General features: G+C 70.6%; 69 protein-coding genes, 6 pseudogenes and 1 riboswitch. Of the genes and pseudogenes, 37 read left to right on the forward strand and 38 right to left on the reverse strand.

The annotated features are described in order from the left end of the window. Window positions 1-188: 188 nt before the first annotated feature. Window positions 189-992: pseudogene (locus IE198_RS36960) on the forward strand (IS701 family transposase); the annotation flags it as partial. Here the strand turns inward: IE198_RS36960 and IE198_RS30010 are convergent. Then, a complete protein-coding gene (locus IE198_RS30010; RefSeq protein ID WP_229834481.1) occupies window positions 986-1,420 on the reverse strand; it encodes a phosphotransferase in 435 nt (144 codons plus the stop codon). The pseudogene IE198_RS36960 and the gene IE198_RS30010 overlap by 7 nt on opposite strands. A 49-nt stretch (window positions 1,421-1,469) precedes the next feature. Here IE198_RS30010 and IE198_RS36205 point away from each other — a divergent pair, with 49 nt between their 5' ends. After that, window positions 1,470-1,598 carry a hypothetical protein gene (locus IE198_RS36205; protein WP_268246514.1) on the forward strand — a complete coding sequence of 43 codons (129 nt, stop codon included), beginning with the start codon at window positions 1,470-1,472 and terminating at the stop codon, window positions 1,596-1,598. On the opposite strand, the pseudogene IE198_RS30015 reads toward IE198_RS36205, so the two are convergent. The 6 genes and pseudogenes from IE198_RS30015 to IE198_RS30040 all read right to left on the reverse strand — a co-directional run. Beyond that, window positions 1,559-1,978, reverse strand: a pseudogene (locus tag IE198_RS30015) (HAD family hydrolase); the annotation flags it as partial. The gene IE198_RS36205 and the pseudogene IE198_RS30015 sit on opposite strands and share 40 nt — an antisense overlap. 752 nt (window positions 1,979-2,730) lie before the next feature. Continuing rightward, window positions 2,731-4,587: a DUF262 domain-containing protein gene (locus IE198_RS30020; protein ID WP_189892283.1), complete on the reverse strand. Its 1,857-nt coding sequence runs from the start codon at window positions 4,585-4,587 to the stop codon at window positions 2,731-2,733. 904 nt (window positions 4,588-5,491) lie between these two features. Beyond that, a complete protein-coding gene (locus IE198_RS30025) occupies window positions 5,492-7,945 on the reverse strand; it encodes a hypothetical protein (protein ID WP_189892286.1) in 2,454 nt (817 codons plus the stop codon). A 173-nt stretch (window positions 7,946-8,118) separates the two neighbouring features. Next, window positions 8,119-8,844: a DUF6333 family protein gene (locus tag IE198_RS30030; RefSeq protein WP_229834482.1), complete on the reverse strand. Its 726-nt coding sequence runs from the start codon at window positions 8,842-8,844 to the stop codon at window positions 8,119-8,121. Window positions 8,845-9,599: 755 nt separating this feature from the next. Beyond that, window positions 9,600-9,896 (reverse strand): GYD domain-containing protein, encoded by a 297-nt coding sequence (locus IE198_RS30035; RefSeq protein WP_189892289.1) that lies wholly within the window; start codon window positions 9,894-9,896, stop codon window positions 9,600-9,602. A 285-nt stretch (window positions 9,897-10,181) separates the two neighbouring features. Further along, complete coding sequence (locus tag IE198_RS30040; RefSeq protein ID WP_189892291.1) at window positions 10,182-10,586, reverse strand: hypothetical protein; 405 nt, start codon at window positions 10,584-10,586, stop codon at window positions 10,182-10,184. Window positions 10,587-10,757: 171 nt separating this feature from the next. Next, window positions 10,758-10,942: riboswitch (cobalamin riboswitch) on the forward strand. Between the two features lie 234 nt (window positions 10,943-11,176). Here IE198_RS30040 and IE198_RS30045 point away from each other — a divergent pair. The 5 genes from IE198_RS30045 to IE198_RS30065 are packed head-to-tail and all read left to right on the forward strand — an operon-like array spanning window position 11,177 to window position 15,891. Continuing rightward, on the forward strand, window positions 11,177-12,439 hold the full coding sequence (locus tag IE198_RS30045; RefSeq protein WP_189892293.1) for an ABC transporter substrate-binding protein: 1,263 nt from the start codon (window positions 11,177-11,179) through the stop codon (window positions 12,437-12,439). Continuing rightward, complete coding sequence (locus IE198_RS30050) at window positions 12,436-13,530, forward strand: FecCD family ABC transporter permease (RefSeq protein WP_229834486.1); 1,095 nt, start codon at window positions 12,436-12,438, stop codon at window positions 13,528-13,530. The genes IE198_RS30045 and IE198_RS30050 overlap by 4 nt, the downstream gene beginning before the upstream one ends. Then, window positions 13,527-14,603, forward strand: coding sequence for an ABC transporter ATP-binding protein (locus IE198_RS30055; RefSeq protein ID WP_189892295.1), 1,077 nt, complete (start codon window positions 13,527-13,529; stop codon window positions 14,601-14,603). The genes IE198_RS30050 and IE198_RS30055 overlap by 4 nt, the downstream gene beginning before the upstream one ends. Beyond that, complete coding sequence (locus IE198_RS30060) at window positions 14,597-15,316, forward strand: (2Fe-2S)-binding protein (RefSeq protein WP_189892297.1); 720 nt, start codon at window positions 14,597-14,599, stop codon at window positions 15,314-15,316. The genes IE198_RS30055 and IE198_RS30060 overlap by 7 nt, the downstream gene beginning before the upstream one ends. 14 nt (window positions 15,317-15,330) lie before the next feature. Next, entirely contained in the window at window positions 15,331-15,891 is a 561-nt protein-coding gene (locus tag IE198_RS30065) for a DUF7676 family protein (protein WP_189892299.1), read from the forward strand. 265 nt (window positions 15,892-16,156) lie between these two features. Here IE198_RS30065 and IE198_RS30070 read toward each other — a convergent pair whose 3' ends face one another. Beyond that, window positions 16,157-17,119: a nuclease-related domain-containing protein gene (locus IE198_RS30070; protein WP_189892301.1), complete on the reverse strand. Its 963-nt coding sequence runs from the start codon at window positions 17,117-17,119 to the stop codon at window positions 16,157-16,159. Between the two features lie 607 nt (window positions 17,120-17,726). Beyond that, window positions 17,727-18,227, reverse strand: coding sequence for an ATP-binding protein (locus tag IE198_RS30075; RefSeq protein ID WP_189892303.1), 501 nt, complete (start codon window positions 18,225-18,227; stop codon window positions 17,727-17,729). 457 nt (window positions 18,228-18,684) lie between these two features. Here IE198_RS30075 and IE198_RS30080 point away from each other — a divergent pair, with 457 nt between their 5' ends. From IE198_RS30080 to IE198_RS30090, 3 genes are all read left to right on the forward strand, one after another. Continuing rightward, window positions 18,685-19,791 (forward strand): hypothetical protein, encoded by a 1,107-nt coding sequence (locus tag IE198_RS30080; protein WP_189892305.1) that lies wholly within the window; start codon window positions 18,685-18,687, stop codon window positions 19,789-19,791. 545 nt (window positions 19,792-20,336) lie between these two features. After that, a complete protein-coding gene (locus IE198_RS30085; RefSeq protein WP_373300021.1) occupies window positions 20,337-21,227 on the forward strand; it encodes a helix-turn-helix domain-containing protein in 891 nt (296 codons plus the stop codon). Further along, window positions 21,224-21,409, forward strand: coding sequence for a DUF397 domain-containing protein (locus IE198_RS30090; RefSeq protein WP_189892307.1), 186 nt, complete (start codon window positions 21,224-21,226; stop codon window positions 21,407-21,409). Before IE198_RS30085 ends, IE198_RS30090 begins: the two co-directional genes overlap by 4 nt. Before the next feature lie 531 nt (window positions 21,410-21,940). On the opposite strand, the gene IE198_RS30095 is transcribed toward IE198_RS30090, so the two are convergent. Together IE198_RS30095 and IE198_RS30100 are read right to left on the reverse strand one after the other, a co-directional pair. Then, the gene (locus tag IE198_RS30095) at window positions 21,941-22,672 is read right to left on the reverse strand and encodes a DUF7873 family protein (protein ID WP_189892310.1); all 732 of its coding nucleotides are present in this window, start codon (window positions 22,670-22,672) and stop codon (window positions 21,941-21,943) included. A 189-nt stretch (window positions 22,673-22,861) separates the two neighbouring features. Continuing rightward, window positions 22,862-23,455 (reverse strand): TetR/AcrR family transcriptional regulator, encoded by a 594-nt coding sequence (locus IE198_RS30100; protein ID WP_189892313.1) that lies wholly within the window; start codon window positions 23,453-23,455, stop codon window positions 22,862-22,864. A 198-nt stretch (window positions 23,456-23,653) separates the two neighbouring features. Here IE198_RS30100 and IE198_RS30105 point away from each other — a divergent pair, with 198 nt between their 5' ends. Next, a complete protein-coding gene (locus tag IE198_RS30105) occupies window positions 23,654-24,895 on the forward strand; it encodes a GAF domain-containing protein (RefSeq protein WP_189892315.1) in 1,242 nt (413 codons plus the stop codon). Window positions 24,896-25,056: 161 nt separating this feature from the next. Next, window positions 25,057-26,574, forward strand: coding sequence for an aldehyde dehydrogenase (gene adh, locus IE198_RS30110; protein WP_189892317.1), 1,518 nt, complete (start codon window positions 25,057-25,059; stop codon window positions 26,572-26,574). 92 nt (window positions 26,575-26,666) lie between these two features. On the opposite strand, the gene glpK is transcribed toward adh, so the two are convergent. After that, a complete protein-coding gene (gene glpK, locus IE198_RS30115) occupies window positions 26,667-28,181 on the reverse strand; it encodes a glycerol kinase GlpK (protein WP_189892319.1) in 1,515 nt (504 codons plus the stop codon). A 41-nt stretch (window positions 28,182-28,222) separates the two neighbouring features. Further along, window positions 28,223-28,990, reverse strand: a complete 768-nt coding sequence (locus tag IE198_RS30120) for an IclR family transcriptional regulator (protein ID WP_189892321.1) — start codon at window positions 28,988-28,990, stop codon at window positions 28,223-28,225. A gap of 141 nt (window positions 28,991-29,131) precedes the next feature. Here IE198_RS30120 and IE198_RS30125 point away from each other — a divergent pair, with 141 nt between their 5' ends. Further along, a complete protein-coding gene (locus IE198_RS30125; RefSeq protein ID WP_189892323.1) occupies window positions 29,132-29,560 on the forward strand; it encodes an ATP-binding protein in 429 nt (142 codons plus the stop codon). A 214-nt stretch (window positions 29,561-29,774) separates the two neighbouring features. Here the strand turns inward: IE198_RS30125 and IE198_RS36775 are convergent, their stop codons facing one another. The 3 genes from IE198_RS36775 to ku form a co-directional block, all read right to left on the reverse strand. Continuing rightward, window positions 29,775-29,849 carry a 50S ribosomal protein bL37 gene (locus IE198_RS36775; protein ID WP_373297613.1) on the reverse strand — a complete coding sequence of 25 codons (75 nt, stop codon included), beginning with the start codon at window positions 29,847-29,849 and terminating at the stop codon, window positions 29,775-29,777. Between the two features lie 58 nt (window positions 29,850-29,907). Further along, entirely contained in the window at window positions 29,908-30,363 is a 456-nt protein-coding gene (locus IE198_RS30130; RefSeq protein ID WP_189892325.1) for a carboxymuconolactone decarboxylase family protein, read from the reverse strand. Between the two features lie 251 nt (window positions 30,364-30,614). Beyond that, entirely contained in the window at window positions 30,615-31,676 is a 1,062-nt protein-coding gene (gene ku / locus IE198_RS30135; protein ID WP_189892328.1) for a non-homologous end joining protein Ku, read from the reverse strand. A gap of 49 nt (window positions 31,677-31,725) precedes the next feature. Between ku and ligD the strand changes: the two genes are divergently transcribed. The 3 genes from ligD (at window position 31,726) to IE198_RS30150 (ending at window position 34,025) form a co-directional block, all read left to right on the forward strand. Further along, complete coding sequence (gene ligD / locus IE198_RS30140; RefSeq protein WP_189892330.1) at window positions 31,726-32,613, forward strand: non-homologous end-joining DNA ligase; 888 nt, start codon at window positions 31,726-31,728, stop codon at window positions 32,611-32,613. Next, window positions 32,610-33,515: an ATP-dependent DNA ligase gene (locus tag IE198_RS30145; protein ID WP_229834488.1), complete on the forward strand. Its 906-nt coding sequence runs from the start codon at window positions 32,610-32,612 to the stop codon at window positions 33,513-33,515. Before ligD ends, IE198_RS30145 begins: the two co-directional genes overlap by 4 nt. 78 nt (window positions 33,516-33,593) lie before the next feature. Then, window positions 33,594-34,025 (forward strand): nuclear transport factor 2 family protein, encoded by a 432-nt coding sequence (locus IE198_RS30150; RefSeq protein WP_189892332.1) that lies wholly within the window; start codon window positions 33,594-33,596, stop codon window positions 34,023-34,025. Between the two features lie 14 nt (window positions 34,026-34,039). Here the strand turns inward: IE198_RS30150 and IE198_RS30155 are convergent, their stop codons facing one another. After that, window positions 34,040-34,843: a nuclease-related domain-containing protein gene (locus IE198_RS30155; RefSeq protein ID WP_189892410.1), complete on the reverse strand. Its 804-nt coding sequence runs from the start codon at window positions 34,841-34,843 to the stop codon at window positions 34,040-34,042. A 189-nt stretch (window positions 34,844-35,032) separates the two neighbouring features. Here IE198_RS30155 and IE198_RS30160 point away from each other — a divergent pair, with 189 nt between their 5' ends. The 5 genes from IE198_RS30160 to IE198_RS30180 all read left to right on the forward strand — a co-directional run bounded on the left by IE198_RS30160 (window position 35,033) and on the right by IE198_RS30180 (window position 41,543). After that, the gene (locus tag IE198_RS30160) at window positions 35,033-37,171 is read left to right on the forward strand and encodes a HEAT repeat domain-containing protein (protein WP_189892334.1); all 2,139 of its coding nucleotides are present in this window, start codon (window positions 35,033-35,035) and stop codon (window positions 37,169-37,171) included. A gap of 45 nt (window positions 37,172-37,216) precedes the next feature. Beyond that, on the forward strand, window positions 37,217-37,528 hold the full coding sequence (locus IE198_RS30165; protein ID WP_189892337.1) for a zinc-ribbon domain-containing protein: 312 nt from the start codon (window positions 37,217-37,219) through the stop codon (window positions 37,526-37,528). 111 nt (window positions 37,529-37,639) lie between these two features. After that, a complete protein-coding gene (locus IE198_RS30170; RefSeq protein ID WP_189892339.1) occupies window positions 37,640-39,031 on the forward strand; it encodes an FtsW/RodA/SpoVE family cell cycle protein in 1,392 nt (463 codons plus the stop codon). After that, entirely contained in the window at window positions 39,028-40,488 is a 1,461-nt protein-coding gene (locus tag IE198_RS30175; protein ID WP_189892341.1) for a penicillin-binding transpeptidase domain-containing protein, read from the forward strand. The genes IE198_RS30170 and IE198_RS30175 overlap by 4 nt, the downstream gene beginning before the upstream one ends. After that, window positions 40,485-41,543, forward strand: a complete 1,059-nt coding sequence (locus tag IE198_RS30180; protein ID WP_189892343.1) for an amidase family protein — start codon at window positions 40,485-40,487, stop codon at window positions 41,541-41,543. Before IE198_RS30175 ends, IE198_RS30180 begins: the two co-directional genes overlap by 4 nt. Before the next feature lie 57 nt (window positions 41,544-41,600). On the opposite strand, the gene IE198_RS30185 is transcribed toward IE198_RS30180, so the two are convergent. Then, window positions 41,601-42,740 (reverse strand): ferritin-like domain-containing protein, encoded by a 1,140-nt coding sequence (locus IE198_RS30185; RefSeq protein ID WP_189892346.1) that lies wholly within the window; start codon window positions 42,738-42,740, stop codon window positions 41,601-41,603. Window positions 42,741-42,907: 167 nt separating this feature from the next. Between IE198_RS30185 and IE198_RS30190 the strand changes: the two genes are divergently transcribed. Genes IE198_RS30190 through IE198_RS30200 form a run of 3 tightly spaced genes read left to right on the forward strand, consistent with a single transcriptional unit; the run spans window position 42,908 to window position 44,904 of the window. Next, window positions 42,908-43,843 carry an AurF N-oxygenase family protein gene (locus IE198_RS30190; RefSeq protein ID WP_189892348.1) on the forward strand — a complete coding sequence of 312 codons (936 nt, stop codon included), beginning with the start codon at window positions 42,908-42,910 and terminating at the stop codon, window positions 43,841-43,843. A 43-nt stretch (window positions 43,844-43,886) separates the two neighbouring features. After that, window positions 43,887-44,615: a TetR/AcrR family transcriptional regulator gene (locus tag IE198_RS30195; protein WP_189892350.1), complete on the forward strand. Its 729-nt coding sequence runs from the start codon at window positions 43,887-43,889 to the stop codon at window positions 44,613-44,615. Window positions 44,616-44,625: 10 nt separating this feature from the next. Continuing rightward, the gene (locus IE198_RS30200) at window positions 44,626-44,904 is read left to right on the forward strand and encodes a DUF8847 domain-containing protein (RefSeq protein ID WP_189892352.1); all 279 of its coding nucleotides are present in this window, start codon (window positions 44,626-44,628) and stop codon (window positions 44,902-44,904) included. A 285-nt stretch (window positions 44,905-45,189) separates the two neighbouring features. On the opposite strand, the gene IE198_RS30205 is transcribed toward IE198_RS30200, so the two are convergent. The 3 genes and pseudogenes from IE198_RS30205 to IE198_RS36780 form a co-directional block, all read right to left on the reverse strand. Further along, window positions 45,190-45,588, reverse strand: a complete 399-nt coding sequence (locus tag IE198_RS30205; RefSeq protein WP_189892354.1) for an HNH endonuclease signature motif containing protein — start codon at window positions 45,586-45,588, stop codon at window positions 45,190-45,192. A 58-nt stretch (window positions 45,589-45,646) separates the two neighbouring features. After that, window positions 45,647-45,958, reverse strand: a pseudogene (locus IE198_RS30210) (transposase); the annotation flags it as partial. A 26-nt stretch (window positions 45,959-45,984) separates the two neighbouring features. Further along, window positions 45,985-46,071, reverse strand: a pseudogene (locus tag IE198_RS36780) (hypothetical protein); the annotation flags it as partial. A gap of 206 nt (window positions 46,072-46,277) precedes the next feature. Between IE198_RS36780 and IE198_RS30215 the strand changes: the two are divergent. After that, window positions 46,278-46,745, forward strand: coding sequence for a hypothetical protein (locus IE198_RS30215; protein WP_189892356.1), 468 nt, complete (start codon window positions 46,278-46,280; stop codon window positions 46,743-46,745). A 163-nt stretch (window positions 46,746-46,908) separates the two neighbouring features. Continuing rightward, window positions 46,909-47,443, forward strand: a pseudogene (locus IE198_RS30220) (IS5 family transposase); the annotation flags it as partial. 406 nt (window positions 47,444-47,849) lie between these two features. On the opposite strand, the gene IE198_RS30225 reads toward IE198_RS30220, so the two are convergent. The 5 genes from IE198_RS30225 to IE198_RS30245 all read right to left on the reverse strand — a co-directional run bounded on the left by IE198_RS30225 (window position 47,850) and on the right by IE198_RS30245 (window position 54,201). Next, window positions 47,850-49,085, reverse strand: coding sequence for a styrene monooxygenase/indole monooxygenase family protein (locus IE198_RS30225; RefSeq protein WP_189892359.1), 1,236 nt, complete (start codon window positions 49,083-49,085; stop codon window positions 47,850-47,852). A 65-nt stretch (window positions 49,086-49,150) separates the two neighbouring features. Next, window positions 49,151-49,798, reverse strand: a complete 648-nt coding sequence (locus tag IE198_RS30230) for a GTP-binding protein (RefSeq protein WP_189892361.1) — start codon at window positions 49,796-49,798, stop codon at window positions 49,151-49,153. Next, complete coding sequence (locus tag IE198_RS30235) at window positions 49,779-50,177, reverse strand: DUF742 domain-containing protein (protein ID WP_189892363.1); 399 nt, start codon at window positions 50,175-50,177, stop codon at window positions 49,779-49,781. The genes IE198_RS30230 and IE198_RS30235 overlap by 20 nt, the downstream gene beginning before the upstream one ends. Continuing rightward, complete coding sequence (locus IE198_RS30240) at window positions 50,177-50,653, reverse strand: roadblock/LC7 domain-containing protein (RefSeq protein WP_189892365.1); 477 nt, start codon at window positions 50,651-50,653, stop codon at window positions 50,177-50,179. Before IE198_RS30240 ends, IE198_RS30235 begins: the two co-directional genes overlap by 1 nt. Next, window positions 50,650-54,201: a sensor histidine kinase gene (locus IE198_RS30245; RefSeq protein ID WP_373300022.1), complete on the reverse strand. Its 3,552-nt coding sequence runs from the start codon at window positions 54,199-54,201 to the stop codon at window positions 50,650-50,652. Before IE198_RS30245 ends, IE198_RS30240 begins: the two co-directional genes overlap by 4 nt. Window positions 54,202-54,566: 365 nt before the next feature. Between IE198_RS30245 and IE198_RS30250 the strand changes: the two genes are divergently transcribed. After that, on the forward strand, window positions 54,567-55,355 hold the full coding sequence (locus IE198_RS30250; RefSeq protein WP_189892412.1) for a hypothetical protein: 789 nt from the start codon (window positions 54,567-54,569) through the stop codon (window positions 55,353-55,355). Window positions 55,356-55,677: 322 nt separating this feature from the next. Here IE198_RS30250 and IE198_RS30255 read toward each other — a convergent pair whose 3' ends face one another. Continuing rightward, window positions 55,678-56,160, reverse strand: a complete 483-nt coding sequence (locus IE198_RS30255; protein WP_189892370.1) for a MarR family winged helix-turn-helix transcriptional regulator — start codon at window positions 56,158-56,160, stop codon at window positions 55,678-55,680. A gap of 125 nt (window positions 56,161-56,285) precedes the next feature. Here IE198_RS30255 and IE198_RS30260 point away from each other — a divergent pair. Further along, window positions 56,286-56,417: pseudogene (locus IE198_RS30260) on the forward strand (lysozyme); the annotation flags it as partial. Between the two features lie 34 nt (window positions 56,418-56,451). Here IE198_RS30260 and IE198_RS30265 read toward each other — a convergent pair. Next, window positions 56,452-57,249, reverse strand: a complete 798-nt coding sequence (locus IE198_RS30265; RefSeq protein ID WP_189892372.1) for a pentapeptide repeat-containing protein — start codon at window positions 57,247-57,249, stop codon at window positions 56,452-56,454. An 83-nt stretch (window positions 57,250-57,332) separates the two neighbouring features. Further along, a complete protein-coding gene (lon, locus tag IE198_RS30270; protein WP_189892374.1) occupies window positions 57,333-59,744 on the reverse strand; it encodes an endopeptidase La in 2,412 nt (803 codons plus the stop codon). 621 nt (window positions 59,745-60,365) lie between these two features. On the opposite strand from lon, the gene IE198_RS30275 reads away from it, so the two are divergent. The 7 genes from IE198_RS30275 to IE198_RS30305 all read left to right on the forward strand — a co-directional run bounded on the left by IE198_RS30275 (window position 60,366) and on the right by IE198_RS30305 (window position 69,122). Beyond that, window positions 60,366-61,235 carry a nucleotidyltransferase domain-containing protein gene (locus tag IE198_RS30275; protein ID WP_229834491.1) on the forward strand — a complete coding sequence of 290 codons (870 nt, stop codon included), beginning with the start codon at window positions 60,366-60,368 and terminating at the stop codon, window positions 61,233-61,235. Window positions 61,236-61,357: 122 nt separating this feature from the next. Beyond that, on the forward strand, window positions 61,358-61,999 hold the full coding sequence (locus tag IE198_RS30280; protein ID WP_189892376.1) for a GNAT family N-acetyltransferase: 642 nt from the start codon (window positions 61,358-61,360) through the stop codon (window positions 61,997-61,999). Between the two features lie 110 nt (window positions 62,000-62,109). Next, a complete protein-coding gene (locus IE198_RS30285) occupies window positions 62,110-62,805 on the forward strand; it encodes a spermidine synthase family protein (protein WP_189892416.1) in 696 nt (231 codons plus the stop codon). A gap of 103 nt (window positions 62,806-62,908) precedes the next feature. Continuing rightward, a complete protein-coding gene (locus IE198_RS30290; RefSeq protein ID WP_100111355.1) occupies window positions 62,909-63,646 on the forward strand; it encodes a response regulator transcription factor in 738 nt (245 codons plus the stop codon). Next, the gene (locus IE198_RS30295) at window positions 63,643-64,746 is read left to right on the forward strand and encodes a HAMP domain-containing sensor histidine kinase (protein WP_189892378.1); all 1,104 of its coding nucleotides are present in this window, start codon (window positions 63,643-63,645) and stop codon (window positions 64,744-64,746) included. Before IE198_RS30290 ends, IE198_RS30295 begins: the two co-directional genes overlap by 4 nt. Window positions 64,747-65,068: 322 nt before the next feature. Beyond that, the gene (locus tag IE198_RS30300) at window positions 65,069-68,863 is read left to right on the forward strand and encodes a multifunctional oxoglutarate decarboxylase/oxoglutarate dehydrogenase thiamine pyrophosphate-binding subunit/dihydrolipoyllysine-residue succinyltransferase subunit (RefSeq protein ID WP_189892381.1); all 3,795 of its coding nucleotides are present in this window, start codon (window positions 65,069-65,071) and stop codon (window positions 68,861-68,863) included. Between the two features lie 79 nt (window positions 68,864-68,942). After that, window positions 68,943-69,122 (forward strand): DUF6104 family protein, encoded by a 180-nt coding sequence (locus IE198_RS30305; RefSeq protein ID WP_030049542.1) that lies wholly within the window; start codon window positions 68,943-68,945, stop codon window positions 69,120-69,122. A 405-nt stretch (window positions 69,123-69,527) separates the two neighbouring features. On the opposite strand, the gene IE198_RS30310 is transcribed toward IE198_RS30305, so the two are convergent. Beyond that, the gene (locus IE198_RS30310; RefSeq protein WP_189892383.1) at window positions 69,528-70,295 is read right to left on the reverse strand and encodes a hypothetical protein; all 768 of its coding nucleotides are present in this window, start codon (window positions 70,293-70,295) and stop codon (window positions 69,528-69,530) included. Window positions 70,296-70,467: 172 nt separating this feature from the next. Here IE198_RS30310 and IE198_RS30315 point away from each other — a divergent pair, with 172 nt between their 5' ends. After that, window positions 70,468-71,337, forward strand: coding sequence for a DUF4097 family beta strand repeat-containing protein (locus IE198_RS30315; RefSeq protein WP_189892385.1), 870 nt, complete (start codon window positions 70,468-70,470; stop codon window positions 71,335-71,337). Between the two features lies 1 nt (window position 71,338). After that, on the forward strand, window positions 71,339-72,325 hold the full coding sequence (locus IE198_RS30320) for a PadR family transcriptional regulator (protein ID WP_189892387.1): 987 nt from the start codon (window positions 71,339-71,341) through the stop codon (window positions 72,323-72,325). A 50-nt stretch (window positions 72,326-72,375) separates the two neighbouring features. On the opposite strand, the gene IE198_RS30325 is transcribed toward IE198_RS30320, so the two are convergent. The 8 genes from IE198_RS30325 to IE198_RS30360 all read right to left on the reverse strand — a co-directional run bounded on the left by IE198_RS30325 (window position 72,376) and on the right by IE198_RS30360 (window position 82,517). Then, a complete protein-coding gene (locus tag IE198_RS30325) occupies window positions 72,376-72,951 on the reverse strand; it encodes a Clp protease N-terminal domain-containing protein (RefSeq protein ID WP_189892389.1) in 576 nt (191 codons plus the stop codon). After that, on the reverse strand, window positions 72,951-73,160 hold the full coding sequence (locus IE198_RS30330; RefSeq protein ID WP_005312042.1) for a helix-turn-helix domain-containing protein: 210 nt from the start codon (window positions 73,158-73,160) through the stop codon (window positions 72,951-72,953). Before IE198_RS30330 ends, IE198_RS30325 begins: the two co-directional genes overlap by 1 nt. Window positions 73,161-73,208: 48 nt before the next feature. Then, window positions 73,209-75,962, reverse strand: a complete 2,754-nt coding sequence (locus IE198_RS30335; RefSeq protein ID WP_189892391.1) for a type 1 periplasmic-binding domain-containing protein — start codon at window positions 75,960-75,962, stop codon at window positions 73,209-73,211. 124 nt (window positions 75,963-76,086) lie between these two features. Next, window positions 76,087-77,490 carry a cellulase family glycosylhydrolase gene (locus tag IE198_RS30340; protein ID WP_189892394.1) on the reverse strand — a complete coding sequence of 468 codons (1,404 nt, stop codon included), beginning with the start codon at window positions 77,488-77,490 and terminating at the stop codon, window positions 76,087-76,089. Between the two features lie 62 nt (window positions 77,491-77,552). Next, a complete protein-coding gene (locus IE198_RS30345) occupies window positions 77,553-78,518 on the reverse strand; it encodes a zinc-binding dehydrogenase (protein WP_189892397.1) in 966 nt (321 codons plus the stop codon). A gap of 61 nt (window positions 78,519-78,579) precedes the next feature. Continuing rightward, complete coding sequence (locus IE198_RS30350; RefSeq protein ID WP_189892398.1) at window positions 78,580-80,154, reverse strand: alkaline phosphatase D family protein; 1,575 nt, start codon at window positions 80,152-80,154, stop codon at window positions 78,580-78,582. Further along, window positions 80,151-80,729: a phosphoesterase gene (locus tag IE198_RS30355; protein ID WP_189892400.1), complete on the reverse strand. Its 579-nt coding sequence runs from the start codon at window positions 80,727-80,729 to the stop codon at window positions 80,151-80,153. Before IE198_RS30355 ends, IE198_RS30350 begins: the two co-directional genes overlap by 4 nt. A 576-nt stretch (window positions 80,730-81,305) precedes the next feature. Next, window positions 81,306-82,517 (reverse strand): NAD(P)-dependent malic enzyme, encoded by a 1,212-nt coding sequence (locus tag IE198_RS30360; protein ID WP_189892402.1) that lies wholly within the window; start codon window positions 82,515-82,517, stop codon window positions 81,306-81,308. Window positions 82,518-83,189: the final 672 nt, after the last annotated feature.

Raw genomic sequence — 83,189 nt, forward strand, 5'->3', positions numbered from 1 at the left:
GACCGCCGAAGAAATCCTCGAATCCCTCGCCCGCTTCTGCCGACGGATCTCCGGCGCAGGACACTAGTACTCCAGCGGTAGTTTGCTATTTCCGCTGGTCAGGGGCGGCTTGCTGGCGCCTATCGGCTGACACGGCGTCATGTTGCGAGAGTTCGTGACGCTGGGTGCGGCGGCCCGTTGAGCTGGTCGTGGAGGAATGGGATCAGGCCGAGGGATGGGCGGCGGAGCTGGAGGATGTGCTGGTGCGGGTCGACCACCGGTTCGGGCGGGTCGATCTGCGGCGGCGGATGCGGGCGTATGGGCGTGGGCTGCTGGGGGCCGGTGGCGCGGAAGAACGGCTGGCAGCTGGCCGAGTACGCAGGTCAACACAGCCCCGGCGGGCTGCAGCACCTGCTCAATCGTGCCCGGTGGGAAGCGGACGAGGTCCGAGACGATCTGCAGCGATATGTGGCCGAGAACCTGGGAGACGACGACGGTGTCCTGATCATCGACGACACCGGTTTCCTGAAGAAAGGCACCACCTCTGCTGGGGTGCAGCGTCAGTATTCCGGCACCGCCGGGCGGACGGAGAACTGCCAGATCGGGGTGTTCGCCGCCTATGCGTCAGCCAAGGGCAGGGCTTTGGTGGACCGCGAGCTGTATCTGCCGAAGTCGTGGACGGACGATGCGGACCGCTGTCGGGCGGCCAAGGTTCCCCACGACGGGCGTTTGCGACCAAGGGAGAGCTGGCGAAAGTCATGATCGCGCGTGCGTTGACCTCGGCTCTTCCCACTGCCTGGGTGACAGCGGACAGCCTCTACGGTCAGGAATGGCGCTGCCGCCGGATGCTGGAAGAGACAGGGGTCGGCTATGTGCTGGCCGTGCCGAAGTCCCAACAGATCAAGTCGCTGGGCGGGATCTGGCGCATCGATCAGCTGATAGCCGAAGCACCCGGCGACGCCTGGCAGCGGATCTCCTGCGGCGAGGGCGCCAAAGGCCCGCGCGTCTACGACCGCACGCTGCGGAGGACGGTATACCCGGACCATTTCCGGACGTCGAAGCCGTAGCCGTCCACAAAGTCGGCGTACTCAGCCTCCGTGTGCCATCCGAAGCTGTCGTAGTACATGGCCGTCTGCATAAGGTCCCACTCACGCGGACCGATCACGAAGCCGTCCAGGTCGATAACCTTCGGGTGTCCCGCAGCATCACGCAGGACGTTGCCGACGTTGAAGCCCCCGTGCAGGTGACCGGTTGGCAGGGCGAACGTTAGCCGGTCGTACTCACTCGTCAACTTATCTGCCAGCGAGGCGAGATAGGCACGGGTCTCCGACGGGATCCCGGCGCGCCGCAACCGCTGATTCACCTTGTCGAAGGGCCGGAGTTCGGGGAGCGAAAAAGTCGGCGGCTCCAATTCATGGAGCCGCCACAGCAATTCGCCCATCTCTCGCGTACGTGTCGCCGTCGGCCAATCCTTCCCAGAAGGTCACCGGATGACCGTCGACGACGACGGGTTGTTCGGCTTCCGTGACGAGCCGGGCAGCCGGGTATCCCTCGGCTGCGAGCCACTGCGCTACGGCTACTTTCTGACGGCCTCCGCCTTGGTGGGCCCGTACGCGTAGTACTCCACCTCGCCCGTGAAACCGCCGCCGTCAGGCCACCACCCGGTCGGCGGCCCAATCGGTTCGACGACCTCGGCGCCGGAGGTGGTGACGCTGACCACGTCCCGGCCCGCGGTGTGATGCTCCTCGATGAGCGAAGCCGCCTCGTCGTAGATGCTCGGGTGCTCGCGCATCCGCTCCATCCAGCCGTGTTCCGCACCACCCGAGAGAAACGCGAACTGGGTATAGGCAGTGCGCAGTACGGCGCGCCGGTTGATCAGCCCGCCTTGGTAGAAGGACTTGCTGAAGGTCAGAGCCGATGACTTCGCAATGACCGCCTTGTCCAGGTCGAAGAAGGCCGCTGTGCGCGGCAACGAGTGGTTTTCCACGGGCCTGAGCATAGGCGCCCACCATTCGGCGTAAGCTGAGGTGCGTGGGTTTGCCTGAGAAGGGTCTCGGGTACACCATGGAAGCCAACGGGGTCACCCGGATGGCCTAGGCCGCCTGAATGGAAATGGCGGCCCCCTGCTGTAACAGGAGGCCGCCTGGAGTGGCTTATCGCAGATCCCTGAGGAAGGGAGAGCCTTCTCCATGTCCCATTCTACGACGGATGGCCACGAAAGCCCATCCGAACCATCGCAGGTCCAGCCGCCTTGGCTGACTCGGCGCCGGAATCTGCTGGTCAGCAGTGTTTTGGCTGTGGCCGGAGTTCTATGTGTGCTCGTGTTCGCGGGGGTTCTTGGTGCAGAACAGACGTCGGCCGCAGCTGCAATTGCAGGAGTCGGAACGGCGGCGGTATTGGCGATCTGCAATTGGCAGGGTCGTGGTGGCAATGCCGGTCGGGATTAGAATCGCTGCAGCTGAATTACCGAGTGCCGCCAGTTGCGCGATGTAAGCGAGTTCCCCGGATCGACGTCTATTGATTGTCGGTCCGGGGACTCTTATTGCGTTCCCCTTGGGTGCGGTCATTATTTCCGGGTCGCGTGTGACTTCCCCATTCATTTCCGTGAGCAGCCTGTCACGGACTTGGGATTCCCGGCCCATTGTCCGGTGATGAGACAGCCCCTGGGCGGGGACCGGAAGTCGTCGACATCCCTTCGCGAAGTCCGTCCCCAGGCAGCAGATGATTGGCGTTCGACCACGGACCGGCGTGTCACGACTCCACAGGAACTGAGGCGCCGGCTTCCAGCCCGTTTTCCGCAGCCCGGACCGCTGCCTCAGGTCGCTGACCCGGGATGTGGTCGTCAACCACCGGCTTACCCATCACCGCGGCGATGTGTCCCTGAAGCACCTTCCGCCGTTCCTCGAAGAAGACGTCGAAGTCGTCGGCCCGCATCAGCCCGGGGTCCGCGAGGTGTGTCCTGATGCGCTGCTCGACGCCCTCTGGGCTGGTCTCGGCCGCCTTGGCGAGACGCTGCAGATACTCGGAGGGTGCGTGGCCGCCGATGATCCGGTTGGTGCGTGCTGTCAACGGTGTCTTGTTGACAATGGAGTTGTAGACGGAGCGCTCGTAACCGTTCTTCTGGCACCAGACCTGCGGGAAGATGTGATGGATGTCCATCGCCTCGTCGAAGTAAACGCTGACCTCCGCCTTCTCCCCTGTCCGCCAGTCCGCGGCGCCCGCCTTGAGCAGGAGCGCGTAGATGCCCTTGTACGCGGCGCTCTGCCGGGTCCGCAGGGTCAGCAGGCGGCTCGCCGCGAATTGTGCCTGTGTGACCGTACGAGGTTCGTGCGTCGACCCGTGAATCCAGTCGACGACATCTGGGAGGTCGAGGTTGAACCGGGTCTCGGTTGTACCGCCGTACAGCTCACCGAACACTCCGCACCAGTACCAGCGAGCCAGCTTCTCCTGCGCACCCGCGGTCTCCGCGTCCGTGCCGGCGAGGGCGAAGATCGCGGCCAGCGGGATCAGTTGTGTGCCGTACGGAAGGAAACGCGTATCGAAGATGAACTGCTGGCGCAGAAATTTAGCGGCTGCCTTGAAGCCGGCGACGACGTCGGGCGCGTATCGCCGGTAGTCCTCCAGGCCCAGCGCGAGCATGTCCTTGCGCTTGCAGCCGATGCGCGGCAGGCGCTCTTCGTCCGTACCGGCCTCTTCCTCTCGACGCCGCCGCTCGGCGGTGGCGAGGAGAGTGACCGCCTGGAGGAAGTCGGTGTTGGAGACATCCCGCAGGATGGCGTATTCGGGCGCCTCCCAGGCGGACCGGCACTCATGCCAGTGACGCCGCAGATCGAACTCGTCGGCAGCGTATGTCGCCGTCAGCAACTCGAAGACGGTGAGAGTGACTCCGCCCGTATTGACCTTCTCGAAGACCTGGCAAACTGCCTGACGTGGGGTGCCCTTGCCGAGTTCGATGACCGGGAAGTGGTAGAGGTCGAATGACCGGATGAAGCCGTCCCGGAAGCCGTACCAGAGCTCCATCGCATCCGGTGCGAAACCCCAGTGGCGGGCGAAGCCGTCGCCCCAGGAGTTGTCGAAGAGACATCGCAGCGGGAAGACGCGGTGCCGGTACTCCAACTCCCGTGTGGAATAATCCTCCAGCACCTCACCTCGGAAGTTGACCACCTTGCGTGCGGGTGGGACAAAACGGATCGCGTCCTCACGGTCCTCGTTCTCGTCGAGTGCTCTGACCATGTCGACGTAGAACCAGCCACCCACCCGGCGCTTGCGCTCGTCCTGAGTCTCCACCGGGCTGTCCATCGCAAGCGACTGGAACAGCGAGGTGAGCCGCTGCTGCCCGTCGAGAACCAGCGACTCCGGTTGCACCTGCTCGCTCGGGACCGCCCCCTCGATCGGCCTGTACTTGAACCGGACGTCCCCGCCGCCCTCGAGCAGCATCACGGTCCCGATCGGGTAGTTGAGGGACACCGAGGCCAGCAGACTCGCGATGTTGGGCCAGGGCCAGACCCAGCCACGCTGGAACTCGGGCAACTGGATCTTCCCCGCCTCGACCTGCCCCAGCAGATCCCGCAAGGGCCGCTTGTCGATGCTGAAAGTCTCGGTCGCCACATCTCCTCCTTGTGCAGCACAACGCGTCCGTCGGCGCTCGGTCGCGGGGCCCGAGCGGATGGGGAGCGTTCAGGTCCGCCCGACTTCTGTCCTCGCCGACCCACCGGCCTATGACTTGCATCTCCCACACTGCCTGAGCTTCTGCGCTTCAGCCTCCTCCTTGGTCATTTTGGTGATCCCCCGGGGAGGTGTCCTGCCCCCTGTGCGGGCAGGGCAGTTGACATCTGTGCGTCCACAGTCCCGGTCGTCCCCGGTGCGTACGTGCATCACTGAAGATCGGGTGGGCCGCTCCCAGCGTGGGGTCGGCGCCCATGGCGTCGAAGACGTGCTGTGCGTGGGCGGTGAAGTAGTCGCCCGGCTCGATTGCCGCCGCGAGCGTCGCGGCCTCGATGGGGCGCTGGCACCCCGAGTCCGGGTGGGAGGCGAGGTCTCCCGCAGCCGGTCGGCGATGTGGCGTTGCTGTGTCCCGGCTGCACGAGCCGGGGCTATGCCTCCCGCTCCCGGGACAGCTTTTCGCGCCCTTGCGGGTTCCGGTCCGCCCGGATCGTGGATCCGCTCGTCCTCGCGCAGGTACCGGGACGGGCCAAAAGCCGGTACCACCACATAAATCGGTGGTACCGGCTTCCGGTTCCGTTCTCCGGAGCGGCCGTTGCGCCACTTGTTGCCCGTCCGGCGATCAACGCCGACGATCCGGCAGCATCGGCGTTGCCGTGTCCCGGCTGCACGAGCCGGGAGTATGCCTCCCGCTCCGGTACAGCTTCTCGCGCCCGCGCGGGTTCCGGTCCGCCCGGGTCTCGAAGGCCGTCGCACCCCTTGAACCGGGGTGTTGCGACGGCCACTGGAACCCAGGGCTCCCGGAGGTGGGGCTCTTTCGTGTTCAGCGTGCGGATCGCCGCCGGTCAGCCTAGCCGGTGGCGTCCTGTCGCCTGCGGCGCATCCACCACACCAGGGCCGCACCGGCGGCGGCGACCGCCGCGGCGATGCCGGAGATCAGCCCGATCGGGGTGTTGGAGCCGGTGTCGGCAAGGCCCCCGTCCGGGTCCGGCCTGTTCGCCGGTGGGGTCGGCTTCCCGTCCTCGCCCGGGGTGGACGGGTCCGGGGCCGGGGTCGACGGCGGGTCGGTCGGCTTCGGGTCGTCCGTCGGGGTCGGAGTGGGGTCCGGCCCCGGGCCCTCGCCGCCGCCGGCCTCGATGTTGCCGCTGCCGCCGAGGTAGAGGGTGTCGGTGTCCCGGTAGGACACGTCATCCGACTGGAGAGACGTCTTCGTCGTGGTGTCCAGGGTGCGGTGTTCGACGTTGAACCGGGTCTGGGTGATGTTCCGCTTCGGCTGCTTGGAGAAGTCCACACCACCGACGCCCTGGTTGAAGACCTTGCCGCCGTACTCCAGCTCGAACCACTCGATGCCCTCGCGCAGCGACTTCATGTACTTCTGATACACGTCTTCGCGGGTCCACTTGTCGTGCGGGGCGCGCAGCGGCCACGCGGCGACGTCGTTGGAGTTGATGATCTTGCGGAAGTCGGTCGGCGTCTTGGCGTCCTGCTGGCGGATGTACTCGGCCGCGACACGCGAGGTGTAGACGGCGCGCAGGTCGGCGTAGCGCTTGTCGTTGTTGACCCGCTCCTCCATGAGGGGAACGATGTTGACGCGGACGCTCTCTTCCATCGACTTCTTCTGCGCGTCGGTCAGGTCCTTGCACTCAGTGCTGCCTGGCGCTTCCCACTCGATGTCGAGCCACTCGGCGGACACCTTCAGGGGTGCGTCGAGGATGTAGATTCCGCCGTCCTGCTCTCGGACCTGGGCGGTCTTGGGCTCGGCCCAGAACCGGACGCCGGGGAAGCACGGAAGGCCGTTCTGGCGGGGGGCGGTGTCCCAGTACCGCTTGCCGCCGGCGTGCTTCTTCGGGTTGAGGGCTTCGGCGAAGTCCTCCTTCATCAGGTAGTCGGCCTCAAGCAGGACCCGGCCGGCGTCGGTCCTGCCGAACTTGGCATCCATGATCTTGTCCGGCTGGTCCGGGTTGAGGTTCACCCAGAACTTCTCCGGGGTGAGCGCGAGCCAGGTGAACAGGGCGTCGGAGGAGAGCTGCATGCGCGCCTCGCCGCCGAAGCCGGGGTTCTCGTCGGGGTTGGGCATCTGGTCGGCACGCATGGAGTACTGCATGCCCTTGCCTTTGCCCAGGCCGCCGACGTACCGCAGTTCCAGGGTGGTGAAGTCGACGCCGCCCGGGCCGCCGCGCGGGAGGGTGCCCCGGGGGTCGAGTCGGCGGGCGTCGGCCTGGATCTTCTTGGCCTCTTCCAGGGTCTTCCCGGAGCCGTTGATGCGGTCGTTCAGCGGGCCGCGCGTGCCGCACGAGGACGCGGCAGCGAGCTGCATCCTGCCCTGACCGCCGTGGCAGCCGGGGGCGAACCACCGCTGGTAGTCGGAGTATCCCCGGATGGGCTTGGTCTGCGGTACGGGGTTGTAGAGCCGCTGGTTACCGCGAACCTGGTTCGTCTGACCGGGCCGTAGCCGGTTGACGTACCGGTTCAGGTTGTCGATCTTCTTGCGCTGGCCCTCGGTGAACGGCTTCCCGCCGGTGAACCGGAACTTGTGGTCCGGCATGAACCGGGCGATCTTCCGGTCCTTCGCGAGCTGCTTGTTCGTGAGTTCCGAGTTCGACTTGAACTCGTTGAACTCCTTGGTGTTCTTGTTGTAGGCGTCGTACCGGCGTGTTTCGACGACATTGCCCTGTGCGTCGATGAGCTCGACGGTGACCTCACACAGCCAATCCGGCCCGACCAGGCGGAAGTCACGGACGAGCTGACGTTCGAACGCCGACCCCTTGTGGTTGTTGGTCTGGTTGCGGATGAACCGGTGCTCGAACCAGTGGTCGAAGCTCAGGCCCTCCTTGTTGTGGAAGTACCGGGCGTAGATCTCGAACTTGCGGTCCTCCGGGTCACCGGACTTGTCCGCGATCTTCTGCCACGCCTTGTAGTTCTTCTCCGTGTCGTTCGAGACCTTGGACAGGGCCTTGGTCTTGTCGGCGGCCGTCGGCGTCTTCACCCCGTCGTACGCCTTGCCGGGCAGGCCATAGTTGAAGTTCTTCGGGTTGCCCTGCCAGGCGGAGAAGTTCGAGCCGGTGGGGTCGTTGGGGAACCCGGAGTTCGTCGGCGTGCTCTGGTATTCCTTGCCGAGGTTCTTCTTGTCGCAGCGCTTCGCGCCGGGCTTGATCCTGGCCGCGACGGCGCGCGGCGCGGCGGTGGCGGTGTCGGTCTCGATTCCGGGCAGACCGGTCACGGTGACCGCCAGGGCGATCCCGACCACGGCCAGAACACGGCCTGCCAGACACAACCGCTCGGGTATGCGCAGTGCTCTGTTCAAGTGTGATCTTCCCTCACGTGTGGGGCCTGAGGGGATACGGGGCGGCGCGTGAGGCCCCCGTGACGTGTACGCGTCGCCCGTTCCACCCTAGCCCCATCCGCCGACAGGCAAGAAGCGGATAAAGCGATGTCGGCGTGTCAACTAAATTGACGAGCAGGGAAGTTGAGGTGACGTCAGTCGCTGAAGTACAGGGCTTCCATGTGGCTGGTGGCGGACTCGCTGTGCCGCACCCGCAGCGAGGAGCCGTCCAGGTCGGCCCTCCCCCACGGGTCCGCGCCCGCGAGGCAGGCCGTGGCCAGGGCGCCCCAGTCGTTCTGGTTCGGTTCGTCGTCCAGGTCGAAGTACACGTCGAGGTCTTCGAGGACTTCCGTCGTGATCCCAAGGGCGGACATCACCGCCTGCGGGTCGCCGGTCACGACGAACGGTTCGTCACCGGGCCAGCCGCAGGCGTGGAACATGGTGCCGTCCGGCAGCCACACGAGGTCTTCGGTGTGCTCGGCGCCGCAGTGCACCTCTACCCGGCCCACGATCAGTGCGTCGGGGAAGCGCTCCCGCAGCCGAGTGGCCTCCGCCAGAAGCGGCATGTCATTGCCGTCGTCCGCGAACGCCGGCTCGGAGATCGACACGAGGTTGCCCCACGCCCCCACCTGCACGAGGTCCAGATCAGCTCTCGTGGCGACCGTGATCGTGTCGCTCTGCTTACGGGAGCCGAGGTCTTCGATCACCTCGTCGATCGTGCCCAGTGAGCGAGCGAACTCTGCCGCCCGCTCCGGGTCGTTGGGCGGAAGGTCCGCGGCGTCCACCGTGAACGGCGGGTGCAGTACGGTCAGTTCGTAGCGGGCGCCGCTGCCATGGGTTATGCGGTCGGGCGGGAAGGTCCAGAAGTCGGTGTCAGACATGCCCGTCACCGTAACGGGTTCCTGATCTCATCGTGGTGGGTGTGCTCTACCGGTCCCCCGTACGCGAGCCCTCGCCCTTGGGCAGATTCCAGGGGCCTCGGAGCGCAGCTCGCTCGGCTCTCACTCCTCCGCGCGGAGCAGATCCTCGATACGGGCGGTTCGCGACATCCTGACGTCTGTCGAGGCACTTGGCGTACCGGCTGAGTAGCACCTCGACGCTGTTGCCGGCGCGTTCGCCACTTCGGTGGCGTCCACTTGGCGTTGAGCCATGTGGAGAGCGCGGAGTGCCGGAGGTCGTACGGCCGCCGGACAAGGGGCGAGGCGACCGCGGCCGGCGGAAGCGCCGGCGTCCGGGCTTCCTGCCAGGCCCGGTAGTACGTCGAGGAGGAGACCGAATGTGCGTGGGTCCCAAGTCCTTCCGCCCTTCCCCCTATTGGGGACTGGAGCGCCGAGCAGCATCACACGAACGATGCTTCGAGTCGGCGAGTTGCGCTGAGGAGGCACGACCAGTCCTCACCACAGGGCCTCCGGAGCGCTCAACGCCGGAGTGGACGCGAGGGTCTTCTTGCGTGTGCAACCGCATGCCGCCCGGAGCGGCCGTATGTCGGGGTCCGTGGACTGTTCGTGGACAGGAATGTCGGCCATCGGTGCAGATCCACCGCGCATCACGAAGGCCCCCGGACAGATCCAGGGGCCTCGATCCGTACCGCCGGAGCGTGTCACTCGTGCCGGCAGATCCTCGACGCGGAAGTCCCTCAGCCAGAGGCTTTGGTGATGATGCGGTCCATCTCCTCCCGGCCGAAGGCTCGCAGGGTCGTGCTACGGACGTTGCCCAGCGCGCCGACCTGTAGGAGCACTGCGGTGGCGGTCTCGTCGTCGGGCGCCTCCACGACGGCGACGATGTCGTACGGACCGACGGTCCAGTAAAGGTTCAGGACCTTCACCCCGAGCTTCTGTGCCGCTGCGGCGAAGGCCTCGGCGCGTTGCGGGGTGTCCTTGTAACCGCGGACCCCCTGGTCGGTCCAGTTCAGCAGCGCGACAAACGTGGGCATGATCCTTTACCCCTGTAAGTAGACACAACACATCGTGGTCAATCCTGGGCACGACTGCGCGAAACGCGCATGAGGGGCGCATCCGAACGAGTGACAGTGGCCATCACACGCTTCCTCGAGTGGTGGGCAGCCCGTCGACACTGATGAAGGTGACCAGGGAGCGAACGTGGACGGCGACGGCAGTCAGCAGCGCCCCTGGTGGTGACGCCGGCCGCTGCGTCCGCCGCACGTCCTCGCGGTATGCCACTTGGAGCGGGCACATGTCGGGGGCGGCGCAGCCTGACGTCAGGCTGCGCTCCGTCGTCCGTCTCGTGTCGCAGAGGCGATCACGGCGGAACCGGCGGCGGTCACGGCGAGGCTCCCCACCATGACCATCCCCACGCCGATCACGAAGAGGCCGCTGGAGTCGTCCGACCAGTCGTAATAGGCGGCAACGGTCAGGCCGACCGTGGTGCCGAGCACAGCGCCTGCGATGTAACGCCGGGATGCCGCCCAGTACACAGGTGTCAGCAGAGTCAGCACCAGACCGATCACCTGCCACGCCTCGTACGGGCCGGTAGTCGTTCCATCGGGTTGCACGTCACGATGCTGGTCCCAGCCCAGCCAGGCAGCCCACACCGCCGGCGTCACCAGAGCCAGTACGAGGATCGCCGACATCTGGGGAACGAGTTTCAGTAGTCGCTGTCGCATGGCCCAAGCGTTCTGGCTCACCCCATGACCGACCAGAGCGCGAGTACTCAGCCCTACCCGAGTGCTTCAGCTCAGTACGGCCGTGCCGGCCGAGTGCCGTGCGGGTGCAGAGGTCGAGCCGCAGTCCCTCGCGTGTCCTTCGGCACAGCGGGTGGGCTGGCGCGTTCGTGCATCGCTCTGGGATGCTTCGGTTCGTCAAGCGACGGCGGAACGAGGAAGCCCGGTGAGATTCCGGCACGGTACCGCCACTGTGTAGGGGGAGCGACTCCGCCATGGCCACGGCCCGTTGAGGGCTGGAAGGCCGGGGAAGCTTCGATCCCGAGTCAGGACACTCACGCCGTCGCACCTCGATGTACCGGGGCGGATCTCCCCGAGAGAGGACGGTGGCACCCATGTGCCCGCGTACTTGCGTCAGTTCTGTGCTTCTGGCTGCCCGTGCAGGCCGGTCGCGACGGGTTGGGGTTCTCGCCATGCCGTCGAGCAGCTGAACGGCCCTTTCGCCGCTCGGAATCCGATCCGTGCCTCCGCCGACCGCAGTCCTCGGTCGGCCTTCCTCCTCGCGCACCGGGAGCACCGGTGCGCTCCGACGCATGCCAGGAGCCGTCGTGCCCGTACGACCAGCAACACCCTTGCGACGAGGATCGGCCGCCGCGGCGGCGCTGCTCGCCCTGTCCCTCACCCTCACATGGTGCGGTGCCGACGGCTCCGCTCCCTCGGCGCCCTCCCGGGGCCCCGGGGCGGCCGCGGGCGGCGACTGCGTCTCCGACTTCGACCCGGGCAAGGACTACTTCCCCGTCAAGTCCACGGTGGAGCACGCCAGGAACTTCACCCTCGAGTACGAGAAGAGCTACCAGGTCCTCACCGTCAAGGAGCCCTACCCCCAGGGCAAGCCCGAGTCGTACGTCCTGGTCAAGTGCGGGGCCCCCAGGCCGAAGCTGACCGGTGACCTGGCCGGGGCACAGCAGATCACCGTCCCGGTCAGGAGCCTGTACTCGGCCTCGACGACCCATCTGCCGCTGCTGACCGAGACCGGGACGCTCGACGTCCTCACCGGCGTGGGCAACGGTGCCTTCGTCAGCTCGGCCGAGGTCCGTGAGCGTGTCGCATCGGGCAGGGTCGCCGAGTTCGCCAAGGACAACACGCTCAACGCGGAGCAGGTCATCGGGGCCGGGCCGGATGTGCTGATGACGGGGGGCACCGACGACCCGCAGTACCCGAAGCTGCGGGAGGCGGGCATCGGCGTCGTCGCCAACGCGGAGTGGCTGGAGCCGAGTCCGCTGGGCCGCGCGGAGTGGGTCAAGGCGATGGCTGCGCTGACCGGCGCCGAGAAGCGTGCCGATGAGGTGTTCGACGCGGTCGAGAAGGACTACCGGGCGGTCAACGCCAAGGCCGCCGAGGCAGCGCGGACGGGTGAGCCCGTCAAGGTCCTGCCGGGCACCATGTACCAGGGCACGTGGAGCATGGCCTCGGGCGGCAGCTACTTCGGGCAGCTGATCAGGGACGCGGGCGGCGCCTACCCCTGGGCGGGCGACAAGAGCACAGGGAACCTCCAGCTCAGTTTCGAAGCCGTCTACGCCAAGGGAGGCGACGCGAAGACCTGGCTGGTGGGTGAGCGGTGGAAGTCCACCGCCGACGCCGCCGAGGCGGACCGGCGCTACGGCACGCTGGCCGCCGTGAAGACCGGCGAGGTCTGGTCCAACACCAAGGCCCTCGGCCCGGAGGGCGGCAACGACTTCTACGAGCGCGGGGTGCTGCGGCCCGACCTCGTCCTCGCCGACCTGTTCGCCCTCCTCCACCCCGGCGAGGCACCGGACCACGCCTTCACCTTCTACGCGAAGATTCCCCGGCCGTGACGGCGCAGACAGCCGTCAGGCCCGCCCCGGTGCCGGGCACGCCGGTGATGGGGCGGCGGCGCCTGTGGGTTCTCGCCGCGCTGGCCGCGGGCACGGCCGCGCTCTTCGTCCTCACGGTCGCCCTGGGGTCGTACCCGGTTCCGCTCGGCGAAGTGGTACGGGTCCTGTTCGGCGGCGCCGGTGCCGATCCGCGGTGGGCCGTCCTCGTCGAGGAGGTACGGCTGCCGCGTGCGCTGACGGCCGTCTCGGTGGGCGCGGCCCTGGCCGTGGCCGGCGTCCAGATGCAGACCCTGTTCCGGAACGCGCTGGCCGACCCGTTCTCGCTGGGCGTGAGTTCGGGGGCGAGCATGGGTGTCGCGGCGGTGGTCGTCGGTACGGGGGGCGTGGCCGGTGGCTTCACGGGCGACCTGGCGGGGCTGGGCCGCGTCGGGGTGGTCCTGGCGGCCGCGTTCGGCGCGGGATGTGTGCTGGCGCTGGTACTGCTGCTGTCGCGCTGGGTGCGCTCGGCCGTCACCCTGCTGGTCATCGGTGTGGTGATCGGCTCGGCGGCCACGGCGGGAGTCAGTGTGATGCTGGTGTACGCCCGGCCCGAACTCGCCCAGCAGTTCGTAATGTGGGGCCTGGGCAGCTTCAGTGCCACCACCTGGCCCGATCTCGCGGTGATGCTCCCGGTGATCGGGACGGGCCTGGCGGCGGCCCTGCTGACCACCAAGCGCCTCAACGCGCTGCTGCTCGGCGAGGACTACGCCCGCACCATGGGCCTCAACGTCCGGCGCAGCCGGGAGCTCGCACTGCTCGGCACGTCTGTGCTGGCCGGGGCGGCGACCGCGTTCTGCGGGCCGGTCGCCTTCCTCGGCCTGGCCGTACCCCATCTGACGCGGGTGGCCCTGGGCACCTCGGACCACCGGGTACTGGTGCCGGGAGCGATGTTGGCCGGAGCGTTCCTCGCCCTGGTCTGCGCATTGCTGAGCCAGCCGCCGGGCACGGACGCGGTGCTGCCCCTGAACGCCATCACCTCGCTGTTCGGCGCGCCGGTCGTCATCGCGTTCCTGGTACGCAGCCGCCGCGGCCTCCAGGGGGTGACCTCATGACGGACCTGACGACGGCGCCCGGCCGCAGTGGCACCACCACGGCCGCGCACACCCCGCCCGAGCCCGGCGGCCTCACCACGGACTGCCTCACCGTCGGCTACCGGGCCCGTGCCGTGTGGGGACGAGGCAGGCCGCGCGCGGTCCTGGAAGACCTGGATCTGCATGCGGCGGCAGGGGAGTTGACCGTCCTGCTCGGCCCCAACGGGGCGGGCAAGTCCACCCTGTTGCGCACCCTGTGCGGGCTGCTGCCGCCGCTCTTCGGAGGCGTACGCGTCGGAGGCCGGCACATCACCGAGGAACCGCCCGCGGCGCTGGCGCGGCGGCTGGCCGTCGTCCTCACCGACCGCGTGGACGCGGGCCTGCTGTCGGCACGGGAGCTGGTGGCTCTGGGCCGCCACCCGCACACCGGGTTCACCGGGCGTCTGACACCCAGCGACCACGAGACCGTTCGCTGGGCACTGGCCGCCGTGGGGGCCGGTCATCTCGCAGAGCGGCCGGCAGCGGAACTGTCCGACGGCGAGCGCCAGCGGGTGCTCACCGCCCGGGCGCTCGCCCAGGAACCCGACGTCGTCCTGCTCGACGAACCGACCGCATTCCTGGACGTCCCCTCCCGGGTCTCGCTCACCGTGCTGCTGCGCGACCTGGCCCGCGACAAGGGCCTCACCGTCGTGGTCAGCACACACGACCTGGAACTCGCCCTGCGCGTCGCCGACGCCGTGTGGCTGGTCGACCGCTCCTCCCATGTGCACACCGGGGCACCCGAGGACCTGATCGCGAGCGGGGCGGTCGCGGCCGCCTTCGACGCCGACCACCTGGCGTTCGACGCCGTCTCGGGCAGCTTCGGGCTGCGCCGGCCGGCTCGCACGACGGTGGCCGTGGACGCCCCGGCCGATCGGCTGCCCCTGCTGGAGCGGGCCCTGGCCCGTGAGGGTCTGGCCGTCCGGCGCGCCGGTCTTGGTGACGACCCTCAGGTGGCGGCCGACGCGGACGGCAACCTGACCCTGCACGGCGCCGACGGCGTCGTGCGCACGCGCTCGTTCCACGAACTGACCCGGGCGGTGCGCACATGGTGAGCACGGCGGCGGCTCGTCTGACGGAGGTCGCCGCTGTCGGGCCCTACTTCGCCGTGGCGTGCGGCAAGCGGCCCGATACCGAGGGGTTTTCGCCACTGACCGAGCTGTACGGCGACGGGCGTGCGCTGGAGCGGTACGCGGAGACCGTGGCGCGGCGCCTCGGCACCGGAGAACTCCGAGTGGCCGCGTCCACCGTTCACCTCCAGGCCGCGTCACGGCTCTGGTCGATCGCGCTCGCCTCCGCCGCGCTCACCGGGCACGTCCCCGATCTCGACCCCGCTCAGCTGTGGTGGCGGCAGGCCCGCTCCGGTCCGGTCGAGCTGTGGCTGCCCGCGGCGCGCGAGTTGCCGAGGAATACGGACACGGTGACCGCCCTCCACGACACCGTCGCCGTACGCAATCTCCGCCCGCTGACCGACGCCGTCCACGGCCTGTTCGGTGTGTCCCGCCAGGTGCTGCGCGGCAACGCCGCCTCGGCGCTCGTCGGAGCGCTGCGGGTACTCCTCACCTGCGCCCCGCACTCCCCGCACTCCCCCGTGCCCCTGGTACACGCCCTGCTCGACCGTGAACCGCTCACCGGTGCCGGCACCTTCACCGCCGCTCCAGACGGAAGCATCGCCTTCCGCCGCCGCAGCTGCTGTCTGTACTACCGCGTCCCGGGCGCGGGCACCTGCGGCGACTGCGTCCTGCGCGACCGCCGCCCACACCCCTGACGGAGAGGACCGCCATGACCACCACGGAACCGGAAATCGTCGAGACCCCGGCCGGAGGCATCCAGCACGTCTGGGTGCTGCCGACCGACGAGACCACGCTCCTCGACCTCATCACCACTGTCTTCACCGACCACTGGCAGCAGATCGACTTCGGCCCCATCATCGAAGGCGCCGCCTGGGAGGTCCGCGCTCCGTGCGCACCGACCGCCATCAGCCTGAACGACGGTTACGCCACCGTCGACTTCGGCGCCTGGCACTTCCACCTCTGCATCGGTGAGCACACGGCGTCCGGTCCGGAACTCGGCCGTATCCGCCGCTGCTCCCGTGCCGAGTTCTACCGCGGCATCGGGTCGGACGGTGCCCCCGTCAGCTGGGGGCTGCGTCTGTTCAACGGCCGCGACGAGCAGATGATGACCGTCCTGCTGCCCAACCCCTTCCTCACCGACCGTCAGGGCATGCGGGACGTCCCGGACTTCACCCGCCTCGCCGCCTGGGACGCGCTGCGCTCCCGCTTCCTCGGCCTGCCCACCGACCCGCTCGACCGCACGGGCAGGGGATTCGCCCACACCGGCTGACCGGCAGGCCTCTCCAGGCTCTCCTGGCGGGCCACCCGCCGGAGTGGCCCGCCCGACCGTGGCTGCCATCAAGATTTGACCCGTACGCCCGGAACGAGGCCGCGCCGGCGGACGCGAACTGGACGAGTGAGGCGGCGGGAACCGCGGCGGGTGCGTGGTGGGGTGGGGCCCCTCCAGCGCGTCCGCGAACACGGGCTCGGCACCACCTCCGCGCTCGTGCTGCGCTCCACGACGACCGACCGGCCCGCACGCGGCCGGGGGCGGTTCAGACGTCGCCCCAAACCCCTTGCCGCCGGGCGATGTCGTACAGCCGGTCCGCCTGATGGGCGGTGAGCTGGCCCGACAGGGGGGCGAGGGCGGAGAGTTGGCGTTCGCCGTAGACGCGGACGTCGGTGAGGGTGGGGGCCACGTCGAGGGACGCGGCGTCGACGCAGACGAGGACCGGCTGGACGAGGACCGGGAAGTCGGCGTGGCGCTCCAGGGTCTGCCGGACGAGCGTGGCCTCGGTGCGGCATTCGGTGATGTACGGGCAGGGGGCGCCGTCGTCGACGGTGACCGTGTCGTCGGCGGCTCGTACGGACTGCTGCGGGTGGTACTCGGTACGGATGGTGAAGACGCCGCCCGGGCCGATCAGCAGGTGGTCGATGTCCCCGCCGTCCGGGAGCGGGATCGAGTGCAGGACGCGCCAGCCGTGGCGGGTGAGGCGGGCCAGTTCGGCGCCGGTTCTGCGTTCGCCCAGGAGTTCCTTCCGGCGTACGGGGTCCATCGGTTGGCGGCGCTGGACCTTGGAGCTGAGCCGTTCGAGCAGGCCCGAGTCACTGGTTCCGGCGACGGGGGCCGTGGCGCGGAGGGTCGCGCCGGGACGGCGGGAGGCGAGGTCGGTCTCCGGGGTCAGCTCGGGCAGTCGGGCGGGCCACGTCGGCGGGGTCGGCGGGACCGGCGACGCAACCGGGGCCGGCTCGGCGGTGAGGTGCGGCTCGGTGCCCGGGGCCGGGGCCGCGAGCGGGGTGCCGGGGTGGACGCGGATCTCGGGCGGTGCAGCGGTCAGGAGTTCGGGGGCGCGGCGGGCCAGCACGTCGGTCACGTCGTCGCGATAGCGGGCGTGGACGACGGTGATGCCGCCGGTCCTGCGGTCCGCCCAGCCGATGGGTGTTCCGTCGGGGAGGTTCACGTAGAGGCGGTCGTGCCCGAAGTACTGCCATGCGGTGACCGTCAGTTCCTCGAGCATGTCCCTGCCTCCTTCGCGGTGTTGTCCGGTGCCGCCGTCCGGCGGCACCGGCCCCCGTACGTCTCAGGCTCACCCCCGCATGAGCCCCGCAGAAGGGCGCAGAGCGGGCGCACTGGTCGACACGCATGCTGACACCGGGCAGGACCTGGAACTATGCCGTGGGTACGTGCGCCGACGCGGCGGCCCGGGCGCGGCGGGGCGCACGGGCGAGGCGACGGCACTACGGGCGACCGAGGTGCCCTCGCCCGCCGGGCGGAGGCCGATGGTCCTGGCGGGCGATGCTCCCGGCCGGCACAGGAACGGCGCTCGCTGCATGGACATCCATGTGAGGACGGGGGCCCTGGCCGTGGGCGCGGCGTCCGGCGCAGCCGCCGCGGTCTGCTGCTCCCTGGTGCAGGGACTGTACGGCGTGGTCTGCGCGGTGACGCGTACCTCGCTGTTCTCCCGTAGCGCGGACCAGGGCCCGGTCTGGCCGAACTGGTACGCCGTCGTGGTCGCCGTGCCGGCCGTGGTAGCGGTCGCGGCCGGCTCACGCGACTTCAGCTGTCCTCCAGGCCCGCCATGCTCCCCGTTGCCTCCTGCCGCCGCCCGATGCCGTGCGGCAAGCCTATAGACGGCAAGTGGCCTGGCAGCGCGACGTCCGGGCCCGTCGGCGCGGCAGGTCCAGCTCGGCGGCGACCGTCTTGCCGACGGGAATGCGGTCGAGCACCTCCCACCGGTCGGCGAGTGCCTCCACGAGGAGCAGGCCCCGGCCGGTCTCGGCGAGTGGCCGGGGCGCGGGGCCGGCCGCGCCGGGGGTCAGGGGCTGGAGCTCGCCCCGGGTGTCGGAGACCTCGATGCGCAGGGTCCGGCCGACGAGTTTGACGGTGATCTCGAAGTCCCTCCCGGGGACGCGGCCGTGCGTGACGGCGTTGGCGGCGAGCTCGGCGACGAGCAGGGCGGCGGTGTCGGACGCCTCGCTGCCCTGGGGCACACCCCAGGAGTCGAGCTGGTGCTGAGCGAGCCGTCGGGCGAGGCGGGCGCCGCGCGGAGTGGAGCTGAAGCGTTGAGTGAACACACGTACGGTGACAGGTACTTGACGGGAAGCAGGCGTGGGCGGTGGTGTCATACGCCCAAATCTGACGGCCGGGCCGGGCCGTTCACCAGGGGAAACGCGCGTACGTCAAGTCAGCGTACGTGCATGGACGGTGGACGGTACACGTCACCCCGCGTGACGAGCGAGAACGCACACGCACCGTGGACGGTACTCAGGGGAACGGGTGCCCTCGGGAGTACGCGGGCCAAAACCCGCCTGTCACAGTCGACTTGGGGCACCCAGGCGCGATCACACCGCATCGGACAACCCCAGACGCATTCCCGAAGGCAACGCATTCCTGAGAAATGGACACGGACACGGATAGCACTCACGATCGATGACTACCGGTTCGCTTCGCGGTCCTGCGCACGGGGTAGGCACCACCTCAGCTTGAGGTCAGAATTCGCGCACCCTGGCTTCCGACCAGTTCGCAACCGGACTGCGTTCAGCAGAAAATCGCACGGGGCCAATTCTCCAGAAAGGCCGAACCATGGCAGCGCAGCAGCTTTTCGTCGACTGGACATTCCGCAACGAAGAGAAAACCCAAGCCATCGGAACCCTGGGCGGCCACAAGGTGACCCTCACCGGAACGGCTGCCGGAGCGACGCCAGAAGTGAAACCCCTGGGCGCCGCTTACCTCGACGAGAGCTGGGAGCAATTCGGGTTGAACCTCTTCACCCCGCAGATGCCCGACTCGGACATGATCGAAATCGTTGGCCTGGCCGGCCATACGTTCACCATCGGGTTCGAGACCGACGTGCAGGACCTGGTCCTGCACCTGGGATCGCTCGCCTCGACCCTGGTGTTCACAGAGCCGGCGGACGTGACGGTCACCAAACTCAGCGGCGACGACGATTTCAAGGCCGAAGGAAACAAGGTCGAAGGCCAGTACCATCAGCCCTCCGACGGCGGACCCAGTGACTCCAACGGCAGCGTTCGCCTCCACGGGCGCCGGCCTTTCAACTCCCTCACGTTCACCCTGGTGCCGAATCCACCCGTCGCCGGACACGACGGCGTGCACTTCCAGTTCGGCGGGAAGGTGGAACCGCTTCAGTTCGTCGACTGGACCAGTCGTAACGAGGAGAGGACCGAAGCCATCGGAAAGCTGGACGGCCACAGGGTGACCCTCACCGGAACGGCTGCCGGAGCGACGCCAGAAGTGAAACCCCTGGGCGCCGCTTACCTCGACGAGAGCTGGGAGCAATTCGGGTTGAACCTCTTCACCCCGCAGATGCCCGACTCGGACATGATCGAAGTCGTTGGCCTGGCCGGCCATACGTTCACCATCAAGCTCCAGAAAAAGATGGAGGATCTCGTCATTCATCTGGGATCGCTCGCCTCGACCCTGGTGTTCACAGAGCCGGCGGACGTGACGGTCACCAAACTCAGCGGCGACGACGATTTCAAGGCCGAAGGAAACAAGGTCGAGGGCCAGTACCATCAGCCCTCCGACGGCGGGCCCAGCGACTCCAACGGCAGCGTTCACCTCCACGGGCCCCAGCCTTTCAACTCCCTCACGTTCACCCTGGTGCCGAATCCACCCGTCGCCGGACACGACGGCGTGCACTTCCAGTTCGGCGGGACGCCGAAGCCGTGAACTGAGCTCTGGCGACGAACCGCGACCGCAGGGCCGGCCCCGACCGGGCAACGGCTGCCGTGAGCCGACGCGCACCACCGCCTGCTTCATCGGACTTCACCTCGCGAGCACGGCCCTCCGGTTCGCCAGGTGATCCGAACGAGCCTGTCCGGACGCCTCCCCAACCCGTCGGGCCCACACGCCTGGCGGGCCGGGGCCTGCGCACGGCTGCTGACGGTAATGCGCGGGCCCGGGAGACGTCCGACCCTCCACCCGTCACGGAAACGGGGCAAAATCGACGGCGTCATGGAGGCCTGGAACAGGGAACAGGCACAGCAACTTCCTTCCAGGCCGCCCCACGGGCAAGCCAGATCAGACGTCACCACACCGTGCAGCAGCCCCGAGGCCCACTTGGCGGGGAATCGGGGTCGTTCGCCGGCGATGGCCTGCGTACGCTGAGTCAGCGTACGCACACGATGAGTGGACAGTACGCGGCACCCGGCGTCACGATGAAGCCGAGACAGAAGCGGTACGGCGGGGCGGGTGCGCGCGAAAGGTGGCCGACGGTGGCCTACGAGAACACGGACGACGGCGGCGCTGTGGGAACGGCGGCGGGAGGCACGGGAGCGGGAGCCGGCGCCGAACCGGGGGTGTCGGACAGCCTGCGCACGTTCGGCGCGTTCGTCCAGGCCCTACGGGAGCACGCGGGCTTCAGCCGCGAGGAGTTCGGCGACCAGGTGCGCTTCTCGAAGCACACGGTCGCCTCGATCGAGCAGGGCCGGCGGATGCCGGACCGGGACTTCGTGGAACGCGCGGAGGCGGCGCTCGGGAACACGGGCGCGCTGCGGAGGGCGGCGCCGCACCTGTCGCGGCAGGCAGGGCTGGCGAGTTGGTTCCGGCAGTGGGCACGCGTGGAGACGACGGCGATCAGCCTGTACACCTACGAATGCCGGGTCGTGCCGGGCCTGTTGCAGACGCAGGCGTACGCGCGGGCGGTGTCGCTGGACGTGCCGCCGCTGCCCGACCCGGAGGAGTTGGAGGAGCGGATCGCAGAACGGATGGCGCGGCAGGAGTTGCTGGCGGTGACGCGGAAGCCGCCGACGGCGTTCAGCTTCATCGTGGAGCAGGCGGTGCTGGAGCGGTGGACGGGTGGGGAGGAGGTGACGCGCGAACAGTTCGACCGCTTGTTGGAGTTGGTCGAGCGGAACTGGAATGTGGAGTTTCAGGTGATGCCGCTGCGGCAGCCGTCGCACGCGGGGATGGATGGGCCGATCATGCTGGCCGAGACGCCCGAGAACCGGTGGTTCGCCTACTCGGAGGGGCAGCAGAACGGACGGCTGATCGCCAACGCGAAAGAGATCAGCCTGCTCCAGCAACGGTATGCGAAACTGCGATCACAGGCCCTGACCCCCGAGGACTCCTTGGGCCTGTTGAAGCGATTGCGAGGAGCGCTATGAGCACGTCCGAACTGGCCTGGTTCAAGAGCAGCTACAGCGGCTCGCAGGGTGACGCCTGCATCGAGGTGGCGAAGGGCACGCAGGCGATCCACGTCCGGGACTCGAAGGACCATCTGAGCCCCGAACTCGCCCTCTCCCCCACCGCATGGGACGACTTCGTCGCGTACGCCGCCCAGAGCTGACCCTCGCGCCCGGCGCCGGACCTGTCCGGCGCGGGGCGCTGCCGTTCACCGGGCAGGCGGTGTGTCTCGCACGTGGCGGGACCCGGGAGTCGTATCCAGCTCCCGGGTCCCTGGGGATGCCACCCAATTGCGCACGCCAGTGGCCTTTAAGAGTACGGATCAGTCATCAGGCCGTCGTGTTCTTCCTTTGAACTACCGCACCGTGTGAGAGGTGCAGGCGGGATTCGAACCCGCATCCGCCGGCGTTCGTCCGTACCCGGTCGATCTGGCGATCGGTGGCGATGCTGAAGCTGGAGCGAGAGTCTGAGTTTGATCGCGGCTGCCTCTGCCATGTTGGGCCACCCCGGCGCGTAGTGCCGGGGGAAGGACTCGAACCTTCACTGTCACCGCGTCTTCAGGCTGAACCTCAGTTTCAGCTTGCGCCCATCACACGGGCCGGTCCTCATTTCCGGCCCGCGCCTGTTGCGCACCCCCGCGCGCACGCGGGGGCGATCGTGGGGCCGACGCCGGGCGGCGTCGGCCGGGATGCCGTCAGCCGAAGAGGTAGCCGAACACCGCGTCGGCCACCCGGTGCTCGGTGACCTCCGCGCCATTGGCCTCCTCGCGGGCGAACTTCACCGCGTGCTGCAGCTTCTCGACCCGGTCCAGCAGCTCGTTCACCCGCCGTGCCGGGAGGGCTCCGGAGAACTTGACCGTGGTCCAGTAGCCGATCGGAACGTCCTCGTAATACACCTCGACCTGGGCCGGGTGCTTGTCCGTGGCCTCGGCCTTGACGTGGTTGCGCGGGACCTTCTTCGTACGGATCGTGCGTACGGGGTCCGTCTTCCACCAGTCCGTCGAAGGGTCGAGCGACCAGGACTCGGCGGCGTCCAGTACGGGCAGCTTCTTCACGAAAGTGTGCAGGTCGGTGAGTTGCTTCTCGAGGAAGAGCAGGTAGCTCACCGGAGCCTCGGCGATGATCGTGCGGCCCTCGACGACGACGTCCGCGCGGGCCGTGCAGTTGGCCCAGTCCTTGGTCGCCGTCACGTCGAACAGCCGGGTCAGCGACGCCGACATCTCCCGCAGGACGTCCTCGGCCTGGACCTGCACCCGGGTGGACTCGGGCGGCAGTTGCTCGCCCTCCTCGTCCTTCGGCTGGTACGTGCGCGAGATCCCGGCCAGCAGCGCGACCTTCTGCACCCGCTGATGGGCTGCCGTGATGTCCTGGTACGACTTGCTCTTGACGCCTTTTTCGACGGCGATGATCTGATTGAGCTTCGCCACTTCTCCCCCTTCGAACAGAAGCGAACCTATCGGAAGCAGTGGTGCCGGGTCCTGTGGTTTTTCGCGCCCTGTCCGCGTCAGGGGGTCCTGCCGAGGCTGCCGAGCAGTTCGGCCCACTGGTCGTCGCGGCCGGTGGAGGCCTGTCCTCCCGACCGGCGCGCCACCCCGAGGCAGGGCCGCCCCGACACCTCAGTCCGGTTGCAGGGAGCGCCAGATGCGGTCCGGGAGGACGCGGGCGGCCTCCCCCAGGTCCATGTCGTAGGTGCTGGCCAGCCAGCGGCGGGCGGCCTCCGCAGCGGGGCCGAGGACCAGCACCTCGACCAGGGGCGGGGAGATGGGCGCGATCTCCCCGGCCTCCATCCGCGGCTGCAGCCACTCGGCGACGGGCGCGAGCATGGCCGCCTTGGCCGCGCGCACCTCTTCGGCGTGGGCCGCGAGGTAACCGGAGTAGGCGGAGGCGTGGATGAACAGCGCGGCGTCGCGGTGCTCCTCGGTGAAACGCAGATAGGAGCGGACCAGGGCGCGGACGCCGGTGCGCGCGGTGCGGGTGCGCTGGAGGGCGGCGATCATCTCGTCGAACAGTTCGCCCATGCACCGGATGTAGAGGGCCGCGGCGAGGCCGTCGAAGCTGCCGAAGTGGTGGTAGAGGCTGCCGAGGCTCACTCCGCTGGCCGTGGTGACGGCGTTCACGGTGAAGCCCTGCCGGCCCGACTCCCCGTACAGGCGCAGCGCGGTGGTGAGCACCTGCTCGACCGTTGCTTCTCCGCGTTGTTGCTTCACCATGCCCGACAGATTAGAACACCTTCGAAGCCGGAGATCCTTCGGATCGCAGCCCGGAGCAAGCAGAACATCGTTCCAGAAAGCTCGTCGGTGACCGCTCTGCGCATCCCGCCCCCCGAAACTGTCCGCACGGGGTGGTGCGCTGCACCCCGTCCCGGCGGAGAATGGGCGGTCGTCCCCCGATCCGCGACAGGGGAGAACATGTCACAGCGCAGTGACCTCCGGCGGCGCCGGGCCGCACTGGAGGACGAGTGGTCCCGCTGGGTGCCCCGGCTGAAGGCCGCCCGACGGTCTCCGGGCGGTGGCGAGGCGCTGCGGCCCGAGGTCACCGAGTCATGGGTGCGGTCGCTGCGCAGCGTGGATCCGGATCGGGACAGCGCGCCGGTGTCCGACGGGGGAACGGTGCACGGCCGTTGGGCCCGCTCGCCGCTGCGCAGGCCGATGGAGGACCTCGGTGAAGAACTGCACAGCATCGCGGAGGACGCCGGTTTCGTGACGGCGGTGACCGACGAGTGCGGCACCATCCTGTGGACGTGCGGCGGGCGGAACATGAAGCGTCGCGCCGAGCGGGTCAACTTCGCGCCCGGCGGCCGCTGGGACGAGGAGGCGATGGGCACCAACGCCCTTTCGCTGGCACTGCGGACCGGCCGCCCCAGCACCGTCTTCTCCGCCGAGCACCTGGTGACGGCCCTGCACGGCTGGGTCTGCTACTGCGCGCCGATCCACGACCCCGCCGGGCAGGTCCTCGGCGTACTGGACCTGTCGACGACATGGGACCGTTCGCATCCGCTGGCGATGTCCACCGTGCGGACACTGGTGTCGTCGATCGAGGCCCGGCTGCGGGCCGGGACCACGGGCCCGCCCGGGGCCCCGGAGTACAGCGTGCGGCTGCGCTGCCTGGGGTCGCAGGAGGCGGTGCGGGACGGTGCACCGCTGCCGCTGCGACCGCGTCAGATGGAGATCCTGACGCTGCTCGCGCTGGAGCCGGAGGGTTTCTCGCCGGAGCGGCTGCGCGAGGCGCTGTACGGCGAAAGGCCGGTGACGGCCTCCACGTTCAAGGCGGAGGTCTCGCACCTGCGGCGTGCCCTGTCCGGGGGCGTCGCCACCCGCCGCTACGCCCTCACCGCGCCCGTCTCGTGCGACGCCGTCGATCTGATGCGCGCACTTCAGGGCGGTGACACGGCTGCCGCGCTGCGCCACTACCGTGGTCCGCTGCTGCCGCGGTCCGAGGCGCCGGGCATCGTCGAGTGGCGGGCCCGGCTGGAGGTCGCCGTACGGGAGGCGGTCCTCGCCAGCGCCCGCCCGGAGCACGCACTCCGCTACGGCGAACGGGCGCCTCACGACGCGGCGGTGCACGAACACGCGCTGCGCCTGCTGGGGGCGGGCGACGCCCGCCGCGCGCTGGCCGCGGGGCGGTTGAGCACGGCCCTGCACGACGACTGACGGCGACGACGGCGACGAGCACAGCGGCAACGGCGACGGCGGCAGCGACGGCGCCGCGCAGGACGCCAACCTCGCGCCAACCTCCCCGGCACACAGTGAGGGCCGCAACGGCGGCGCGACGCCGCCGTGCACTCACTCGCCATCCTCCGAGGAGAGCCGCCATGGTGTACGCGCAGCCAGGATCCGAGGGCAGCATCGTCGACTTCGCCCGGCGATACGACAACTTCATCGGCGGCGACTGGGTCGCCCCCGTGGAGGGCCGGTACTTCGAGAACCCGACGCCGGTGACCGGCAAGACCTTCTGCGAGGTCGCCCGGTCGTCCGCGGCCGACGTCGACCTGGCGCTGGACGCCGCCCACGCCGCAGCGGGCAAGTGGGCGCGGACGTCCGCCACGGAGCGGGCGAACATCCTGAACAGGATCGCGGACCGGATCGAGCAGAACCTCGAGAAGATCGCCGTGGCCGAGACCTGGGAGAACGGCAAGCCGGTGCGCGAGACGCTGGCGGCCGACATTCCACTGGCGATCGACCACTTCCGCTATTTTGCCGGAGTGGTCCGGGCCCAGGAGGGCAGCATCGCGGAGATCGACGCCGACACGGTCGCCTACCACTACCACGAGCCGCTGGGCGTGGTCGGCCAGATCATCCCGTGGAACTTCCCCGTCCTGATGGCCGCCTGGAAGCTGGCGCCCGCGCTGGCAGCCGGCAACTGCGTGGTCATCAAGCCCGCCGAGCAGACACCGGTCAGCCTGCTCTACGTCATCGAGCTGATCGCCGACCTGCTCCCGCCGGGCGTCCTCAACGTCGTCAACGGCTTCGGCGTCGAGGCGGGCAAGCCGCTCGCCTCCAGCCCGCGCGTCGCCAAGGTGGCCTTCACCGGCGAGACCACGACCGGCCGCCTGATCATGCAGTACGCGAGCGAGAACATCGTCCCGGTCACGCTGGAGCTGGGAGGCAAGAGCCCGAACATCTTCCTGCCCGACGTGATGGCCGCCGACGACGACTTTCTGGACAAGGCCGTCGAGGGCTTCGTGATGTTCGCGCTCAACCAGGGCGAGGTGTGCACCTGCCCGTCCCGGGCGCTGATCCACTCCTCGATCTACGACGACTTCATGGCCCGCTGTGTCGAGCGCACCAAGGCCGTCATCAGCGGCGACCCGCTGGACCCGGCGACCATGATCGGCGCGCAGGCGAGCAACGACCAGTACGAGAAGATCCTCTCCTACATCGACATCGGCAAGCAGGAGGGCGCCGAGCTCCTCACCGGTGGTGGCCGGCGCACCGTGGCGGGCATGGAGGGCGGCTACTACATCGAGCCGACGATCTTCCGCGGCACCAACGACATGCGGATCTTCCAGGAGGAGATCTTCGGCCCGGTCGTCTCGGTGACCACGTACGACTCTGTCGACGAGGCCCTGAAGATCGCCAACGACACCCTGTACGGCCTCGGCGCGGGCGTGTGGACACGTGACGGCAACACCGCCTACCGCCTCGGCCGCGAGATCAAGGCCGGCCGGGTGTGGACCAACTGCTACCACGCCTACCCGGCGCACGCGGCGTTCGGCGGCTACAAGAAGTCCGGCGTCGGCCGGGAGAACCACAAGATGATGCTCGACCACTACCAGCAGACCAAGAACCTGCTGGTGTCGTACTCGCCGAAGAGGCTCGGCTTCTTCTAGACCCAGGAAAGGGGTGCCTGACATGGGCTTCTGCCCGTCAGGCACCCTTCAGGTACACACCTGGGTCCCGAGCCGGAATCCGGCCTCACCCGTCATGACCGCCTCGGCGGCTGGATCCACCCCAGTGACCGCTCGACGGCTCGTTGCCAGCACTCGTATTCGCGCTCCCGCCGCTCGGGGTCCATGGCAGGCAGCCACTGGGCGGCCCGGTGCCAGTTGCGGCGCAGGACCTCCATGTCCGACCAGTAGCCGGCCGCGAGGCCGGCGGCGTATGCGGCGCCGAGCGAGACCGTCTCGGCCACCAGGGGTCGCACCACGGGAACGTCGAGCACGTCGGCGAGGAACTGCATGAGCAGGTTGTCGGAGGTCATGCCCCCGTCCACCTTGAGCTGCTTCAGGGCGAGCGCGGAATCGGCGTTCATGGCGTCGACGACCTCCCGCGTCTGCCAGCCGGTGGCCTCCAGGACGGCTCGGGCCAGGTGGCCCTTGGTGATGTACGAGGTGAGGCCGACGATGACGCCGCGGGCGTCGCTTCTCCAATGGGGTGCGAACAGACCGGAGAACGCGGGGACGATGTAGCAGCCGCCGTTGTCCTCGACCGTCCGCGCCAGGGTCTCGATCTCGGGTGCGCTGTTGATCAGACCCAGTCGGTCGCGGAACCACTGGACCAGCGAGCCGGTGACGGCGATCGGCCCCTCCAGGGCATAGACCGCGGGCTGCTCCGCGATCTTGTATGCCACGGTGGTGAGGAGCCCGTGCCGGGATCGGACGACGTCGGAGCCGGTGTTCATCAGCAGGAAACTGCCGGTCCCGTAGGTGCACTTCGCCTCCCCGGGCGAGAAGCAGGTCTGTCCGAACAGGGCCGCCTGCTGATCGCCGAGGGCGGCCGTGATGGGGATCCCCGGGAGCACGGAGCGGGCCTCGCCGTAGCACTCGGCCGAGGGCCGGATCTCCGGCAGCATCCGGAGCGGGACTCCGAAGAACCCCATGAGCTCGCCGTCCCAGGTCAGCGTCCGCATGTTGATGAGCATGGTGCGGCTGGCGTTGGTGGCGTCGGTGATGTGCAGGCCGCCGGCCGTTCCACCGGTGAGGTTCCAGATCAGCCAGCTCTCCATCGTGCCGAACAGCACCTCGCCGTCCCGGGCACGCTGCTCCAGCCCGTCGACGTGATCGAACAACCAGCGGATCCGGGGCGCGGAGAAGTAGGTCGAGGGAGGAAGGCAGCACCGTTCGAGGAAGAACTCGTCCCCGGGCCGGTTTCTCAGATCGTCGACGAGCGGAGCGGTGCGGGTGTCCTGCCAGACGATCGCCTTGCCCAGCGGCGCACCGGTCCGCCGGTCCCAGAGCACGGTCGTCTCCCGCTGGTTGGCGATCCCGATGGCGGCGATCTGCCCTGCGTCCACGCCGGCGTGGGACAGTGCCTCGGGCACCACGCGTTGCAGGTTGCGCCAGATCTCGACAGCGTCGTGCTCGACCCATCCGGGCTGCGGAAAGTACTGGCGATGCTCTCGTTGGGCGACCGACACCAGCCGCCCGCGCTGATCGAACAGGATGCATCGAGTGGAGGTGGTGCCCTGGTCGATGGACATCACATACCGTGCAACCATGATCGGGCCTGCCTTCCGATGTGTCGCGGAGCCGCGGGTACCTACCAGCGGGCCGCGCCCAGGTCTCTGGAGATCGCCCGTGCAGCCTCCCGGAGCAAGGTGATCAGGGCCGATTGGGGCCGTCCTCCCGTGTCGCAGATCCGCTCGACCGGGCCGGATACGCCGAGCGCGCCCACCACGAGGCCCCCGTGCCCCCGGATCGGCGTGGCGATTCCGGCGTCACCCATGCTCATTTCCTGCACCTCGGAGCCCCAGCCGAGCTCGCGGATCTCGCCGAGCGCCCGGTTGAGGTCGTCCGGGAACACCAGGGTGTGCCGGGTGTAGGCCTCCAGTTCGGCCTTCAGCAACGGCTCGACGGGCGCGGCCCCGAAGGCCAGCAGGACCTTGCCGAGCGACGAGGCGTGAAGCGGCAGCAGTGCCCCCACGTCCAGGGTCTGGAGGCTGTCGTCCGGCCGGAAGACGTGGTGGACGATGAGCACCTTGCCCTCCAGCGGTGTACCGAGGCGGACGGCCTCCCCGCTGCGGGCGGCCAGGGCGTCGGCCCAGTTGATGGAGCGCGACCGCAACTCGTTGACGTCGAGGTAGCTGGTACCGAGATGAAGCAGAGCCGCTCCGAGCTGGTACTTCCCGGTGGCCGGGTCCTGCTCCACGAAGTCCACGTGCTGCAGGGTGCGCAGAATGCCATGGGCGGTGCCTTTGGCCAGTCCGAGCGACGACGCCACCTCGCCCAGTCCCAGCCTGCGGGGACCGGTGGCGAGCAGACGCAGGATCGCCGCCGCTCGTTCTATGGACTGGACCGGGCCGACCATAGAACGATCGTAGTCCGAGCTTCGCCCCAAGACCTCCGTTCGACAATGCCGACCGCCGTTCATTGACCGCGCCCTGCTCTCTCCTTAGCGTTTCATCACGTCGGTCCACCGGCCGACAGCGCTCCCGGAGGAGGAGAGGCCATGACAGTGGCGCAGCTCAGGGCAGAGCTTCCCGAAGACGTCACTTACGTCTTTCCGCTGGCACACGTCCCCAGGGCCGCCTCGGTCGTGCGTCGGCGCGTGCGCGCGATCCTCACCGACTGGCACGTGTCCGCGGACGTCGCCGAGGACGTGCTCCTGCTGGCCTCGGAGCTGCTCACCAATGCGATCACCCACGCCCTGCCGCCGGCGACGCTGCGGCTGTCGCAGGTCCTGGTGGACGGGCTCAAAGCCGTACACGTCGAGGTGACGGACGCGGGACCTCTGGCTCCGGCCGACCGGCCGGCCTGCGAGCTCGACCCGGACGAGCACGGCCGAGGCATCGAAATCGTCGTGGCGCTGTCGGCCCGGTGCGGCATGCGAGAGCTTGCCGACGGGACCAGCCGGTGGGCAGACGTGGTCGTCAGGTGAGGTGAGGTGGGCGAGGTGGGGTGAGGCGGTCGAAGACACGACACGCCCTGCCGGAGACCAAGGCGCCACGGCCCTCACCGACGGGGGACCGGACCGGATCGCGGCGGAACCGCCCTTGCCGACCGGCCCGATCGTCTCCCCGGCCTCACGGCACGGGAGCCGGACCGCAACCGACGGGTCCGGCTCCCGTGCCGTCGCCTGTGCGACCGCCCGGTCAGGCGTTGGGGCGCTTGCCGTGGTTCGCGCCCTTCTTCTTGCGGGCGCGCCGCTTGTTGCCTCGCTTGGACATGATGCGCGTCTCCCTTGAATCGGGATCTTTCGGGCGCCGCCAGTCTAGACCCGCGGCGCTACCAGCTCGCTCCGGCGATCTGGCGGGTCGTGGCGTTGAGCCGGTTGAACAGGTTGGTCACGCCGATCATCAGCGTCAGCGAGGCGAGCTGCTTCTCGTCGTAGTGCTCGGCGGCCGCGTCCCAGATCCCGTCCGGCACCGGGTCGGACCGGTCGGCCAGCCGGGTGGCCGCCTCGGCGAGGGCGAGGGCGGCACGCTCGGCGTCGTCGAAGTACGGCGCCTCCCGCCACGCGGCCACCGCCGCCAGCCGCTCCTCGCTCTCCCCCGCCTTGCGGGCCTGGTCCGCGCCGAAGACGACGCAGTAGCTGCACCCGTTGATCTGGCTGGCCCGCAGATGCACCAACTCCAGTGTCGCCTGCGGGACTCCACCCTTACGCGCGGCCCTGAGCAGGTCGAGAATGGGCTGCATGGCCTCGGGAATGACGACCGCGGGGTTGATGATCCGTGCCTGCATGACCGGTCTCCTCATCGCATCCATCGGGTTCTTGCTCCGTCACTTCACCGACGGATCCCGAAGGGCGGATGTGACCGGACGCGCGAAGTTCTTCCGCGAGGACCTTGTGTGTCGCGCACATCGCCCGGGGCCCGCCGCCGCACGGCAGGCAGGGGTCTCCCGCGCCTGGGCGGACGAGCACGTCCAGGGCGCTTCCGACCGCAAGGGCCGGTCGATCGGCAATCGTGGCGCGGCGTCAGGGCGGGGATCGCTCACGCGGAGGAGCGCTTCCTCGCCGCGGTCTTCCTCGCCGCGGTCTTCCTCGCCGCGGTCTTCTTCGCCGCGGTCTTCTTCGTCGCGGACTTCTTCGTCGCAGAGGACTCCGAGGACGCCGACTTCTTGGCCGCGGACTTCTTCGCCGCCGTGGACGTCGACTTGGCGGGCGCCTTCCTGGCGGGGGTCTTCTTGGCCGTGGACGTCGACTTCTTGGTGCCCGACTCCTTCGGCGTGGCCGCGGAACGCCGTCCCTTGATCGGCGTCACCTGTGCCTCCTCGCCCCGCGCTTCCTGCGCCGCCCGCACACTGCCCTCCAGCGCCGCCATCAGGTCGATGACCTTGCCGCCCTCACGCTCCGCCGGGGCGGTCTCGAGCGCGCCGCCGCCCTCCGCCTTCGCGGCGATCATGGCCTCGACCGCCTCGCGGTAGTCGTCGTGCAGCGACTCGAGGTCGACCTCGCCGAGCGTGTCCATCAGCGCGTCGGCCAGGTCGAGTTCGGCCTCCCGTACGGTCACGTCGCTCTGTGGGGCCACACCCTCCGGCTGCCTGATCTCGTCCGGCCACAGCAGCCCGTGCATGGCGATCACGTCGTCGACGACCCGCAGCATGCCGAGCCGTTCCCGGCCGCGCAGCGCGAACTTGGCGATGGCCACGCGGCGGCTGCGCTTGAGGGCCTCGCGCAGCAGGGTGTACGGCTTGGCGGCAGGCACGCCGTTCGCGGAGAGGTAGTAGGCCGCGTCCATCTGAAGGGGGTCGATCTCGGAGGCCGGCACGAAGGCGACGATCTCGATCGTCTTCGCGGTCGGCAGCGGGAGGGAGGCCAGGTCCTCGTCCGTGATCGGGATCATCGACCCGTCGGCGTCCTCGTACGCCTTGCCGATCTCGGCCTGCGTCACCTCCTTCTCCTCCAGTTCGCACACCTTGCGGTAGCGGATCCGGCCGCCGTCGGCGGCGTGGATCTGGCGGAACGAGACGGAGTGGTTCTCCGTGGCGTTGACCAGCTTGATCGGGATGCTGACCAGCCCGAAGGAGATCGCGCCGTTCCAGATGGATCGCACGTTCCATCCCTTTCATCCGAAATTACGGAAATCGTGGGATTCTCATCGTATGACGCCGATCACAGAGGTGGAGGGGCGGCGCCTGGCGCTCACCAACCTGGAAAAGGTCATCCACCCCGCCACCGGGACCACCAAGGGCGAGATCGTGCACTACTACGCCGTTACGGCGGAGGCGATCCTGCCGCACCTCAGGGACCGGCCGGTCTCCTTCCTCAGGTATCCCGACGGCCCCGACGGCCAGCTCTTCTTCACCAAGAACCCGCCGCCAGGAACGCCCGACTGGGTGCGCACCGCGCCCGTCCCCCGCTCGGAGGACCCGAAGGCCCGCCAGGTGGTGATCGACGACCTCGCGTCACTCGTCTGGGCGGCCAATCTGGTGGTGGAGTTCCACACACCGCAGTGGCGGGCCGAGAAGCCCGCCGTCGCCGACCGCATCGTGTTCGACCTCGACCCCGGCGCGCCCGCCTCGATCGCCGAGTGCTGCGAGGTGGCCCTGTGGCTGCGCGACCGGCTCGCCCGCGACGGCCTTCAGGCGTACGCGAAGACGTCCGGTTCCAAGGGGCTGCATCTGGCCGTGCCGCTGGAACCCACCCCCTCCGAGCAGGTCTCCGCCTATGCGAAGTCCCTGGCCGTCGAGGGCGAGACCGCCCTGCCGAAGCTGGTCCTGCACCGGATGGCCCGCGCGCTGCGACCCGGCAAGGTCTTCGTCGACCACAGCCAGAACGCCGCCGCGAAGACCACCGCCACGCCGTACACCCTGCGGGCCCGCAGGGAGCCCGCCGTCTCCGCCCCGGTGACCTGGGAGGAGGTGGAGCAGGGCCGGGCCGACGGGGCCGGACTCGTCTTCCGGCTCTCCGACATCGCTCCCCGGCTGGAGCGGTACGGGGATCTGTTCGGCGCGCTCGAGGACCGTGACAGAGCCGGGCACCTGCCGTGACGTTGCCCCGGCCGCCCCTGAAGGTCGCGCTCGCCGAATCGGTGATCGCCCTGCCGCGCGGGACCGGACTCGCCTACGAGCCCAAGTTCGACGGGCACCGCATGGTGATCTTCCGCCTCGGCGGCGAGGTGCTGCTGCAGGCCCGTTCCGGGCGGATGGTCACGGCCGCGTTCCCCGACCTCGCGGCCGCCGCCCTGCAGTTGCCCGACGACACGGTCCTCGACGGTGAGGTCGTGGTGTGGCGGGACGGACGGACGGACTTCGCCGCCGTGCAGAAGCGCGCGGCCGCCACACCGGGGCGGGCGCCCGCGCTCTCGCGCGCCCTGCCCGCCTCGTACGCCGCCTTCGACCTGCTGGCGGAGGCGGGCCAGGACCTGCGGCCGCTCGCGTACGAGAAGCGGCGGGCGCGGCTGGTGGCGGTGACCGGGCCGCTGGGGCCGCCGCTGCAGCCCGTGCCGATGACGCTCGACCGGGCGGAGGCGGAGGGCTGGTACGAGAGCCTGCCGGCGATCGGCGTCGAAGGGCTGGTGATCAAGCGGCTCGACCAGACCTACCGCGGCGGGGTGCGGCTGTGGCGCAAGCTGCGGCACACCCGCACGCACGACGCGGCGGTCGTCGGCTTCACCGGGGCACAGGCCAGGCCCACCGCGCTGGTCGTGGTGCTGCCCGACGACGACACCCCGGTGGTGTCCAGCCCGATGCAGCCCGGCCTGCGGGCGCAGGCGGCCGGCCTGCTGGGCGGGCGGGTGAGCGGCGCGGGCGGGGTGGCGGTCGCCACCGGGATCGGCGAGGTTCCGTACCGGGCGGTAGAACCGGGTGTGACGGCGGAGGTGGAGCTGGGCACCACGCGCCACACGGTGACGACAGTGGTGCGGTTGAGGTTCCCGGAAGAACTCGATTAATCAAGTTTGACTAGCCACTGGTCGGGCATTACCTTCTACGACCGAGTGACTGGTCAAATTTGATGAGGAGGAGACGGAGTGACATTCCTGCCGGACACCGGATACGCGCCGACTGCCGGGGAACTGGCAAGCATCCAGGAGTGGTTCGCCGAATACGACAGGCACAGCGGCGCACGCGACATCGAGCGGATGGCGGACATGGCCGTCTTCCCGCTCAACCTGATCAGCGACGACACGGCGGGCAACGGTGCCTCGGCCCAGTGGGACCGTGAGCAGTTCGTCGAGACCATGACCGGGGTGATGGGCGACGGCGACACCGACATCACCTTCGAATCGGTACGGACGCCGGTGTTCCTCTCCTCTGCGATGGCCGTCGTCTTCACGGACTCGACCATGACCATGGACGGGCGGACCCAGCAGTTGCGGTACGCGGACATCCTGATCAGGCGGGACGGGAAGTGGGCGTTCCAGACCATGTTGCAGGGCGGCTGGGGCGACAACCTGCGGTGAGCGGGCTCGGGGGGTCAGGCACCGAGCCAGGTGCGGCGGTCGCGGGCCACGGCGTAGAGCGCCTCGACGTCCGCGGGCCCCAGCACGCCGCCGAGCCGGGCCAGCGCCGGCACCTCGCCGGCCCGCAGGACCCGTACGTCCCGCGGTGCCGAAGCCGCCTCCAGCCGGGCCGCGTCGACGACGACCAGGACCGGCCGGACCACGGCGGCCAGTACGTGGGCGGCCCGCTCGGCCCGGCGGCGGGTGAGGGAGACGTCGCAGCCGGCGCCGCGTCCGCCCCGGACCAGCCGGTCATCGACGCGCACCCGCCGCCCGTCGGCCGCGAACGTGTGCACGGCGAGCACGCCGCCGGGACCGACCGCCAGATGGTCGATGTGATCGGCGCCCGGCAGCGGCACGGAGTGCAGGATGCGCCAGCCCGCGGGCTCCAACCCGTCGAGCACGCCTCCGAGCCGCTGCTGCGCGGCGAGGTCGAGGCGCCGTTGATCGCGCCGGAACGGGCGCAGTGCGGTGGGCGGCCGGCGCTCGAGGTCCGTGTACAGCGCCTCACCGGGCCGGTTGGGAGCCAGGTCGTCGTCCGGGGGCAGGGCGAGACGGGCGAGTTCGGACCGGGTGGGCACAGGCGGCGGCCCCACCGTGAGCTCCCCGGCCGTGAAGGGGGCGAGCGCCTCCAGTACGGCGTCGCGATGTCGGTCGAAGAGCAGGGCGACCCGGCCGGTGTCGCGGTCGCACCAGGCGACATCGCTGCCGTCGGGAAGGCTCACGTACAGCCGGTCCCTGCCGTGGACGCGCGCCGGCGTCACCCGTAGTCGCTGCATCGGCATCACCCATGAACCATGGGATCAGCCGTCGGCGACGGCGGCAACAGGCCTGGATTCAACAACCCCCGGACAACCCCGCCGGATACCGGTCAGGATGTCGGATCGTTGGGGCACACTTCCCCCAGACACAAGGGTCGAGACCCGAAGTTGCTTGGAGACCCAAGGTTTCTTGGGAGGGGGACAATCGTGTTCGCGGGAATCGACGAGGTCGAGTGGGCCTCGCTGGAGCATGCCTACGGCCCGGCGGACGATGTGCCGGCACTGCTGCGCGGACTCGCCTCCGCGGATCCGGCCGAGCGCGAGTACGCACTCGACGGGATGTACGGGGCCGTGCACCACCAGGGGGACGTGTACGACTCGACGCTGGCCTGCATCCCGTTCCTGATGGAACTGGTGGCCGATCCGGCGGTGCGGGACCGGGGCGGCATCGTCGAGCTGCTGACCAGCATCGGTGGTATCGATCTGGACGGCGACGACGAACTGGATCCGGAGGACGAGGAGTTCGAGGACGCCGCGAACTACGCCATGGCCGCGTCGGCGGTCACTGCGGGGGCGGACGTCTTCCTCGGCCTGCTGGCCGACCCGGACCGCGGGGTGCGGCTCGCCGCGCCGCTCGCGCTGGCCACCCTGCACAACGATCCGGTGCGGGTGCTGCGCCTGCTGCGGGCACGGCTGGACGCGGAGCAGGACACGGAGGTGCGGCTGGCGTGCCTGGAGGCCGCCGGGCGGATTGCGCTGCGGCACCAAGGGCTGCAGCCCGAGGTGGTGGACCTGCTCACCGGCCTGTCCCAGGCGGCGTACAGCGCGGGGCTGCGGCTGGCCGCACTCGCACAGCTGGCCCGCTGCGCACCCGGTGCGCTGCCGTCCGACGTGGTGCCGGGGGTGACGGGCCTGCTGCGGGAGCTGCGCACGCAGCCGGTGGCGTCGACCCAGGCCTCCGAGCGGCTCCCCTCGCCGACGCTGCTCGGCGAACTGCGGCAGGTGCGGGCGGCCGACGACGCGGTCCACCGGGCGGCCCCGTGGACCGCGGCCCTGCTGCGTACGCTGCACGACGGTCTGGGCGACCGCGTCGACGACCGGATAGCGCTCCTGGCGGACCAGTTGTGCAGTCCCGACCGGGCCCAGCGGGTCGACGCCGTCCGCATGAGCAGCGCGCTGCTGCGGACCTGGCGGGGCGCGTACGGGGAGCTGGTCGGTCTGCTCGGCGAGCAGCTCGCGGATCCCGAGCCGCGCCTCGCCATGGGGGCGGCCTACGCTCTCAAGGAGCTGTTCGGCCTCGCGCTTCCGGCGGCTGACGCGCTGGCTCAGCGGGTGGCCGCGGAGCCCTCCACCTGGGTGCGCAGGTGGGAGAACGGTCCGCCGACGCTCTGTCCGGCGATCGTGGCGCTGGCGCGGGCGGGCGACGCGCGCGTGGTGCCCGTACTGGCGGAGATCCTGCAGCGGGCGGAGGCACCCGGGGACCTGGGGCACTCGCTGGACGAGCTGGGGAAGGCCGCCGCGCCGCTCGCCCCAGCGCTGCGTGAGCGGCTGGCGGCGCTCGAGCTGGACGACCGGCTGGCCGAGCGGGCGGGGCCGTTGCTGCACGGACTTTCCGTGCTGGGCCCGGGGGCCGCGGCGGCCGAGTCCGTGCCGGCCGTACTGCGGGTGCTGCAGGGCGCGACGGGCGAGCGGCGTCAGGGCGTGGTCCGGACCGCCGTGCGCACGCTCACGACTTTCGGGCCGGCGGCGCGCGAGGCCGCGCCGTATCTGTGGGCGCTGCTGCGCGAGGCGGGCTACGCGCAGGGCGCCGGCTCCGCGGCTCGCCTGTCGCCGGCCGGGGCCGCTTTACCGCCGGCGCTCGCCGCACGGACCGCGGGCGCCCTGTGGGCGATCGAAGGCGACCAGGACGCGGTCCTGCCGGTGCTGTGCGCGGTGCTGAACACGCCCGAGCAGGCGGCCCGTCAGTCGGCGGCCTCGGTGCTCGGCACCATGGGCACGGCCGGGGCGGCCGCCGCGCCGCAGCTCGCCCGGCTGCTGAGGTCGATGGAGCCGTGGACGCGGGTGCGGGCGGCGGTCGCGCTGTGGCGGGTGACCCAGGACCCCGAGCAGGCGTGGCCGGTGCTGCGCGCGGCCTGGGAGACGCTGCCGCGCACCCGGATGCCGGCGGCGGCGTGCCTGGCGGATCTGACCACGGCGGGCGCCGAGGGCGCGGAACGGCTCGTCGACCGCGAGCTGCTGTCGGCCCGGCGTCACAACGGGAACGACAGCGTGGCCGACAGTCGTGACATCGTGGAGGACGAGAGACTGCTGGCCCTGTGCCGGCAGGCGGTCCACCGCGGGCCGTGAACGGTCGAAAAGACATCGGACGCACCGACGACGGGGAGCCAGAGCATGATCATCTTCGGTACCAAGGGTTACATCTACCAGCTGGCGATACTGACGCTGGTGTGCGGCCACTGCGGCAATCCCTCGGCGCACACCCTCAGGAAGCGGGTCACCAAGTTCACGCTGTTCTTCGTGCCGCTGTTCCCGTTCTCGACGAAGTACGCCACGCAGTGCACCTTCTGCGGCGCGGAGCAGCAGATCACTACGGCGCAGGCGGAGCAGCTGCAGCTCCAGGGCGGGGGCGGCGGTCAGGGCTTCGAGGGCGGCCGGCCGGGCGGCGCCGCGCAGCAGCCGGGGCAGCACCCCTACCAGCGCTGAGGACCGGCGTCGGAGCCGATGCCAGGCGGGACATGACAGTCCGTCTGTTCGACGTCGGCGCACTATGACATAAAGGGACAAAGCAAGTCGCCGCTTGCTACGTTGCGAGGCATGACCGCAACGACGGCGGGGACTTCGCCGCACGAGCCGAGCCCCGGGCCGCGTCCGCCGAAGCGCCGGGGCGTCGAGCTGTCGCTCCTCGTCTGCGCCGTCCTCATCTGCGTATACGGGTACGTCGCCGTCGGTCTCGCCCGGAACGGCGCGGTGCCCCAGGACGTCGCGGGTTACGGAGCGGGCCTGGGCGTCCTGGCGCTCCTCGCGCATCTGGCCGTCCGGCTGCGCGCGCCCTACGCCGACCCGCTGCTGCTGCCCATCGCGGTCCTGCTCAACGGGCTCGGCCTGGTGCTGATCTACCGCCTCGACCTGGAGACCGCACCGGACCGGGCGGCCCCGGCCCAGCTCGTCTGGTCCACCCTCGGCGTCGCCCTGTTCATCGCCGCCGTCGGCCTGCTGCGCGACCACCGGGTCCTGGCGCGGTACGCGTACCTCAGCGTCACCGCCGCGCTCGCGCTGCTCGTCGCCCCGATCTTCTTCCCCGCGGTGAACGGCGCCAGGATCTGGATCCGGATCGGACAACTGTCCTTCCAGCCCGGGGAGTTCGCCAAGGTCCTGCTGGCCGTCTTCTTCGCCGCGTACCTCGCGGCCAACCGGGGCGCCCTCACCCACGCGAGCCGGCTGATCCGCAAACTCCAGTTGCCCACCGGACGCGTGCTCGGACCGGTCGTCGCGGTATGGCTGGTCAGCGTCGGTGTGCTGGTGCTGGAGCGGGACCTCGGCACCTCGCTCCTCTTCTTCGGGCTGTTCGTCGTCATGCTGTACGTGGCGACGGGCCGGATCGGGTGGATCGCCGTCGGGCTGCTGCTGGCGTCGGCCGGGGCGTTCGCCGTCGGCTCGCTCGAACCCCACGTCCACAGCCGGGTCGACGACTGGCTGAACCCCTACGCCGGCATCGAGGCCGGGCGGGGACCCGGGCAGTTGGCGCAGTCCCTGTTCGCCTTCGCCGCCGGCGGGCTGCTGGGCACGGGCCTGGGGCTCGGCCACTCGGTCCTGATCGGCTTCGCCACCAAGTCGGACTTCATCCTCGCCACGGCCGGCGAGGAGCTGGGACTGGTCGGCCTGAGCTCGATCTTCCTCCTGTACGGGCTGCTGGTGGCCCGGGGGCTGAGCGCCGGGCTGGGCGTGCGCGACCCCTTCGGCAGGCTCCTCGCGGTGGGGCTCTCCTCGATCATCGCGCTCCAGGTCTTCGTCATCGCGGGCGGTGTGACCGGGCTGATCCCGCTGACCGGCATGCCGATGCCGTTCCTCGCGCAGGGCGGCTCCTCCGTGGTCACCAACTGGGTCATCGTGGCGCTGATGATCCGGCTCAGCCACTCGGCCCGCGCACCGCAGCCCGTGCTCATGGACACGGACGTCCTCGCTCCTGCGGCGGCGGTGCGGAGGTGACCCGCACCATCCGGCACGCCGCCGTCCTCTGTCTGCTGCTCCTGCTCGCGCTGCTGGTCAACGCCGCCCGCCTGCAGGTCGTCGACGCGCCCGAACTCGGCGGCAATCCGGCCAACCGCCGTGCGGACATCGTCCGTTACGCCCAGCCGCGCGGCGACATCCTCGTCGACGGGAAGCCGGTCACCGGCTCGAAGGACACCGGCGAATTGCTGCGCCACGAGCGGACCTACCGCGCCGGCCCCCTGTACGCGCCGGTGACGGGTTACGCGTCGCAGACGTACGGCACCTCGTTCGTCGAGCACGCCGAGGACGCCGTCCTCAGCGGCACCGACCCGCTGCTCGCGCCGCTGCCCTTCTTCAGCGACCTCAGCCGCGGCCGGCCGCCCGGTGGCGACGTCGCCACCACCGTCAGGGCGTCCGTGCAGGAGGCCGCCTACCGCGGTCTCGCCGGCAGACGGGGCGCGGTCGCGGCGGTCGAACCGGCGACGGGCAGGATCCTCGCACTGGTCAGCAGCCCCTCCTACGACCCCGACCTGCTGTCGGGGACCGGACCGGAGGTCGCCCGGGCATGGGCGGGGCTGAACGGCGCGGACGCGCAGCCGATGCTGAACCGCGCCATCCGCCAGACGTATCCGCCCGGTTCGGCGTTCAAGATCGTGACCGCCGCCGCGGCCCTGGAGACGGGCGTCGTCGACGACATGGACGCACCCACGCGCACCCCGGAGCCGTACCTGCTGCCGAACACCCGCACACCGCTGCCCAATGCGACGAGGGGGTGCGAGAACGCCTCGCTCGCCTACGCCGTCCAGTGGTCCTGCAACAGCGTGATGGCCAACCTGGGGGTGCGGGTCGGTCTCGCGGACATGGTCGCAACCGCCCGAGGGTTCGGCTTCAACGACCCGGGGCTGCGGATCCCGTCAGGAGTGGCGGCCTCCAACTTCGACACCGACATGTCCCCCGACCAGCTGGCCCTGTCCTCGATCGGGCAGTTCAACACGACGGCCACACCGCTGCAGATGGCGTTGGTCGCATCGGCCGTGGCGGGCGGGGGCGACATCCGACACCCCTATCTGGTGGAGCGGATCACCAGGGCGAACGGCGACCTGGCGGAGCAGAACGGCCCGCGCGCCTACCGGGAGGCCATGACCCCGGTCACCGCGCAGCGGTTGCGTGAACTGATGGTGCGGGCGGTCGAGGAGGGCACGGGCAAGAACGCGGCCATCGACGGCGCCACGGTCGGCGGCAAGACCGGCACCGCCCAGCACGGCATCGACAACTCGGGGCTGCCCTACGCCTGGTTCATCGGGTGGGCGCACGCCCACGACGCGGCGCAGCCCGCCGTCGCCGTCGCCGTCGTCGTGGAGGACGCTGCCGCGCTGCGGGAGGACATCAGCGGTGGCGGCAGCGCGGCGCCGATCGCGCGGGCCGTGATGGAGGCGGCACTCTGGGACCCATGAGTATCACCGCGACACTGGAGGCCATCAAACGCCTCGACCCCGACCTGAGCGCCTTCATCGAGGTGTGGGGCGAGGAGGCGCTTGCCCGTGAGCGCCGTATCGATCCGCAACTCCCGCTCGCCGGGCTTGCGTTCGCGGTGAAGGGCACGTCCGGCGTCCGCTCGTACCCGGCACGGCGGCTGACCGCGGCAGGTGCGGTGGCGGTCGGCTCGACCGCGGTGCCGGGGCCGGGCACCTACTGGCAGACCTGGGGCCTCGGCGCGTACGGGCCGACCCGTAACCCGTGGCGGGCGGACCGCACACCGGGCGGTTCGTCCGCTGGCTCGGCGGCCGCGGTCGCGGCGGGCATGGTCGGCATGGCCACCGGCAGCGACGGGGCGGGGTCGGTGCGCATCCCGGCGGCGTGGTGCGGCGTCTTCGGCCTGAAGACGACGAACGGTCTGCTGCCGTCACCCGACCGCACCGGGCTGGCGTCGGCCGGGGTGCTGACGCCGACGGCGGCCGACGCGCGGGCGTATCTGCGGTCCGTACTGGACACCTACGAGCCGGTGGCGCCGGCGCTGCCGCTGCGCGCGGTGTGGTCGGCCGATCTGGGTTTCGCGGACACCGAACCCGAGGTGGCGGCGGTCACGCTGGCGGCGGTGGAACGGCTGGCCTGCGCCGGTGTCGTACGGCCCGTCGACGCACGTCCGGTGCTGCTCGACCCCTTCGGCGCGTGGTCCGCGGTACGGGGTGGCCGGCCGTCGCAGGGCGCGGCCGTGCGCGCGGAGAACGACCGGCGCCTTGACGCGCTGTTCGCCGGTGCGGACGTCCTGCTGACCCCCGCCACCCCCAACCGTCCGCACGGTCACGAGGGCCCCGGCCGTGATGTGTATTCGACAGCGCTCACCTGGGCGTTCAACCTGAGCGGGCACCCGGCTGCCAGTGTCCCGGCCGGTTTCACGAGCGACGGCTGCCCGGTCGGGCTCCAACTGGTGGTGGCACGGGGGGCGGACGTCTCCTTGCTCGAAATGGCAGTGGCGGCACAGGAGGGTCTGATGACAGTGCCGCCATGACCTCCTACGAACTCGCCACCCCACACAGCATGGCCGTCCGCGGCGCCGGGGGCGTGATCAGCGGCGGCGGTCTACCGCGGTCAGGTCGACGACGACGTCCGCCCCCTGAGCGATCGCCTCCGTCACCTCCGCCACCCGCTCCTGCTCCTCGGCCTCGAACCGCTCGCGGTCGAGGGCTTCCGCGATCTCCTCGTCCTGGGACATCAGCAGGTCGAGACTGGCGTCGCCCATCTCGAAGACCCCCATGTCGAGATACGCCTTCTGCAGTCGCCCGCCCCACAGGCCGATGTCCTTGACGCAGGGCACGATCCGGCTGAAGAGCAGCTTGCGGAAGAGGTGGAGGAACTCGGACTGTTCCGAGTACTCCTCCGCCTCCTTCTTCGAGACGCCGAAGTTCTCCAGGACCTCGACGCCGCGCAGCCGGTCGCGCATCAGATAGCAGCCCTCGATCACGAACTCCTCGCGTTCGCGCAGTTCCGCGTCGGTCAGCTGCTTGTAGTAGTCGCGCAGCGCCATCCTGCCGAAGGCCACGTGGCGGGCCTCGTCCTGCATGACGTAGGCGAGGATCTGCTTGGGCAGCGGCTTGGTCGTGGTGTCGCGGATCATGCCGAAGGCGGCGAGCGCCAGGCCCTCGATGAGCACCTGCATGCCGAGATAGGGCATGTCCCAGCGGGAGTCGCGCAGGGTGTCCCCGAGGAGGGACTGCAGATTGTCGTTGATCGGGTAGAGCATCCCGATCTTCTCGTGCAGGAAGCGGCCGTAGATCTCGGCGTGCCGCGCCTCGTCCATGGTCTGGGTCGCGGAGTAGAACTTCGCGTCGAGGTCGGGGACCGACTCGACGATCCGCGCCGCGCAGACCATGGCGCCCTGTTCGCCGTGCAGGAACTGGCTGAACTGCCAGGACGTGTAGTGCTTGCGCAGCTCGCCCTTGTCGGCTTCGGTCATCTTCGCCCAGTGGCGCGTGCCGTACAGGGTCAGCGCCTCATCGGGTGTGCCCAGCGGGTCGTACGGGTCCACCTCCAGGTCCCAGTCGATGCGCTTGGCGCCGTCCCACTGCTTGTCCTTGCCCTTCTGGTAGAGGGCGAGGAGGCGTTCGCGCCCGTCCTCGTACTCCCAGCTGAAGCGTGCGGAGCCGGTGGCGGGGACCTGCCAGATGGGCTCCGAGGGGGCGTTCGTGTAGCGGTCCTGCGTCGACACCGGCGGCTCCTTCGCCTCGTATCCCTTGTGCACAAGGACACTTGGCAGGCTCACACGTTGGTAGACGAAGAGTCAACAAGTCGTGCACAGGGGATTGACGCGGTTACTGACGGGGAGTCTCATAGCAGCGGAAGCCGGTGATCCCCACTCGCGAGGTGCCCTCAGCCATGACGACAGTGACCGACCGCGACGTGCAGCTGCTCCGCGACGCCCTCGGCCCGCTCCGGGACCGGGAGCAGGTCGCCGCGCGCCTGCTCGAGTCCTCGGCCAAGCACTCCTTCGACCCGGACAAGGAGCTCGACTGGGAGTCGCCGATCGAGGAGGGCAAGTGGTTCTGGCCCCCGGAGCTGGTCTCCCTCTACGACACCCCGCTGTGGCGGAAGATGTCGCAGGAGCAGCGGATGGACCTCGCCCGGCACGAGGCCGCGTCGCTCGCCTCGCTCGGGATCTGGTTCGAGATCATCCTGATGCAGCTGCTGGTGCGCCACATCTACGACAAGTCGGTGACCAGCAACCACGTCCGCTACGCGCTCACCGAGATCGCGGACGAGTGCCGGCACTCGATGATGTTCGCCAGGATGATCGAGAAGGGCGGGACCCCGTCGTACCGGGTGCCGCGGGTCTACCACAACATGGCCCGCGTACTGAAGGCGGTCTCCACGACCCCCGGCTCGTTCGCCGCGACCCTCCTCGGCGAGGAGATCCTCGACTGGATGCAGCGCCTCACCTTCCCCGACGAGCGGGTGCAGACGCTGGTGCGCGGCGTCACCCGTATCCATGTCGTCGAGGAGGCCCGCCATGTGCGGTACGCCCGTGAGGAGCTGCGCCGGCAGATGGTGACCGCGCCGCGCTGGGAGCAGGAGTTCACCCGGCTCAGCTGCGGCGAGGCGGCCCGTGTCTTCAGCGTCTGCTTCGTCAACCCGCAGGTGTACGAGAACGTCGGCCTCGACCGCCGCCAGTCCGTCGCCCAGGTGAAGGCGAGCGGGCACCGCCGGGAGGTCATGCAGACCGGCGCCCGCAGACTGACCGACTTCCTCGACGACATCGGGGTGCTGCGCGGGGCCGGCCGCAGACTGTGGAAGAGTTCCGGACTTCTCGCGTGATCACATGCGGGGTGCCGCACACCCTGCGGTTACGCTGCGGAGCATGACCGGTCCCGCTCCCACGACCCGCGCGTACCGACGGCTCACCGTCGAGGAGCGCCGCGAGCAGCTGCTCGCGGCGGCGCTCACCCTCTTCGCGCACCGGCCTCCGGAGGAGATCTCGCTCGACGACGTGGCGGAGGCGGCCGGGGTGTCCAGGCCGCTCGTCTACCGGTACTTCGCCGGCGGCAAGCAACAGCTGTACGAGGCGGCCCTGCGGTCGGCCGCCGACCGGCTCGAGCAGTGCTTCGCCGAACCGCAGGCCGGGCCGCCGACCGAGCGGCTGACCCGCGTCCTGGACCGCTATCTCGTCTTCGTCGACGAGCACGACGCCGGCTTCAGCGCGCTGCTGCGCGGGGGGAGCGTCGCGGAGACCTCCCGTACGACGGCGATCGTCGACGAGGTGCGGCGGGCGGCGGCCGAACAGATCCTGGTCCACCTCGGGGTGGACCGGCCGGGGCCGCGCCTCGGGATGATGGTCCGCACCTGGATCGCGTCCGTCGAGGCCGCGTCGCTGATCTGGCTGGACGAGGACAAACAGCCGGCGGCGGGCGAGCTGCGCGAATGGCTCGTCGACCATCTCGTCGCGCTGCTCACCGCGACGGCGGCGACCGACGAGGAGACGGCGGCCGTGGTCGCCGACCTCCTCGCGCAGGAGACCGCCGACGGCCCCGTCGGCACGCTGGTGCGCAGGCTGGGGCCCGTCGTGGGCGGGGCCGCGCACCTGCTGTGAGACTGGTCCGGTGAGAAGCGAGAACACCCCCTTCGAGGGCGGCCCCCTCGACGGCCGCGTGCTGCCCGTCCTGGTCGGCCCCACCGGTCACCCCCCGAAGTGGTACAAGGTCCCCGTCCCGAACGACGACGGCACCCCACCCACGGTCCACGCCTACCGCCGCGTCCCCTCCGGCTACACCAGGAGACTCGGCCTTCAGCGCGGCTGGAAGTACGAGTACGCCCCCGGCGGCGTCGAGCGCCGCGAGCTGAAATGGCCCTGGTCCAAGCCGGGCGGCGGCGCGGCCTAGCCGCGGTAGGCGAGGAGGCGCCGCGGACGGGCCGGCCTCGCGCCGGCACGGCCCGCCTTCCGGGCTCCTTCTGCCCAGCCTTCGGCGCGGATCGCTTCGCGCTGCGGCGGGCGACCGAACACCCGGCCGCGCGCCGAACCGGCCCGCCGGGTATCCCCCCTGTGACACGGCCCCTCCACGAGCCGGTCCCCGGCCGGGCCGGAGGCGGTACCTCCGGCCCGGCCGGGGGCAAGCGGACGCGCAAGGCTCTCCTCCCTCCGAGCCACATAGGAGGGGAACGGCGCTTTACCTGAGCGCCTCTTCGTGTAGCTGCTTTGCTGTTACTGCGAGGAGGCGGCGGAGCTTGTCCCGGTTCTCGCCGTAGGTCTTCAGTGCGTGGCAGTTCGGGCAAAGGGCGATCATGTTCCATGGAACATCGGGCCCACCCTTGGTCAGGTCACGTACGTGGTCAACCTGCAGGATTGGCAGGCCCGCGGTGGTTCGTTCTTTGGGGTGCCCCTCGCACTTAGGGCTCTCGCAACCCCCCTTGCTTCGCGTTATGACGGCCGCTCTTGCGGTGGGATCCCGAAGCAAATCGGGCGCATAGGGGGTCTGCTCAGGATAGCCCACTGACCTGCGGCGGGAGTTCGTGAGCGTCCGTGGGCGTCCGCGTGAGTGCGCCCTCGTTGTCACGCAGTTAGACACTCACCCTGAGACGGCTATGAGCCCGAGATCACAAGGGATGACGGTTTAACTGATCGTTTCAGAATGAGGTTCGAAGGCGTCTCAAGCAGATGATGCTGCAGGCGAGTTGGAGCAGGCCGAGGTGGAGGTCGGCGCGTATCTCGTAGCGGATCCGAAGGCGTTTGAACTGGTGGAGCCAGGCGAAGGTTCGCTCGACGACCCAGCGGGTGCGGCCCAGGCCGGAGCCGTGCGCTGTGCCCTTGCGGGCGATCTTCGGGGTGATGCCGCGGGCCCGGAGGATGCGGCGGTACTTGTCGTAGCCGCGGTCGGCGAGCAGGCGGCCCGGCCGGTGCCTGGGCCGTCCGTGTACTCCACGGATGCGGGGAATCGCGAGGACGGGGCGGCCGTCGATGGTGATCACGGGTGGTGCTCCTCGGGGTGCGGGATGAGCGTCCAGCATCGCGCTCCGGCCTCGCGGAGCCGGACCACGGTGGCGACGTCGGCGAGGTGGGCGGTGGCGGCCCAGTCCCAGAAGCCGGGGTGCTGCTCCCGGCGGTTGACGCGAACGGGTCAGCAGCGTAGACCTTGATGGTCCTTTTCTCTTTGTCGCATGTGCTTGCCATGGCGTAGATTGCGGACGATCAACCGTGATCACCTAGTGCCCGGTTTCCGTGAAGCGGGCGCTTCACGTGGAGAATTGAGAAGGTGTCATGTCTGGTATCACGCGACGCAAGGTTGCCACTGTCGGGGCGCTCATGGTGAGCGCCCTCGCCCTGAGCGCCGCTCCCGCCTCGGCCGCTCCGAACTGGCAGCCGTGGTCTGCGCCCTCGGATTACCAGTGCGGCCCCACCACGGCGCACAAGTACTCGGTCAACATCAAGATGCAGACGTGCATCATCCGTAACCCCAGCAATAACACGTTTCAGGGCGTGGCCATCGTGGTGAACAACGCCCCGACCACCGTGTACCTGGAGGCTGTGGTCTTCCAGAAGAATGGAACCACAATCCTGCGGAATGACACCTGCACCAACAAGCCGATCCCCGCGAACACGCGAGTCGCCTGCTACGGGGACACCATATCCAACCCCAGCACTTTCCCTAAAGCGGACAGCTACATCACCCTGAACACGAAATACGGCTACTTCACGGAGGAGGCCGTCTACATCACCGCCCCGTAACCACGACGCGCACGCTTCTGCCCGCCGTCCCCGAGGCTGGGATGGCGGGCAGAAGCGTCCTGCCGCCTGTCAGACGCTCGTTCGCGCCCTTTAACTGATCGTTTCAGAATGAAGTTCGTTGTCGCGCTTGGCAGTTGGGTGTTGCGTCGGCAAGATCTGTTGGGTGTCTGCTGATCTTGTGCCTGATGACCTGTGGGAACGTGTGGCTCCGCTCCTGCCTGCTCATCCGCCGCGGCGGCATCGGTATCCCGGGCGGTTGCCGGCGGATGACCGCACTGCGCTGCGGGGCATCGTTTACGTGCCGTGCAAGAGCGTGAGCTGGCGGGATGTTCCGGCTGAGCAGGTCGGCTGCAGTGGTGTGACGGCCTGGCGGCGTCTGCGGGGCTGGACCGAGGCCGGTGTCTGGCCGCAGCTGCACGAGGTGCTGCTGGCCGAGCTGCGGTCCGCGGGCCTGCTGGACATGAGCGACGCGGCAGTCGACGGCTCGCATGTCAGGGCCCTCAAAGGCTCACACCGGACCTTCGCCGGTCGACCGCGCGCGTCTGGGCAGCAAGCACCACCTGATCACCGACCGGCACGGAACCCCACTCGCCGTCTCGCTGACCAGCGGAAACCGTCACGACATCACCCAGCTGACGCCGCTGCTGGACACGATTCCCCGCATCCGTGGAGTACACGGACGGCCCAGGCACCGGCCGGCCGCACGGGTGCCGGCCTTCCAATCCGCGCTCCCCGTCGTTACACCCCGCCCGCCGCCCCCCGCGGACTCCTCGTGCCCTGACACAGCCTGGGGCTGCCCTGCGCCCGTAACGGCGAACCCGGAACGTGTGGGCACACCACCCACTCGGCACAGCTACCTGTCGGCACCCGAACCCATTGGCCGCGGAGTGCTTCCTCTCAGCGGTCACCGAGTACGCGGCGCAAGAGAACGTGTCGCGGTACAAGCTGGAGCAGGCTGCGAAGAAGGCTGCTCGGCACCCTGAGAAGGAGTGCTGAGCGCTACTCCTCCGGGGACGACTCGGGCCGTCCCTGGGCCGTAAAAGGGATGCCGATGGTCACCACCAGCCACCAACAGCACCCCTTCGACAGCAGGTCAGCGGCTTGTCAGGCGCCGGAGACGGACGCCAGGTAGGCGCCGGTCTTCTCCGGGTCGTAGAAGAAGTTCTCGAAGTCCGACGGGTCGTTGAAGCCGTTGGCGAACCTGTCCGCGACCGGCTGGAGCTGACCGGCCGCGCCGATCAGGTTGAGGACGTGCTCCGGGGGCACACCGAGCATCGCGTTGGTCCACTTGGTGACGTGCTGCGCCGTCTCCCAGTACCGGTCGAACGTGCCCTGCATCCACTGCTCGTCGAACGGCTTGTCGCCGTGCTCGGTGATGGAGGCGAGGTAGGAGGCCGCGCACTTGGAGGCCGAGTTGGAGCCCTGGCCGGTGATGGGGTCGTTGGCGACGACCACGTCCGCGACGCCGAGGACCAGCCCGCCGCCGGGCAGCCGGCCGATCGGGTTGCGGACGGTGGGGGCGTAACGGCCCGCGAGCGTGCCGCCCGCGTCGGTCAGTTCGACCTTGGTGGCCCGCGCGTACTCCCAGGGCGTGAACTTCTCCATCAGCTCCAACGTCAGGGAAAGGTGCTCCGCCGGGTCCTTGACGCCCTGGAAGGCGTCGAGCGGACCGCCGGGGACGCCCTCCCAGAAGAGGATGTCCGCTCGGCCGGACGTGGTGAACGTCGGCATGACGAACAGCTCGCCGACGCCCGGCACCAGGTTGCAGCGCACCGCGTCGAAGTCGGGGTGCTCGGGGCGCGGGCCGAGGCCGTGGACGTACGCGACTGCGAGCGCGCGCTGCGGCTCCGTGTACGGGGAGCGTGACGCGTCCCGGCCGAACATCGAGACCAGCTCGCCCTTGCCGGCCGACACCAGCACGAGGTCGTAGGTGCGGGAGAAGTAGTCCAGGTCGGAGACGGCCGCCCCGTGGATGACGAGCTGTCCGCCACGCTGGACGAAGGCCTCCATCCAGCCGGCCATCTTCACGCGCTGGTCGACGGACTGCGCGTAGCCGTCGAGCTTGCCGACCCAGTCGACGGCACGGCTCGAGTCCGGAGCGGCGACGGAGACGCCGAGGCCCTCGATCCTGGGGGCCTGGGACTCCCAGAAGTTGATGCCCAGGTCGCGCTCGTGCTGCAGCGCGGTGTGGAACATGCACTGGGTGGACATGACCCGGCCGGCCCGGATCTCGTCGGCCGTGCGGTTGGACATCAGGGTGACCTCGTAGCCCTTCGACTGGAGGCCGAGAGCTAGCTGGAGGCCGGACTGACCTGCTCCGACTATGAGTATCTTCCGCATGGCGGGGGTTCTCCGTGGTTCTGCGTCGCGGTTCGGGGCGCGATCGGGGTTGCGTGTTCGGGAGGCTATTCGGGGGTGGCTTCGAGGGCGTGGGCGACCAGCGCCAGCAGCGACTCGATCACCGTGATCCGGTTACGGGCGTCCATGATCACGACCGGCACGTGCGGCGGGACCGTCAGGGCCTCCCGTACGTCCTCCGCCTCGTAAGCGGTCGACCCCTCGAAGTGGTTGACGGCGACGACGTACGGCAGTCCGCAGCTCTCGAAATAGTCGAGCGCCGGGAAGCAGTCCGGCAGCCGCCGGGTGTCGGCGAGCACTATCGCGCCGATCGCCCCCCGCACCAGGTCGTCCCACATGAACCAGAACCGCTGCTGGCCGGGCGTACCGAAGACGTACAGCACCAGGTCGTCGTCGAGCGTGATCCGGCCGAAGTCCATCGCCACGGTCGTGGTGACCTTGTCGGGCGTGGCGGCGAGGTCGTCGGTGTCCTCGCTCGCGCTGGTCATCAGCGCCTCTGTCTGCAGCGGCGTGATCTCGGAGACGGAGCCGACGAACGTCGTCTTGCCGACGCCGAAACCGCCCGCGACGACGATCTTCGTCGCGATGGGGGCGCGGGTGGTGTCCAACTGCCAGGGCTGCAGCGCCTCTTCGGGTTCGGTCCCGGGGCCGGCCTGGGGGCGGACGAGGAGCGTGTCAGAGGCGGCGGAGTCCACTCAACACCCTTTCGAGCAGTGCGCGGTCGGGCTGGCCGGCGCCGTGACCGGTCCCGTATACGCGGATCTTTCCCTGGTCCGCCAGGTCGCTGAGCAGCACCCGCACGACACCGAGCGGCATCTTGAGCAGCGCCGAGATCTCGGCGACGGTACGCATCCGGCGGCACAGTTCGACGATCGCCCGCAGCTCGGGCATGACGCGCGAGACGAGGTTGCCGCCCGGCAGCTCCCGGCGCTCCGGCGGCGCTTCCAGCGCTGCGACGAACGTCTCGACGAGCAGCACGTGCCCGAAGCGGGTGCGGCCGCCGGTGAGGGAGTACGGACGGACCCGGGCGGGGCGTTTGCCGTCGCCGCGCAGGGGCAGCTTGGGGGCGGACATCACAGACCACTCTCCATCGATTTGCGCAGTTCGCTGCGGACTTCGGGGGTGAGTACGTGTCCGGCACGGCCCACGAAGAGGGCCATGTGGTAGGCGACGACGCTCATGTCGCAGTCGGGCGTGGCATGCACGCCGAGCAGGGAGCCGTCACTGATGGACATGACGAAGAGGCTGCCCTCCTCCATGGCGACCATGGTCTGCTTGACGCCTCCGCCGTTCATCAGGCCCGCGGCGCCGATCGTGAGGCTGCCGATACCGGAAACGATCGTGGCGAGGTCCGCGCTGGAGCCCCTCGGGCCGTCGCGGTGGGCGGCCGGGGCCGCGCTCCGGCCGGGGTCGGAGGAGAGCAGCAGCAGACCGTCGGAAGAGACGACGGCGACGGAGTGGACGCCTGGCACCTCCTCCACCAGATTGCCCAGCAACCATTGAAGGTTGCGAGCCTCGCTGCTCAGCCCGAATGTGCCGGTCGCAGTCAACTGCGTGCCTCCTCGACTGTGTCCCCCGTCTCCGCTTCGGTGTGTGCGTTCTCGGCCTTCTCGGCGCTCTCCGATCTCTGAGCGATCTCCGCCTCGGCGTCCCGGCGGCCGTCCTTCGCGCCTTGGTGGAAGCCACCGAGCCGGCGGCGCAGGGCCTCGGCGTCGACGCTCCCGGTACGCCCGCTCGGGGCGGTGGCGGGCGTGAGCGACTTCGGGGTCCGCTTGGGCAGGCCCTTGTCGGTGACCCGGTCCCAGACGGCGGGTTCCTCCGGCTCCTCCTCGGGCGCCTGCGGCTGCGGAAGCCGCATCGCGAACGTCACCTGGTCGACGCCGGCCTTCGCCGGATCGCCGTCGGCCGTCCGCTCGTGCGTGTCCGGCTTTGCCGCAGCGGCGATGGCCCGCTCGGCGGCCTTGACGAACGGGTCCGGCTCGGGCTCGTGCGCGAAGCCCGGCACCGGGGCGGCTTCCGCCACGTCCCCACCGGGCTCCGACGCGATGGCCTCTTCGGGTGCCGTTCGGGAAGCCGTGCCCGCGTCTTCGTGGCCGACCTGGTCCGCGGTCGGAACGACGGCCCGGCCCTCCGCGAAGGCCGGATCACCGGCCACGGCCTCGCCGGCGGGCACGTCCGTGCCGGGTGACGCCGCCGCGTGGGCGAACGGACCGTCGGCGGCGGCCGGGTCCGTCGGCTCGGCGGGGTCCGTGCCCACCGTCAGGCCCGGCACGTCGACGCCGGCGTCCTCGGACGCCGGGACGGCGGGGACCGCCTCGTAGGCGTCCGGGTCGGCGTCCGAGGCCGGGGCCGGGTCGTGGCCGATGGACGCGCCCGGGGCCGGGCCGCCGGCCAGGTCCGGGCCGCCGGCAACGCTCTCGTGGTCGGCCTGGGCAGGGTCGACGGCGACGTCCTTGTGGTCCGCCGGGTCGAGGGCCGCCGGGTCCTCAGCGAGGCCCGGGGCGACGGCAGCGTCCTCGGGACCGACCCGGTCCGGGCCACCGGCCGGGGCCACGGAAACGTCGACGTCGGCCGCCTCCGAGACGCCGGCGCGGTCCTCCGCGGACGTCGGGACGGCCGGGGCCGCCTCGTGGGCGTCCGGGTCCGCCTGGGAGGCCGGGTCCTGGCCGACGGTCAGGTCCGGGTCGCGTCCGAGGGACACGTCCGGCTCCGGGCCGGCGGACGCGTGCGGGCCCGCGGGCGGCGGCGTGGTCGAACGGCGGGCGTTGGCGGGCAGGGCGTTGGAGTTGGCCTCTGCGACCGAGCCCGGCAGGTTCAGGGCCGGGGCCCCGCCCGCAACCGGGGCCTGGTGGCCGCCCGCCGCAGGCGGCCCGGTCGGCAGCAGTGCCCCCGGCACGACGACCACCGCCGTGATCCCGCCCTGCTTGTGCTCGCGCAGCTGGATCCGTACGCCGAGGCGTGCCGCCAGCAGCCCGGCGACCCGCAGACCGAGGCCTTCGCCCTCGCGGCCCGCCGGGGGCTCGGCCTCGTACGACTCCGGGTCCTCGAGCCGCGCGTTGATCTCGGCGATACGGCCTGCGGTCATGCCGATACCCGCGTCCTGGACGGAGAGCATGACCTCTCCGCTCTCCAGCAGCCAGCCGGACAGCTCGACCTGGGCGTCCGGCGGCGAGAACGACGTGGCGTTCTCGAGGAGTTCGGCGACAAGGTGGCTGAGGTCGTCCGCGGCGAAGCCGGCGACCTGGGCGTGCGGCGGCAGGGACTGGATGACGACCCGCTCGTAGCGCTCGATCTCGCTGACCGCGGCGCGCAGCACGTCGACGAGCGGGACGGGCCCGACATGGCCGTGTCCGTGCTCGGTGCCTGCGAGCACCAGGAGGTTCTCGCTGTGCCTGCGCATGACGGTGGCCATGTGGTCGAGCTTGAAGAGCGTGGCGAGGCGCTCCGGGTCCTGCTCGCGCTCCTCCAGCTTCTCGATGACGCCGAGCTGCCGCTCGACGAGGCCGAGGGTGCGCAGCGACAGGTTGACGAACGTGTGGTGGACCGTGTGGCGCAGCCGGTCGAGTTCGGTGCCGATCTCCTCGGTGCGCTGTCGCAGCTCGGCGCGTGCCGCGGCGAGTTCGGCCTCGAGCGCCTCCCGGGTACCGATGAGGTCGCCCCGCTCGCCTTCCAGCCGGCCGGCCCGCGTGCCGAGGTCGCGGAGCTTGCCGTGCAGGTCGTTGAGGGACCGTACGACCTGGGCGAACTCGTCGTTGCGGCCGGTGAAGCGGACCGGTTCCTCGGCCTGCGGGTCGGGCGCGTCAGCGAGCCGGGCCGCGCCGATGCGCAGGACGGCGAGCGGGCGGGTGAGCGTACGGGAGACGGCGGCGAGCACGCCGACGGTGACCACGACCAGCCCGCCGAGGAGTGCGATACGGATCTCGAGCGCGGTGAGGTCGTCGTCGCGCAGCTGCTCGAACCGCGCGGTGCGTTCTGTGGCGAGGGACGACTCCGCGCCCCGCATCTGCTCGATACGGGCGGTGAGCGCGGCCTCCAGTTTCGCGGGGTCGGTGCCGCGTTCCGAGTCGGAGAGCTCGGGCCGGTCGGTGAGGCGGGCCAGATAGGTCTCGGCGGTCTTGACCTCGGGACCGGTGACGGTGGCGTCGACCTTGTCCCGGGCCGCCTTCCCGGCAGCCTGGTCGAAGTCGGCGAGGGCGGCGAGTTCACGCACCCGGGCCTGCTGCGCGGCGGCGGTGAGGGCGTTCCGGGCACGGGCGTCGGCGCCGGTGTCCTCGCCCGCGTTCTCCACGGGGAGGCCGGTGACCGGGTCGTAGCCGATCACCGGTTCCGGCTGCGGCACGGCGAGCGCAGCGAGCAGCAGCCCGCGGGCGGCGGAGGCCTGCTCCACGGCGAGGCCGAGCTCGGCGGGGGCCCTGGTGGCCTCCGCGGCGCGGGGTGGTGTCCGGTCGGCGAGTTCGCCCGCGAGCGCGTGCAGGGCGGAGATGACGGTGGTGTAGGCCTGGTGCGCCTCGAGCGCGGTGCCCTTGCCGGTGAGTGCGGCGCGGCGGACGGAGGGCACGGAGGCGAGCGAGTGGCGCAGGTCCGCGCGGTCGGTGTCCAAGGCGTCGCGCATCTCGTCGATCTGCCGGTCGACGCGGGCGCTGAGACTGCCGGAGATCTTTCGGCGGTCCTTCTTGTCGCCGCCCTGGTCGTCGCGGCCTGCCGCGATGTACGCGGTGACCTCGTCGCGTTCGTCGGCGAGCGAGTGGGCGAGCGTGACGGCCTGCCGGTCGAGCGCGGCAAGGGTGACCAGCCGCTGGGACTCGGTCAGGTCCGCGGAGCTCGCGAGGATGCCGGGGGCCCCGGCCCCGACGACGAGGAGGACGGTGACGGCGACGCCTGCGACGAGCCGGTTGCGGACCCGCCGGGGACGGCCGGCCGGTACCTGCTCGTCAGCGGGCCGCGGGACTGCCGCTACCGCGGTCTGCGCGACCGTGTCCGGATCACGGGGTGCCGGGATCGGTTGGGGAGAGGCCGGGGCCCGGTGGCCGCCCGGGCCTCCCGTGGACGGGGTTCCAGTGGGCCTGCCGCCGTTGCCCCGAGGCCGCTTCATCTGCACCGGTGCTCGCAATCTTGCTTGACTCGTCCACCCTTGAAGCAGAGATGACGACCGGTCACACGTGAAAGCCCCACCCCTGGTACGGCTTCCGACCATTCCAGTGCCTTTGGGAGGGAGGCGCGCATCGGCCGCTCCGCCACCCGAACGAGTGAACAACACTCAGGAGTTGGCGAACAACTTCCGGCTGCGGCCCACGGTGCCCTGCGGCGTCCACGGGTTGGACCTTCCGGCGAGCCTTTGACAGGATGCCCGCCCGCAGCTTCGCACAGCCCCCCAATCGGGACGAAGCACCCGCTCTGACCTGCCGGTACGGGCCAATGCCCGTACCGTGAGGCCTTTGTGAAGGACCCATGCAGACTGGATCCATGCGTATCGAGCTCGCCACCTCCCCCGGTTCCCCCGAACGCCCCAACGAGGACTGGGCGTCCGTCACCCTGCCCGCTTCGGGGCGAGGCGGCACGGCGGTGGTGCTCGACGGTGTGACACCGCCGCAGGACGACGCGGGATGTGTGCACACCGTGCCGTGGTTCACCGCACGACTGGGCGGCGCCTTGGTCGAACTGTCCGGTTCGCGGCGCGACCTGACTCTTCGGGAAGTTCTCGCGAAATCAATCCGGCGCACCGCGGACACCCATCGCGACACCTGTGATCTTTCTCACGTTCGCACCCCTCAGGCAACGGTGGTCCTCGCGCGTTGGGGCGGGCCGGATCAGGACGTGGAGTATCTGGTGCTCTCCGACTCGACCCTGCTGCTGGAGACCCCCGAGGGCGTGGTGCGCCCGGTGCTGGACGACCGACTGGACCGCCTGCCGCGTGCGGCGCTGCGGACGCATGCCTTGGCGGACGCACTGCGGAACGCCGAGGGCGGGTTCTTCACGGCGGCGGCGGATCCGTCGGTGGCGGCGCGCGCGGTCGCGGGCAGCGTCCCGCGCGGGCAGGTGCGTTCGGTGGTCGCGCTCACCGACGGCGCGTCGCGCTGGGTGGACATGTTCTCGCAGGGCGACTGGGCGGAGTGCGTGGCGCTGCTGCGCAAGGAGGGTGCGCAGGGCCTGATCGACCGGGTGCGGGAATTGGAGGCGGCGGCACAGGCGCGTACCGGGGTGATCCGGTGGAAGCTCCACGACGACGCGTCGGCGGTGTTCGTGGAGCTGTGACGGGCCGGGCGGCTGCGGGATGCCGCTGCGCGGGGCCGTTCCCCTACCCGCCCTCCCCCTGGCGTGGCGGCGCGGGTGCGACCCCCGTTCCCGGAATCCGGGCTTTCGCCCCGGACTCCGGTACTGCGCTCCGTACGGAGTCCGCCGGCGCCGGACCGACTGAACCGTCCCTCGCGCGGCAGATCCGGCCCTGGGGTACGCCACGCCGCCAGTCGTCCCGGTATGCCGCCCGGAGGGCGGCGCGGGGCCGGGGGCGGCGCGGGGCCCGGGGCGCAGCCCGGGTTCGGGGCGGGGTCGCGGCAAGCGCCACGCGGGCGGGACGTCAGCTCTCCGCGCGCGCGTTCAGCTGATGCAGCAGCCGCGCGAGCTCCGCGACCTCGCCGCGGTCCCAGCCGGCCAGCTTGCTGCGGTACCGGTCCCGGCGGGCGTCGCGCACATGGCGGAAGCGGGCCACGCCTTCGTACGTGAGCCGTACGAGGGAGGCGCGGCCGTCTGCCGGGTCCGGTTCGCGGGTGACCAGGCCGAGCTCCTCCAGGGCGCGCAGCTGACGGCTCATGGTCGCCTTGCCGACGCCGAAGTAGCCGGCCAGTTCGGTCGCCCGCTGCTGCCCCGCCTCCTCCAGCCGGACGAGCAGTCCGTAGGCGGCGGGTTCGAGCTCGGGGTGGACCTCACGGGCCATTTCGCCGGAGGACGCCCTGGCGCGGCGCAGAAAGACGGCCAACTCGCGCTCCAGTGCCAGGAACTCCTGGTCCGCGCCGCTCCCGCTCCTCGGGTCGGCTTCACCCGCCGTACTGCCTTCGTGCACGTCAGCACCCCTCGCACGCTTTCCTGGTCGTGAAAGTTTCCTCCGGCGGCCGGTGTTGCCGCAGCTCCGCCGTATCTTCGCAGGCGTAGACCAACGGCAGCGGCCGTTGCCTCTTACTGTCGGACACGCCGGGCGCCCTGCCGGCCGGCTGGCCCTACTGCACGATGTGGCAGTACACCTCGTCCGGGCCGATCGTCGGCGGCCACAACAGGTTCAACGGCGCGTACGACCGCCTCGTGGCGCTCGCCAACGGCTGATCCGGCCACGCGACCCGGCCGTGGCCCTCCCCGTTCACGACCAGTGCGCGGGGCGGGTCAGCCCGTCCGGCAGGCGAGTGGCCGCGTCGCCCCTGGCCGCGTTGAGCTGTGGCTGGGTGAGGAAGATGCAGCCGGTCAGATCGGCGCCGGACAGATCGGCGTCCCTGAGGTCGGCGCCGATGAGGTCGGCCAACCGAAGATCGGCACCCGTCAGATCGGCCGCGATGAGATACGCGCCGCGCAGCCCGGCGCCCCGCAGATCGGCGTTCCTGAGCCTGGCGCCCATCAGGTCCGCGCCCCTGCGGTCCTTCTTCCGGCCCTTGACCTGGGCCCGCACCAGCTCGCTCGTCCTCAGCAGGAGGACGTTCACCTCCTGGCGGTGGGCGGCGACGTCGAGCTTCTCCAGGGCGTCGGGCGCGAGCCGGGTGAGGTCGGTCACGACGTCCCGCTGCCGGCGCAGATCCGCGTGCACCTCGCGCGCGGCGTTCAGGGTCAGCGCCTCCTCCAGGTACCAGAGCAGCTCGTGCAGCTGCCGGACCACGGGGAAGACGTCGAACATCTGCCGGGCCGTTTCCGGGGCGTCCCGCCAGCTCGTGCCGCCGAAGGTGACCTGCGAGACCTGCTGGCCGGCACCGAAGCAGTCGTAGACGGTGCAGCCGGGAAAACCGCTGTCGCGCAGGCGCTCGTGGATGCCGCAGCCGAAGTCCGTGCGGAGATTGGCACAGGGTGTACCGGCCTCCTTGTTCACCGCGAAGTCGGCGGAGGCGGCGAAGGGCAGTGCGACACAGCACAGCCCGAAGCAGTTCGAGCAGTCGGCCCGCAGGGTGGTCATCTCTCCATTGTGCGGGACGAACGGGCACGGCAGCGGCCCGGCGGTGGATGCCCACCGCCGGGCCGCTGCCTGCCCCGGGCCGGTCAGGCCGCGGCCGTCACCGGGATCTCGGCCGCCGAAAGCGCGAGTTCCAGCACCTGCAGGACGTCCGTCACCGGGTGCACCTCGAGCTTCTCGAGGATCTCCGCCGGAACGTCGTCCAGGTCGGCCTCGTTCCGCTTCGGGATCACGACCGTGGTGATGCCCGCCCGGTGCGCCGCGAGCAGCTTCTGCTTCACGCCGCCGATGGGCAGCACCCGGCCGGTGAGCGACACCTCGCCGGTCATCGCCACGTCCGTGCGCACCTGGCGCCCGGAGAGCAGCGACGCGAGCGCCGTGATCATCGTGACGCCCGCGCTCGGGCCGTCCTTCGGCACCGCGCCCGCCGGGAAGTGAATGTGCACACCCCGGTCCTTGAGGTCGGCGACCGGCAGCTCCAGCTCGGCGCCGTGCGAGCGCAGGAAGCTCAGCGCGATCTGCGCGGACTCCTTCATCACGTCGCCGAGCTGACCGGTCAGGGTCAGTCCGGACGCGCCCGTCTCCGGGTCGGCGAGCGACGCCTCCACGAACAGGACGTCCCCGCCGGCACCGGTGACGGCGAGCCCGGTGGCCACGCCCGGCACCGCGGTGCGGCGCTCGGCCGGGTCCTGGGCGGACTCGGGCACATGGTGCGGCCGGCCGATCAGCCCGCGCAGCTCCTCGTGCGTGACGGTGAACGGCAGCTCCCGGTCACCCAGCTCGTGCTGTGCCGCGACCTTCCGCAGCAGCCGCGCGACGGCCCGCTCCAGGTTCCGTACGCCCGCCTCGCGGGTGTACTCGCCCGCCAGCTTGCGCAGCGCCGAGTCGTCGAGGGTCACCTCGCCGGTCTCCAGACCGGCCCGCTCCAGCTGGCGCGGCACGAGGTGGTCGCGGGCGATGACGACCTTCTCGTCCTCGGTGTAGCCGTCGAGACGCACCAGTTCCATCCGGTCGAGCAGTGCCTCCGGAATGGCCTCGAGCACGTTGGCGGTAGCGAGGAAGACGACGTCGCTGAGGTCGAGCTCGACCTCCAGGTAGTGGTCGCGGAAGGTGTGGTTCTGCGCCGGGTCGAGGACCTCCAGGAGTGCCGCGGCAGGGTCGCCGCGGAAGTCGGAGCCGACCTTGTCGATCTCGTCGAGGAGGACGACCGGGTTCATGGAGCCGGCCTCCTTGATCGCGCGGACGATCCGGCCGGGCAGCGCACCGACGTACGTACGCCGGTGGCCGCGGATCTCGGCCTCGTCCCGTACGCCGCCGAGCGCGACGCGCACGAACTTGCGGCCCATGGCGTGCGCGACGGACTCGCCCAGCGAGGTCTTGCCCACGCCGGGCGGTCCGACGAGTGCGAGCACGGCGCCCCCGCGCCGCCCACCGACCACGCCCAGCCCCCGGTCGGCGCGCCGCTTGCGCACCGCCAGGTACTCGGTGATCCGCTCCTTCACGTCCTGCAGGCCCGCGTGCTCCGCGTCCAGCACGGCCTTGGCGCCCCGGATGTCGTAGGCGTCCTCGGTGCGTTCGTTCCACGGCAGTTCGAGAACGGTGTCGAGCCAGGTGCGGATCCAGGAACCCTCGGGCGACTGGTCGTTCGCCCGCTCCAGCTTCTCGACCTCCTTCAGCGCCGCCTCGCGGACCTTCTCGGGCAGGTCGGCGGCCTCGACACGGGCACGGTAGTCGTCGGACTCGTCGCCCTCGGACTCGCCGTTGAGCTCGCGCAGCTCCTTGCGTACGGCGTCCAGCTGACGGCGCAGCAGGAACTCGCGCTGCTGCTTGTCGACGCCTTCCTGGACGTCCTTCGCGATGGACTCGGCGACGTCCTGCTCGGCGAGGTGCTCGCGCAGCTGCTCGGTGGCGAGCTTGAGACGGGCGACGGGGTCGCTGGTCTCCAACAGCTCGAGCTTCTGAGTGGTGGTCAGGAACGGCGAGTAGCCGGAGTTGTCGGCGAGCTGCGAGATGCCGTCGATCTGCTGTACCCGGTCGACGACCTGCCAGGCGCCGCGCTTCTTCAGCCAGTCGGTGGCCAGCGCCTTGTACTCCTTGACCAGCTCCGTGACGGCGCCGGGCAGCGGGTCGGGAACGGTCTCCTCGACCACTGTCCCCTCGACCCACAGGGCAGCGCCCGGGCCGGTCGTACCGGCGCCGATACGGACGCGGCCGACGCCGCGGATCAGCGCGCCGGGATCGCCGTCGGACAGCCGGCCGACCTGCTCGACGGTGCCGAGCACGCCGGTTGCGGCGTAGGTGCCGTCGACGCGGGGAACGAGCAGCACCTTCGGCTTGTTGCCCGAAGGACGAGCGGCGGCCTGGGCGGCCTCGACCGCGGCCCGTACCTCGGAGTCGGACAGGTCGAGCGGCACGACCATGCCGGGCAGCACGACCTCGTCGTCGAGCGGCAGCACGGGCAGAGTGAGCGGTGAGTTCGCCTTGATATCGGCAGCCATGATCTCCCCTTAGGCAGTCAAGTTGAGCTGTACCGACTCAATGCATATGAGCCCGCCAATGTTCCCCAGGGCATGTTCGCTGTGAGCGATCACCGAAATCCGTTCCGCGACGCCGCACGGCGAAGGAGCGGGAACTGCACCACCGAGTGCTCGCCGACCACCACGATCACGGCGATCGCCGCGGCGGGTGAATGCAGGGCACGGGCCAGGGCCTCGCACCGATGGCGAGCCCGCCCACGACGCGCCGTCCGGATCGAACCGCCCCCGACAGCCGGGGAGAAGAAGCGTCGGGCAGGCCACCGGCAGCGGAGCGCCTCGCGGTGGTGGACATGGTGGCCGGCAACCGGTGCGGCACCGAGGACCGGCCCCGTGAGGGTTCCTGACCCGGCATCGTGGGCCGGCCCGGACAATGCCTGGCCCGTTGTGCCGGCCGATGAGGAACGGAAGATCGAGCGCCTCCGAAGAATTTCCCGGGTGCGCATCGTTCGCGCCCGCGTCGTTCGCGCCCGCGCCGCCACGAGGCATGCCTCGAGCGGCTGCCCCGCCGCTGCGCGGTCGGTGAGCTGCACGGTCCGTCCGATGAGCTGTCGCGGAGGCCCGAAAGCGGTGCAGTGTTCCTCCATGAGTCGTTGGCCGTACGGACCGGACAGGGCGACACGCGGCGCCACGGACGACACCGCGCCCGCGGACCACAGGGGACTGAACCCGGACGGGACCATCGCCCGCGAGGGCTCGCTCGACCGCGTCACCGCCGACTTCGCCCCGGTGGTGGCCGCCGCCCGGACGGAGATCGCCGGCAACTTCGAAGGCAGCCGCCTGCACAGCGCCTATCTGTACGGAAGCATCCCGCGCGGCACGGCCGTGCCCGGTGTCTCCGACCTGGATCTGCTGCTCGTGCTGCACGGGGAGCCCGCCGCCCGGGACCGGGCGGACGCCGACGCGGCCGAGGCCGTGCTCGACGGGACGTTCGACGTGATCGACGGTGTCGGCATACTGCTCGTCGGCGCCGGGGCGGCGCTGAGCGAACTCGAGCGGTACGACCTGGGCTTCTTCATCTCCTGTCTGTGCACACCGCTGCTGGGCCAGGACCTCGCCGTCCGCCTCCCTGCCCAGCGCCCCACCTCGTTGCTGGCCCGCGAGACCAACGGCGACCTGGCCCTCGTGCTGCCGCGCTGGCGTGAGCGGCTGCGGAACGCCGCGACGGACACCGAGCGACGGGCGCTGTGCCGCAGGGTCGCGCGGCGCATCGTGCGGACCGGGTTCACCCTGGTCATGCCCCGCTGGGGCGGCTGGACCAGCGACCTGCACGACTCGGCGGAGCTCTTCGCGCTCCACTGTCCGCAGCGCGCGGAGCAGATGCGGCTGGCCGCAGCAGCGGCCCGTACCCCGACGCCGGACCCGGTCGTGCTCCGCACCCTCGTCGAGGACCTGGGGCCTTGGCTGGCGGCCGAGTACACGGCAGTGCACGGGGAGAAGGCGGCGCGGCCATGACCCACGGAGCCGGTCCCTCCCAATCCCCGGTCCCTATTAATGGGGTGGCCAAGGCACCGCGGGCCACGGTGTAATAGGCATTGCTGGTTTGCGTCTATTACTGCTGCTTCCGAGGAGCCCTTATGTCCTTCGAATCGACCGCGGAGATCGTCCACGCCTGGGTCCGGGGCTGGGTGGCATCGCGCGGCGCGGCCGACCCGGTGCGCAGACCCTGGGGTTTCACCGTCGACGTCGGCCAGGTCAAGCACGCCACCCGCCACGTCCTGACCGCGGACGACGAGGCCACCGTGCGGAAGGTCGCCGCCGAAGTCGCCGCGCCGACGGTGTGGCTGAAGGTCTTCACCGACCCCGACTCCGTCGTCGAGTGGGCGGGCCCCGACTGGGCAGTCGACAGGCCCGGCTGGCTGATGTCCACCGAACTGCGCCGAAACCGGACGGTGGTGCCCGACGGCTACACCCTGCGGACCTGGAGCCGCGGCGGTGTCGTACGGGCCCTGGTCGTAGGAGCCGACGGCTCGTTCGCGGCCCGCGCCCAGATCGCCCCGACCGGGCGCACGGCCGTGGTCGACCAGGTGGAGACCGCCCCCGAGCACCGCCGCAAGGGCCTCGGGCGGTTTGTGATGCACACCCTCCACAACGCCGCGCTCGACCACGGCGCGACCGTCGGCGTGCTCGGCGGCACCCTGGACGGCCGCGCTCTCTACGAGTCCCTGGGCTGGCGCGTCCACGCACCGCTGGTGAGCCTGTTCCACCGCCCGGCCTGAGCCACATCCGCGCGCTTTCCTGCGCGGCAGCGGTTTGTCCCCTTCGGTGGAGCCCGGCCAAGATGGACCCCATCCGTGTCGTCACCCATCGCCGCCCCGGAGGTCGTCCCATGCCGTTCCCCGCCACCAACGCCCCCGTCACCCTCGACCGGCGCGAGGGCCCATTCGGGGAGGTGGTGCTGCGCAGACGGGGCGAGGGAGAGGAGAAGGTGTACGAGATCATCGCCAACGGGTGCTTCCTGATGGACACGGCCGACGGGCGGTCCGAGCGGCTGCTCGTCGACGCCGCGCACCGGGCGATCCGGACCCGGAACGTCGCCCCGCGGCTCCTCATCGGCGGTCTCGGGGTCGGGTTCTCGCTGGCCCACGCCGCCGCCATGCCGTCGTGGCGGCGGATCGCGGTGGTCGAACGCGAGGAGGCGATCATCGACTGGCACCGGGGCGGGCCGCTCGCCGCGATCTCGGGGGAGGCGCTCGGCGATCCACGGTGCGTGATCCTTCACACGGACCTGGTGAGCCATATCGGTTCGACCGCGGACCGTTACGACGCCCTGTGCCTGGACATCGACAACGGCCCGGACTGGACGGTCACGGAGGACAACGGGGAGCTGTACTCGCCGGCCGGACTCGCCGCCTGTCAGGCGGTGTTGGAACCCGGCGGCGTGCTCGCCGTATGGTCCGCACAGCCGTCCGCCGCGTTCGAGGAGGCGTTGCGGAATGCCGGATTCACCGGGGTAAGAACCGAAGAGGTCCACCTTGCCCGGGGCGTACCGGACGTGGTCCACCTCGCCGTTCGCCCTGCGTAGCCGGGACGCCGTCGCTGCCTTTACGCTGCTGGACTACACACCGGAACCACCTTCGAAGCAGAACCAGATGCAGCTCGCAGAGAACGCGTACAAGGGCGGGGCGATGGAGCAGACACACACCACGCAAGGCGGCGTCGCGGCCACTCCCGGAGCCCAGCGCCGGGTGCTGGTGGTCGAGGACGACGCCACGATCGTCGACGCCATCGCCGCACGGCTGCGGGCCGAGGGCTTCCTGGTGCAGACCGCCCTCGACGGCCCGGCGGCCGTCGACGCGGCGGACGCCTGGCAGCCGGACCTGATGGTCCTGGACGTCATGCTGCCCGGCTTCGACGGGCTCGAGGTATGCCGCCGGGTCCAGGCGCAGCGGCCCGTACCGGTGCTGATGCTGACCGCCCGTGACGACGAGACGGACATGCTCGTCGGGCTCGGCGTCGGCGCCGACGACTACATGACCAAGCCGTTCTCGATGCGCGAACTCGCGGCCCGGGTGCATGTGCTGCTGCGCCGTGTGGAGCGGGCGGCCCTGGCCGCGGTGACACCGCGCAGCGGAATCCTGCGCCTCGGCGAGCTGGAGATCGACCACGCGCAGCGCCGTGTACGGGTCAGGGCCGAGGACGTGCACCTGACGCCGACCGAGTTCGACCTGCTGGTCTGCCTGGCGAACACGCCACGCGCCGTCCTCTCCCGTGAGCAACTGCTCGCGGAGGTCTGGGACTGGGCGGACGCCTCCGGCACGCGCACGGTCGACAGCCACATCAAGGCGCTGCGCCGCAAGATCGGCGCAGAGCGCATCCGTACCGTGCACGGCGTCGGCTACGCCTTGGAGACGCCGGCGCCATGAGACGGCGGCAGGGCGGCGGGCCGGGAAAGCGGCTGAGTACCGCCTCGATCACGATATCGATCAAGACCAAGCTCAGCACCCTCGTGGTGGTCTCGGTCCTCATTACCACCGGTCTGATGCTGATGGCGTTCCACAGCAAGACCGAGGTGCGTTTCATCACGGTCTTCACGATCATCGCGACCCTGCTGATCACCCAGTTCGTGGCGCACGGCCTGACCGCGCCGCTGGACGAGATGAACACCGTCGCCAAGGGCATATCGCACGGCGACTACACCCGCCGGGTGCGTGGCGCCGACCGCCGCGACGAGCTCGGCGACCTCGCCTCCACGATCAACCGCATGGCGGACGACCTGGAGGCCGTGGACCGGCACCGCAAGGAGCTGGTCGCCAATGTCTCGCACGAGCTGCGCACCCCGATCGCCGCGCTGCGGGCCGTGCTGGAGAACGTCGTCGACGGGGTGTCCGCCGCCGATCCCGAGACGATGCGCACGGCGCTGAAGCAGACCGAGCGTCTGGGCCGGCTGGTGGAGACGCTGCTGGACCTGTCCCGCCTCGACAACGGCGTACTGCCGCTGCGGGCCTCCCGCTTCGAGGTGTGGCCCTATCTGTCCGGCGTGCTGAAGGAGGCCAATCTGGCGTCCTCCCGGCGCGGCCTGGCCTCCGGGTCGGGCCATCACACCCGCACCGACGTGCATCTGCACCTGGACGTGTCCCCGCCTGAGCTGACGGCGCACGCCGACGCCGAGCGGCTCCACCAGGTGGTGGCGAACCTCATCGACAATGCGGTGAAGCACTCCCCGCCGCACGGCCGGGTGACCGTGCGGGCCAGGCGCGGGCCGTACCCCGAGTCGCTCGACCTGGAGGTGCTGGACGAGGGCCCGGGCATCCCCGAGCAGGAGCGCCACCGTGTCTTCGAGCGTTTCAACCGGGGCGGCGTTCCCTCCCCGCACGGCCCGGGCAGCGACGGCGGTACGGGGCTGGGGCTGGCGATCGCGCGCTGGGCGGTCGATCTGCACGGCGGGCGCATCGGGGTGGCCGAATCCGCACACGGCTGCCGTATCCAGGTCACTCTTCCGGGGATCAGGCCGGCACGCGTTTGACGTATGGTTCGAACCGGAAGCGCGGATTCTGCGTGTAAGAGGTCTGAGACGCGGGAAGCCGACGTGCCGAGCCACGGAAAGCTGCCGGTCAGGACGTTGCCGGAGATCCGTAAGGGTGCGGGCCCAGGCCCGTGACCGCCGTCAGGCGTACCCCGGCTCGACCGAACCATGCGTGTTTCCCGCCATTCCGGGCCCCGAAACGCGCTGTTCGGTGTGACTTGCACGACGTTGACCCGCCCGGCCTGCACCTCCCGGCCAGGGAGGCGTAGCCTTTATTTCCGCTGTCCATCACCTTGTGAAGCGGAAGAGGGCGGTTCTCGCCGTGTCGTCTCAGTCCCCCAGTAACTCGAGTCTCTCGACCGACCAAGCCGGGCAGGGTCAGAACCCTGCCGCTGCATTCGGCGCCAATGAGTGGCTCGTAGACGAGATCTACCAGCAGTACCTCCAGGACCCGAATTCGGTCGACCGTGCCTGGTGGGACTTCTTCGCCGACTACAAGCCGGGAGCGGCCGCCACGGCGGACGCCCCCGCCGCTGGAGCGAAGCAGACTCAGGGCGACGGAGCCGCGCCGGCTCCCGCCCCGGCCGCCGCCGCTCCGGCGCAGCCCGCAGCCCCGGCACAGCCCGCCGCCCAGGCGCCGGCTCCCGCGGCGCCCGCCAAGGCTGCTCCCGCGCCCGCCCCGGTACAGCCGGCGAAGCCCGCCGCGACCAAGCCGGCCCCGGCCGCCAAGGTCGATGCCCAGCCGGCCGACGGCCCCGAGTTCGTGACGCTGCGCGGCCCGGCCGCCGCGGTGGCGAAGAACATGAACGCCTCCCTGGACCTGCCCACGGCCACGTCCGTGCGCGCCGTCCCGGTGAAGCTGCTCTTCGACAACCGCATCGTCATCAACAACCACCTCAAGCGCGCCCGTGGCGGGAAGATCTCCTTCACCCACCTCATCGGGTACGCGATGGTGCAGGCCATCAAGGCCATGCCGTCGATGAACTGGTCCTTCGCCGAGAAGGACGGCAAGCCGACCCTGGTCAAGCCCGACCACGTGAACTTCGGTCTGGCCATCGACCTGGTGAAGCCGAACGGCGACCGCCAGCTGGTCGTCGCGGGCATCAAGAAGGCCGAGACGCTGAACTTCTTCGAGTTCTGGCAGGCCTACGAGGACATCGTCCGCCGCGCCCGCAACAACAAGCTGACGATGGACGACTTCACCGGCGTCACCGTCTCGCTGACCAACCCCGGCGGCCTCGGCACCGTCCACTCCGTGCCGCGTCTGATGCCCGGCCAGTCGGTCATCATGGGCGTCGGCTCGATGGACTACCCGGCCGAGTTCCAGGGCACGTCCCAGGACACCCTGAACAAGCTGGGCATCTCCAAGGTGATGACCCTCACCTCGACGTACGACCACCGGGTCATCCAGGGTGCCGCGTCGGGCGAGTTCCTGCGGATCGTGTCCAACCTCCTCCTCGGCGAGGAGAACTTCTACGACGAGATCTTCGAGTCGCTGCGCATCCCCTACGAGCCGGTCCGCTGGCTCAAGGACATCGACGCCTCGCACGACGACGACGTCACCAAGGCCGCCCGCGTCTTCGAGCTGATCCACTCCTACCGGGTCCGCGGTCACGTCATGGCCGACACCGACCCGCTGGAGTACCGCCAGCGCAAGCACCCCGACCTGGACATCACCGAGCACGGCCTCACGCTCTGGGACCTGGAGCGCGAGTTCGCCGTCGGCGGCTTCGCCGGCAAGTCGATGATGAAGCTGCGCGACATCCTGGGCGTGCTGCGTGAGTCGTACTGCCGCACCACGGGCATCGAGTTCATGCACATCCAGGACCCGAAGCAGCGCAAGTGGCTGCAGGACCGGGTCGAGCGCGCCACCACCAAGCCGGAGCGCGAGGAGCAGCTGCGCATCCTGCGCCGGCTGAACGCGGCCGAGGCCTTCGAGACCTTCCTGCAGACCAAGTACGTCGGCCAGAAGCGCTTCTCGCTGGAGGGCGGCGAGTCCGTCATCCCGCTGCTCGACGCGGTCATCGACTCGGCCGCCGAGTCGCGCCTCGACGAGGTCGTCATCGGCATGGCCCACCGCGGCCGGCTCAACGTGCTTGCGAACATCGTCGGCAAGTCGTACGCCCAGATCTTCCGGGAGTTCGAGGGCAACCTCGACCCGAAGTCGATGCACGGCTCCGGCGACGTGAAGTACCACCTCGGCGCCGAGGGCACCTTCACCGGCCTCGACGGCGAGCAGATCAAGGTCTCCCTGGTCGCCAACCCCTCCCACCTGGAGGCCGTCGACCCGGTCCTCGAAGGTGTCGCCCGGGCCAAGCAGGACGTCATCAACAAGGGCGGCACGGACTTCACGGTCCTGCCGATCGCGCTGCACGGTGACGCGGCCTTCGCCGGCCAGGGTGTCGTCGCCGAGACGCTGAACATGTCGCAGCTGCGCGGCTACCGCACCGGCGGCACGGTCCACGTCGTCATCAACAACCAGGTCGGCTTCACGGCCGCGCCGGAGTCCTCCCGCTCCTCCATGTACGCGACCGACGTCGCCCGCATGATCGAGGCGCCGATCTTCCACGTGAACGGCGACGACCCCGAGGCCGTGGTCCGCGTCGCGCGGCTCGCCTTCGAGTTCCGCCAGGCGTTCAACAAGGACGTCGTGATCGACCTCATCTGCTACCGCCGCCGCGGTCACAACGAGGGCGACAACCCGCAGTTCACCAACCCGCAGATGTACAACCTGATCGACAAGAAGCGTTCGGTGCGCAAGCTCTACACCGAGTCGCTCATCGGTCGCGGCGACATCACGCTGGAAGAGGCCGAGCAGGCGCTCCAGGACTTCCAGGGCCAGCTGGAGAAGGTCTTCGCGGAGGTCCGCGAGGCCACCAGCCACCCGGCCCCGGCCCATGTCCCGGACGCCGAGGCCGAGTTCCCGGTCGCGATCAACACGGCGGTCTCCCAGGAGGTCGTCAAGCGGATCGCCGAGTCCCAGGTCAACATCCCCGACCACATCACCGTGCACCCTCGGCTCATGCCGCAGATGCAGCGCCGGGCGGCGTCCGTCGAGGACGGCACGATCGACTGGGGCATGGGCGAGACCCTCGCCATCGGCTCGCTGCTGATGGAGGGCACCCCCGTCCGGCTCTCCGGCCAGGACACCCGCCGCGGCACGTTCGGCCAGCGCCACGCGGTGCTGGTGGACCAGGAGACCGGCGAGGACTACACGCCGCTGCTCTACCTGTCCGAGGACCAGGCCCGTTACAACGTCTACGACTCGCTGCTCAGCGAGTACGCGGCGATGGGCTTCGAGTACGGCTACTCGCTGGCACGTCCGGACGCGCTGGTCATGTGGGAGGCGCAGTTCGGTGACTTCGTCAACGGCGCGCAGACCGTCGTCGACGAGTTCATCTCCTCCGCCGAGCAGAAGTGGGGCCAGCACTCCGGTGTCACCCTGCTCCTGCCGCACGGCTACGAGGGCCAGGGCCCGGACCACTCGTCCGCGCGTCCCGAGCGCTTCCTTCAGATGTGCGCGCAGGACAACATGACGGTCGCCATGCCGACCCTGCCGTCGAACTACTTCCACCTGCTGCGCTGGCAGGTCCACAACCCGCACCACAAGCCGCTGATCGTCTTCACCCCGAAGTCGATGCTGCGCCTGAAGGCCGCGGCGTCCAAGGCGGAGGAGTTCACCACCGGCGGCTTCCGCCCGGTGATCGGCGACGACTCGGTCGACCCGGCCGCCGTCCGCAAGGTCGTCTTCTGCGCCGGCAAGGTCTACTACGACCTCGAGGCGGAGCGTCAGAAGCGCGGCGTAACGGACACGGCGATCATCCGACTCGAGCGTCTGTACCCGCTGCCGGGTGCGGAGCTCCAGGCGGAGATCGCCAAGTACCCGAACGCCGAGAAGTACCTGTGGACGCAGGAGGAGCCGGCGAACCAGGGTGCCTGGCCGTTCATCGCGCTCAACCTGATCGACCACCTCGACCTGGCCGTCGGCGCGGACATCCCGCACGGCGAGCGCCTGCGCCGCATCTCGCGCCCGCACGGCTCGTCCCCGGCCGTCGGCTCCGCGAAGCGCCACCAGGCGGAGCAGCAGCAGCTGGTCAACGAGGTCTTCGACGCGTGAGGCGGCTGCGCCGCCGCGTGACGTAGTACCCGGCCCGGCCCCGCGATCAGTTCGCGGGGCCGGGCCATATTCTGTGCTTATGTACTTCACCGATCGCGGTATCGAGGAGCTGGAGAAGCGACGCGGCGAGGAGGAGGTCACCTTCGAGTGGCTCGCCGAGCAGCTGCGCACGTTCGTCGACCTCAACCCCGACTTCGAGGTCCCCGTCGAACGCCTCGCCACCTGGCTGGCCCGCCTCGACGACGAGGACGACGACTAGCAGGCCGCGCGCGGCCCTCGGTCCCCTGTCATTCCTTTCCTGCTGGGCGCGGGGGCCGTGTGGGGTCCTCCAGACCGCCAGGCCCGGGGGACAGCCGCAAACAGGGTCCGGCGAGTCTTGTTCCATGCCACGGCCGCAGCGCTCGAACGCCGCTGCTTTTGCAGTCCGTCCGGGGCATTCCCCCACGCCTGGCGGTGTGGCAGGTACGCCACGGCCGCCGGCGGGTGGGAGAGAGCGAGGACACCGCGCAGCGCGGTACGAGGTCCGGGGCCCCACCCGCGGCGAAGCCGCGATGAGGTAGGCGCCCAGGGGGTGGAGCTCCGGCACACGGGGTCCCGGGGGCAGTCCCGGATTCGGGAGGGGCAGTACCCACACCGCCAGGTAGGCGGGTGGCCCCCCGGCGCGTCACGGCCGCAGCCGCTCCCACACCAGCGGCGCCGACCCGTGCGCGACCAGCACCGCTCCCGCGGTCACCCAGCCCCCGCTGCGCCGCCGCATCCCGAGCACCATCAGCGCCACCCCCGCCGCCATCTGGGCCGTGGCCGCCGCGCGGAACCAGGACGGGCGGGGGTGGGCCGGCGTCGCCGCGTCGCGGCGGCCGGTGGAGTCGATCTCCTCGGCAGCCGCCGTGCGCGCGGCGCTGCGCAGGTCGTCCGACGAGGCGCCGGGGGCCAAGCCGGTGGGCAGGGCCAGTCCGGTGCGGGTGAGCACGGCGGTCAGGCCGCCGAGCCTGGCCCGCGCGTCGGACTCGGGGTCCGGAGCCGTCAACGACTCGAGGGCCTGCAGGTCGAGGACCGGATCGAGCTCCAGCCGCGCCCCGAAGGTCCGCATCGCCTCGTCCTCGCCGACCGGGGTGCCGTTGGTCAGCCAGACGTATCCGACAGGGCGGCGGAAGCCGGAGGCCAGGGTGAGGCCGGCCCCGTCGCCGTCCCACCACAGGGCGAGCACCGGTCGGCCCACGCTGATCGAGAGCGCAGCGGCCCAACCGCCCAGCACCGCGTCGACCAGTTCGCCACCGTCCAGCCACGGCCGGCCCTCGGGCACGAGCACGCTCCATCCCTCGCCGGCCGTGGCGAGCAGGGTCCGTTCGCGCAGCAGATGGGCGGCCGGGTTCCGTACCGCCGCGGGATCGGCCCGGCAGAGCAGCAGGGCCCCCACGGGTGTCGCGTTCATGAGCCCACGCTAGGGCAATGTGGCCCTTGATCAGCGCCAATGTCGCGCGTCGCCCGCCAAGGCGGCCCGCACGGCGGCTGGGCACACGCTTGACACCGCAGATCCGCGATATATCGTGTTCTCTACGAGACGCGATATGTTGCGTCGTGGCCGGCCCCGGGAGGTCAGCACCATGGCAGAGACGACGTGGGAAGTCGCCGAGCCCCAGAAGCTCGCCTTCGACGACCCGCTGACCACGCTCAATGTCCGGATCGTAGGAGGAACGGTCAACGTCGTGGGCACGGACGAAGGTTCCACCCGGCTGGAGATCTCCGAGGTCGAGGGCCCGCCCCTGATCGTCACCAGGAACGGATCGACGCTGACCGTCGCCTACGAGGACCTGCCCTGGACGGGCTTCCTCAAGTGGCTCGATCGGAAGGGCCACCGCCGCAGCGCCGTCGTCTCCGTAGCGGTACCGGCTCAGACGGCCGTCGAGGTCGGTGTCGTCGGCGCCGGCGCGGTCGTCTCCGGGGTGCGGGGCACGACGGTCGTGCGCGGCGTGAGCGGGGACACCACCCTCGTCGGCCTGTCGGGTGACATCCGCGCCGACACCGTGACCGGCAACCTCGAGGCGCAGTCGGTCACCGGCGACCTCCGCTACAACTCGGTCTCCGGCGACCTGACCGTGATCGACGGCGCCGGCGCCTCCGTGCGGGCCGACTCGGTCAGCGGTGACATGGTCATCGATCTCGATCCCGGCGGACAACCGACGGACATCCGGCTGACCACCGTCTCCGGCGAGGTCGCCATCCGGCTCCCGCACCCGGCGGACGCGCGGGTCGACGCGAACACGGCCAGCGGCGCGGTGTCCAACGCCTTCGACGATCTGCGGGTCAGCGGCCAGTGGGGCGCGAAGCGGATCACCGGAACCCTGGGCGCGGGCAACGGCACGCTCAAGGCGACCACCGTCTCGGGGGCCATCGCCCTGCTCCGCAGGCCGCCCGCGGAGGACGATCCGTACGACGAATCACCCGCGGACACCCCGAGTGGGAAGGTGCTCTGACATGCCCCCCGTCTTCGCCCACGGACGGCTGCGTCTGTATCTGCTGAAGCTGCTCGACGAGGCGCCGCGCCACGGCTACGAGGTGATCCGCCTCCTCGAGGAGCGCTTCCAGGGCCTGTACGCCCCGAGCGCCGGCACGGTCTACCCGCGGCTGGCCAAGCTGGAGGCCGAAGGCCTCGTCACCCATGCCACCGAGGGCGGCCGCAAGGTCTACTCGATCACCGACGCCGGACGTGCCGAACTGGCCGGCCGCAGCGCCGAACTGGCCGACCTCGAACTGGAGATCCGCGACTCCGTCTCGGAACTGGCCGCGGAGATCCGCGACGACGTCCGCGGCGCGGCCGGCAAGCTGCGCAGCGAGATGCGTGCAGCGGCCAACCGGACCCGCAAGGAGTCCGGCCCCGGCGACTGGCGCCCCGGGCCAGGGGAGTTCGGAGCCGACTTCACGGACAAGGAGTCCTGGCGGGCCGCGAAGGAGGAGTTCAAGCGCGCCAAGCAGGAGTGGAAGGAACAGACGCGCCGGGCGAAGGACGAGTCGCGGCGGGCCCGCGAGGACGCCCAGCAGGCGCGGCGCCAGGCACAGGAGGCGCACGAGAACGCCCGCGCGGAGATGCAGCGCATCGCCCGGCAGGTGCAGGAGCAGGTCCAGGACCACTTCGCGCGCGGTGACTGGCCGACCGGCGTACGCGAGGGCCTGTCGGAGCTGACCACCCAGCTCGGTGGACTGGCACGGGGCACGGCATGGCCGCCGTATGTGAAGCCGGACCCGGCGGACGCCGATCCCGAGTGGGCGAAGGACACCGTCGGCACGGAGGGTTCTGCGGACCCGGGGCGTGATCTGGAGCGGCTGCTGGACCGCTTCCGTGACGACGTACGGGACGCGGCGCGGGACCACGGTGTGACGTCGGAGCAGCTGGGCGAGGCGCGCCGCCATCTGTCGACGGCTGCGGCACACATCGTCGCTCTGCTGCGCGGCCCCAAGGAGTGAAGGCGGCCAGGGGGCCCTCGCGGCCCCCGCCGCCCCCATCCGCCGCGGGCTCAACCCGCCTTCGCCGTACCGCCGTCCGCCTCGCCCCCGAACATCGCCCGCTCCAGCGTCGCGTAGGTCGCGCCGTGGTCGGCCAGGGCCTCGGAGACCACGCCCGGCACGGCGGTCAGCGCCAGCAGGATGTGCTCGGCGCCGATGGACCTGTCGCGCCGGCCCAGCGCGATCCGCAGCGACTTCTCCAGTGTCTGCTTGGCCTCCCGGGTGAAGGACCGGTGGCCCGACCACCAGCGCCGGTCCTTGCGGTCGCCCGCCAGGGCTCCTGCGCCGTGGGTCTCCTCGACCCTGGCGACGATCGCGCCCACGTCGATCCCGAGGCCCGCCAGGGCCTGTTCATCCGCCTTGGTCATGCCGCCGCGCCGGCGCGCGTCGGCGAGGGCGGCCTCGAGCGAGGCCCGCCGGTCCGTGATGCCGAGGGCCCGGAGGGCGAAGGCGGTCCGCGCTCCCTCCACCTCCATGAGGGCGAGCAGCAGATGTTCATTGGTGACGGTGGACGCGTCGGCCCGCTCCGCGCAGGCCGTCGCTCCGATCACCACCGCACGGGCGTCGTCGGTGAACCGTTCGAACATCACAGCCTCCCGTGCTTCTTGTGGACCGCCTGGCGGCTGACGCCCAGTTCCGCCGCGATCTCCTGCCACGACCAGCCCTGATTGCGGGCACTTCTGACCTGTACGGCTTCGAGCTGTTCCAGCAGCCGGCGCAGTGCGGCGACCGCGCGCAGCCCGACACGCGGGTCGCGGTCGCCCGCACGCTCGGCGAGATCGGTTGCTTCCGTCATGCACGTCAACGTACATTGACACCCGCCAGTCGTCAACCTTGATTGACATCAGGGACAGGGGTGCTTCCCCTCTCCCCATGCGCCGCGCAGGTCGCCGCGTGCCACCGTCCCGCACAGCAGCACGGTCCGCGCCCCCGTCGGCCCCCCTTGCTCCACCGCCGTCAGCTTCTGCTCCGTGAGCCGGCCGCCACCCGCCGCCCCATGCGCGTCTATCCGCCCCGTGGCCCCGTCGAAGCCGAGGCCGAGGCCTTGGTAGAGCACCGCCTGCAGACGGCCCCGGTCGAGACGCTCGTCGTGACCGCCGGTCCCCCGCCACGCCTGGTCTATGCCCTCGGCCAGATACCGCATCGCGTCCCAGGCGAGCGCCACATGGGCGTCCTGCCGCATCTCGCCGGTGCGGGTGCCGTGGTCCTTCGCGTAGGTACCGTCGTACGCCGCGAGGAAGGCAGCGGCCTCGCGGCTCGCGCCGGCCAGCGCCGGGGCCCTGCCGTGCGAGAGGTAGTACAGCGTCAGGCCGCCGAAGACCTGCCACGGCCGGCGCTCCTCCGTCAGGGCGTTGGTGACGTCGTCACCGCCGAGCACACTCACCTTCTGGCAGTCCCGCGCGTCGCGCGCCAACTCGTTCAGGAACAGCTGGAAGTGGCTTCCTCGCCCTGCCCACACCACCGCCGTGCGGGGCTCCTCGGCCACCGCCCGGCAGACTTCACGTGCCAGGTCCTCGACGGACGGGATCGACGTCCCTGCCGGGGCGCCGGGCAGCGGGGAGGGCTCCGGCGCGTCCGTCGGCGTGTAGAGGAGCAAGCCGGTGCGCTCATTGCCGTACGCGTCACGGAACGCCGCCGCGAGGCTCGCGCTGTACGCGTCGGACGGATCGGAGACCAGCCGCACCCGCACCGCGGTGCGACCGTCCACCATCGGCGCGTGCTCGGCGAAGGACGCCATCACCTTTCCGGCGCGGGTGTCGGTCGGCGCGGTCTGGTAGTAGTGCTCGCCCTGGCGGAGCAGTTCGTCGGCGGTTCCGGATGTGCCGACCATGGGCAGGCCGGCGTCGTCGAAGATACGCATCGCCTCGTAGGTGCGCCGCCGGCTCTGACCGAAGCCGACGACGCCGACGATCGAGCGGTCCCTTTCCGCGACATCGACGATCCGACGGGCCACGGCCGGGGCGTCCTTGAACCGGTCGCCGGCGTTCGCCGCCAGCACCCGCAGCGGCACCCGCTCGCCGGAACGAAGGGCCTGCCCGTTCACATACGCCTGGGCCAGGGCGAGCCCCCGCAGTTCGGCGAGCGTGCCGCCGCGCACCGGGTCCTCCGCGTCCTTGCCGCCGCTGAGCGGGCCGAAGTAGACGACCGTACGGGCGCGTGGCCGCGGATCGTCGGCCCCGCGGCCGGCGAGTTCCGCCTCCACCTGTTCGTTCTGCTGCTCGATGCGCTGCAGCACGTCCCGTACGGCGCGCTCGCTGTCGCCCGTGCCGAACGACGCCGCGCCCTCCGCGACGCCGACGCACTGCCCGTCCGTGCCGAGGAAGGTGGAGCCCAGGCACGGGTCCGGGCCGGTGCTGCTGAACGGAACCCCGGCGAGCAGGCCGGCCGTCACCGCCAGGGCCAGCACCCCCGCGCCGAGCACCCCGGCCACCTCGGCGCCCGGCCCCCAGCGCCGGGTCGGCGGGGCGAGCGTCGGCCAGCGGCCCAGCCAGTACGTTGCGGCCTGGTCGTCCTCCGGTCCCTCAGCGACCGGCACCACCATGCCCGACGGCCGCCCCGGAGGGGTGCCGCGCTGGGCGATGTTGGCCAGGTCGGCCCCGGCGGCGGACAGGCCGGCGACCTCGATGTCGGGGATCCGACTGGCCAGGGACCTCACACCGGCGGCCACGGCCACCACAGAGGTGCACCTCAGGTCCTCCATCGCAGACCTCAGCTCCCGCAGGAACCGCTGGTTCCGCGACTCGGCCGGGCCGGCCTCCTCCACCAGGAGTACGAAGCGGCTGACCCGGCGGCGGCGCCACGGATCCAACAGCCGTTTGCGGCCCGCCGCTTCGAGGTCGGCGAGCAGCGCGTGGACCAGGATCCGGTCCAGCTGCTCCGGGTCGCCGTCCGGGCCGCCACCCACCAGGTCGAGCGCCGAACGGAAGAACTCCGCGGGCAGTGTGCCCTGCTGCTGGCGCACCCACTCCGCGTACCAGCGACGACCGCCGGAGCGGCCACGGCCCAGCATGCGGCGGCCGGCACGCCTGCCGTACAGGGCGCGGGGCAGCCGCTGGAAGAGCGGGCCGGCGATGAAGTTCCACAGCAGTTCGAGCAGGGTGCCGCCGTTGGCCTGGTCCCGGCCGCCCAGCCACCACAGGCCGCGGGCGAGCCCGGAGACCTCCCGGTGCTCGGCGTAGCAGTGGTCGCGCAGTTCCTTGGGGCGCCGCTCCATCAGTCCGCCGGCGGCGGGCGCCCCGACGACGGCGCGCAGCAACCGGTACGAGGGCAACCGCAGCCGCCCCGTGCCCTGCGGCATGGACTCGTCGAGCTGGAACGTGATCTGCTCGAACAGGTCCAGCGGCCCCTCCGCCGGGTCCACGGGCGCGGCGGGCACACAGGCGTGCGGCGCCAGCCGGCCCTCCCGCCCGCGCAGCCGGGTGCGTAGGCCCCCGACGATCCTGCGCCCCGCCATGCCTCCGTCGGGCTCGCTCAGCAGCACGACGGGCACCCTGCTGCGGGTGCGGCGCGGCTGGACCACGAGTTTGTCGAAGGCGTCGACGAAACGCTCGACACCCGGATAGGCCGGAACCCGGCTGTTCTGGTCCCCCGTTGACATGCTTTCCCTCCCCCTCACGCGCCACCACGTGAGTGTCAGAGCCGTGCCCCGCATCAGCGGTGCGCAACCGTCCCGGACGGCGCTCTGCACCGTACCGGTCACCGGGTGTGCGATACGGGTGCTTTCACCGTGGCGCGAGAGGGCCGGCCCGGACCGTGACGCGCTCGCCCGGCCGAGCGGGAAGGGGAACGGTGGCCGCCCGGCCGGCCGGGACGGTGCGGACCCGGGTCCACGACGGGCCGGTCACCTCGATCCGCCAACCCCGCGCGCCGGGCGGCACCGAGACCTCACTGAAGCTGCGTGACGAGCGGTACTCCAGCCGGTACGTCCCGCTCCCGGCGTCGTACTCCTCGGCCGTCACCCGACCCGCCACGGCCGGCGCGTACGGGGCCGCGGTCTGCTCCTTGTTGGTACGGAAACGGCCGTCCGCGTCGACCGCGCAGTATCCGCCGCCGTAGCACCAGACATAACCTGCCCAGCCGGAGCTGTGGCGGTTCAGGGAGACGAGTGCTTCACGGTAGAAGCGGCCCATGTTCGGCAGGGAGTTGTTCAGCGGGCCCCACTCGCCCACCACGACCGGCATCCGGTACCGCGCCGGGTACTCCGTCACGGCCCGCTCGTACGCCTCGATCCAGCCCGCGGACGGGTCGTAGTCGGCGCCCGCCTCCATGGCGGTGTTGTAGAAGTGCGGAGCATAGACGGCCCTCGGGTCGTCGATCCTGCCCAGACCGGTCGGCACCCCCTCGCCGACGATCGGGGTCGGCTCGACGAACAGCCAGTTCTCCCGGTCCACCGAACGGACGGCGTCCGCGAGCCGGTTGTACATCGACGTGAGCTGCCCAGCCTCGATGCGCCGGGCGGCCGTCGCCACGTCCTCGCCCTCGCGCATCTCCCCCATCGGCTCGTTGATCAGGTCGTAGCCGATGACGGCCGGGTGGTCCTCGAAGCGGTCGGCCAGCACCCGCCACATCCGCGTCTGGGCGAGCCGCAGGTCGCGGTCCTCGTAGAGGTGGGTGAACGCCCGCTGGACGGCGGGCTCGAAGTACTCGGCGAACCAGTCGTCGGGGTGCGGTTCGAACGGCAGCCCGTCGGTCCTGGTCGCCCATTCGGGGATGCCCCGGTGCCCGAAGGCGGGGCCGAAGACGTCCTGGTGCGCGTCGATGAGCACATGGATGCGATGCTCCAGCGCCCAGTCCAGCACCCGTTCGATCTTGCGCAGATAGCGCTCGCTGTACCGACCGCGTTCCGGCTCCAGGTCGTCCCAGAAGACCAGCAGCCTGGCGAAGTTGAAGCCGCGTCCACGCAGGTCGCGAAAGTGCCGCTCGGTGATCGCGGACAGGGCCGCCTCGCCGCGGTGGCGCTTGTCCTCGACGTTCCAGCCCCGCAGGGTCAGGACGCGGCCGCGGTCGTCGGTCAGCCGGGGGACGCCGTCCGGGGCTCGGCCCGCCGCGTCGCCGTGGGTCCGGGCAGGCGAGGCACAGAGCAGCAGGACGGCACAGACGAGGACGGCGAGCAGACGGCGGTGCATGAGGACCTCCGGCACGGTCGTACGACAGTGCCGGAGATCCCATCAGCCGAGCTGACGGCCCATCAAGAGTTCGTCAGGACAATCTTTCCGAACAGATCACCGGAAGCGATCTTCTCGAAGCCCTCCCGGGCCCGGTCCAGCGGCAGCACCTCGTCGATCACAGGCCGTACGCCCGTGGCGGCACAGAACGACAGCAGGTCCTCCAACTCGTCCTTCGAGCCCATCGTCGAGCCGACGATCCTCAGCTCGAGGAAGAAGATCCGGGTCAGCTCGGCGTGCGAGGGGCGGTCGCCGCTGGTCGCGCCGGAGATCACCAGAGTGCCGCCGGGCCGCAGCGACTTGACCGAGTGCGACCAGGTCGCGGCCCCGACCGTCTCGATCACGGCATCCACCCGCCGCGGCAGCCGGGCCCCCGGCTCGTACGCCTCCTCCGCGCCCAGCTCGACCGCGCGCCTGCGCTTGGCCTCGTCGCGGCTGGTGGCGTACACCCGCAGGCCCGCGGCCTTGCCGAGCACGATCGCGGCGGTGGCCACGCCGCCGCCGGCGCCCTGGACCAGGACCGAATCGCCGGGGCGCACCCCGGCGTTGGTGAAGAGCATCCGGTAGGCGGTGAGCCAGGCAGTCGGCAGGCACGCGGCCTGCTCGAAGCTGAGCTCCTTGGGCTTCGGCAGCACGTTCCAGGCCGGCACGGAGACCTGCTCGGCGAAGGTACCCTGGTAGCGCTCGGTGAGGATGGAGCGGGGCTCGTCGGGGCCGACGCCGTGGCCGCTCTGTCCGATGACGGAGTGCAGCACCACCTCGTTCCCGTCCTCGTCGATGCCGGCGGCGTCGCAGCCGAGGATCATCGGCAGCTTGTCCTCGGCGAGACCGACACCGCGCAGCGACCACAGGTCGTGGTGGTTGAGCGAGGCGGCCTTGACGGTCACGGTCGTCCAGCCCGGTCGTGCCTCCGGCGCCGGGCGTTCACCCAGCTCGAGGCCGTTGAGCGGCTGGTCGCGGTCGATACGGGCGGCGTAGGCGGCGAACATGACCTTGAGATTAGGACGGGCCGGTGCGTGGGGGAACCACGCACCGGTGTGACACGCGTCCCTACTTCCCCTGGTCGCGCCGGTACTGCGCGGGCGAGTCCTCGGTCGCCGGGTCCTCGTACGAGCCGGCCCTGCCCCGGTCGACATGGAAGGTCGTGAGCGTAGTGACGGGCGACGCCGCGTCTCGGCGGTCGCCGATCACCCGCATGTGGGCGCTGAAGCGCTCGGGGGTGACCTCGTAGACGTCGTAGCCGTAGCGGTTGCCCTCGAAGTACTTCAGATGCGGGTTCGCCGCGCCCATCAACGGTCCGTTCGCCTCGTTCCAGTCGGCGCTGTACGCGCCCGAGGTGACCGAGTGCGCGGTGAACTCCGTACCGACCAGCGGCGAGGACGGGTCGTCGAAGTCGGTCCTGATGTCGTCGACGAACGCGGAGTGCCAGTCGCCGGTGACGACGACCAGGTCCTCCAGACCGCTCGAGTGGACATGGCCCAGCACCTCCTTCCGCTCGGAGAGGAAGCCGTCCCACTGGTCGGTGAACATGTACGAGCCGCCGGGCCGGCCGCGGAGCTGGCTGAGCATGATCGAGTTGGCCCAGACGTGCCAGGAGTCGGGCGCACGGTCGATGCCCTGCCTGAGCCAGGACTTCTGCTCGGCCCCGAGGATCGAGCCGCCCTCGATGTTCTGCGCGGAGCGGTACGAACGCAGGTCCAGAACGGTCAGTTCCAGCAGGTCGCCCCAGCGGCGAACCCGGTGGATCTCGGGGTCCGGCAGGGCGAAGGCGCTGCTGTCGCGGTGGGGCATGTTCTCGTACCAGGCCTGGTACGCGGCGGCCCGGCGCTGCATGAACGGCGCACCCCCGCCGGTGCCCGAGTAGTCGTTCACCACCTCGTGGTCGTCCCACGTCAGGAACCACGGATGGGCGGCGTGCGCGGCGCGCAGGGAGGCGTCGCCCTTGTAGAGCGCGTGCCGGCGACGGTAGTCGGCGACGGTGAACACGGACGGGCCCTCGTGGTCCCGGACGTGCTCCGCGGGTACTCCACCGACCTGGCCGTGCTCGTAGATGTAGTCGCCGAGATGGACGACGAAGTCCACGTCCTCGCCGGCGATGCCGCGGTGGGCGGCGTAGAAACCGTCGTGGAACGCCTGGCAGTTGGCGGCGGCGAACCGCACCCGGCCCACCCGGCCGACGGGCGCGGTCGTCGTACGGCCGATACGGCTCGTCCTCCCCAGCGCCTTGAAGGCATACCAGTAGCGGGTGCCCGGGCGCAGACCGGAGACCGGCACATGGACGCTGTGGCCGAGGGTCGCGGAGGCGGGCGCCGTACCACCTGCCACGACCCGGCGCAGGGATCGGTCCAGGGCGACGGTCCACTCGACCTCGACGACCTCGGGCAGTCGCTGCTCGGCGGCGAGCGGCTCCGGCGCGAGCCGGGTCCAGAGCAGGACGCTCGTCGGCTGCGGGTCACCGGAGGCGACGCCGAGCGTGAACGGCGCGGGGTCGTAGTCGGCGCCGAGCGCCTCCGCCGCTTCGCGGGCCTGCGCGGGGCTGAGCCCGGCACTCAGCGGCCACGCGACATTCAGCGCGCCGGCGGCTGCCGCGGCCCGTAGCAGAGTGCGTCGGTCGAGCCTGGTCACTTGCGTCCCCCTGTGGTGGTGAGGCTGAGGGTCACGGCGTCGGCGTAGCCGTCGTTGGAGGTGCCGCCGCCGCTACGGGTGAACACCAGCAGCAGGCGCGCGGTACGGGAGCCGGGCGGCACGGCCGCGGACGCCGTCCGCTTCAGCAGCCCGGTGCGCGCACCGCGTTCCGCGGCGCCGACCGGCCCGAGGACACTGAGCGCCACAGGTGTCCCCGCGATGTCCCGGAACTCGACCGAGAGCCGGGCGCCGTCTTCCTGCGCGGCGTATCCGCCGAGCCAGGCGGTGAGGGTGTACCGCACCTGCCCGGCGTCGACGGCCGCCCGGCCGGTCGGGCCGGCGGTGGGGAGCGCGATGTTCTGGACGAGGGCGGTGCGGGGCGAGTTGCCCCCGCTGAAGAACCGTGAGCCCCGGCGGGCCGGGCCGGGGTCGGCGGCGGTCGGGTAGCCCCCGCCCACGTCGTACCCGACCAGGGCGGGCGCGCCCTGCGCGACGACCCAGCCGGTCACACTGCCGACCGGCTCGGCGCTTCCTCCCGGACCACTCTCGGCATCGCCGTTGACGACCAGATTCACAAGCGCCTCCTGGGGGACGAGGGTTGGCGCGGAGCAGCACACCAGCGCGAGATGAACCTGAGAAGTCCCCCGGAGGAACGCCCGCCGTGATCCAGCCACGCCCTGGCGCCTGCGGCGTGCCCGTCCCCGCCCCGCACCCTCTACGCCTGGCGGTGTGGGTGGTACCCCGTCCCGCATCCGGGGCTCCGGCCCCGGACCCTCTTTGCAGGGCTCCTCCCCCTGGCCCGGCGGCCTGGGAGCCCCCTCCGGACGGTGCGCCTCGAAAGCCGGCGGCCGCTGCTGTGCCGCGCGTCCGGGGGCAGTCCTCCCACGCCGGGCGACGTGGGAGGTGACGGCCGGGCCGTGGGGGAGATCGAGTACGCCGCGCGAAGCGAGCTGCCGGGGCCCTGGCCTCGCCCCGCCCAGAGGAGCCGCACAGCGACACCGCGGGGAGGCAGGACACGGGAACCAGCCCCGCCCCGCAACCGCCCGCACGCGAACGGGCCGCACGCGAACGGGCCGCACGCGAACGGGCCGCGCCACCCCCCTCGCGGGGGCCGGCGCGGCCCGTTACGGAAACCGCACGCGCGCAGCGACTCAGCGGCGGGCGACACCCTCCGCCCGTGCTGCCGCGGCCACCGCCGCGGTGACCGCAGGAGCGACCCGCTCGTCGAACGGCGACGGGATCACGTAGTCCGCCGAGAGCGCGTCACCGACGACGTCCGCCAGCGCGTCCGCCGCCGCGATCTTCATGCCCTCGGTGATGCGGGAGGCCCGCACCTGGAGTGCGCCCGCGAAGATCCCCGGGAAGGCGAGGACGTTGTTGATCTGGTTCGGGTAGTCCGAACGACCGGTGGCCACGACCGCCGCGTACTTGTGCGCGATGTCGGGGTGCACCTCCGGGTTCGGGTTGGCCATGGCGAACACGAACGCGTTGGGGGCCATGGAGGCGACGGCCTCCTCCGGCACCGTGCCGCCCGAGACGCCGATGAAGACGTCCGCACCGGCGAGCGCGGTCTCCAGGGAGCCGGAGAGCCCCGCCCGGTTGGTGATCTCGGCGAGCTCGCGCTTGACCGGAGTCAGGTCCTCACGGTCACGGCTGACGATGCCCTTGCGGTCGGCGACCGCCACGTCACCGAGACCGGCCTCCAGCAGGAACTTCGCGATGGCGACACCCGCCGCGCCCGCCCCGGAGATGACGCCGCGCAGGTCGCCGAGCGTGCGCCCGGTCAGCTTGGCGGCGTTGCGCAGGGCGGCGAGCGTCACGACGGCCGTGCCGTGCTGGTCGTCGTGGAAGACGGGAATGTCCAGGCGCTCCTGGAGCTTGCGCTCGATCTCGAAGCACCGGGGTGCCGAGATGTCCTCGAGGTTCACTCCGCCGAAGGACGGCGCGAGGCGCACGACGGTGTCGACGATCTCGTCGGTGTCCGTCGTCGCGAGGGCGATCGGGACCGCGTCGACGCCGCCGAACTGCTTGAAGAGGATCGCTTTCCCCTCCATGACCGGGAGCGACGCCTCCGGTCCGATGTCACCGAGGCCGAGCACCGCCGTGCCGTCGGTCACGACGGCGACGACCTGCGACTTCCACGTGTAGTCGTTGACGAGCTCGGGCTTCTCGGCGATGGCGGTGCACACCTTGGCGACACCGGGTGTGTAAGCGAGGGACAGGTCGTCCTTGTTCCGCACGGGCACAGTGGCCTGGATGGCCATTTTGCCGCCGCGGTGCAGCGCGAACGCCGGATCGAAGGGCTCGTCGGCACTCTCCGTGTCGGCGTTGTCGCTGTGAGGATTGACGATCTCCGCTGCCATTTTTCGTTGACCCCTTAAGTCTTCAAGGTTGAGGGTGGCCACTCCTGGTTGAGGAGGGGTGGGCGGGCACCGCGTCCGTTCCCTGCACCAGGCGGTTGGCCGCCCCGGCAGGGGGAGGTACGTACGCGCGGGCGCGCCGCACACGCGCCCTGAGCCCCGGATGAGGGGTGTAAGGATCCTTCTTACCGGACGGACCGCACCGCGGACGAGTCGATATGCGCGCGGTGATGCGGCTCATAGCCTGAAACCAGGACAAGACGGCCAGGCGCTGGCGTACCCGCTCAGAAGGCAGGACGACCGGAGATCTTCCGGCCGGAAGAAGGCTTTCCAGCGAATGGTCCGGCCTTGATGTACCGGCCCGCTGGGGTTCGGGGGTGACCCGTTACCCGATTTTGACATGCGCGGCCCCCTGAATGGGCTCGTCCGAATGGCAAGATGCCGAAAACACACAAGGTCGCGACACTCGAAGATGAGTGCAGTACGACCCGGTTTCGCCCAACCTCACCCCGCCGGAGGACCCCGATCATGACCGCAAGCACCACGCGCCGTACGACCGCCGCGAAGTCCCGCACAGCGGCGCTCAGCGCCGCCGCGGTCGCAGGCGCCCTGCTGCTGACCGCGTGTGGCGACCAGACGGACAGTGGAGCCAAGGAGTCGGAGACCAAGGGCAAC

The sequence above is a fragment of the Streptomyces xantholiticus genome, from assembly GCF_014651015.1.
GTDB lineage: Bacteria > Actinomycetota > Actinomycetes > Streptomycetales > Streptomycetaceae > Streptomyces > Streptomyces xantholiticus.

Excerpts from the sequence above, each read along its gene's own strand:
- IE198_RS30030 (WP_229834482.1), bottom strand. The coding sequence starts at position 8,844 with ATGTCTGACACCGACTTCTGGACCTTCCCGCCCGACCGCATAACCCAT.
- ligD (WP_189892330.1), top strand. The coding sequence starts at position 31,726 with ATGACGCCGATCACAGAGGTGGAGGGGCGGCGCCTGGCGCTCACCAAC.
- IE198_RS30180 (WP_189892343.1), top strand. The coding sequence starts at position 40,485 with ATGAGTATCACCGCGACACTGGAGGCCATCAAACGCCTCGACCCCGAC.
- IE198_RS30055 (WP_189892295.1), top strand. The coding sequence starts at position 13,527 with ATGACGGACCTGACGACGGCGCCCGGCCGCAGTGGCACCACCACGGCC.
- IE198_RS30340 (WP_189892394.1), bottom strand. The coding sequence starts at position 77,490 with ATGCACCGCCGTCTGCTCGCCGTCCTCGTCTGTGCCGTCCTGCTGCTC.
- IE198_RS30170 (WP_189892339.1), top strand. The coding sequence starts at position 37,640 with ATGACCGCAACGACGGCGGGGACTTCGCCGCACGAGCCGAGCCCCGGG.
- IE198_RS30080 (WP_189892305.1), top strand. The coding sequence starts at position 18,685 with ATGGCAGCGCAGCAGCTTTTCGTCGACTGGACATTCCGCAACGAAGAG.
- IE198_RS30305 (WP_030049542.1), top strand. The coding sequence starts at position 68,943 with ATGTACTTCACCGATCGCGGTATCGAGGAGCTGGAGAAGCGACGCGGC.
- IE198_RS30165 (WP_189892337.1), top strand. The coding sequence starts at position 37,217 with ATGATCATCTTCGGTACCAAGGGTTACATCTACCAGCTGGCGATACTG.
- IE198_RS30060 (WP_189892297.1), top strand. The coding sequence starts at position 14,597 with ATGGTGAGCACGGCGGCGGCTCGTCTGACGGAGGTCGCCGCTGTCGGG.
- IE198_RS30335 (WP_189892391.1), bottom strand. The coding sequence starts at position 75,962 with ATGTCAACGGGGGACCAGAACAGCCGGGTTCCGGCCTATCCGGGTGTC.
- IE198_RS30310 (WP_189892383.1), bottom strand. The coding sequence starts at position 70,295 with ATGAACGCGACACCCGTGGGGGCCCTGCTGCTCTGCCGGGCCGATCCC.
- IE198_RS30295 (WP_189892378.1), top strand. The coding sequence starts at position 63,643 with ATGAGACGGCGGCAGGGCGGCGGGCCGGGAAAGCGGCTGAGTACCGCC.
- IE198_RS30285 (WP_189892416.1), top strand. The coding sequence starts at position 62,110 with ATGCCGTTCCCCGCCACCAACGCCCCCGTCACCCTCGACCGGCGCGAG.
- IE198_RS30250 (WP_189892412.1), top strand. The coding sequence starts at position 54,567 with ATGCGTATCGAGCTCGCCACCTCCCCCGGTTCCCCCGAACGCCCCAAC.
- IE198_RS30215 (WP_189892356.1), top strand. The coding sequence starts at position 46,278 with ATGTCTGGTATCACGCGACGCAAGGTTGCCACTGTCGGGGCGCTCATG.
- IE198_RS30330 (WP_005312042.1), bottom strand. The coding sequence starts at position 73,160 with ATGACGGAAGCAACCGATCTCGCCGAGCGTGCGGGCGACCGCGACCCG.
- IE198_RS30225 (WP_189892359.1), bottom strand. The coding sequence starts at position 49,085 with ATGCGGAAGATACTCATAGTCGGAGCAGGTCAGTCCGGCCTCCAGCTA.
- lon (WP_189892374.1), bottom strand. The coding sequence starts at position 59,744 with ATGGCTGCCGATATCAAGGCGAACTCACCGCTCACTCTGCCCGTGCTG.
- IE198_RS30010 (WP_229834481.1), bottom strand. The coding sequence starts at position 1,420 with ATGGGCGAATTGCTGTGGCGGCTCCATGAATTGGAGCCGCCGACTTTT.
- adh (WP_189892317.1), top strand. The coding sequence starts at position 25,057 with ATGGTGTACGCGCAGCCAGGATCCGAGGGCAGCATCGTCGACTTCGCC.
- IE198_RS30195 (WP_189892350.1), top strand. The coding sequence starts at position 43,887 with ATGACCGGTCCCGCTCCCACGACCCGCGCGTACCGACGGCTCACCGTC.
- IE198_RS30125 (WP_189892323.1), top strand. The coding sequence starts at position 29,132 with ATGACAGTGGCGCAGCTCAGGGCAGAGCTTCCCGAAGACGTCACTTAC.
- IE198_RS30360 (WP_189892402.1), bottom strand. The coding sequence starts at position 82,517 with ATGGCAGCGGAGATCGTCAATCCTCACAGCGACAACGCCGACACGGAG.
- IE198_RS30100 (WP_189892313.1), bottom strand. The coding sequence starts at position 23,455 with ATGGTGAAGCAACAACGCGGAGAAGCAACGGTCGAGCAGGTGCTCACC.
- IE198_RS30130 (WP_189892325.1), bottom strand. The coding sequence starts at position 30,363 with ATGCAGGCACGGATCATCAACCCCGCGGTCGTCATTCCCGAGGCCATG.
- IE198_RS30105 (WP_189892315.1), top strand. The coding sequence starts at position 23,654 with ATGTCACAGCGCAGTGACCTCCGGCGGCGCCGGGCCGCACTGGAGGAC.
- IE198_RS30190 (WP_189892348.1), top strand. The coding sequence starts at position 42,908 with ATGACGACAGTGACCGACCGCGACGTGCAGCTGCTCCGCGACGCCCTC.
- IE198_RS30040 (WP_189892291.1), bottom strand. The coding sequence starts at position 10,586 with ATGCGACAGCGACTACTGAAACTCGTTCCCCAGATGTCGGCGATCCTC.
- IE198_RS30090 (WP_189892307.1), top strand. The coding sequence starts at position 21,224 with ATGAGCACGTCCGAACTGGCCTGGTTCAAGAGCAGCTACAGCGGCTCG.
- IE198_RS30070 (WP_189892301.1), bottom strand. The coding sequence starts at position 17,119 with ATGCTCGAGGAACTGACGGTCACCGCATGGCAGTACTTCGGGCACGAC.
- IE198_RS30155 (WP_189892410.1), bottom strand. The coding sequence starts at position 34,843 with ATGCAGCGACTACGGGTGACGCCGGCGCGCGTCCACGGCAGGGACCGG.
- IE198_RS30315 (WP_189892385.1), top strand. The coding sequence starts at position 70,468 with ATGGCAGAGACGACGTGGGAAGTCGCCGAGCCCCAGAAGCTCGCCTTC.
- IE198_RS30035 (WP_189892289.1), bottom strand. The coding sequence starts at position 9,896 with ATGCCCACGTTTGTCGCGCTGCTGAACTGGACCGACCAGGGGGTCCGC.
- IE198_RS30275 (WP_229834491.1), top strand. The coding sequence starts at position 60,366 with ATGAGTCGTTGGCCGTACGGACCGGACAGGGCGACACGCGGCGCCACG.
- IE198_RS30265 (WP_189892372.1), bottom strand. The coding sequence starts at position 57,249 with ATGACCACCCTGCGGGCCGACTGCTCGAACTGCTTCGGGCTGTGCTGT.
- IE198_RS36205 (WP_268246514.1), top strand. The coding sequence starts at position 1,470 with ATGACCGTCGACGACGACGGGTTGTTCGGCTTCCGTGACGAGCCGGGC.
- IE198_RS30065 (WP_189892299.1), top strand. The coding sequence starts at position 15,331 with ATGACCACCACGGAACCGGAAATCGTCGAGACCCCGGCCGGAGGCATC.
- IE198_RS30290 (WP_100111355.1), top strand. The coding sequence starts at position 62,909 with ATGGAGCAGACACACACCACGCAAGGCGGCGTCGCGGCCACTCCCGGA.
- IE198_RS30075 (WP_189892303.1), bottom strand. The coding sequence starts at position 18,227 with ATGACACCACCGCCCACGCCTGCTTCCCGTCAAGTACCTGTCACCGTA.
- IE198_RS30280 (WP_189892376.1), top strand. The coding sequence starts at position 61,358 with ATGTCCTTCGAATCGACCGCGGAGATCGTCCACGCCTGGGTCCGGGGC.
- IE198_RS30120 (WP_189892321.1), bottom strand. The coding sequence starts at position 28,990 with ATGGTCGGCCCGGTCCAGTCCATAGAACGAGCGGCGGCGATCCTGCGT.
- IE198_RS30345 (WP_189892397.1), bottom strand. The coding sequence starts at position 78,518 with ATGTTCGCCGCCTACGCCGCCCGTATCGACCGCGACCAGCCGCTCAAC.
- IE198_RS30320 (WP_189892387.1), top strand. The coding sequence starts at position 71,339 with ATGCCCCCCGTCTTCGCCCACGGACGGCTGCGTCTGTATCTGCTGAAG.
- IE198_RS30045 (WP_189892293.1), top strand. The coding sequence starts at position 11,177 with ATGCCAGGAGCCGTCGTGCCCGTACGACCAGCAACACCCTTGCGACGA.
- glpK (WP_189892319.1), bottom strand. The coding sequence starts at position 28,181 with ATGGTTGCACGGTATGTGATGTCCATCGACCAGGGCACCACCTCCACT.
- IE198_RS30235 (WP_189892363.1), bottom strand. The coding sequence starts at position 50,177 with ATGTCCGCCCCCAAGCTGCCCCTGCGCGGCGACGGCAAACGCCCCGCC.
- IE198_RS30325 (WP_189892389.1), bottom strand. The coding sequence starts at position 72,951 with ATGTTCGAACGGTTCACCGACGACGCCCGTGCGGTGGTGATCGGAGCG.